This is a genomic window from candidate division WOR-3 bacterium (assembly GCA_039803545.1).
Classification (GTDB): Bacteria; Hydrothermota; Hydrothermia; order UBA1063; family UBA1063; genus UBA1063.
The window spans coordinates 115,344-230,686 of record JBDRYS010000001.1 but is presented as its reverse complement, the minus strand read 5'-3'; the positions used below and the strand labels follow the sequence as shown (position 1 = coordinate 230,686).

General features: G+C 40.7%; 97 protein-coding genes and 2 tRNA genes (2 of these 99 cut by a window edge). 29 read left to right on the top strand and 70 right to left on the bottom strand.

The window, feature by feature from the left end; genetic code table 11:
• The 39 genes from ABIM45_01055 to ABIM45_00865 form a co-directional block, all read right to left on the bottom strand.
• Positions 1-942, bottom strand: the 5' portion of a protein-coding gene (locus ABIM45_01055) for a hypothetical protein (GenBank protein ID MEO0238504.1). The gene continues 123 nt to the left of window position 1, outside the view; 942 of the gene's 1,065 nt are visible here — the first part of the coding sequence; it begins with the start codon at positions 940-942; its stop codon lies beyond the left edge, outside the window.
• A complete protein-coding gene (gene sucC / locus ABIM45_01050) occupies positions 939-2,078 on the bottom strand; it encodes an ADP-forming succinate--CoA ligase subunit beta (GenBank protein ID MEO0238503.1) in 1,140 nt (379 codons plus the stop codon). Before sucC ends, ABIM45_01055 begins: the two co-directional genes overlap by 4 nt.
• Entirely contained in the window at positions 2,075-3,073 is a 999-nt protein-coding gene (fmt, locus tag ABIM45_01045) for a methionyl-tRNA formyltransferase (protein MEO0238502.1), read from the bottom strand. The genes sucC and fmt overlap by 4 nt, the downstream gene beginning before the upstream one ends.
• A complete protein-coding gene (def, locus tag ABIM45_01040) occupies positions 3,009-3,533 on the bottom strand; it encodes a peptide deformylase (GenBank protein MEO0238501.1) in 525 nt (174 codons plus the stop codon). Before def ends, fmt begins: the two co-directional genes overlap by 65 nt.
• Position 3,534: 1 nt before the next feature.
• Complete coding sequence (gene yajC / locus ABIM45_01035; GenBank protein MEO0238500.1) at positions 3,535-3,879, bottom strand: preprotein translocase subunit YajC; 345 nt, start codon at positions 3,877-3,879, stop codon at positions 3,535-3,537.
• Between the two features lie 118 nt (positions 3,880-3,997).
• Positions 3,998-4,360 carry a PH domain-containing protein gene (locus ABIM45_01030; protein MEO0238499.1) on the bottom strand — a complete coding sequence of 121 codons (363 nt, stop codon included), beginning with the start codon at positions 4,358-4,360 and terminating at the stop codon, positions 3,998-4,000.
• Between the two features lie 119 nt (positions 4,361-4,479).
• The gene (locus ABIM45_01025) at positions 4,480-7,260 is read right to left on the bottom strand and encodes a BamA/TamA family outer membrane protein (GenBank protein ID MEO0238498.1); all 2,781 of its coding nucleotides are present in this window, start codon (positions 7,258-7,260) and stop codon (positions 4,480-4,482) included.
• A 54-nt stretch (positions 7,261-7,314) separates the two neighbouring features.
• A complete protein-coding gene (locus tag ABIM45_01020) occupies positions 7,315-8,223 on the bottom strand; it encodes a peptidoglycan DD-metalloendopeptidase family protein (protein MEO0238497.1) in 909 nt (302 codons plus the stop codon).
• Between the two features lie 598 nt (positions 8,224-8,821).
• Positions 8,822-11,878 carry a type I restriction endonuclease subunit R gene (locus tag ABIM45_01015; GenBank protein MEO0238496.1) on the bottom strand — a complete coding sequence of 1,019 codons (3,057 nt, stop codon included), beginning with the start codon at positions 11,876-11,878 and terminating at the stop codon, positions 8,822-8,824.
• 1 nt (position 11,879) lies between these two features.
• Complete coding sequence (locus ABIM45_01010) at positions 11,880-13,205, bottom strand: restriction endonuclease subunit S (GenBank protein ID MEO0238495.1); 1,326 nt, start codon at positions 13,203-13,205, stop codon at positions 11,880-11,882.
• On the bottom strand, positions 13,202-14,680 hold the full coding sequence (locus tag ABIM45_01005) for an AAA family ATPase (GenBank protein ID MEO0238494.1): 1,479 nt from the start codon (positions 14,678-14,680) through the stop codon (positions 13,202-13,204). Before ABIM45_01005 ends, ABIM45_01010 begins: the two co-directional genes overlap by 4 nt.
• 67 nt (positions 14,681-14,747) lie before the next feature.
• The gene (locus ABIM45_01000) at positions 14,748-15,269 is read right to left on the bottom strand and encodes a DUF4411 family protein (protein ID MEO0238493.1); all 522 of its coding nucleotides are present in this window, start codon (positions 15,267-15,269) and stop codon (positions 14,748-14,750) included.
• On the bottom strand, positions 15,262-16,353 hold the full coding sequence (locus ABIM45_00995) for an ImmA/IrrE family metallo-endopeptidase (GenBank protein ID MEO0238492.1): 1,092 nt from the start codon (positions 16,351-16,353) through the stop codon (positions 15,262-15,264). The genes ABIM45_01000 and ABIM45_00995 overlap by 8 nt, the downstream gene beginning before the upstream one ends.
• Positions 16,354-16,362: 9 nt before the next feature.
• Entirely contained in the window at positions 16,363-17,889 is a 1,527-nt protein-coding gene (locus ABIM45_00990; protein MEO0238491.1) for a class I SAM-dependent DNA methyltransferase, read from the bottom strand.
• 560 nt (positions 17,890-18,449) lie between these two features.
• Positions 18,450-19,055, bottom strand: coding sequence for a hypothetical protein (locus ABIM45_00985; GenBank protein MEO0238490.1), 606 nt, complete (start codon positions 19,053-19,055; stop codon positions 18,450-18,452).
• A gap of 11 nt (positions 19,056-19,066) precedes the next feature.
• A complete protein-coding gene (locus ABIM45_00980; GenBank protein MEO0238489.1) occupies positions 19,067-24,697 on the bottom strand; it encodes a CUB domain-containing protein in 5,631 nt (1,876 codons plus the stop codon).
• A gap of 4 nt (positions 24,698-24,701) precedes the next feature.
• Positions 24,702-26,198, bottom strand: a complete 1,497-nt coding sequence (locus ABIM45_00975) for a T9SS type A sorting domain-containing protein (protein MEO0238488.1) — start codon at positions 26,196-26,198, stop codon at positions 24,702-24,704.
• A gap of 126 nt (positions 26,199-26,324) precedes the next feature.
• Positions 26,325-27,077 (bottom strand): formate dehydrogenase accessory sulfurtransferase FdhD, encoded by a 753-nt coding sequence (gene fdhD, locus ABIM45_00970; protein ID MEO0238487.1) that lies wholly within the window; start codon positions 27,075-27,077, stop codon positions 26,325-26,327.
• Positions 27,070-27,672: a molybdenum cofactor guanylyltransferase gene (locus ABIM45_00965; GenBank protein ID MEO0238486.1), complete on the bottom strand. Its 603-nt coding sequence runs from the start codon at positions 27,670-27,672 to the stop codon at positions 27,070-27,072. Before ABIM45_00965 ends, fdhD begins: the two co-directional genes overlap by 8 nt.
• Entirely contained in the window at positions 27,644-28,522 is an 879-nt protein-coding gene (locus ABIM45_00960) for a formate/nitrite transporter family protein (protein MEO0238485.1), read from the bottom strand. Before ABIM45_00960 ends, ABIM45_00965 begins: the two co-directional genes overlap by 29 nt.
• Before the next feature lie 15 nt (positions 28,523-28,537).
• Positions 28,538-31,249 (bottom strand): formate dehydrogenase subunit alpha, encoded by a 2,712-nt coding sequence (gene fdhF / locus ABIM45_00955; GenBank protein ID MEO0238484.1) that lies wholly within the window; start codon positions 31,247-31,249, stop codon positions 28,538-28,540.
• A complete protein-coding gene (hydF, locus tag ABIM45_00950; protein MEO0238483.1) occupies positions 31,249-32,460 on the bottom strand; it encodes a [FeFe] hydrogenase H-cluster maturation GTPase HydF in 1,212 nt (403 codons plus the stop codon). The genes fdhF and hydF overlap by 1 nt, the downstream gene beginning before the upstream one ends.
• Positions 32,444-33,505 (bottom strand): [FeFe] hydrogenase H-cluster radical SAM maturase HydE, encoded by a 1,062-nt coding sequence (gene hydE / locus ABIM45_00945; GenBank protein MEO0238482.1) that lies wholly within the window; start codon positions 33,503-33,505, stop codon positions 32,444-32,446. The genes hydF and hydE overlap by 17 nt, the downstream gene beginning before the upstream one ends.
• On the bottom strand, positions 33,480-34,901 hold the full coding sequence (locus tag ABIM45_00940; GenBank protein MEO0238481.1) for an aspartate ammonia-lyase: 1,422 nt from the start codon (positions 34,899-34,901) through the stop codon (positions 33,480-33,482). Before ABIM45_00940 ends, hydE begins: the two co-directional genes overlap by 26 nt.
• On the bottom strand, positions 34,885-35,124 hold the full coding sequence (locus ABIM45_00935) for a hypothetical protein (protein ID MEO0238480.1): 240 nt from the start codon (positions 35,122-35,124) through the stop codon (positions 34,885-34,887). Before ABIM45_00935 ends, ABIM45_00940 begins: the two co-directional genes overlap by 17 nt.
• Before the next feature lie 7 nt (positions 35,125-35,131).
• The gene (hydG, locus tag ABIM45_00930) at positions 35,132-36,616 is read right to left on the bottom strand and encodes a [FeFe] hydrogenase H-cluster radical SAM maturase HydG (protein MEO0238479.1); all 1,485 of its coding nucleotides are present in this window, start codon (positions 36,614-36,616) and stop codon (positions 35,132-35,134) included.
• A 4-nt stretch (positions 36,617-36,620) separates the two neighbouring features.
• Positions 36,621-36,887 carry a TM1266 family iron-only hydrogenase system putative regulator gene (locus tag ABIM45_00925; protein ID MEO0238478.1) on the bottom strand — a complete coding sequence of 89 codons (267 nt, stop codon included), beginning with the start codon at positions 36,885-36,887 and terminating at the stop codon, positions 36,621-36,623.
• A gap of 54 nt (positions 36,888-36,941) precedes the next feature.
• Complete coding sequence (locus ABIM45_00920; GenBank protein ID MEO0238477.1) at positions 36,942-37,190, bottom strand: hypothetical protein; 249 nt, start codon at positions 37,188-37,190, stop codon at positions 36,942-36,944.
• An 11-nt stretch (positions 37,191-37,201) separates the two neighbouring features.
• The gene (locus tag ABIM45_00915; GenBank protein MEO0238476.1) at positions 37,202-38,992 is read right to left on the bottom strand and encodes an NADH-dependent [FeFe] hydrogenase, group A6; all 1,791 of its coding nucleotides are present in this window, start codon (positions 38,990-38,992) and stop codon (positions 37,202-37,204) included.
• Positions 38,993-38,998: 6 nt separating this feature from the next.
• Positions 38,999-40,606, bottom strand: a complete 1,608-nt coding sequence (gene nuoF, locus ABIM45_00910) for an NADH-quinone oxidoreductase subunit NuoF (GenBank protein ID MEO0238475.1) — start codon at positions 40,604-40,606, stop codon at positions 38,999-39,001.
• Positions 40,603-41,064, bottom strand: a complete 462-nt coding sequence (gene nuoE, locus ABIM45_00905; protein MEO0238474.1) for an NADH-quinone oxidoreductase subunit NuoE — start codon at positions 41,062-41,064, stop codon at positions 40,603-40,605. Before nuoE (ABIM45_00905) ends, nuoF (ABIM45_00910) begins: the two co-directional genes overlap by 4 nt.
• 12 nt (positions 41,065-41,076) lie before the next feature.
• A complete protein-coding gene (gene nuoF, locus ABIM45_00900) occupies positions 41,077-42,744 on the bottom strand; it encodes an NADH-quinone oxidoreductase subunit NuoF (GenBank protein MEO0238473.1) in 1,668 nt (555 codons plus the stop codon).
• A complete protein-coding gene (locus ABIM45_00895) occupies positions 42,745-43,110 on the bottom strand; it encodes a (2Fe-2S) ferredoxin domain-containing protein (GenBank protein MEO0238472.1) in 366 nt (121 codons plus the stop codon). It lies immediately after the preceding gene.
• Positions 43,107-43,658: an ATP-binding protein gene (locus ABIM45_00890; protein ID MEO0238471.1), complete on the bottom strand. Its 552-nt coding sequence runs from the start codon at positions 43,656-43,658 to the stop codon at positions 43,107-43,109. The genes ABIM45_00895 and ABIM45_00890 overlap by 4 nt, the downstream gene beginning before the upstream one ends.
• On the bottom strand, positions 43,648-44,136 hold the full coding sequence (nuoE, locus tag ABIM45_00885) for an NADH-quinone oxidoreductase subunit NuoE (protein MEO0238470.1): 489 nt from the start codon (positions 44,134-44,136) through the stop codon (positions 43,648-43,650). The genes ABIM45_00890 and nuoE (ABIM45_00885) overlap by 11 nt, the downstream gene beginning before the upstream one ends.
• 35 nt (positions 44,137-44,171) lie before the next feature.
• A complete protein-coding gene (locus ABIM45_00880; GenBank protein MEO0238469.1) occupies positions 44,172-44,924 on the bottom strand; it encodes a PHP domain-containing protein in 753 nt (250 codons plus the stop codon).
• Between the two features lie 4 nt (positions 44,925-44,928).
• Complete coding sequence (locus tag ABIM45_00875) at positions 44,929-45,282, bottom strand: serine kinase (protein MEO0238468.1); 354 nt, start codon at positions 45,280-45,282, stop codon at positions 44,929-44,931.
• On the bottom strand, positions 45,269-45,673 hold the full coding sequence (locus tag ABIM45_00870) for an ATP-binding protein (protein ID MEO0238467.1): 405 nt from the start codon (positions 45,671-45,673) through the stop codon (positions 45,269-45,271). The genes ABIM45_00875 and ABIM45_00870 overlap by 14 nt, the downstream gene beginning before the upstream one ends.
• Positions 45,674-45,715: 42 nt before the next feature.
• Positions 45,716-46,111 (bottom strand): DRTGG domain-containing protein, encoded by a 396-nt coding sequence (locus tag ABIM45_00865; protein MEO0238466.1) that lies wholly within the window; start codon positions 46,109-46,111, stop codon positions 45,716-45,718.
• Between the two features lie 117 nt (positions 46,112-46,228).
• Between ABIM45_00865 and mgtE the strand changes: the two genes are divergently transcribed.
• From mgtE to hflX, 6 genes are all read left to right on the top strand, one after another.
• Positions 46,229-47,602 carry a magnesium transporter gene (gene mgtE, locus ABIM45_00860; GenBank protein ID MEO0238465.1) on the top strand — a complete coding sequence of 458 codons (1,374 nt, stop codon included), beginning with the start codon at positions 46,229-46,231 and terminating at the stop codon, positions 47,600-47,602.
• Positions 47,603-47,680: 78 nt separating this feature from the next.
• Positions 47,681-48,898, top strand: a complete 1,218-nt coding sequence (gene tig / locus ABIM45_00855) for a trigger factor (GenBank protein MEO0238464.1) — start codon at positions 47,681-47,683, stop codon at positions 48,896-48,898.
• Entirely contained in the window at positions 48,895-49,518 is a 624-nt protein-coding gene (gene clpP, locus ABIM45_00850; GenBank protein ID MEO0238463.1) for an ATP-dependent Clp endopeptidase proteolytic subunit ClpP, read from the top strand. Before tig ends, clpP begins: the two co-directional genes overlap by 4 nt.
• 1 nt (position 49,519) lies before the next feature.
• The gene (gene clpX / locus ABIM45_00845; protein ID MEO0238462.1) at positions 49,520-50,773 is read left to right on the top strand and encodes an ATP-dependent Clp protease ATP-binding subunit ClpX; all 1,254 of its coding nucleotides are present in this window, start codon (positions 49,520-49,522) and stop codon (positions 50,771-50,773) included.
• Positions 50,774-50,778: 5 nt separating this feature from the next.
• A complete protein-coding gene (gene lon, locus ABIM45_00840; protein MEO0238461.1) occupies positions 50,779-53,076 on the top strand; it encodes an endopeptidase La in 2,298 nt (765 codons plus the stop codon).
• Positions 53,060-54,187 carry a GTPase HflX gene (gene hflX / locus ABIM45_00835; GenBank protein MEO0238460.1) on the top strand — a complete coding sequence of 376 codons (1,128 nt, stop codon included), beginning with the start codon at positions 53,060-53,062 and terminating at the stop codon, positions 54,185-54,187. Before lon ends, hflX begins: the two co-directional genes overlap by 17 nt.
• Here the strand turns inward: hflX and ABIM45_00830 are convergent.
• Genes ABIM45_00830 through ABIM45_00820 form a run of 3 tightly spaced genes read right to left on the bottom strand, consistent with a single transcriptional unit; the run spans position 54,148 to position 56,454 of the window.
• The gene (locus tag ABIM45_00830; GenBank protein MEO0238459.1) at positions 54,148-54,906 is read right to left on the bottom strand and encodes a type III pantothenate kinase; all 759 of its coding nucleotides are present in this window, start codon (positions 54,904-54,906) and stop codon (positions 54,148-54,150) included. The genes hflX and ABIM45_00830 overlap by 40 nt on opposite strands.
• A complete protein-coding gene (locus ABIM45_00825) occupies positions 54,894-55,568 on the bottom strand; it encodes a biotin--[acetyl-CoA-carboxylase] ligase (protein MEO0238458.1) in 675 nt (224 codons plus the stop codon). The genes ABIM45_00830 and ABIM45_00825 overlap by 13 nt, the downstream gene beginning before the upstream one ends.
• On the bottom strand, positions 55,561-56,454 hold the full coding sequence (locus ABIM45_00820) for a bifunctional enoyl-CoA hydratase/phosphate acetyltransferase (GenBank protein MEO0238457.1): 894 nt from the start codon (positions 56,452-56,454) through the stop codon (positions 55,561-55,563). Before ABIM45_00820 ends, ABIM45_00825 begins: the two co-directional genes overlap by 8 nt.
• Before the next feature lie 194 nt (positions 56,455-56,648).
• Between ABIM45_00820 and ABIM45_00815 the strand changes: the two genes are divergently transcribed.
• The gene (locus tag ABIM45_00815) at positions 56,649-57,113 is read left to right on the top strand and encodes a putative immunity protein (protein ID MEO0238456.1); all 465 of its coding nucleotides are present in this window, start codon (positions 56,649-56,651) and stop codon (positions 57,111-57,113) included.
• 106 nt (positions 57,114-57,219) lie between these two features.
• Here the strand turns inward: ABIM45_00815 and ABIM45_00810 are convergent, their stop codons facing one another.
• Entirely contained in the window at positions 57,220-59,661 is a 2,442-nt protein-coding gene (locus ABIM45_00810) for a hypothetical protein (GenBank protein ID MEO0238455.1), read from the bottom strand.
• Positions 59,662-59,925: 264 nt separating this feature from the next.
• A complete protein-coding gene (locus tag ABIM45_00805) occupies positions 59,926-62,256 on the bottom strand; it encodes a hypothetical protein (GenBank protein MEO0238454.1) in 2,331 nt (776 codons plus the stop codon).
• A 148-nt stretch (positions 62,257-62,404) separates the two neighbouring features.
• On the opposite strand from ABIM45_00805, the gene ABIM45_00800 reads away from it, so the two are divergent.
• The 4 genes from ABIM45_00800 to ABIM45_00785 all read left to right on the top strand — a co-directional run bounded on the left by ABIM45_00800 (position 62,405) and on the right by ABIM45_00785 (position 66,733).
• Positions 62,405-63,394, top strand: coding sequence for a GTPase (locus ABIM45_00800; GenBank protein ID MEO0238453.1), 990 nt, complete (start codon positions 62,405-62,407; stop codon positions 63,392-63,394).
• Positions 63,395-63,415: 21 nt separating this feature from the next.
• On the top strand, positions 63,416-64,672 hold the full coding sequence (gene murA, locus ABIM45_00795; GenBank protein ID MEO0238452.1) for a UDP-N-acetylglucosamine 1-carboxyvinyltransferase: 1,257 nt from the start codon (positions 63,416-63,418) through the stop codon (positions 64,670-64,672).
• A gap of 92 nt (positions 64,673-64,764) precedes the next feature.
• Positions 64,765-65,772, top strand: a complete 1,008-nt coding sequence (locus ABIM45_00790) for an RluA family pseudouridine synthase (protein MEO0238451.1) — start codon at positions 64,765-64,767, stop codon at positions 65,770-65,772.
• A gap of 43 nt (positions 65,773-65,815) precedes the next feature.
• Positions 65,816-66,733, top strand: a complete 918-nt coding sequence (locus tag ABIM45_00785; protein MEO0238450.1) for a hypothetical protein — start codon at positions 65,816-65,818, stop codon at positions 66,731-66,733.
• Positions 66,734-66,806: 73 nt separating this feature from the next.
• Here the strand turns inward: ABIM45_00785 and ABIM45_00780 are convergent, their stop codons facing one another.
• On the bottom strand, positions 66,807-67,211 hold the full coding sequence (locus tag ABIM45_00780; protein ID MEO0238449.1) for a hemerythrin family protein: 405 nt from the start codon (positions 67,209-67,211) through the stop codon (positions 66,807-66,809).
• A gap of 145 nt (positions 67,212-67,356) precedes the next feature.
• Here ABIM45_00780 and ABIM45_00775 point away from each other — a divergent pair, with 145 nt between their 5' ends.
• The 4 genes from ABIM45_00775 (at position 67,357) to ABIM45_00760 (ending at position 72,535) form a co-directional block, all read left to right on the top strand.
• Entirely contained in the window at positions 67,357-68,325 is a 969-nt protein-coding gene (locus ABIM45_00775; GenBank protein ID MEO0238448.1) for an NAD-dependent epimerase/dehydratase family protein, read from the top strand.
• A complete protein-coding gene (locus tag ABIM45_00770) occupies positions 68,285-69,061 on the top strand; it encodes a DUF1295 domain-containing protein (protein ID MEO0238447.1) in 777 nt (258 codons plus the stop codon). The genes ABIM45_00775 and ABIM45_00770 overlap by 41 nt, the downstream gene beginning before the upstream one ends.
• Before the next feature lie 73 nt (positions 69,062-69,134).
• Entirely contained in the window at positions 69,135-70,517 is a 1,383-nt protein-coding gene (locus ABIM45_00765) for a phosphomannomutase/phosphoglucomutase (protein MEO0238446.1), read from the top strand.
• Positions 70,514-72,535: a putative LPS assembly protein LptD gene (locus ABIM45_00760; protein ID MEO0238445.1), complete on the top strand. Its 2,022-nt coding sequence runs from the start codon at positions 70,514-70,516 to the stop codon at positions 72,533-72,535. Before ABIM45_00765 ends, ABIM45_00760 begins: the two co-directional genes overlap by 4 nt.
• On the opposite strand, the gene ABIM45_00755 is transcribed toward ABIM45_00760, so the two are convergent.
• Complete coding sequence (locus tag ABIM45_00755; protein MEO0238444.1) at positions 72,527-73,726, bottom strand: hypothetical protein; 1,200 nt, start codon at positions 73,724-73,726, stop codon at positions 72,527-72,529. The two genes, ABIM45_00760 and ABIM45_00755, sit on opposite strands and share 9 nt — an antisense overlap.
• A 138-nt stretch (positions 73,727-73,864) precedes the next feature.
• Here ABIM45_00755 and ABIM45_00750 point away from each other — a divergent pair, with 138 nt between their 5' ends.
• Together ABIM45_00750 and ABIM45_00745 are read left to right on the top strand one after the other, a co-directional pair.
• Positions 73,865-74,938: an alanine--glyoxylate aminotransferase family protein gene (locus ABIM45_00750; protein ID MEO0238443.1), complete on the top strand. Its 1,074-nt coding sequence runs from the start codon at positions 73,865-73,867 to the stop codon at positions 74,936-74,938.
• A 10-nt stretch (positions 74,939-74,948) separates the two neighbouring features.
• A complete protein-coding gene (locus ABIM45_00745; GenBank protein MEO0238442.1) occupies positions 74,949-75,863 on the top strand; it encodes a D-2-hydroxyacid dehydrogenase in 915 nt (304 codons plus the stop codon).
• Between the two features lie 68 nt (positions 75,864-75,931).
• Here ABIM45_00745 and ABIM45_00740 read toward each other — a convergent pair whose 3' ends face one another.
• Positions 75,932-76,615: an SIMPL domain-containing protein gene (locus ABIM45_00740; protein ID MEO0238441.1), complete on the bottom strand. Its 684-nt coding sequence runs from the start codon at positions 76,613-76,615 to the stop codon at positions 75,932-75,934.
• Positions 76,616-76,732: 117 nt separating this feature from the next.
• Here ABIM45_00740 and ABIM45_00735 point away from each other — a divergent pair, with 117 nt between their 5' ends.
• Genes ABIM45_00735 through ABIM45_00720 form a run of 4 tightly spaced genes read left to right on the top strand, consistent with a single transcriptional unit; the run spans position 76,733 to position 80,504 of the window.
• Positions 76,733-77,950 carry an extracellular solute-binding protein gene (locus tag ABIM45_00735; protein ID MEO0238440.1) on the top strand — a complete coding sequence of 406 codons (1,218 nt, stop codon included), beginning with the start codon at positions 76,733-76,735 and terminating at the stop codon, positions 77,948-77,950.
• Entirely contained in the window at positions 77,950-78,966 is a 1,017-nt protein-coding gene (locus ABIM45_00730) for a hypothetical protein (GenBank protein ID MEO0238439.1), read from the top strand. The genes ABIM45_00735 and ABIM45_00730 overlap by 1 nt, the downstream gene beginning before the upstream one ends.
• The gene (locus ABIM45_00725; protein ID MEO0238438.1) at positions 78,953-79,570 is read left to right on the top strand and encodes a hypothetical protein; all 618 of its coding nucleotides are present in this window, start codon (positions 78,953-78,955) and stop codon (positions 79,568-79,570) included. Before ABIM45_00730 ends, ABIM45_00725 begins: the two co-directional genes overlap by 14 nt.
• Before the next feature lies 1 nt (position 79,571).
• On the top strand, positions 79,572-80,504 hold the full coding sequence (locus tag ABIM45_00720; protein MEO0238437.1) for a TIGR01212 family radical SAM protein: 933 nt from the start codon (positions 79,572-79,574) through the stop codon (positions 80,502-80,504).
• A gap of 1 nt (position 80,505) precedes the next feature.
• On the opposite strand, the gene ABIM45_00715 is transcribed toward ABIM45_00720, so the two are convergent.
• Positions 80,506-80,578 (bottom strand) — tRNA-Ala (locus ABIM45_00715).
• 131 nt (positions 80,579-80,709) lie between these two features.
• Here ABIM45_00715 and lpxB point away from each other — a divergent pair.
• Genes lpxB through ABIM45_00700 form a run of 3 tightly spaced genes read left to right on the top strand, consistent with a single transcriptional unit; the run spans position 80,710 to position 83,754 of the window.
• A complete protein-coding gene (gene lpxB / locus ABIM45_00710) occupies positions 80,710-81,837 on the top strand; it encodes a lipid-A-disaccharide synthase (protein MEO0238436.1) in 1,128 nt (375 codons plus the stop codon).
• Positions 81,794-82,780, top strand: coding sequence for a bifunctional phosphoglucose/phosphomannose isomerase (locus tag ABIM45_00705; GenBank protein ID MEO0238435.1), 987 nt, complete (start codon positions 81,794-81,796; stop codon positions 82,778-82,780). Before lpxB ends, ABIM45_00705 begins: the two co-directional genes overlap by 44 nt.
• Positions 82,777-83,754 carry a sugar phosphate nucleotidyltransferase gene (locus tag ABIM45_00700; GenBank protein MEO0238434.1) on the top strand — a complete coding sequence of 326 codons (978 nt, stop codon included), beginning with the start codon at positions 82,777-82,779 and terminating at the stop codon, positions 83,752-83,754. Before ABIM45_00705 ends, ABIM45_00700 begins: the two co-directional genes overlap by 4 nt.
• On the opposite strand, the gene ABIM45_00695 is transcribed toward ABIM45_00700, so the two are convergent.
• From ABIM45_00695 to ABIM45_00675, 5 genes are all read right to left on the bottom strand, one after another.
• Positions 83,751-86,825: a S41 family peptidase gene (locus ABIM45_00695; GenBank protein MEO0238433.1), complete on the bottom strand. Its 3,075-nt coding sequence runs from the start codon at positions 86,823-86,825 to the stop codon at positions 83,751-83,753. The two genes, ABIM45_00700 and ABIM45_00695, sit on opposite strands and share 4 nt — an antisense overlap.
• A 28-nt stretch (positions 86,826-86,853) precedes the next feature.
• Positions 86,854-87,186, bottom strand: a complete 333-nt coding sequence (gene panD, locus ABIM45_00690; GenBank protein MEO0238432.1) for an aspartate 1-decarboxylase — start codon at positions 87,184-87,186, stop codon at positions 86,854-86,856.
• A 532-nt stretch (positions 87,187-87,718) separates the two neighbouring features.
• A complete protein-coding gene (locus ABIM45_00685; GenBank protein ID MEO0238431.1) occupies positions 87,719-89,641 on the bottom strand; it encodes a molybdopterin-dependent oxidoreductase in 1,923 nt (640 codons plus the stop codon).
• Between the two features lie 9 nt (positions 89,642-89,650).
• Complete coding sequence (locus tag ABIM45_00680; GenBank protein MEO0238430.1) at positions 89,651-90,916, bottom strand: SLC13 family permease; 1,266 nt, start codon at positions 90,914-90,916, stop codon at positions 89,651-89,653.
• A 7-nt stretch (positions 90,917-90,923) separates the two neighbouring features.
• Entirely contained in the window at positions 90,924-92,384 is a 1,461-nt protein-coding gene (locus ABIM45_00675) for an HD domain-containing phosphohydrolase (GenBank protein MEO0238429.1), read from the bottom strand.
• Between the two features lie 120 nt (positions 92,385-92,504).
• Here ABIM45_00675 and uvrC point away from each other — a divergent pair, with 120 nt between their 5' ends.
• The 5 genes from uvrC (at position 92,505) to kdsB (ending at position 99,746) form a co-directional block, all read left to right on the top strand.
• Positions 92,505-94,277 carry an excinuclease ABC subunit UvrC gene (gene uvrC, locus ABIM45_00670; protein MEO0238428.1) on the top strand — a complete coding sequence of 591 codons (1,773 nt, stop codon included), beginning with the start codon at positions 92,505-92,507 and terminating at the stop codon, positions 94,275-94,277.
• A gap of 21 nt (positions 94,278-94,298) precedes the next feature.
• A complete protein-coding gene (locus tag ABIM45_00665; protein MEO0238427.1) occupies positions 94,299-96,173 on the top strand; it encodes an HD domain-containing phosphohydrolase in 1,875 nt (624 codons plus the stop codon).
• A gap of 172 nt (positions 96,174-96,345) precedes the next feature.
• Positions 96,346-97,782 (top strand): outer membrane protein transport protein, encoded by a 1,437-nt coding sequence (locus ABIM45_00660; GenBank protein MEO0238426.1) that lies wholly within the window; start codon positions 96,346-96,348, stop codon positions 97,780-97,782.
• Between the two features lie 13 nt (positions 97,783-97,795).
• A complete protein-coding gene (locus ABIM45_00655; GenBank protein MEO0238425.1) occupies positions 97,796-98,962 on the top strand; it encodes an alpha/beta fold hydrolase in 1,167 nt (388 codons plus the stop codon).
• 52 nt (positions 98,963-99,014) lie between these two features.
• Positions 99,015-99,746, top strand: a complete 732-nt coding sequence (kdsB, locus tag ABIM45_00650) for a 3-deoxy-manno-octulosonate cytidylyltransferase (protein ID MEO0238424.1) — start codon at positions 99,015-99,017, stop codon at positions 99,744-99,746.
• Here the strand turns inward: kdsB and ABIM45_00645 are convergent.
• The 17 genes from ABIM45_00645 to purQ form a co-directional block, all read right to left on the bottom strand.
• The gene (locus ABIM45_00645) at positions 99,732-100,904 is read right to left on the bottom strand and encodes a hypothetical protein (GenBank protein ID MEO0238423.1); all 1,173 of its coding nucleotides are present in this window, start codon (positions 100,902-100,904) and stop codon (positions 99,732-99,734) included. The two genes, kdsB and ABIM45_00645, sit on opposite strands and share 15 nt — an antisense overlap.
• On the bottom strand, positions 100,901-101,365 hold the full coding sequence (gene accB / locus ABIM45_00640) for an acetyl-CoA carboxylase biotin carboxyl carrier protein (GenBank protein ID MEO0238422.1): 465 nt from the start codon (positions 101,363-101,365) through the stop codon (positions 100,901-100,903). The genes ABIM45_00645 and accB overlap by 4 nt, the downstream gene beginning before the upstream one ends.
• A gap of 2 nt (positions 101,366-101,367) precedes the next feature.
• Entirely contained in the window at positions 101,368-101,916 is a 549-nt protein-coding gene (efp, locus tag ABIM45_00635) for an elongation factor P (protein MEO0238421.1), read from the bottom strand.
• Positions 101,909-102,121 carry a hypothetical protein gene (locus ABIM45_00630; protein ID MEO0238420.1) on the bottom strand — a complete coding sequence of 71 codons (213 nt, stop codon included), beginning with the start codon at positions 102,119-102,121 and terminating at the stop codon, positions 101,909-101,911. The genes efp and ABIM45_00630 overlap by 8 nt, the downstream gene beginning before the upstream one ends.
• Positions 102,111-102,686 carry an aminoacyl-tRNA hydrolase gene (gene pth, locus ABIM45_00625; protein MEO0238419.1) on the bottom strand — a complete coding sequence of 192 codons (576 nt, stop codon included), beginning with the start codon at positions 102,684-102,686 and terminating at the stop codon, positions 102,111-102,113. Before pth ends, ABIM45_00630 begins: the two co-directional genes overlap by 11 nt.
• A 20-nt stretch (positions 102,687-102,706) precedes the next feature.
• Positions 102,707-103,330, bottom strand: coding sequence for a 50S ribosomal protein L25 (locus ABIM45_00620; protein MEO0238418.1), 624 nt, complete (start codon positions 103,328-103,330; stop codon positions 102,707-102,709).
• 17 nt (positions 103,331-103,347) lie between these two features.
• Entirely contained in the window at positions 103,348-104,292 is a 945-nt protein-coding gene (locus tag ABIM45_00615) for a ribose-phosphate pyrophosphokinase (protein ID MEO0238417.1), read from the bottom strand.
• A complete protein-coding gene (locus ABIM45_00610; GenBank protein ID MEO0238416.1) occupies positions 104,289-106,439 on the bottom strand; it encodes a sodium-translocating pyrophosphatase in 2,151 nt (716 codons plus the stop codon). The genes ABIM45_00615 and ABIM45_00610 overlap by 4 nt, the downstream gene beginning before the upstream one ends.
• Before the next feature lie 33 nt (positions 106,440-106,472).
• Positions 106,473-107,654: a hypothetical protein gene (locus ABIM45_00605; GenBank protein MEO0238415.1), complete on the bottom strand. Its 1,182-nt coding sequence runs from the start codon at positions 107,652-107,654 to the stop codon at positions 106,473-106,475.
• A complete protein-coding gene (locus tag ABIM45_00600; GenBank protein MEO0238414.1) occupies positions 107,651-108,157 on the bottom strand; it encodes an HNH endonuclease in 507 nt (168 codons plus the stop codon). Before ABIM45_00600 ends, ABIM45_00605 begins: the two co-directional genes overlap by 4 nt.
• Positions 108,144-109,382, bottom strand: a complete 1,239-nt coding sequence (locus ABIM45_00595) for a tetratricopeptide repeat protein (protein ID MEO0238413.1) — start codon at positions 109,380-109,382, stop codon at positions 108,144-108,146. The genes ABIM45_00600 and ABIM45_00595 overlap by 14 nt, the downstream gene beginning before the upstream one ends.
• Before the next feature lie 49 nt (positions 109,383-109,431).
• The gene (locus ABIM45_00590; protein MEO0238412.1) at positions 109,432-110,022 is read right to left on the bottom strand and encodes a DapH/DapD/GlmU-related protein; all 591 of its coding nucleotides are present in this window, start codon (positions 110,020-110,022) and stop codon (positions 109,432-109,434) included.
• On the bottom strand, positions 110,022-110,987 hold the full coding sequence (locus ABIM45_00585; GenBank protein MEO0238411.1) for a Gfo/Idh/MocA family oxidoreductase: 966 nt from the start codon (positions 110,985-110,987) through the stop codon (positions 110,022-110,024). The genes ABIM45_00590 and ABIM45_00585 overlap by 1 nt, the downstream gene beginning before the upstream one ends.
• Before the next feature lie 44 nt (positions 110,988-111,031).
• Positions 111,032-111,103, bottom strand: a tRNA-Gly gene (locus ABIM45_00580).
• Between the two features lie 35 nt (positions 111,104-111,138).
• A complete protein-coding gene (gene purF / locus ABIM45_00575) occupies positions 111,139-112,557 on the bottom strand; it encodes an amidophosphoribosyltransferase (protein ID MEO0238410.1) in 1,419 nt (472 codons plus the stop codon).
• A gap of 1 nt (position 112,558) precedes the next feature.
• On the bottom strand, positions 112,559-114,751 hold the full coding sequence (purL, locus tag ABIM45_00570) for a phosphoribosylformylglycinamidine synthase subunit PurL (protein ID MEO0238409.1): 2,193 nt from the start codon (positions 114,749-114,751) through the stop codon (positions 112,559-112,561).
• Positions 114,744-115,343, bottom strand: the 3' portion of a protein-coding gene (gene purQ, locus ABIM45_00565) for a phosphoribosylformylglycinamidine synthase subunit PurQ (GenBank protein MEO0238408.1). 75 nt of this gene lie beyond the right edge of the window; 600 of the gene's 675 nt are visible here — the last part of the coding sequence; the start codon falls outside the window, past its right edge — the gene reads right to left on this strand; its stop codon occupies positions 114,744-114,746. The genes purL and purQ overlap by 8 nt, the downstream gene beginning before the upstream one ends.

Genomic DNA, 115,343 nt, shown 5'->3' with positions numbered 1-115,343 from the left:
CGTTACTTTTAAAAGCTCGTTTTTACACGCCTCTGCATAAAATAGTGCCCTTCTTTTTTCTCCCACAATATAACTGCAAATTGCAAGGTAATAGAGAGAGATAGCCACATTGTAGCTGTTCCAGGGTTGATCCCTCAAAGTTAAATAAAGTATGACCTCGTGATTCTTTAGCGCTTCTTTCCAGAGTCCCATACGTCTTTGTACATAAGAAAGGGTCCACCTAAAAGTACGAGAGGTTGGGTACATCTCTACAAGCCTTTCTGCAACTTTCAAAGCCGAATCATTCTGATTGTCATAAGCGAGAACCCACACATAGGCATTCATAGCAACAACTTGTATATACTTTGACTTTGTTGCCGAAAGCTCGATCTTTTTGAGAGCCTCTTCCTTAGAGTAATCTCCCGGCAAAAGCCATCTTAATGCAGAGGGAACCTTTGTCATTGCAAATTCAAAGACTCCAAGAGGTAAATAGGCATCGTAAATAGTCGAGTCGATCTCAATACACTTACGCAAAAGGTCTATGCTCTCAAGCCCGTATTGAATAGCGGGTATATATTCTTTGTTTCTGCCTTTTCTAATTGCCCTGTAGGCAAAGGCTGAACCCTCAGCGAAATAGCTCCAGGCGACCAGTTCAGAGTCTGAATTGGCACGGTCCCTTATCTTCCTTGACAACTCAACGGCTTTATCAAGAAGCTCATAAAAGGTTTTCTCATAAATATCGGTCTCAAAATCAATCATATAAAGGTCAAGAAGCCCCGCCTTGTAAAGGTACCCTATAGGACTTGAAGGGTAATTTTTAATGGCAAGGTCAAAATAAAAGGTAGCTTCTTGATACTTTTCAGAATAAGTATATTCAAGCCCTTTGGATATTAATGAATCCAGTGGCTCCCAGAAAAGGGAATCCACCTCCCCAAGAAGAGAGAATAATAGTAAAAATTTCATTTGGCAGCCAGTTCACTTACGAGCTTAGCCCCCTCTGCCATGCTTGAAACACCGTACAATGGAAGTCCAGATTTGTTAAGAATCTCCCTTGCCTTATCCTCATTCGTTCCCGTAAGCCTTATCACTATGGGTAAAGTTATATTTAGTTCCTTATAAGCCTGTACAAGACCTGTCGCAACATCGTCACACCTTGTGATGCCACCAAAAATGTTAATGAAAATAGCCTTTACCCTTTTATCTCTAAGTATAAGCTCCATTGCATTTTTAATCTTTTCAGGGCTTGAACTTCCGCCAACGTCAAGGAAATTAGCAGGTTCACCACCGTAGAGTTTAATTACATCCATCGTAGCCATTGCAAGACCTGCCCCATTAACGCAGCAACCAATGTTACCATCAAGTTTTACAAAGGAAAGCCCCTTTGCCTTTGCTTCTAACTCTTCAGGATTTTCATAATCCATATCCCTTAGTGCCTCAAGGTCTGGATGCCTGTATAAAGCGTTATCATCGATAATTATCTTTGCATCAAGAGCAATGACATTTCCGTCCTCCTCCACTACCAGTGGATTGATCTCTGCCAGCTGTGCATCGGTCTCCACATAAAGTTTGTATAGGGCTTTGATAAAGGATTGAATTCTTTTTACAATTTCTGGATCATCGGAGAGCCTATAGGCCAAATACCTTGCTTCGTAATCCCGAAGACCTAAATATGGATGAACAGGCAGTTTAACGATTGCCTCGGGGTTTGTCTTTGCAACCTCTTCAATTTCTACTCCACCCTCCTTTGATACCATGACTACGTTTCTTTTGCTCCCTCTATCGAGGACTATTCCAAGGTAAAGCTCTGTCTTTATTTTTGCCGCTTCTTCAACAAGAACTTTCTTAACAGGCAATCCTTTAATTTCCATACTTAGAATTTGTGACGCAATTCTAATAGCCTCTTCTTTGTCCTTTGCTACTTTGATTCCACCTGCTTTCCCCCTACCGCCAACGGGAACTTGAGCTTTAATTACCACAGGAAATTGAAATTCATCTAAAGCAGCCTTAACTTCATCCACGCTTTTACACAACTTATTCTTTTTAACGGGGACCCCATATTTAGAAAGCACTTCCTTAGAGGCGTACTCTAATAGCTTCATTTTAAAACCTCCTTTGAACCGAAAAACTTACCATTTATCTTCCTACCTGCAACAAAATCTTTGGCCAGCATGATTCTCCTACCTGCTGGCTGTAATTCGACGATTTCCAAAATACCATCACCTGTGCCTACAAAAAGCCTATTAGACAAAATTCTTATCTCACCTGGTGCCAGAGAGAAAAGAGGTTCTGCAACTTCTACTTTGAAAATCTTAACCAATTCCCCCTCCAAAAAGCTCCTCGCCCCCGGAATGGGAGATAGCGCTCTAACATGATTAAAAATTTTGACCGCTGATTGATTCCATACGATGAAAAGTTCATCCTTTGAGATCTTGGGTGCATAGGTGGGGATACCGCTTTGCGATCTCCTGGAAATAGTGTTCATCAAGTAGCCTTCAAAAACTTTTTTTAGCATCTCGGGCACAACCCTTGCGAGTTTCTCGAGTAACGTTCCCTTTGTGTCGTCCTTAGAAACTGGAACCTCCTTAGCCCACACAACTGGCCCTGCATCAACCTCCATTGTCATCTCAATGATCGTTACCCCTGTAACCTCTACACCATCCATTAAAGCCCTTTCGATAGGTGCAGGGCCTCTATAAAGAGGCAAAAGGGAAGGATGGATGTTTAAAGTGGGAAATCTGGCAACAGTCAAAAAGGGTTCTTTCAAAATCTTCCCAAAATCACATACCACAAAAAAGTCAAATCTTTTCCCCTTCAGAGTATTATATGTCTCAGCATCATTTATCTTTTCGACTTCCAGTAGGTCAATTCCGGTACTAAGTATGAAATCCTTCACCGGGTTGGGGGTGGCCTTCCTTCCTCTCCCCGCGGGTTTGTCAGGGGTTGTAACTACCAAATCCGGCACAAAATCAGCATAATACAACTCTTCTAAAACTTCACGAGCAAAATAACCACTGCCGAGAAAGCACCATCTATAAGGAGAATCGATTGTATTCATTCCTCCACTTTGCCAGTAAAATCCTTCGCGTCTCTTCATCGAGATAATCGATGAAAAGCACACCGTCCAGATGGTCTATTTCATGCAGAAATACCCTGGCTAAGAAGCCTTCAACTTTCAATTTTACATCTTTTAACTTGCCATTCAATTTCAATTCCACTGCCTCAATCTCTGCATATGCTGGCCGGCCAATTTCTGCATATAAGCCAGGGATAGACAGGCAACCCTCCTCATCTACCACAAGCCCTTCGAGATAAATGATCTTAGGATTCAAAAATATTCTATAATCAGAGCCAAAATCCAGTTCCTTAGAGTTTACAACGAATATTCGCTTCGTTATTCCAATCTGGTTGGCCGCAAGCCCAAGTCCACCCTGGTTTTTAAGGGTTTCAATCAAATCGCCAGCAATTTCAAGGGCTTCTCCACTATTAATATCCTTTATCTCTTCGGCCCTTAGCCTCAGTACAGGGTCATCTAAGATCTTAATGGGCTTTACCAAATTATTCCTCCCCACCCTTTTCAAGGATTGCTCGCACGGCCTGCTTTTCAATCTTTATATTGACATTTTCTGCAACTTTCAAAGTAACAATTTCATCTTCTATTTTCTGAATTACGCCTATAATTCCACCTGTAGTAACAATTCTATCGCCCTTTCTCAAAGATGCCAGCATCTCCTTCCGCTTTTTCTCGTATTTTGACTGCGGTAAAATTAAAAGAAGGTAGAAAATGACAAAAATTAAAATCAGTGGAAGGAGCGAAACAAGAAAACTTCCTCCACTCGTAGCCTGCTGAGCAAACAAAAGCCCAGGGACCAAAATCGCTGCTATTGAAAAAATTCCCTTCATAAAATCCTCCTTTAAAACTGCTAAAATTATAAAGTCATATACTTTTAAACCAAAATGGGGCTTAAGAACACAACAATGTGCTCCCAATATCAAGCCTGCGAAGAACTTCGTATATTTTTTAGGGTTCCTGCACTATTTTCCGAAACTCTAAAGGGTATGCAATATTTTTGAGTACACTCTTGGTACCCCCAGATCCAGTAACCACAACGGTTCTGTAACCCAGAATCTTCCCTAAAATTCCCTGTTCAGCATGGATCCCTTCAACTTTTGTCAATAATATATCAAGGGAACGCCTGCTGACACACCCAACTTTAGCAAGAATCCGCTTGTTTGTAACCCCAAACTCTGACGCGGAATAATTTACTAATGAGCCAAGACCCAATATTAAGGCGATCAAAAGAAAAAACGCCCCTGCCTCTCCATTATCGCTTATGAGCCCAAAAACAAAAAGAACGCTGGCCAGAAAAAAACTGGAAACCAATGGAGTTTTGTTTTATAGATTACAACCTCTCCTTCAATTAGATTTTGCTCAATATATCCAATGCTACTCCTCCTTTTTGTGATCCTAAACTTTAAGCCCTGTTCAATCAATTAAATTTTTTAATAATCAAACCCAAGGGAAATGTTTATCTTGACGGGTTTGTAGAGTCTTTCAAAATCTGTGTTATAGGCAAAATCAACTTTCAATTTTGCGAAACCAAGCCACATCCTCAAACCATAACCAAAGTCCGCCTTTAAATCCTTTAATTTAGGGAAATGATCAAAAGGCTGAATTTCACTGTAATCTTTGTAGGTGCACAAACCTGCATCAAAAAACAGAACCCCACCAATTCCTGAAATATCAATGGGTAAGGGGAATCCAAGACTAAGCCTTTTGACAAAGGGAAAACGAAACTCTGTGTTAAACACTAAATATTTGTCACCTATGTAGTCTGCGAATTCAACCCCCCTCAAGTCCGTTATTCCATCAAAGGTAAAATAGTATCTGTCCCTTCCGAAAGAATTCATAAACTTGAGCCTGCTGGCGATCAAATAATCTTCTGAAAAGGCCAAATAGTGCCTGAAATCAGCAACAAAAATCCCGAGGTCCACATCGAAAGGTATTGTTCTAAACAATCCAACGTAATAACGCACACCCTTTATTGGGTCTTGAATGTAATTATAATAAACATTGTCAAAGACATGGGCGCCATAAAGACCAGTAAGTAATCTATTTTTCTGCAAATTGGTTAATTCAATAAAATTACCAAGAGGGGTCTCCCAGAAATAATAATTGGTCTCATTTTCAATACTCAAACCCAGCTCAAAGCGGCGATTCCTTGATAGGGGATGGATTTGCATTAACATGAGCCCAAGGGTTCTGGAAACCAAAACAGTATCGTAAGAAATATAACCGGCATCCCACAACTGATAGAAGGAGAATCCCCTGTCAGTCCTGCCTTTGAGGTTGAAATAATCCAGTTCAAAATTAGAGTTGAGAATGTCTCCAGAAAGATCCGTCGTGAATTGAATCTGATGGTCGCCCAGCTCGTCGGATATACCGAAGGCAACAGTTCCTTCAAATCCCGAAATCGTCGCATAGGACGCGCTTCCATAAATCCAGTCGAGGGAAAACTTTGGCGCGTATTTCTTCAATGCAACTTTCAGAGTATCTTCAAAACTCTCAAAGGCATAGGAAGTGGAATCTTCAATTTTCAACAGGTTCCTGACTTCATAAATATCGTAACCATTTCCAAAAAGAATTGAAGCAATTACCTTACCAGTTTTTGAAACAGTGTACCATTTTAATTCGGTCGGAAAATCCGTAATCCTGTAGACACTACCGTTTTTTAAATCCTCTACAAACAAATTTAAGGCAGAATAACGGTCGCGGGCTATGAAGTAAAGCAAGGTATCCCCCTGAGGTTGTGGTTGAGAAAGTTCGCTATAGTAATCGGTAACCCTTACAATTTCTTTTGAATCTAAGTTAAGCTTAAATACCGCATAAGCGCCGTACTTAATAGCATCGGTTGTGTCATCAGGCACCCTGTCAGAAACGAAGACAATATTCCCCTTATCATCAAAAACGGGGTCTCTATCATCCCACGGGTCATCAGTGAGCTTAAACATCTCATTATTCCGCCATTCATATAAATAGATATCTGAATGACCTTCTTTGAGCCCTACAAAAACAATTCTTCGCCCATCGGATGATATGGCAGGGGTATAAATAGCATCTACATCAAAGCCAATCCTTTTAATTACTCTGTTCCTACGGGTGTCAAAAAGGTAGATCTGATCACCCTCACCCGATTGGGCTGAGAAAACGATGTATCTGCCGTCCCCACTTATGGAAAGAGAAGGCCTTAAAATATGTATGTTCTCAAAATCGGGTATTTTCGAACTCTTAAACACAACGCCCAATCTCTCTGCAGTTGCAACGGAATACTTTACGATGTAAAAATCACCCATCCTTTCCTGAATGAAATAGAGGGCTCCCCCGTCAGGGCTTAAGAGAGGTGCAACGTTATAAAAATTTCCCATTTTCTCATGGTCAGAGTACCTCTTTAAATTAATAGGTGTGGTAGTGACTCCAAATATGGGATAAAAATTCCTGCGGATATAATCCTTAAATCGGAGATCAAACTCTTTCTGGGATATGCCAAAGGACTTCTTAAAGGCCCGATCTACGGAATTTGTATAAACAAGGAGGGAATAGAATTCGGCGATCTTTTCCTTTCCATAAGTATCCTGCAAATACTTATAGAAGAGCTGGCCCAGCTTGTAAACGATGTATCCTCCATAGTAGTTAAGTTCAACGAGGGTTGGCAATTTATCGGAGAGAATCAGATCCCTCACGTATCTCTCGGCATCGGGAGACCATCCTATGGAAAGGAACTCAGCCATTCCTTCGGTAGCCCAGAGGGGGACTTGAGAAGTTAGAACTCCCTCTAAGGTAGAACGCTTTCCTTTTCTCATCATAGCGTATTGAAAAACATGCACTAATTCATGTCTCAAAACATGCTTGAAATCAGCGTAAGAGCCATTAAAGGGAACGACAACACGGGTTTTGAATATCTCGGTGAATCCACCGATTCCCTCTTCAATGACATCTGGAATAACATTGGTTTCCGAAAAATGCTTTGGTGAGTTATAAATAATCACAGGAATCTTTGATTCAATGGAAATCCCGAGGGTGGATACATATTCATTATAAGCCTTTTCCAGCACTGTCCCAGCAAATTTAACCATAAAATCGTCCTTCGAATAAGAAAAGATCCTGAAGTTTTGAGTCTCATAAATTCGGAAATCGTAAGCCCTCGTCTGAAACTTGTTCTTGCCAAAGGAATAGGCAAATAAATTACCCCACAATAAAGATAAACAAATAAAAATATTTCTCATATGATAATTCTAAACCAACCCCATGGGATTGTAAAAATGGACTTTCAAAAAATTTTAGTCGTAATAAGTACCTGCAGGTATGATGTAGTTTACGGGATTTACAGGCTTATCGTTAATTCTAACTTCGTAGTGCAGGTGAGGGGCAGTGGATCTTCCGCTATTGCCTATGTAAGCAATGATATCGCCCCTCTTAACATATTGGCCCGGCGAAACCCTTGCACGGAGCAGGTGTGCATACCGCGTTTTTATCCCGAGTCCGTGATCGATCTCTACCATAAGGCCATAACCCTGCTCCCACTTCACAGAGGTAACTACCCCTGAGGCGGGTGCAATAACTGGGGTCCCCGGTGGGGCTGAAATATCTATACCTTCATGAAAAGCAGGAAGGCCGGTAAAAGGATCCCTTCTCATACCAAATCCGGAAGTGAAATACCCAGCCGCCGGAACTATTGAAGGGGTATGATCCCTTATTTTCTGATCTTCCTCAAACTTCTTAGCGATCTCAGAATAGCTTTGGAGCTGAAAGTTCGCCAAATTTAGCAGCCTTTCAATTTCCTGCTTAACATATTCCTTCTCATCCTTTTCTGGATTCGGCAACTCTTCAAGATTTCCACCCATACCCATAAGGGCAATCTCCTTGGGAACAGGATCAAGCCCCACGGCAGTTCTAAGTCTGTTATTTTCCTGGAAAAGTCCAGTTATTAATTCGTTGAGCTTTTCTGCCTTGCTTTTCAATGCCTTAAGCTCTCTCTTTAGCGTTGTATTTTCTTTTTCCAGGGACGAAACCCTTTGGTAATCTATTTCAAAGCTTAAATATCGGTAAAGAGCAAAGCCAAAAACACTAAATAACGAGATTAAAAAGGCTAAAAACAATTTAAGCACCCATGGACGAATTGTAATTTCCAGTTCTTTACGCTTAGTCGTTGGGAAAAGAACTTTTAATTTAAAGGACCACCTCTGCATTTTTTAAATATAAAATAACCCTTTTGGAATGTCAAGTCCTCGGCGTTCCTCAAAATTAATCTGCTCAAAATAGGGCTGTTTCATCAAAAATATCAAAACAATAAAAGGCGACCATGCTGCATTTTCTATTCTGTAAGCGAGGAGCAATACAGTGTGGTCTCAGCAAATGAAAGTGGTTGTGGAAAACAGAAAAAGGTAAAAGAGCAAAGAGATGTTAGATAAACGCGCCTCTAAACAGGGTTTTAAGAGCAGAAGGTTTAAGTGAAGAAGTAAAAAGGAGGTTTGTGAGTTTGAGGAATAACATAAAGATAGTGAAATTAGCACAAACGATAATCAAATTACAAATGGAGCTTGACAGAGCTTACAACAAAAAAAGTGGGCCCGAATGGGCATCAGAACTACAATAGAAAATAGGTCAAGTAGGTCTAATTTTGAGGAAGTACGTCCCTTAATTTTTCTCTTTCATCCACTCATTTTTAAATTATACAATTAAAGTTCCTGAATTTTTCTTTTATTGTTTTCCACAAAACTAAACAATCAATTCCAAAATATCGGAGACTAATTTATTTCTCATTCCTATAATATTTTCCATTTAATTTTAGGTAGCATATAATGCCTCTACATGCTCATAAATCTCTTTTGCAACACTTTCAATCTTTTCATATTCTACCCTTTCATCAACAACATTTATCAATATCTCCTTTATAGCCCATCGAATTTTTGCACGCAAACTTTCTTTTTTGTTCCAATCAACAACTTTAATAAAATTGCCCAACTTCTTTATTACCTCTTTAGCAATAAATTTGATTTCATCCTCATTTTCAAAAATATCCTTTCCCAACAGCATATCATAAAAAGCGAGTTCTTCCTCGGTTAAATTCAATTTCTTACCCTCATCCATTTTTTCCTTCACTTCTTTGGCGATTTCAATCAATTCATCTATCACATCCACGGTATTGATCAATTTTACATTATACCTTTCAATTAAATTTTTCAGCATCTCGTAGAGGGATTTATATCTGAAGGGATTTTTTCTCATTTTAATTTTAATTTCATCATTTAACAATTTAATGAGGAGGTCAACTGCGTAATTTTTTTGACGCATTTCTTTGAACTGTGCGAGGAAATTTTCGTCAAGGACAGATAAATCTGGTTTTTCCTTTTGAATTAAGGAGAAAACATCAACCGGTTCTTCGGCTGAAATACTTTTTGAAATCAGTTGGTTTATTTCATATTCAAGTTCCCTTGATATTTCCACCTTTTTAGTTGTAGTGTATCTGATTATCATTTTTTTAATCATCTCAAAAAATTTTATGTCATCTTTAATCTTTATGGTTTCGGGGTGTGGGCTTGCGAGGGCATAAATTTTCTTCAGGAGGAGGTAATTTTTAATAAACTTTTCCTCTAATCCCTCTTGAATCATATGATTGTATGCAGAAACAGTAAGTTGGACGAGTTCCTCTGGTTTTAGGGAAACCCATTTTTTATAATCCAGTCCATAAAACATAGAAGAGACGATATCGTATTTTTCCCTCAAGATATTTATAACTTCGTTTATATCAGTGAGGACGCTTTTTATACTTTCAATAGTATATTGGCTTAGTGATTTTCTCAAATCGTCGGCAATTCCTATATAATCAACGATAAGTCCGGAGGGTTTATCTTTAAATACCCTATTTACTCTTGCTATTGCTTGGATGAGGTTATGGTTTTTCATCGGTTTATCAAAATACATCGTATGGAGGCATGGGACATCAAAGCCGGTCAGGAGCATATCAACAACTATGACCATTTTGGGGTCTTTTTCCGGGTTTTTGAAATTGTTGAGGACTTCTTCCATTTCTGTTTTATTTCTTATGTGTGGATGGAACTCCACCGGGTCTCTTTGTTTATTTCCTGATATAATCACTTCAATTGATGGGGCGTTTGGGATTTTTTTGATGGCATTATATAGTTCAACAGCAACCTTTCTTGACAGGACGACAATCATCCCTTTACCTTCAAGTTCTTGGGTTCTTTTATTGAAGTGTTCAACGATATCATTTGCTATTTTCTGAATTCTTTCGGGGTTAAGGATTAATCTCTCAAGTTTTGCGTATTTTCTTTTCAATTCCTCTTTCAAATCGGGTTCAAGTGATTCCGAAATTTCCTCAAATTCATCGTCTATGAATTCATTTGTCAGATGTAGTTCAACGAGTCGTGCTTCGTAGTATATTGGGACTATTATTTTATGACGGAGTGCCTTATCCATTGAGTAGACGCTTATCGGTTCGCCGAAGACAAGGTATGTATCTCTATCTTGAAGTTCAATTGGTGTTGCGGTAAAGCCCATAAATGAGGCGTTTGGGATCGCTTTTCTCAAATTCCTTGCGAGTTCTCTATACTGGCTTCTATGGGCTTCGTCGGCGATCACAATTACATTTTTTCTCTCGGTGAGAAGTGGGTATTCTTCTGATTTTACCTTTCCAAATTTTTGAATAGTTGTAAATATAATTCCTCCCGTTGTCTTTTTTATCGTCTCTTGTAAATCTTCTATATCTTCCGCTTGCTTTGCTATAGGAAATTGGGAGAACAGCTTGTAAAGTTGTTCATCAAGATTATTTCTATCGGTTACAAAGATCAAGAGGGGATTTTCAAGTTCTTTTATTTTTAATATCTTTTTTGCGTAGAACAGCATCGTCAAAGATTTTCCTGCGCCCTGTGTGTGCCATACAACGCCTATCCTTCTATTTTCTGGTGTTTTACCTTCTAAAACGCATTTGATAGTTCTTTCAACTGCTTTTTTAACGGTATAAAATTGGTGATATGCGGATATTTTCTTCTCGTAACTTTCGCCTGTTTTCTCATAAAAGACGAAGTCGTTTATAAATTCCAGGAGGCGTTTTTTATCAAAAAGTCCTTTAATTAAGACCTCAAGTGAAGTTAATTCTTTTCCGTTGTGAAGATATCTATAATAACCGCTTGTGATTTCTTTAACTTCAAGGTCGTCATCGGTTGAAATTCCCTCCCATACAAAAAATCTCTCCCAGTCACTTGTTGGTGAGCCATATTTTGTCTCGTAGCCATCTGAGGCGACGATGATTTGAGAATAAACATAGAGTTGGGGTATATCTTTCATTTTCGTTTTATGGTCTAAAAAGGCATCTCTTGCGGTTTCGTTAGCGTTAAAGCTTTTGAGTTCAAAGACAGCTATTGGGATGCCATTTATAAACACGACGAGGTCGGGTTTTCTGTACATGTCTTTTTCAAATTGATACTCAACTTTAAACTGATTTGCTATGAGGAATTCGTTGTTTTCTAAATTTTCAAAGTCCAATAATTTTATGATTTTCGTCTTTTCTTCCCTTCCCTCTTTAAAGGTAAGTTTTACCCCATTGGTCAGAAGATCATAAAAAATTTTGCTTTTCATGATGAAGTCGGGGTGGTCAAATTCAATAACTTTTTTATAGACCTGTTCGGTCAGTTCATCGGTAAGGTGGGGGTTTATCCTTTTGATCGCTCTAATAAATCTTCTTTTCAGGACGCAATGTCTATAGGATTCTCTTTCTTTGTTATCGGGTATAAGTTCCGAGCCGTGGATGTATGAATAGCCAATTTCTTTAAACCAATTTATTGCAGGTTGTTCTACGAGTTCATTTTCGGTCAAGTATGCCATTTTACAACTCCTCCACCCTTAATTTACCAAAAACGAGCAAAGGAAGAAGTGTATCTCTAATTCTCCTTATGGTCATTATTTGCTTTTGGTTGAGGATGATTTTTTGAAATAGGGGCTCAACGAGTGAGTGGAAGGATTGGAGGATGTGGGGAGGGGGGAGAAGGATATAGTAATTTGTTTTAAAGTTTTGAAGGTCGAACCCCCATACGCCTGTTCCGGTGTGAAATGATTGAGCAAATTCTTGCTGATACAATCTAAAAAGTAAATAAAAAAAGTATTTCATTCTAAAGTCTTTTGGGTTAATTTTAGTTAAATGATGTGAAAACACCCCTACTGATTTTGAATATTGTGTTGGGAAAATAACAAAAGCCGGTGATCCTAAAAGTCTCCCCGTTTTTGTCTGCTCAGTATTTGCAAATATTATATCGCCTTCTTTTAATAGGTGCTGGTTCTTTATTCTTTCGCTTTTGATCCAAGTATATTCAGTTTTAAACCCACCGCCTTCAATTATATTGTTCAAAGTTATAAAAATATAACTTCTATGTGTTTGTTCGTTAAACTTTTCGCTACCTTTATATGATAGCCCATTTTTTAAATCAGCTACTTCTCCTATTTTCTTAACCTCCCACCCCTTCGGTATTTCTTTTCCCAATTCTTCATTATACACAAACTCGTAGTTCCCTCGCTCTTGCTCGGGACAAGCCCTAAACGGCTCAAAATCAATAAACCAGCTTTTGAAAATTGCTATCGCCGTCTTTTCCAAAATCTCATTCTGCCTTTTCTTAACTTCTATTAAATCATCAAAATAAGATAGGACAGTAGCAATGCGTGATTGTTCGGATAAAGGAGGAAGAAATATCTTTAAATACGGAATACTATCACTTGCATGTGCCAGTGTTGTCTTTTCGTCAGAAAACCCAAAAATTTGATACTTTAAAGTTGATTTAAAGAACCAGTACAAAAATTCATAATTCAATTCTTGCATTTTTTCTTGTTTTATTTTAATTTTTCTTATTCCTGAAGAAAAAATGCCTTCTAGCCCTTTTCTTACAATTCCAACTGTTCCATCAAATGAAATTAAAATATCGTTTTTGTTCGCAATTTTTTCATTATTGACTTCAATATCTATAAAGACTTCGTCTTCTCTTTCCCCGCTCAAATTACCTACTCTTATAAACCTATACTTCCCAAAATTTTTGTATGATTTGCTTCCTGGTTCTATACCTCTGATAAAATAAACATATTCAGTTGCTTTTTTAATTTCCCAATCCCTCGGTATCTCCCCAATCTCCGTTTCTTTAAACTCAGTCTCCCAGCGGAATTTCATATATTACCTATTATCTTGTTTTTAAGATCTAAATAAATTTGAGGGAGTTCATTTTCCTGAATATTCTGGAAATAAAAAGGTAAAAGTCTTAAAGATTTTTCTTTATTAAGCTTCTCATTAGCGTTTAACCCTATCTTATCTCGACCTAACATTCCTTCTAAATCTGGCTTTTGAACAAAAACATTATCTTCTCCTAATAACTCTTGCAATTTTAAAATTTCGGTTTCTGCGTCAGCATCTAATAAAGCATAAGTTTTAATATTAAAATGCTTTAGAATCTGAGCAATGGGTTCTATTGCAGTTTTGCTTCCGCATTCAATAATTGAAATATTTTTTAAATCTATATCTATTCCTAATTTTTCTAATGCTAATTGGCAAGCTATTTTATCAGAAAATCCTTCTACTAAAATGACTTTGTCAGCGAAAAATACTTCATTGATATATTCATTAAATTTTGAAGCAAGCTTAACTTGTTCAAGTTGAGAGGGCACTGAAAAAGATATAGAAAAAGATATACCAGAATATACTTTAGTTTCGTCTCCTTCTTTTTTAACAATATGAATGCTTTCAAAATTGCTAATATCTATAAAAGACCTTTCATGGGTTGTATATATAACTTGTAAGCCATCATTTGCTAAGTTCTTTAATAATTTATAAAAATGACGGCAACCATGAGGATGAAGGTAAAGCTCTGGTTCTTCAATAGCAATAATTACAGGCTTCCGGACTATGTCTGCATAAACCCGTGCAATTGCAATAGCTAAGGCGCTTTGGGTGCCTGCTCCCATATCTTCTGCGTCATATTCTATGTCCCCCTCTTTGAAATATGGACGCAGATTTTTAAAAACCTCCATGGGATCCATAAGAGAGAGTTTAAGAAAAATATCTAACCCAGTTTGATTTTGAACATGAGACCTTAGAATTTTTTCAAAATCTTCAACAACTGATGAATAAAGATTATCTCTATAGCTATTTTCAAGCAATTTCTTGAATTCCTCTTTTTTTGGGTGCTCAATTTGGGCATTTAAATATTTTAACACTTTTCCATATAGTGTCCATTGTGAGGGCCTAACCTGTTGAGAAGCTTGCCGATCGAGGGATAAATACATTAAAGCAACTTCTTCCTTCATTTGATTTGAAACCCTCATTACCTTTTCAGAATTCTGATCAATAGCTACATATTCACAATTATTACCATCATAAGTTAATTTAAATCCATGAATTCTGCTATCGCGATTTAATGGCGGGTCAAAAGATACTTGAATTAGAATAGGATTCTTTTTGTTATATTTATAAAAATCCTTATCATCAAATGATTTTATGGTTGGATATGTTTCACCAAGAATTAAATCTAATGCCTTCATAATATTTGATTTTCCAGCATTGTTTGGACCTATAAAAGCATTAATTTTGCCAAGTTGTATTTCTAAATTTTTAATTGAACGAAAGTTTTGTATCTTTATTTTCTTAATCATAACATCCCCCCAATCTCCGTTTCCTTAAACGCCGTCTCCCAGCGAAACTTTAGCATAATTTAAACCTCTAAATTTTTAATTTTAAACCTATGTCTTTAAAAAAATCCATTAGATTTAAAGTGTTAATTCCAATATGATTTGCAATATAAGGTATTCTATCTGGAGAATTCTTTTCATCTGAAACTATTATTGCGCCTTCACAAATGGCTAAAGCAATAATCCAAGGGTCAGCCCATTCTTGTCCTTTTCTACTTATCTCTCTTTCCCAGCCATCTTTTGTATACTTTTTTTGAATCTCATTTATCATTTTTATTTGACAATAATCTATATCTCTAAAAATCCTCTTATATTTTTCACACCATCTTTTAGCGTCATCATCTCTTTCAGAAATTTCTTTCAAGACCGTGATATGGGATATAAGATTTCCATTTTTGATAATTTGGTCAAGTTTTGTCCATAATCCCTCAAAAATATCGGCATGATAAGGAGGATAAGGTAATCCAGAATGACGAAAAAGGTTGATAATAGAACTTGTATCAATACAATAAATTTTAAAATTAAATAAACTTGGCTGTTTTGTTTTACTCATATAAAAACCTTTCTGCGTATTTAGTTTTTACATCAAGGATATTGAGTGCTTCATAAAAGGATATCTTATTTTGTTGAAGAGCTTTTTTAACTTCTCTTATTGTCAAATTACCTGTGCGGTTTTTAAACACCTCTTCCCAGTTTCTACGACCAAATTGCTTTTTTTCTTTTTCTTCCAATTGCATCCTTAATAAAAAATATTGTTCACTTGTTAAAAAACCAAGATATAAAAGGCGAAGAAGGACTACTTGTTTGCTTACACCATAAATTTTAGATAAAGCACCAATACTTTCTAAAGTAGTTTCTTCACATAATGTATAATTTTGTATTTCTTTTTTTATATCATCTGAGGGAACGAGAAATTCAGCAGAAAATTTATTACAGAAACTTTCTTCTTCATACTCATTTTCTACCTCATATTCTAACGAGCATATTCCTGAATTTCTTTTTAAAAGATGACATACTTCATGAAAAAGAGAAAATAACTTAACAGATGGATGATCTGTTTCATTTAAAACTATACCACCTAAATCAGAATAATAAATACTAAAAGCACGAACATCATCTGATACTTCTGATCTTACAGGTTTTAATGGATATTCTATAATTAAAAATTTCATCTTATCCTCAATAATTTCTTTATATTTGTTCAATATAATGTTTGGTTTTTGATTTTTTATCAGTTCAATTCCTAAATATTTTCTAAATTCCTTAGCTAACTGAAAAGGGGATATATTTGATTTAAAGGTTGGTATAATCGATTTTTCAATTCCTAAATCTTTCAATTTTTTTAATAAATAAGTTAATTTTCTTTGAGCCAAAAAGACCTCCGGATTAATTCTTTTATTTCTGTTTAATCTATAATCTGGAGTTTTTGGCAAGGATGGAATCTCATCTGAAAAAAAGGCGGCAATTGGTCTTTTTAAAACATTAGCAAGTTTTTTTAATTGAGGGATAGTAAGTTTACCTTCTTTTAAGGATTTTAAAGAAATTTTTGATTTTTTCGCAACTTCTTCTTCATTAAATCCTGAATTATCTATTAATCCCTTTATAATTTCTGGTTTTAAATTTATTTCTTTAACCATAAATTCCCCCTATACCTCCCATCCTAAGTTTTTAAACACCTCTCTTATTTTTTCAGTTAGTTCTGCCTCTTTTCTTAGCAATTCTGAAAGCTCTTTTGAATATTGGCTCATTTTCTCTTCAAAAGATATATCCTCTTCATCAAGCTTTATTCCTACATACCTTCCCGGAGTTAAAACATAACCATTTTTAGCAACCTCTTCAATCGAGGCAACCTTTGCAAAGCCTATTTCATTTATCTTTTCCTCTGGCTCGCTCCGTTCAAACATCCTAAACTTTTCTACAATTTTAGCTATGTGCTCTTCGGTAAAGATGTTTTGCTTTCTTGAAATAGGCTTATACATCTTTTTAGCATAAATAAACAAGATTTTACCCTTCATATGTTCAGGCTTTGTTTTTCTAATAAACCATAAAGAAGCAGGTAAAGGAACGGTATAAAACATCTTGGGTGGTATAGCTATTATTCCGTATATTAAATCATCCTGAATGATCTTTCTTCTGATTTCACCTTCTACTCCTCCTACGGACAAGGCTCCATTTCCCATAACAAAGCCAGCCTTGCCGTTTGGGGCAAGATGATAGATATAATGCTGGATCCAAACATAATTTGCGTTGTTTTCGGGAGGGAGACCGTATTTAAACCTCGGGTCGTTTGGTTTCACTCTATCTCTTCCCCATTCGCTATCGTTAAATGGTGGGTTAGAGACCACATAGTCAGCTCTTAAGTCAAAGAATTTATCATCGTGGTAGGAGTCGCCCCATCTTATATCTCCTTCGGTATTTCTGATTGCGAGGTTCATTTTGCAGACCTTCCACACGAACTCTTTAGATTCTTGGCCGTAGATAGATAACCTTTCTTTTTCAATGTTTTCTTTTTGTAATTTTTCAAGTGCTGAAACGAAAAAACCTCCGGAGCCACAGGCAGGGTCAAATATTTTCCCTTCTTTGACATCTAAAATTTCAACGATAAGTTTTGTCAATGAGCGTGGGGTATAGAACTCACCTCCCTTTTTACCTTCCGCTTCGGTAAATTTACCGAGGAAATACTCATAAATTCTTCCGAAAATATCTTTTCCTAAATGTTCTTCGTCAAATTCAATTTCAGAGAAGAGGTTTATAAGATAAGCAAGGTCAAACTGGTCAAGGTTTACCTTTGAATAAATTCTTGGGATAACATCTTTCAATTGTTTTGGGTATTCATTTTCCAATGTTTCAATTGCTTTATCAATTATTTCCCCGATATTAGGTTGGTTAGCGTTTTTCTTTATATAATCCCATCCTGCGTTTTCTGGGATATAAAGTATTCCATTAGATTGATAAATATCTCTATCTTCAGAAACTTTAGCTCTTATTTTCTGTGGAAATTTTTTTATTTCTCTTTGAATTTCCTTCTTTTTTTCCTCAAATGCAAATGAAATATACCTCAAAAATATAAGCCCTAAAACAACATATTTATACTCATGAACTTCTATTTTTTTTCTTAATTTATCCGCTGCTTTCCAAAGTTTGTCTTCAAAATTTAAATCCTTTTCTTTCATAAATACCGCCTCCCCTTAGTTATAAACCTTTATATTATAAAGTTAATTTTTTGCAATTTCGCGGCGTTTCTCAAATTAATCGGCTCAAAATAGGGCTGTTTCATCAAAAATATCAAAACAATAAAACGGCGATCATACTGCATTTTCTATTCTGTAAGCGAGAAGCAATACAGTGTGGTCTTAGCAAAGGAAAATGGTTGTGGAAAACAGAAAAAGGTAGAAGAGCAAAGAGATATTAGAAAGACACGCCTCTAAACAGGGTTTTAAGATAAGAGCAGAAGGGGTAAGTGAAGAAGTAAAAAGGAAGTTAATGAGCTTGAAGGATAACATAAAGATAGTAAAATCAACACAAACGATAATCAAATTACAAATGGAGCTTAACAGGGCTTACAACAAGAAAAGGAGGCTCGAATAGGCATCAGAATTACAGCAGAAAATAGGTCAAATAGAACCAAATTGTGATCAATATGATTTTTCATTTGCGCTGCCAATTTTTAAAATTTTAGATTTGTGTTTCATGTTTTGGGCGGGTCCCCCGAAGGGGGACCCGCCTACCTTGCTCACTTTGCTTCCAGTACCTCGCTTATCCGGTTTACTCTCTCATTAAGCGGCCTTTCTTTATCAAAGACCGTGAAAGTTTTCTGGACAACATCGGTGGTAATCTCTTGCCTCAGAAGAAGCCCCGTTTCTTCATCGTAGTAATCCTTCTTGGTAGAGTTAACAACGGTTCTCATGACCAGATGGCCCTTGGTATCCTCTTGGGAATGTTCTCTAACAGAAGTAACCACCAATGCGCCTTTACCCTTATAGCTTACAGGTTTCTTCTCAACCACCTTGTATTCCGGCATCGTGCCTTTAACTTCGAGATTGACACCTTCAAAAACCTTGCCCTGGAATTCCTGCTTCACGACCTTCCCCTGATTATCATAGTAGATAGTACCAAGCGGTTTATCTCCTTCAGAGATCGTCAGAGACACGGGATTACCCATAGTATAGACAGCTTTCAAGTCCCTTTCCTCAGAACCGTATTTAGAGCTTCTGCTATAGTGGTAATTAACCTCGATGGTAGCATTCTTCGTCTTCGGCACAACTAACAGCGACTGGAGATCAAATCCGTACGCTATACCCAGGAGAAGGAAAATTGATATTAAAGCAAACCTTTTCATGGCTTACCTCCTTATCTTACCTTTAAAAACTTCTTAGCTACAATCTCATTGCCGTTTTCATCGTACACCCTGACAAAGAAGACTCCAGCAGGCAAATCGGAAATGTTCACGTCGAGCGAACTGGTCTCTCTACTTACATAGTAAGAACTGGAGGTCACAGAACGGCCAAGAACATCATAGATTACCGCCTTTACATTGCCACCTACTGAGGAAATGGAAAGTTTTAGGATATCTCCTTTTACAATCTCACCCTCTGCTGGTTTGAAGGTGACAGTCCTATCATTTACACCAGTATAGTCATTGGTAATGTAGGAAACATATGGCACTCTGAATCCTTGAGACTGCACAACATTATCGGTTTTCACCCTTATATTGACTGTGTTGCCAGGAATAGCAATTGCGAAGAATGTACCAAGGTTACCAGTATATGCACCATACCTATTTCCGTTTCCATCAAAAAGGATGACTGAATCGGCACTTATAGAATCCGTTATACTCATATTGAAGTTGCTGAAGCAGATTTTGATTGCTTTAGCATCAGGAATGTTTATCATGTAAGTTTGTTCCCAGTTATTTGGAATGGGAGAAGGCGTCGCAATGTACCAGGGTGTGCTATAGAAGTAAGGTACATCCTTTCTGGACCTTACATAATCAACCTTAAAGCCATAGTCTCTAACGGAAGCATCGGAATGGAATTCAATAATTACCTTCTTAGAAGGAATTGGAGGTGTGGAGAAGCTACCTAAGTTAGGACCATTATAAGTATACCAGACTCTGCCATACTGATCTTTTACGTAGAGGCTATCCCAGTAGTCGGTGCTAAAGTTCTCGAAGTGGAGCCTGATAAAGGAAGCCGAAGTGTCTTCAATAGTCCATGTTAATCTCGCATTGTTGGGATATGGATGGGGTGTCTCAATATTCAACATCGTAGTTTGCCAATCATGTCTGACCACGTAATTGTCAAGATAGAGTACATTGTCATTACCTCCAACACTGGCGTAAAAGGCGGGATTCCAGTCACCATCAAGTTTGAAGGAGAACAACGGTCTTATAGGTCTCGACCTGCTAAATTCATAGGTATAGAGGTAGAGTGATTCGGGCTCAAAGACAAACTCAAGAGTGTACCATCTACCCACATAGAAGCTTGTCTTAACACCAGTCTTTTCACCGGCGCCCAAAATCTCACCTACCACTTCATCACCCTTGGAAGGATAGTAGAAGAGGACACCGTAATATCTCTGTAAAGTAGAATCACTCATAAGGATTAAAGTAGAATCGTTTCTGGCTACTCCGTTTAGCATGAAATTGACCTTGAAAGACGGGAAGTCAATCCTTGGATAATGGGTCTTATCCTTCATGTAGGTTTGTCTAAGTGGCCTACCTTCTGCCCTGAGTACGAACTTTCCGCCCTCTACACTTACATTATTCTGCCTATCAAATCTGTAGAAGTCCCAGGAAAGGCCCCTGTCATGATAAACTACAACCTGTTCGGGTCTGTTGGGCTGATAAGAGACTCCATCAATGATATTACCATTGGAATCCGTGACCCGGAGATATAGACCCCACTGGTCGTACAACTTCCTGATCTTGAACATTACATATTTCCAACCAGGCTGGCTAAAGTTCAAAGCGTAACTATATTGATCAGGTTGTGCATAGCCATTGTTTCCATATACCGCAACATTTCCATCCTCAAATAACTTGAATTCGCCAGCAATTCCATACCTGAGATAGACAGTCTGGGCGGCGGTAGAATTTATGTAGAGGCCAAGGTAAACTATGCCGGAATTACCAAAGTAGTTGAAGTCAAAGTAACCACTGTTATCGGCGCCGAGGTTAACCCAGGTGTATCCACCAGGTACCTCGTAGGTATCATAAGGTCTGATGTACGGTTCGCCACCTATGTAATCATAATCCAGCCCCATATCAGGGTACGGGCCAACGAAGACCATATCACTGACAAAGGGTGCATTACCAGGGTTCTGCTGGTCCACAGGGCCCCACCATACATCATAATCGAAACGATGCCTTGCTGGATTCCAAGTCACATTTATACCAGCAAGATAATCAAAGGCAAGCCCCGAAGCACCGATACCGCTGTTGTAAAGTCTCTGTCTCCAGTAAGGACCGTAAACAAAGGGCCATGTGGAGAGATCATAAGCAAAACCAAACCAGGCATCGAGACTTACAAACCAAACACTTATACTCAAATTGCCTTTGCCCCAGGCATCCACATTAATCCAGTTGTAATAAACCGAATCTTGACCACGGATATAGCAACCCCAGAAGGAGATACCTTCCGTTGGATCCTCACCCAACCATCCATAGGCATCTAAGTATCCAAGTCTCGTATAGACATCAAACCCTGCTGAAGCCCATGTATACTGAGCAACCATTAGATGGCCCAATCCAGACACTCGACCATCGGTAGTAATCTCAATCGTAGCATCAAGGGCAAGGACCCTTACAGGATCAGATACAAGTCCCCACAAAGTAAACATCCAGTATTCATAAGGGGTAGTGAAATGGTAAACTCCACCACCCATCCCGTTTATAAAGAGACCTGTGGAGCCAATGGGGATGTTCATCCCTGTAGCAGCAAGATAAGCATAATTGAAGGTACCGTCCCAGTTAAAGGACAGTCTTAATTCAACTTCGCATACCTCAGGAACACTAATCCTTGCCCTACCCGCAACACCCACAGAGTCAAAGGCAAAGGAACCACCGAGGAAGTGGTAACCGCCCATCATGAAATCAGGAATTGAGAGAGAACCCGCAAGAACATTATAACCTGTTCCAAGGACACCTCCCTGACCATCGGGTGTCCTCTCAAGAAGTATAGAGCCCGTCGCATCACCGCTTATAAAGACTGGAAGATGTACACTACCTTCAAAGTAGATTCTGTTATTAGCAGGGAAGGTTAAAATTCCGGTAAAGCCATACCCACCGAGGGTGAAACTACAACCTGCCTCAGTCAGACCGAGAATGTTTCCATGGCTATCGAGCAGTAACTCTTTCACATAAGCATAACCAATGTTATCCAGTTCTACTCTACCCGTTAGGCTAACACCACTGTTCACAAAGTAAAGCCAACCCGAAGCGTGGAATGCACCCACATTCAGGTATTCAAGACCTATAGCTGAGGCATATACTATGTGACCATCGTAAGAAATCGCAATGTTCTCAAACCTTACCCTACCATTTACATTAGAAAGATTAGAGAAATCTATCTGGGCATAGTATATTACCATGTAGTTCTCAAAGAAGCCAAACTCGCCTGAGAAGGCAAAGAAGTCGCCAATGTGGAAATTCTGGACCCCTACCAATTCACAACCAAGGAATCTACCATCGGAGGAAATCATAAGATTGTTAAAGTAGATATTATTAACCCCTATATATCCAGACAGGTTCGACAAATCGAAGTTTCCGCTGAGAATAATCCTTCCTGGATTAGAAGCAAACCGTCCATTGGCATAAACGATGTGGAAACCGTTGATGTATATATTCCTTAGAGTGATTGAACAACTGTCTATACCATGGGAAGTAGCGTAGAGATAATCAACACTGCCTGCACCACCACCCGGTATCTCAACACCACCCTGGAAGAATAGGGAACCAGATACATACTGGAAGTTACCGTAAATGTGGAAACCATTTACATAAAAGTCAAATCCGGGAACGTAAAGGCTCAGTCCACCATTGCCATTGGCCTTTAGAACCACGTAGATGCCGCCCTGGAATTCTGGAATGTAAACAAAACCAGAGGCGGTGAAGGGATAAAGGTGGATGTTGATCTCTTTGATTACAATGTTTCCGAGATTAATGTAGCCATCCCTTACGGTGGCATCGATATAACCGTTGTAGAGAGCAGTAAATTCAACGTAGAAACTTATATTCTCAAGATTTACCTGGCCATAACCTGTAATTCCATCTTCTGTTATCGTAACATTGATACCGTAGATATTCACCGTTATACCTTGACCATCGGGCAGGGAAAGATAATTTGGAAGCACTCCATAAAGCTTTCCATTAGGATTAGATCTAAACTGAATGGGGATCTCCACATAATTGTTCTGGTCACCGATCCTCACATAACCCTGGCCAATGAAGCCGGAATCAGCATAGATGGTACCTGTCAAGTTATAGACCATTACATTACCGTACATAAAGGTACCAGGATAGACCACACGGGCGAACCTCTGAGCCCAGTTGATCTCAAAGTAGAGGGAGTCATCCGGTGAAATAATCCACCAGGCATAGGCCCTTCCATCAGAACCCACATAGTAGTGTCTGAGGAGTATGTTACCAAACACGATGGCATCTCCGTAGATCTGCCAGCTTACAGTGCCATTAGATGACTTGAAGACGACGGTAACATCACTATTACCCTGTCTATAGGTTCCGTAGCCCAAAAATCCACTATTAGAAATATAGGCAGTGAGATTGCTAATGGTGGCTCCGTTATTCAACACTACGTAACCATTCTCAATTCCTACAAAGATGTTACCACTCCAATCGGTGGAGAAGGTAACTTTAACCTTACCATTGGCAGGATAACTTATGTTATTGAAGTAAACGTAACCAGATCCATAAAGACCGGCAGTCTTGGAAATAAATAAGGTGAGGTCATAAATTCTAACGGATCCGACCACAACCTCTGAAGATACAACCGATAGTCTTAATTCAGGCTCAGGAAGGTTTGTGTCGTAGTAAACAGCAACATTAAGCTCAGAACCGTAGAGATTTATCCTTCCCCTGATTTGGTAAGTGCCGTTACCGATGTAACCATAAAAGTCATTAATCTCGATCCCACGGATTACAAAATGACCATCACTAACCTGGATGTAAGAATTTGAGGATATGTTGAGTTCAACATCTGCATAGGAGTCGTATAAAGCAATTTTACCCTTTCCGTAGAAACCAGAAGAGGAAGAGACTAACAGATAGAAATCGGAGATGGTGAGTTCCCTATAGATAAAGGTATTTCCATAACTTTCTGCATAGAGCTCATTGCCGTCAAATCCAATATTGAGATGGAAGGTATTCCCCAAAAGATTTACATCGGCACCGCCTGTGATCATCCCGTTCTCGATGTGGAGGAACAAATTGGTCAATGTTACGTTATAAACGGTAATCTGGGAATAGGTAGCATGAGCGACGAGATTATTTAGGGAATCGATCTGCAACAACAGGGTTAAGGTCCTATCACCAAAGGCTACATCTCCGTATCCGTAGAAGCCGCTCTGATTAAAGGTAATGCGAACGTTTCTTATGATAACACCGTTGAGATTAATATTACCGCCATCGGCATATACATTACCGAAACTGTAAACAGTGATTCTGCCCTGGGTGAAAGCAGAAAGGCTTATCTTCATGTCGTCGATGCGGATGTTGAGGACATTATTCGTGACTATGATTCCGTCAACGGTGATGGTATCCCCGACGATTGATTGAATTACTGCAGATATCTGGACATCGCCGATACTAAACCGGATAGTGTCTCCTATAAAGGCTTTTGTAGTCACCTCAATGGCGGTTTCCGGTGACGAACTTTTTACACCGCCAGAGAGGTGGGCTTTATCGCCCTTATAGGAGACATTTTGCACTGCACCCAGCAGTGTTAACACCAACAACCACTGCATAAGATTACCTCCAGTAAATTACTTTCTTGACTTTACTATTAGCACCCTTTTGCCTCAAGAAGTAAATCCCTGAAGGGAGCCTCAAACCCTTAAGCTCTGACGGGGAGTTGATCCTCCCCACAAACCTACCAGTTACATCAAAAACTTCATAATTACCAAGTTGGGCAATACTTTCCCCAACTCCGCTTTGAAGGACTATTGGCCCATCTAATGCATCAACATCAGGATACCTAAATTCTCCTTTGTAGGTGTAAGCTACGTAATAATGTTTGTAATGTCCCACACCTAAGGGAAGGACCTTCTCATAGGAACCCTGTAAAGTATTTCCAGTAACAAGGTCCATTAGAACACCCACAGTATCCTGCTTTACCGTATCGAAAGGCTCGTAGAGGAAATAAAACAGTTTTACGCTATCACAATGGGTAAAGCGAGAGTAATAATCTACATGGAAAGTGAAGGGTACAGAGGTTGTTCCCGTGTCTGCACTAATTGTGGGGTTATATAAATAAATTGTATCTCTCATTACATAAGGACCAGAGGTATAGCCACTGGAAGGGTATCTACAATAAACTCCTTGGGAATTAACGAAGTAGAAGTAAACATTATACTGCCCTTCAATATAAAGCGGATACCTGAGACCGTAGATTCCATCGTATGCCTGTCCCTGGAGAAGGGAAAGACCGAGGGTATCTTCAATACCATCGGGTCTCAATAAAACCAAATTGGCTTCATAAGGCGGATAACTGTAATTATCGTAGTAACGAATTAAAAAGGTAAATTGGGAACCAAACTCACCCGTATCTGGGTATATCTGAGGATCGTATAGAACAGGTTGATTAGGCATTCTATAGGATACATAGAGATAGGTCTTTTCACCAAAAAAGTTCACACCTGCATCAGAGCCCTCTTCGTCATACTTTACAATGCCGAGACCAACCCATTTAATCCCTTGACTTAAGCGACTGTTCAGATAATCAACGAAGGTTTGATTGAGGGGCAAAAAGGTGCTATCGGAGGGATAATAGAGGTTATATTGGGGATCCATCTGCACATAAAATGGGTTATCAACGAACAAATAGCCGTCATAAGCATCATTGAAGAGGGTTGAGCTTTCGCCGCCGCTGTATGGATACCAATCAGCGAGGTTGTTTTCCATACTAAGTAGCCATAGGTAACTCCAGCTACCATTCCACTCGTCAGACCACTGACCGTCATATGCCACATAAAGTCTTAATCCAGCACTCTGGATAGTTGCGCCATCGGGGATGAAAGAAAGGTCAAATTGAACATAACCTCTCGCCCACTCGTCAAGCCAGTCTTCATCGTATCCGACCATTATGGGATAGCTTAATGGGTCATCATCTCTTATGTATACGTAAAAATTAGTCGTGCTGCCACCGTACCAGTTGTTGGTCCTGTAGGAGTAGCCATAATACTGAACCTGGACTGTAGAGTCCCTTATCTGACCTATCAAACTTAGAAATACTAACAAGCTACGCATAGTTTAAATATTATATAAAGTGTGATTAAGAATGTCAAGTATTAGGGTGTCAAATTTCTTAACAGTTTTGTTTCAGCAATCTGTATTAAGGGATTTAAGATTGTTAGACTCGCTAACCGAGCTATTTTAGGGGACTAAAATTCGGCCGGATTCTGTATAAATATTGCATTTTTTCCCTCTAAGGAATCCAACGAGGGTAATACCCGCTGCCTGGGCTAAATCTATTGCAAAAGTAGTCGGAGCAGAGTGAGAAACAATGATTGGAATTTTGGCCACTAATGACTTTCTTACGATCTCACTTGATATTCTTCCACTGGTCAAGAGAAAGGTTTTTGAAAGCTCTCTGCCCTCAATTAATGCCTTCCCTATGACCTTATCTACCGAGTTGTGACGTGCAATATCCTCTGAAAAATAGAGAATCCCGGACTCATCACAGACCGCCGATGAATGCAAAGAACCTGCTAATTTAAAGTTGATTGACTTCTGATTAAACTCTTCAAAAATTTCAAAGATTCTGGAAATTGGAAAATGGACCTGCACATCTTTAAGATTTGGCAAGTCAGCCATGCAAAGGTTTTGAACGGAAGATCCACACCCTGAAGTGCCAGTCCAGAAAGTTCCAATATCAAAATAGATTTCCCCGTCAACCAAAACTTTTCCGTTCTCTTCTCGGATTTTTACCTTTGCAAGGTCCTTTATCATTAGGTTGGTATATAAATAACCCACCGCCCACTCGACAAGTTCGGAAGGAGAAAGGGCATGCCTTGTAAGGACTTTACCCTCGTGAACAACTTCTACAAACTCTTCCTGTGCAATGTAATCTTCTAAGGATTCTACCCTATCACCGGAAATGCGAAGGATTTTTCTTATCTCAATCACGGAAATAGGCTCTCAAATCTTCCTTTGTATTTATATTGACAAAACTCTGTAACTCAGGGTCAAAGGTTTTTATCTCTTCTTCGGGAACAGCTTCTAATTTAATATATGGGTAAAACCCTGTAGTTTTTAAGTTTCCAACCTTTATTTGCTCCTCTATCGCCTCGATACAGGATTTCTTGTAAATTGCCAAAAGAGGTTCATAATACCCATTGACTACAGGGACCAGTGCATCTGCATCACTCTTTTCAGCCTTTTCTAATAAAAAATGCACCAGTTCCCTTTTCACAAAGGGCATATCACACGCCAGGAAAAGATTAATAAAACTCTTTGAGGCCTTTAAACCAGAATAAAGGCCAAAAATGGGAGCATACTCAGAAAAATTATCATAAACACAGATATACGGCTCGATACATTGACTATTTTCTTTTACAACCACAAGGACATCGTCGAAGAGGTCCTTAATCCTCTCAATTGAATAATCAATCAACCTCTTATGGTTTACCAGGAGGATGGGCTTTGGAACACCCATCCTCCTGGACTTACCACCAGCCAGAATTATAAGGCTCTTACTTTTGTTCCTTTGGTTTTCTGACATAAACAAGCCAGTAGAGAGTAGCAACAAAGCCGGCACCACCGATAATGTTCCCAAGGGTAACAGGAATAAGGTTCTTCACGAAGAAGCCGTACCAGGTAAGATTGGTGAGGTTCGGCATCCCCGTCTCTTCAACAACCTTAACGAGGCCAGCATTAACAGCAGCATTCACCACATCGGGAACATTCTTTAAGAAAATACCCATAGGGATGAAGTACATATTGGCTATGGAGTGTTCAAAGCCTGAAGCGACGAAGGCCATGATGGGGAAGAATATGGCAAAGATTTTACCGATCACATCCCGGGATGCGAGGGCCATCCAAACTGCAAGACACACAAGCCAGTTACACAAAATACCACGAGCAAAGGCGGGAAGGAATCCAAGACTGACCTTTGAATTCGCTATGGAAAGAGCATAAGCACCAACCAGATTTCCATTCATCTTCCACAATTCTGTCCAGTACATAAGAACTACAAGGAGAAGAGAACCTATAAAGTTCGCGATATAGACAACTACCCAGTTGTAAAGCAGTCTACCAACGGAGGTTTTGCCGTCAAGGACGGAGAGCATGATGAGATTATTTCCTGTGAAGAGTTCAGCACCTGCAATAACCACCAGCATTAGTCCTACGGAGAATACCGCTCCCTGGAGAAATCTTGCAAATCCGACGCCCAGATATTTAGCCAGGTCGTGACCGACCATGGTAGAAAGCTCGGCTCCAAAGCCGATATAGACACCTGCAAGAATACCAAGCACCAAGAGCTTGGTAAAGCTTGCAGTCACCTTTTTAATACACACATCATTGGTAAGTTGATCTGCCACATTGGCTGGGGCTCTGCATTCAAACTCCATACGTACACCTCCTGTTTAATTTAACTTTTCAATCTTACATGCACAAACTTTATATTCTGGAATTTTTGCAATTGGGTCTAAAGCATCATTTGTTAAAATGTTAGCTGCAGCCTCCCTAAAGTGGAATGGTATGAAAACAAGGCCTGGGAATACCCTTTCGCTGGCTATGGCTTTAATCTCTATAGAACCACGGCGAGAAGAGACCTTAACCTTTTCTCCATCCTTTATGCCGAGTCTTTCCATGTCATCAGGATTCATTTCCATATAGGGTTCATTGATATATTTAACCAGCGAGTTACTTCTTCTTGTCATTGTGGCAGTGTGATAGTGGTAAAGCATTCTGCCAGTAGATAGAATGAATGGGTAATTTTCATCGGGGAGTTCTGCTGGAGGAATAAAGTCTACAGGGTGGAATTTACCAAGACCACGAGAGAATTTCTCTTTGTGAAGATATGGTGTTCCAGGATGTTCAGGCGTTGGACAAGGCCACTGTAATTTTTCACCCTTATTTACTCTCTCCGGTGTTATTCCACCGTAAATTGGGGTAAGTCTGTTGATTTCTCTTAAAATATCTTCCCAGGAGTTGTAATTCATTTCATATCCCATTCTCCTCGCTACCTCCTGAACTATTTCCCAGTCTGCTCTGATCCCTGGAAGCGGTTCAATCGCTTTGTTAACTTTCAAAACTCGCCTTTCAGTATTGGTAAAGGTCCCTTCTTTTTCGGCAAAAGAGGCAACAGGGAGGACAACATCAGCGTACTGGGTTGTTTCTGTCATGAAGATGTCCTGGCATACAATGAATTCAGCCTTTTCCAGTGCCTCTTTTACATGGGGAATGTTGGGATCAGACATCATGGGGTTCTCACCCATCATATAGAAGGCCTTAATTTTCCCTTCCACAGCCGCATTCATCATCTCCACAACGGTAAGACCGGGTTTATCGGGCAATTTCACTCCCCATGCCTCCTCAAATTTCTTTCTTGCCTGTTCGTCTACAACCTTTTGATATCCAGAATAGACATCAGGGAGAGCACCCATATCGCAAGCACCTTGAACATTATTTTGGCCCCTCAATGGATTCACACCGGTAGATTCCCTACCAATTTGACCGGTCATCATCGCCAGATTTGCCAGAGAGAGAACATTATCAACACCGGTAGTATGCTGGGTAATTCCCATGGAGTAAACGATCGATGCCTTCTTTGCAGTAGCATATAACCTTGCCGCTTCAATAAGTTTTTCCTTTGGAATGCCGGTTATTTCTTCTACTTTTTCCGGTGTGTACTTTTCAATTATCGGAATAATCGATTCGAAGTCTTCGGTCCTATTTTTGATAAATTCTTCATTGTAAAGTTTTTCTTTCCATATCACATGGAGCATTCCATTTATCCATGCCACATCGGTACCGTTTCTCTGCTGGAGATGGAGGGTTGCATACTTTACAAGGTCGATTCTCCTCGGGTCTACAACGATCAATTTTGCACCATGGAAAACAACGGCCCTCTTTATATAAGTGGCTATAACAGGATGTGTTTCGGTAGTATTGGATCCAGTCACGAGAATCACATCTGCAAATTCCAGTTCTTTAATAGTATTAGTCATTGCCCCCGATCCGAAGGCTCTGGCAAGGCCAGCCACAGTAGAAGCGTGGCAAAGTCTTGCACAGTGGTCAACATTGTTGGTTCCGATTACAGCCCTCATGAATTTCTGAAAGACATAATTCTCCTCATTGGTGCATTTAGCAGAGGCCAGTCCAGCAATAGCGTCGGGCCCATACTTTTCCTTAATCTCAGTTAGTTTCTTTGCAACGTAATCAAGGGCTTCATCCCACTCAACCTCTTCAAATTTGCCATTTTTCTTAATTAATGGCTTCGTCAACCTATCGGGTTTGTGAACAAAGTCGAGTCCGAAACGCCCTTTCACGCAGGTCTTCCCTTCGTTGGGGATTTCATTAGCTCCTAAAACCTTTACAATCCTGTTATCCTTTATCCACAATTCTAACTGGCATCCCACTCCGCAGTAAGGACAGGTAGTAACAACCTTTTTATCTACATCCTTTGCCCTGACCTTTACACCGTAATTTTCCCATTTTTCCACTAACGCTCCCGTTGGACAGGCTTGCACACACTGACCACAACCATCACACTCGGATTCGGACCACTTTCCAAGTCCTGCAACAACATAGGTATCAATACCCCTCTCGGCAAAGCTTAACACATTCTTCACCTGAAGCTCGGCACATGCCTTGATGCAGCGCATACACTTTATACATTTCGAAGAGTCATACATCAAAACTGGTGACGAGTCGTCGATCTTTCTCTCAATTTGCTGCCACAAAGGAGCAAACATCCTTTTATCCCTTCCGAGTCCATACCTGTAGGCTAAATCCTGCAATTCACAGTTGCCGTCCTTATCACAATTTATACAGTCATCATTATGCTCTGAAAGAATGTTATCTAGTAAAATTTTCCGTGTATTTTCGAGTTCTTCATCAAAGGCGGTAATTTTCATCCCTTCCTGGACAGTCAAAAGGCAGGATGGCACCATACCAGGTCTTCCCTCAACCTTCACTATACAGAGTCTGCACAATCCACTGGGTGTAAGACCTTCTAAAAAGCATAACGATGGGATTGGGATTCCATTTTCTTTAGCAACCTTAAGAACGGGCTCCCCTTCGGGCGCCATTATCTCTCTACCATCAATGGTTATTTTAACCAACCTACTCATCAAAGACCTCCTTTTTCAAAAGGTTCCAAAACTCTCTCCAATACACCCTGCACCTTACAAATGGTTACCCCATAGTTTGTTATAGGAACGCCCCTCCTCAAGCTTTCTATCATTCTACGTCTCATCTCCGTTGGAGTCAACATGCAGGCACCGCAATGGATAACCAGCTTATAGTCTTCGAGATTCTCAGGAAAATCGCCCCCCGATATCACGTCAAATTTGATGTCTTTGCCCGTGTATTGAGAGATCCACCTCGGTATCTTAACCCGGCCAATGTCATCAGCCTGAACATGGTGAGAGCATGCCTCAGAAATCAAAACCTTATCGCCGTCCTTCAATTTATCTATTTGCTTAAGCCCTTCCACTAAGGTTCTAAGAGCTCCACTCTTATACCTCGCAAAGAGGATAGAAAAAGTAGTTAGAGGAATATCCTTAGGGACATCTCCCGCTACTTTTAAAATCACCTGAGAATCCGTAATAACAAGGGCCGGCTTTTTGTTAAGTGATTGTAAGGCTTCTTCCAGTTCCCTTTCCTTTACGATAATGCCAATTGCGTCGTTATCAAGAATGTCTCTCAAAACCTGGACCTGTGGGAGGATGAGCCTCCCCTTTGGAGCTGCAAGGTCAATGGGAACCACTAAGAGGACAATATCTCCGCCTTTAATTAGATCTCCAACCAGCACCTGTTCCCTTTTTAAATAATCAGGGGCCACTTTAATTATCAAATCCTTGAGTCTATCAATACCATCTCCCCTATTTGCTGAAACTAATGCAAAGGGAATGCCTTTTGAAGTGCAAAAGTTAATATCTTCCTCCCGTGGAGCACCCAAATCAATTTTGTTGAAGACCACAATAAAGGGTATCTTCTTTTCCTCAAGCTCACCAATGATTTTAAATTCTTCTTCGCCAAGCCCTTTTTCGTCTGTGACAAGAAGAGCCAGATCCGCCTTCATTAAAACTCTCTTTGTTGCTTTAATCCTCATTTCCCCCAATTCGCCGACGTCATCAAGCCCCGCGGTATCATAAAAAGTAACGGGGCCAAGGGGCAGGAGTTCATAATGTTTATCAACAGGGTCAGTGGTAGTACCCGGGATATCAGATACTAAGGCAATTTCTTGACCTACAAGGGCATTGATCAAACTCGATTTACCCACATTCCTCCTGCCCAACAAGACAATGATAATCCTCTCTCCCTTAGGAGCCTTTTGCATAAAACCTCCTGGGCGAGTAACCTTTAGAAATTTCTACTTTAAGTCTAACACCTTCCACAAGATTACGTAAATAGTTAACTTCCTCAATGGAACAATGGCACTTCACATTTTTGCCCGGATATATATTGTACAGCACCCTCACATCGGAAGGGGTTATTGATGGCATCAAAACGTTAGCACCTGCGATAAGACCCGCAGCCCTCCAATCTAAAAATTTCAAGTCCATTTGTTCCTTTAAAAACTCGGGAAAATCACTGTAATCAGTAATCGAAGCAAGGGCACTGGTAGAGGGTATGTTGGCATATGGATTTAAAATTCTAAGAATAGCTATACACCTTACTGTGAGAAGGGCGCTACCATGAGGATGTGACCCTAAAGGGGTGTCCGGGTGTGGGATAAAGGGACCTACAGCAATCATCTCCAACTCCAGTTCCGTTAATTTAACCAAATCTTTAGCCAATTTTTCAATAGTATAACCTGGTAATCCTACAATTATACCGGACCCAGCCTCGTAACCCAGTTCCTTCAACCATTTTATCATAGTTAGCCTTTCATCTAAACTTCGTCCCGGACGGTACTTTTCATAAATCTCAGAGTCAAAGGTCTCCACCTTAATAAGATATCTCTCTGCCCCCGCTTCTCGCCACTCCGCCAGCTCCTCAAATCTGCGTTCGCCGAGAGAGAGAGTAATTACCACATCAATGCGACTTAGAATTTCCCTTATCAATTTTGAGACCTCGTGGCTTTTATAAAAATAATCATTTCCCGATTGCAATACTATGGTCCTAAGTCCCTCTAAGTACCCAACCTCAGCCGTTTCTATAATTTGATCAAAGGGAACCCTGTATCTTCTTAACTTCCTGTTTTCCCATCTCAATCCACAGTAGAGGCAATTGTCGTGACAGTAATTTGAAAATTCGATAACCCCCCTTAAGAAAACGGACTTGCCAAAAACTTCATCCCTGATACGCCCTGCTTCTGAGAAGAGCCATTGGTCGTCTTTCCCCAGAAGGAGTTCTTCAATCTCCTTGAGGCTTAAATTCATTCAGATCCTCCTCTGTGAAGCCCAGTTTGTACATTCTTTTAGGACTCAAAAGCTCCTTGACCTTCTCTTCCTCCATAATTTTGTCGTGGATCAAAAGGTCGATTACTGTACATCCCCTCCTTTTTGCCTCCTCCACAATTTCCTTTACCTTTTCATAACCGAGAATGGGAACAAGAACGGTTGCAATAGTCTTACTTTTTTCTACCAACTCTTTACATCTCGTTTCATTTGAAGTAATACCTTTCACACATTTCTCAGCAAAAACCCTTGTAACACTTTTAAGGAGTTGCAAACTCTCAAGGAGGGCATAGGTTAAAAGGGGGTGGAACTGATTTAGTTCCAGCTGTCCAAGTCCCGCTGCATAACTCACAATCTCGTCATTGGCCATCACCCTTAGAGAAACCTGCCCAACAGCTTCTGCAATTACAGGGTTTACCTTACCTGGCATAATTGTAGAGCCAGGTTGAACCGCAGGAAGTTTTATCTCTGCAATGCCGCCATCAGGTCCACTGCTTAAAAGCCTTAAATCATTGGATATTTTTAATAGATTCACTGCGTAGGTCTTTAAAAGTCCAGAAACCTCCACAATGGAATCAAGGTTCTGAGTAGCATCGACTAAGTTTTCAGAACGTGCAATATTAAGTCCCGTAAGGTCCCTTAAAACGTCTGTAACCCTGAAGATATACTCCCTCGGTGCCCCAAGTCCCGTTCCTACAGCCGTTCCTCCCAGATTAACAACCTTTATGCGCTCCCTTGCCTTAAAAATCCTCCACCTGTCTCTGGCAACAGCTTCAGCATAGGCACTAAACTCCATTCCCAAGGTTATGGGAACTGCATCCTGCAGTTCAGTCCTCCCCAGCTTCACCACCGATCTGAACTCCCTTTCCTTTTCCTGAAAGGCTTCCTGCAAACGTGCTATCTCTGTTTCCAGCTCCCTTAGTTCGAAAAGAATTGCAACTTTGGAAGCAGTGGGGAAGACATCATTAGTAGACTGGTGCATATTTACATGTTCAAGGGGGTGGATATAGTCATATTCTCCCTTCTTCTTTCCAAGAAGCTCAAGGGCTCTATTAGCAATCACCTCATTAAAATTCATATTTGTGGAGGTCCCAGCACCACCTTGAAAGGGATCTACCAATATCTGGTCGTGTAATTTGCCCTCAATCAACTCATCACAGGCTTTAACAATCGCATCCCCTTTAACCTTTTCTAAATAACCAAGTTCCATATTAACAAGGGCACAAGCCTTCTTAACAAGGGCAAAACTTTTAATGAAAACGGGAGGCCATCGCAATCCAGAAAGAGGAAAATTCTCCAGCGCCCTTAAAGTCTGAATACCATAATAGACATCATCGGGCAAAAACCTCTCACCAAGAAGGTCACGTTCTATCCGCATAAAGTATCTCCTGCAGTTTTGCTTTTACGGTATCCCAATCCCTCTTTAACAATTCTCCATCTTCACAAAAAAGGGCAAAATCATCGTTTATCTCAAGAAAACAGGGTGGAGAAGTCCCCTCAGGTTCAATCCCCACAAGGAAAGACCAGCGTTTCCCCAATTTCCTCGAAATCCAGACACCCCCAGTCTCGTATTTCGACTTAATCTCCCTTAAAAAGTCCATTATCTTCTCAGAAGAAAAGGTCCCTCTCTCCATTTTCCAATCTCTTCAAATATTCAAGGACCTTATCGTAAGTCCTCGGTAATTTCTCTTTTATTTCCAAAAGTTCCTTTTCGATCAACTTCTCGCCAATTGCACGGGTTTCATCACTGGCAAAGTCAAGCAGCCACTCTTTAAAGGTGAGTACTGCATTTAACTTGCAGAACTGACCTTCCTTTCCTGTTTTTAAAAGTTTCATAATCAGATCACCAGTCCTTCCGCACCTGTAGCCTGCCGTACAGAAAGAGGTAATATACCCAAATTTAGCAAGGTCTCTTATGAGCTCGTCAAGGCTTCTTGTGTCCCCTATTAAGAATTGCTGTCTTTCCAGCTCTTGCTCACTGTAACGATCACTATAAGCACCTATGCCAATTTTCGTGGAAGCATCCATCTGCGTAATTCCGTAGTGTACGAGCCTATCCCTTATCTCCTTCGGTTCCCTCGCTGTTAAAATCATCCCAGCGTAGGGTATTGAGAGTCTTAAAATCAGAACCACTCTTTCAAAATCTTTGTCTCTCACCTTGTATTTAGTCTCTTGGACAAAAGGCGTATTTGCAGCAGGCTCAAGGCGTGGGAAAGAAACGGTATGGGGTCCAATTCCAAACCTCTTCTCCAATTCTCGAGCATGATAGAGAAGCCCCATAACCTCAAATCTCCAATCATAAAGTCCAAAAAGGGCACCGATACCAACGTCATCCACTCCAGCCTCTAAAGCCCTGTGCATTGAGTAAAGCCTCCAGCGGTAATTTCCCTTAATCGTATCCTTAGGGTGCAACATCTCATAGGTCTCGTGATGGTAAGTCTCCTGGAAGACCTGATAAGTTCCTATACCTACCTCTACCAATCGCTTCAATTCTTCTATTTGAAGAGGTGGAGCATTCACATTACACCTTCTAATTTGACCATACCCGTTTCGGACTTTTACCTTCACATCGTATATAAGCCTAAGGCTCCTTTCGATATAGTCAACGCCCATGGTAGGATGTTCACCGTAAACAGTAATCAGTCGTTTGTGCCCAATTTCACCGGCAAGGACCTCGACCTCCTTAACAATCTCCTCTTCGGTGAGGACTTTTCTTTTTATGACTCTATTGTCTCTTCTAAAACCACAATAAAGGCAGTTGTTAACACAATAGTTGCCGAGGTAAAGCGGTGCAAAGGTAACTATCCTGTTGTCATACACCTTTTTCTTTATTTTATTGGCAACTTGCTTCATCTCTTCGATAAGATCTTCATCTTCTATATTAATGAGAGCGGCGGTTTCATCGGGCGTCAATGTCTCGATGCGGAGAGCCTTATCAAAAATTTCCCTGACCCAGTTTTTGTCAGGATTTTTGTAACGATTTATTTTTTCCCAGATCTCTTCATCGTTGATGAAATCGCGTCCATCTTCAAGATACTTGTCAATTTCATCCTCTTTTATTCTACCCTTGATCCAGCTTTCAATTTGCACCATTATATCACCCCCTAAGTTCCTTCTTTAAAAGGGTTTTTACCTGAATCCCCTTTATTTTGCCAATTTTTCCTGTAAAAGCGCCAAGATCATCGGTACTCCCTTTGAAGAGAAGAACAATGACAGTGGACTCGGGAACGTTAAAGCCAGCCCTCCCGAGGATTTTCGACGAATAAGCGGATATAATTTCCTGAAGAGGCTTTACAGCCTCTTTATCATTTACAAAAATTCCTATTAAACCTAATCTATCGGAATCGCTACTTAAGTTTTTCATTTCCCCTCCTTGGTTCAGGTGTTCCCCTCCCCTCAGAGCGGGGAAAGCGGCCTTTTACAGACTGCTAATTCCCACTCTGACTTCCGGGACTTCCTTTCTTAAAGCTTCAGCAAGTTCTAATGCCTTTTCTTCTTCTCCAAGGAAAACCACCGTTATAATGAAAAATCTCGCACATTTCGATGGCAATCCAAGCCGTCCATAAATGAAATTGGCATATCGGTGAAGGATATCCTGAACCTTCATAGCATAGGAATTGTCAGTCATTGCTATCGTTATTGTATGTATTCCCCACTTTTCATTCATAATCTACCTCCTCAGTGATGTTCAACATGTTTATGCGTAACGGCCTCAATGGTGCAACCTGTGTAATCGCAGCGCTTATAATAATAGGTATGTAATAATTTGTGTGCAATCTCAGAACCTGGTTTTCCAAGGAACCTCTCATAGACTCTCTTGATTGCAGGGTTTTCATGAGACCTACGAATAGGTAAAGACTTATCCTCTTTATACAATCCTTCACCCCTTCTGGCTCTCATTGCAAAGGTGCTACCCTTAGGCTGTCCACCGCCACCTACACATCCACCAGGGCAGGCCATAATTTCTATAAAAGCATATTCGCTCTTTCCTGTTTCTTCTATCTGCTTTCTAACCTTCGTCAGGAGTTCCCTTGCATTACCAAGCCCGTGAGCTACCGCTACCTTCACCTTAAGCCCGTTAATCTCAAGTTCAGCCTCTTTAATTCCTGCCATCCCTCTTACAGCGGTAATGTCAAGGTTTTCCAGCTCTTTGCCCGTTAACATCCAGTAGGCAGTTCTAACTGCTGCCTCCATAACTCCGCCAGTGACCCCAAAGATAGTTCCAGCACCGGAATACATTCCCATTAGCTCATCAGGTTTTTCCTCAGGTAGTTCCTTAAGATCAATACCAGCCGATTTCAACATCCTCACAAACTCCCTTGTCGTCAGAACATAATCCACATCCTGATAGCCCGAATCCCTCATCTCGGGTCTTCTTGCCTCAAACTTTTTAGCAGTGCAAGGCATTATTGAAACGCTGACAATCTTTGAGGGGTCAATTCCCGATTCCTTAGCAAAATACGTTTTCGCGAGGGGTCCAAACATTTGTTGAGGTGATTTACAAGTGGAAACATGCTCAGCAAGATCGGGGAAGAAGGTCTCCATAAATTTAATCCATCCTGGAGAACAAGAGGTGATAAGAGGCAATGGTTTCCCATTCTTAATCCTATCCACAAGCTCATTTGCCTCTTCCATAATTGTCAAATCTGCCGCAAAGTTGGTATCGAAAATCACATCAAAACCGAGTTTTCTAAGAGCAGCATACATCTTTCCAACGGTGACGGTTCCAACTTCCATTCCAAATTCCTCTCCAAGGGTAACCCTGATAGAAGGTGCTTCCTGCACCACTACCACTTTGTTGGGATCCGTGAGTGCATCCCATACAAGGTCAATTTCGCTCCTCTCACTAAGAGCTCCAGTCGGGCAGAAAACTGTGCACTGTCCGCAGTTTACACACGGGCTATTCCCGAGTCCCTGAGAAAAGAAAGTATCCACTTCTGCTTCAAATCCCCTATTTGCAATAGTTATCGCCGACACAGTTTGTAATTCGTTACATACAATTACACACCTTCCACATAAAATGCACTTATTGGGATCCTTAATAATTGCTATACTCGTATCATCAACGGGTTTTCTCTCAAGAATTTTGGGAAGCCCATTCATGTCCACCCCGAGGTAGTTTGCTAAAGACTGAAGTTCACATTTTTCATTGGCAGGACAAGTGGGGCATGTTACATCGTGATCAGAGAGTAAAAGCTGAAGAATAGTTTTCCTAACTTCCCTGAGAGCCTTCGTATTTGTCGTAACTTTCATATTGGGTGAAACAGGGGTACAACAGGCCCTCTTGGGGGTTGGAGAGCCCTCCACTTCCACAACACACACTCCACAAGCCCCTGTGGGAGGTAGATCAGGATGATAACACAATGTAGGAATATGAATTCCAGCCTTTTTTGCAGCATCCAAAATGGTTTTACCTTGTTCAATCTCTACTTCTTTACCGTCTATATACAATTTAATCATTTCAGCCATAAAAGGTTACCTCCTGCATTTTTCACACTTATAGTTTTTATCAAGATGGGCAACAAATTCTTCCCTGAAGTTCTCAATTGCACTTTTTACAGGCATGATTAAAGACTGCCCAAGGGGGCAGAAAGAAGATTTATACATAGCTTCTGAGAGGCTAACCATTTTATCAAGGTCGCCTACTTCTGCCTCCCCTGTCCTAACTTTGTTAATTAAAGCATAAAGTTCATAAGTACCGATTCTGCAAGGAGAACATTGCCCACAAGATTCATGCTTGAAGAATCTTATAATAGAGAAGAGCATATCAACCATACAGGTGTCTTCGTTCATAACAAGAATGGCACCAGATCCAAGGACTGCTTTATATTCTCTGAGATTATCAAAATCCATCTTCACCGAAAGGAGACTTTCGGGCAAGAAAACTCCAGCCGCACCACCCACAAGGGCTGCCTTAAACTTCTTCCCGTCTTTTATTCCGCCACCGTAATTGAAGATTATATCCCTTAGAGGAGTACCCATTTCTACTTCCACAAGACCAGGATATACTACATGTCCAAGGATGGTAAAGACCTTCGTGCCAGGGCATTTTTCTGTACCCATAGTTCTGTACCAATCTGCACCGTTTTTAATTATGGGAGGTACATTGGCAAGGGTCTCAACATTGTTTACGACTGTTGGTTTCATCCATAAACCGTGAGTTACTGGATAAGGCGGTTTATTGCGAGGTTGGCCTCTCTTCCCCTCGAGAGATTCAATAAGAGCAGTTTCTTCACCACACACGTAAGCACCTGCACCTTTTTTGATCTCCAAATCAAAATTTACATTGGTTCCCAGGATGTTTTTACCAAGGATGTTGTAATTGTAAGCATCCTGAATAGCCTTTTGCAGTCTTCTAATGGAGAGTTCGTATTCACCTCTAACATATATGTAACCTTTCTCGGCTCCAATGGCATAACCTGCAATGATCATTCCCTCTATCAATTTGTGAGGGTCACCCTCAAGGATCAATCTATCCTTAAAGGTCCCAGGTTCGCCTTCATCGGCGTTACAAATTACAAATTTTTCATCTCCAGGGGCCTTTCTGGCTGACTCCCACTTAATTCCCGTTGGGAAACCCGCGCCTCCTCTTCCCCTCAAACCCGACTTCTTAATCTCCTCGATCACATCCTCAGGCTTCATTGAGGTAAGAACCTTCTCCAGTGCCTCATAGCCACCTGCCGCGATGTAGTCATCAATATTCTCAGGGTCTATAACTCCTACATTCTCAAGAACAACCCTTTTCTGTTCCCTTGTGAGTCCAACCTTTTCCTTTTTAACAAACCTTGCGGGAACTTCGCCCAGTAATAACTCCTTAACTGGCCTTCCCTTTAAAAAGTGCTCTTCCACAATCTTAGGAATATCACTGATTTTCAAGTTGGCATAATAGACACCCTCAGGGTAAACCACCATTAGAATGCCTTTGCCGGTAACCCCAATGGACCCCGTCTCCAAAACCTTAATTTCATCTTCCAGATTCCTCTTCTTAAGCTCATCCAGGAGGGTCTTCTGAAACTCCATAACACCCGCAAGAACCGTATCTGGATCTACGGGTAAAAGGACATGCATTCTCGCTATCTTCATTTCGACTCCCTCCTTTTCTCCTCAATTATCTGCCGCACCCTTTCTGGTGTTAGATTCCCAAAAACCTCTTCGTTAATCATCATAGCAGGCGCAACACCGCAAACTCCAATGCAAGAAGTCAACTCTAAGGTAAAGAGTCCATCCTTAGTAGTCTCGCCGATACCCACACCGAGGGTTTTGGCAAGCTCGATAATTACATCGCTGGAACCCATAAGGTGACATGTGGGTGATTCACAAACTCTGATAATATACTTTCCCCGCGGCTTCAAGCTGAACATACTGTAGAAAGTTGCAACCCCATGTACATAACTATATGGCAAGTTCAACCACTTAGCGACCGCCTTAAGGTCCTCGTCAGTCAGATAATGCTGAGGATTGTTATCCTGAATATCGTGCAGGATATAAAGAAGGTTATCCTTTGACTTTCCATATTTATTAAGGATTTCTTCCCTTGTCATAGCACCCCCAAACTAAATGATACCTTTTAACTTTTCTTCCAATGAAACCTCTTCCTCTTTTGCTTCTTCAAACTGGCAAACTCCAGCTCTGCACTTCTTATCCCTTATATGTTCGATGTACTCATCCCTGAAGTAACGCAAAGTAGAGAGAACAGGATTAGGTGCCGATTGACCAAGCCCACAAAGGGAAGTTCTCTTTATTTCTTCTCCGAGTTTCTCAAGGGTTTCAAGATCTTCCATCTTGCCTTTGCCTTTCGTGATCCTGTCAAGAATATCATAAAGATGTTTCAATCCGATTCTACATGGAACACACTGGCCACAGGACTCATCAACAGTGAAGTCAAGGAAAAATTTGGCAAGATTAACCATACAGGTGTCTTCATCAAGAACAATTACACCGCCAGAACCCATTATCGTCCCAAGTTTTTTAAGAGATTCATAATCAATAGGAGTATCGAGATACTCCGCGGGTACACAACCTCCTGAGGGTCCACCTATTTGAACTGCTTTAAATTTTTTACCATTGGGAATACCACCGCCGATGTCAAAAACCAGCTCTCTTATGGTTACCCCCATTGGTACCTCAACGAGCCCTGTGTTATTTACCTTTCCAGAAAGGGCAAATACCTTCGTACCTTTGCTATTTTCGGTTCCTATGCTGGCAAACCAGCTGGAACCGTTGAGAATGATGTGCCTCACATTGGCAAAGGTTTCAACATTATTAATTAATGTTGGCTTACCCCACAAACCCTTCTGAGCAGGGAAGGGTGGCTTCGGCCTCGGCTGGCCTCTCTTACCTTCTATAGAGGCAAGGAGTGCAGTTTCCTCTCCGCACACAAAGGCCCCAGCGCCGATCCTTATTTCTATATCAAAGCTAAAGGAAGTCTCAAAGATGTTGTTTCCAAGAAGTCCGTATTTCCTCGCCTGCTGAATGGCTTTTTCCAACCTCTTTATAGCTAAAGGATACTCAGCTCTTACGTAAACATAACCCTGTTTTGCCCCTATAGCATAGGCTGCAATTGCCATACCTTCGATTACAGAGTGAGGATCACCTTCGAGGATTGCTCTGTCCATGAAGGCACCGGGGTCTCCTTCATCTCCATTACAAACAACAAACTTCTCATCACCGGGGGCCTCCCGAGTCGCCTTCCACTTCAAACCTGTGGGGAAACCAGCACCCCCTCGCCCACGAAGTCCGGATTTAATCATCTCATCAATAACCTGTTCCGGTGTCATCTCTGTAAGTACCTTTGCCAGCGCCTCGTAACCGCCGACTGCGATATACTCCTCAATGTTTTCAGGATCAATTTTTCCACAGTTGGAAAGTACTATCTTTAGTTGTTTCTCAAAGAAGGGGATTTGTTTCTTCTCTTCAACAATCTTTCTGGCCTCAGGTGCAGTCCACTGTAGACGCTTTACAGGTCTTCCCTTTATTACGTGCTCCTTGACTATTTCCTCAACGTCGCCCTCTTTCAACCTTATGTAGAAAACACCATCAGGATAAACAAGCATTACAGGGCCAAGTTCACAAGGCCCCATACATCCAGTCTCTACTATCGCAACTTCATCCTCCAAATTGTGTTCCTTTAAAACTGCCTGCAATTTATTTTTAATGGTGGTACTGTCATTGGAAATGCAGGCAGCTCCTGAACACACAAGTATATCAAGCCTCTTTGGCATTTATGCCTCCTTGACTTCTATCACATATTCCGTTACAGGGTTCCCATTTACAATGTGTTCCGCAACAATTCTTCTCGCTATATCAGGAGTCAGATTTCCATAGACAACAACGGGTTTACCCTCTTCCCATACCTCCGCTATTGGTTCATGAGATGAAAGTCCCTTTTCACCACTTTGAGTAACAATTACATCCTGCAAGTTCCTCTTTTCAATTTCATCAATGAAAGCCTTCAAGACTTCTCTGGCTCCTGCGGCTATTCCGCTGGTTCCCATACCCACAACAATCTTTACCCTTGCTTTGCCTTCCCTTAATTTAAGCTCTTTTTCCGCTTTTTTCCTGATTTTTCTAAGGTCTTCAAGCTTCATGATACTACCTCCATTGCCTTCAAGTTTGTATCGATATACTCTTCTAAAAATTTTATGACTTCAGGATGGTTAATAGGCACATCCTGAAGCTCTTTCTTGACTTCCCGGGTATCCAGGATAAAGGATACCCCGTCTTTGTATATCTCAAACAAAAAATCCACCTCTGGCTTTCCGACAATAAGGGTCAAAATCGTATCCTTCAGGTTACCCATTGGAGGAAGGTCGATGTGAGAACTTTTAAAAGTCGCCCGAATCAAGGTACCCTTTCCCGGTGTACTTAGAATTTCAAAACTTCCATCACAGTGTTCAGCAGTTTGCTTGAAAAGCGGGATTCCAAGACCCACTTTTTTATAGGATTTGGTCGTATAAAAAGGGTCTTGGACCTTCTTAATCTCCTCTTCAGTCATACCTTTACCATTATCCTCCACTTCTATGGTAAGGGTGTTAGTAGCTTCCTTTTGTTCTATTTTTACCCGTACAAAACTCGCACCAGCGCTAATAGAGTTCTGGACAATATCCATTATGTGCATAGAAAGTTCAGCCAGCAACTTCCCTTTGCCCCTCTTTTTCTTCAGTCTCTTTTTGCTTTCTGTACTCCCTCAAAACCTCCTTTACCTTTTCGGGAGTAAGTTTACCAAAAACATCCTCATTAATCATTATAACCGGTGCAAGACCGCAAGCACCAAAACATCTGGCAGTGGAGAGGGTGAAAAATTTATCTTTTGTGGTTTCACCTACTTTTATACCGAGTTCCTCGGATATTGCCTTAAGGATCGATTCGGCACCCTTTACATGGCAGGCCGTCCCCATACATACGTTAATCACATGCTTAGCGACTGGCTCGGTGCGGAAGAAGTTATAAAATGTAACAACACCGTAAACTTGAGAAAGGGGAACATTAAGCTCCTTTGCAACAAAATATTGAACCTCCGGTGGAAGATAACCAAAGATTTCCTGAGCCCTGTGCAAAACCTGAATTAGTGGGCCAGGTTTTCTTTTATACCTCGCGATATCCCTTTTTAACATCTGATATTGCGGATTATCCTCAGGTATGTGAAGCTTCATAAAATCCTCCCTTTTTCGCCATAAACTTCGTAACTTCTCCCTTCTAACCCTTTTAACGCCTTTTTTATTTCTCCTACGGTAGGCTCTTCTATATTAAAAACTACATAACCTCTCCCTATTTCCTCCAAATAGTGGGCATCGGAAAAGGTCACCACTGGGTACAAAGAAACCCCAGGGATTTCCTCATCCTTTATTTTGGAAGCCTCAGTATTATACAAAACCTCAACGGCCTCAACCTTTAGGTCCTCTGGAATAAATCCCAACTGGGATATAATGCTAAAATGGGCAGCATTGACATGGGAAAGAATAGAAATGCCTTCGTAAAACTCAACAAGGTTTAAAACCTCGTCCAAATTCAAATCGATCGAGTTTATAAGGAGTTTCTCTTCAAATTTGATTATCTCTTCGTTTTCGTCAACGACAACCTGATCACCAAAGTAATCCGGGTTGTTGGGTACGTTAGGTAAATGTTCGTAAATAATATCCCCGAATTCTCTAATTTTTTCTACAGAATCAAAAAGAGCGAGCAAATGTACCTCTTCCGAGGTTTGTATCTCCATGCCATAGAGGGCATGGATTAAGCTCCTTTCAACAAACTTTGAAATCTGTATTGAATTCTCGTAGGCATTGTGGTCTGTAACAGCGATAAAATTTATCCCTTTTTGAATTGCAGTTTCAACGATTTTTTTCGGTGACATCTCTAAGCTCCCGCAAGGCGAGAGGGTAGAATGAATGTGAAAATCAGCCATAAATCTACTTAATTTCACCGTATCTAAGCAGATTGTAAAGTTTTCCACAAAAATCGAAACTATTGAGTTCTGTGCCGAGCAGAACTACTCCCTCTTCCGTCGCCTTCTTTATAGTTGCATCATCAGGGACTAATCCCTTTGTGATAACAATTCCGGCGGCATCTTTCAACCTTGCTACAGCAATTACATTGAGATGCCTTTGAATTGTAATCCAGAGCTCATCCTTAGAAAGGCCGGCGATTACGTCAGAAAGAAGATCAGAAGTATATCCCCAGGTCACCTCAATCATTTCCCAACCCTCAACTTCAGGGTTAAATACCTTCAACTCCAACGCCTTAACAACTTCACTTAGTTTCATCCCTTTTTCTCCTGTAAACTATTGCGTGGATTTTTGTCCCCACCCCCGGGGTTGATTCCACCTCAAAGACATCAGAATTTTGCTTCATATTTGGAAACCCCATACCCGCTCCAAAGCCGTAATCCTGCGCCCATGGCGGTGCAGTGGAATATCCCGGTTGCATCGCCTTTTCGAGGTCCTCAATCCCAGGTCCATTATCCTCCGCGAAGATTTCAACAGCATCGCTATTGGCCTCAACCTTAAGCTTCCCACCAACGGAATAGAGGATCATATTCATTTCTGCTTCAAAACAAATTATACCTACCCGTTTTACAACATCCTCTTCAATACCATATCTTTGAAGTTCGACCTTCACATGAGAAGATGCAACGCCTGCATTTGCAAGATCCATAGGCTTAATTCTATAAACCAGCCTAATTTTTTCGCTATCCATTTAATCAGCATTTAAACAGGTGTTTGTTTCTTCGTCGCTCTGAATTATTTTAATCTTGCAAGGCTTAACTCCATTAGTGTAGAGAATCCCGCACGTCTCAAAAACCGTTTTATTTGTTAAAACAACAGGTATACCAGAAAGTTTCGCGGCCTCTACAAGAGCTTTTGAGGGTTGTTTTCCCCTCGCAATTATGATGAGTGGTATATCTAAAACCTCAGCAACTCTTATGACCTGTGGTCCTGTTATTCCTGTTATGAGACAAGCTTTCTCTTCGGTCAATGCAAGGACGTCTGAAAGGAGATCTGCGGCGAAACCCCTTTCAACCTCAACGTCCAGTTTATCTTCCCCTGAAACGATCTTACCATCTATCTTTTCGATAATTTCACGTATCTTCATAGAATCGTATAAATTATAAAACTTTGTGAAAATGCGTTCAAGCCATATAAAATTAGTAGGATTTGAATTTTTGACCTTAATAAAGTATAATTTGCGTACGCTAAGGGACGATGGAGGATGCTCGAAAGGAACGAATTCATAGAATTTATTCTGCCGGATGTAGAGGAATTTATCGAGCAAAAAAACTGGCATGAATTAAAAATTGCACTCTCTGAATGGCCTCCCCAAGACCTTGCATATCTTATCCAATCCTTACGGGATGAGTACAAAATCATTGTCTTTAGGTTGCTCCCTAAGGATGTACAGGTGGAAGTTTTCAGTGAATTGGATTATGAAATTCAAGAAAAATTAATCCATAAGCTCGCTGATGAAGAAGTAAGATCAATTATAGAAGAACTCGAACCGGACGATAGAGCTGGACTTTTCGAAGAATTACCAGGGCAGATAGTTCAGAAACTTCTGCAACTCCTTTCACCAGAAGAAAGAAAAGTTACACTGAAGCTCCTTGGCTATCCAGAGAACACCGTCGGAAGATTGATGACGCCATACTACGTTGCTGTGAGATCCCACTGGACATGTCAAGAAGCGATAGAACACATACGAAAATATGGAAGAGAAGCGGAAACCATAGATGTTATCTATGTTGTGGACCAGAAGGGGCATTTAATAGATGAGATTGCTCTTAGAGATATAATACTTGCCGAGCCAACGGAAAAAATTGAAGGAATAATGGACGGGCAAGTGGTTTACGTGGAAGCCTACACCGACCAGGAAGAGGCCGTCAAAATAATGAAAAAATATAACCTTAATGTCTTGCCAGTAGTTGATAAGGAAAATATACTCCTCGGAATTGTAACGATCGACGATATGATTGACGTCCTTGACGAGGAGCAAACGGAAGACCTCGCAAAAATATCAGGTGTTAGCCCCGAGGTAGTAGGCGCAGAATTTCTCACTCATCTAAAAGAAGTACCAATCTCTGAAATATACCGAAGCAGGGTTAAATGGCTCGTTGCACTTTTGCTTATGGATTTTGTAACCGGTGGAATTCTTGCAACCTTTCAAGAATTTATAGCAAGATATGCCATATTAGCTTCCTTCCTACCCGTTCTTCTCGACACAGCAGGGAACGCAGGTTCTCAGGCAGCAACATTATTAATAAGAGCCCTCGCCTTAGGAACGGTAAAACCAAAAGACTGGCTCTTTCTTTTGGGTAGAGAATTCTTAATTTCGGGACTCTTAGGCCTCACTATGGCCATAGGAATCTCCTTTATGGGATTCATTAGAGGCGGGGCAGAAATTGCAAAAGTTGTAATCATAGCAATGTTTTTAAATGTAGTACTTGGCTCCCTAATAGGCCTTGCACTGCCCTTTATATTCTTAAAACTGAAACAAGACCCGGCATCGGCGAGCACTCCCCTAATTACAACCTTAGCCGATATCCTTGGTACTGCTGTTTACTTAGCTATAGCGACGGTAATGCTTCATTAAAAATCAAGATATTCCTTTACTTTCCGAAGTTTTCGAATTATAATAAACACAAACAAAGAACACGAATTGGAGGTATGAATGGCAAAATTAATTGGAAATGTGAACCCCAAAGCCTTAAGGGAATTAACTATTACAGTTACCGAAGAAGAAATTAGGGCCAATCTCGACAAAATCTCCCAGATTTATCAGAAAAAAGCAAAAATTCAAGGATTCCGCCCAGGAAAAGCCCCTTTAGAGCTGGTAAAAAGAGTTTATGAAAAGGAAATCCTCCTGGATGCTCAAGACGAGGCTATAAAAAGCAAAATCTACAACGAAATCAAGGCAAGGAAAGAAGAAGTCGTTTCTGAAATCTACATTAAAGACCGCAAAGACGAGGAAAACGGTATTACGGTGACCGTTGAATACGAGGCAGTACCTACTTTCCTCTTTCCAAATCTTGGCTCAATAAAGGTTCAGAAAAAAATAAAAAGAGTTTCCGAAATAGACGTGGAAGATGAAATCGAAAAATATCAGAGAAAACTCGGTAAGCTGGTTCCCGTTGATAGAGAAAGTAAAGAAGGTGACTACCTTATTGTAGACTACAAAGAGCTCGAGAACGGAAAGGCCACAAAGACAAGACCCAATCTGACGCTGCAAATTTCTAAAGAAACCATAAACCCTGAAATTCTCGAAAGATTCCTGAACAAAAAGAAGGGCGACACCGTGGAAATCGATTTTGTTGACGAAGAAAAAAATAGGCCGGTAAAACTCGTTTATGTAATAAAAGAAGTGGCAGAACTTCAATTGCCTGAATTGAACGACGAATTTGCCAAAAATTTAGGATACGAAAACCTTGAAAAAATGAAAGAGGAAATCAGAAACTACCTTATCAAGCAAAACGAAAAAGCATCGGAAGATGAGCTGGAATGGCAGATAATAGAAGAGATCTATAATCGGGTTCAGTTTGAGCTCCCCCGCTCGCTGGTAGAAGAAAAGATTACCAGAATCGCACAAAGTTTTAGATACGATCCTAAAAATGAAGAGGTAAGGAACTCCTTTAGACGAATTGCAGAAGACCTCGTCAAGAAGGAGATAATTTTAAAGAACTACATCGAACAGGAAGGCCTCGAAGCAACAGAAGAAGAGATTGCAAAAGCTATTGAAGAAAAAGCAAAGATTTACCGCATGGATCCTCAAGCGTACAGGAAAGAATTGGAAAAGCGGGGGCTAATGGAAGACGTAATCGATGAAATTTTAAGAAACAAAGCATTGGAAAATTTGAAAAATGCAGTTAAAGTGGAGGTAATTATAGAATGAGCATAGACATCAAGAAAATAATTGATCAGTATGTTCCCTACGTTATTGAGGTTACAGGGAGAGGTGAGAGAGTTTATGACATTTATTCGAGACTTTTAAAGGACCGAATAATTTTCCTCGGTTCACCTATAAATGGCCACGTTGCAAACCTCGTTGTTGCACAAATGCTCTTTCTTGAAGCAGAGAATCCCGAAAGAGATATAAACTTGTATATAAATTCCCCAGGAGGCGAAGTTACTGCAGGGCTTGCGATCTATGACACAATGCAATATATAAAACCAGACGTAGCCACTATTTGCGTTGGAATGGCTGCATCGATGGGTGCCGTCCTCCTCGCTGCGGGCAAGAAAGGGAAGAGATACGCCCTTCCCCACTCAAGAATTATGATCCATCAACCCTGGGGCGGCGTTGAGGGTCAGGCAATTGACATAAAAATTCATGCTGAAGAAATAATGAGAATGAGGGATATTTTAAACAACATCCTGGCAAAACATACAGGACAACCCATTGAAAAAATTGAAAAAGACACCGATAGGGAGTTCTTTATGTCGGCTCAGGAGGCAAAAGAATACGGCATTATAGATGAAGTCATTTTTAGCCGTAAGGAGGAAAAGAAGTAAAATGCCTCGAAAAAAGACAACAAAAGACAAACACATTCACTGCTCCTTCTGCGGAAGACCAAAGTCAGATAATCTAAGGATGATTGCAGGTATCGACGCTTATATCTGTGAGGATTGCATAAAAATTGCTTATGACATTATCAGGGACGAAGAAAAGACAAAAAGAGAATTTAAAACTTTTACATTACCAACGCCAGAGGAGATTAAAGCCTACCTCGATGACTACGTCATCGGACAGGATTTAGCTAAGAAAGTACTTTCGGTAGCAGTTTACAACCATTATAAAAGGATTTTAAATCCTAAGAAAGACATTGAGTTACAAAAAACAAACGTGCTCCTCATAGGCCCTACCGGGTCAGGTAAAACACTTCTTGCAAAAACCCTTGCCAAATTGCTGGATGTGCCTTTTGCCATCTTTGATGTAACTTCCTTAACGGAATCAGGATACGTTGGAGAAGATGTGGAGATGATTCTCTTCAGACTCATCCAGAATGCAGGTGGTGATCCCGAGAAGGCTTCCTATGGCATTGTTTATTTAGACGAAATCGATAAAATTGCCTACAAGCCCACCCACGGAAGAGACATATCAGGTGAAGGCGTTCAGGAAGAGTTACTAAAACTCTTAGAGGGACACGTAGTCAACGTTCCCATGAAATCCAATAAAAAGATGTCCGAACAGCCCACATACCAGATTGATACGACAAACATTCTTTTCATCCTTGGCGGTGCCTTTGTCGGAATTGAAGATATTATAAGAGCGAGACTCGGTTCCACAGAAATGGGCTTCAAATCAAACCAAAGAGATGTAAGCAAACTGACTTACAATGACATAATTTCACGGGTTGAACCGGAAGACGTCATAAAATATGGTTTCCTGCCAGAATTTGTTGGAAGAATACCGGTGATTGTTCCGCTTCATTCCCTTGGGAAAGAAGAACTTATAAGAATCCTCACAGAACCCAGGGATGCCGTTATCAAGCAATACCAGAGATTCTTTGAAATGGAAAATGTCAAACTGACCTTCACGGAGGATGCCTTAGAAGCTATTGCGGACATAGCAATACAAACGAAGACTGGTGCAAGAGGTTTAAGAAACATCATCGAGAAAGCGCTCCTTGATACAATGTTCAAGCTCCCAACTTTGAGACAAAAGAAACCTATTGAAGAGGTAATTGTTGATAAGGAAGTAATCACTTCCGGCAAGGAACCAGTGATCATCTTCTCAGAATTTAAAAAGAGAAAAGAGAGTATTTAATAATCATGGAAAAGAGATTACCTGTTGTTATAACGAGAGAGCTTATAGTTTATCCCACAGTTGTTACACCGGTAATTATTGGCAGGCCTTTTTCTCTCAAGGCAGCAAGAGAAGCACTCACACTTAACAAACAGGCTATCTTTGTTGCTCAACTAAATCCTGAACTGGAAATACCCTCAGGGCTTTCGGATATTCTTGAATATGGAACCATAGGGCTTTTCCTGCAACACCTGGCACCTCCCGATGGAACAATAAGAGCTGTTGTAGAAGGTCTTAAAAAAGTTAAAATCAATGATTTAATATACCAGGATGAGACCTTTTACGCCTATTATGATGAGATTGAACCGGTTATTCCAGAAACACCAGAAGTTGAAAAATACACTCGACTTTTAAGGGATTATTTCGCAAAATATATCGAATATGTGAAAACTGTCCCTGAAACTGCCTTTAACGTTTTCGATGAATCCCAGGACCCCTGGAGTATAGCATATAAAGTGCTAACCGCACTGAGGCTTAAATTTAGTGAACAGATCGAACTATTTAGAATCAACGATCTTGAAGAGCTACTCAAACGTCTCGTTGAAATTCTGATACGAGAAATTGAATTCATTAATCTCAAAATTAACATTGAGACAAGGGTTTCGGAGGAAATCAAAAAGTATCAGAAGCAGTTCTTCCTCCAGCAAGAAATGAAGGAAATTCAAAAGGAGCTTGGCGTAACGGAAGAGGACGAATACGAAAACCTCGAAAAGACAATCCAACAATCCTTGATGCCCGAAGAAGTTAAGAAAAAGGCCTTAAGTGAAGTAGCAAAATTAAGAAGAATGCCATCTAACTCGCCTGATGCAGCGGTAATAAGAAACTATCTTGACTGGCTCATCAACCTTCCCTGGGGAATTTACACCGAAGACAATCTGGATATTGCCAATGCGCGAAGAATCCTCGATGAGGACCATTACGGTCTCGAAGAACAGAAAGAAAGGATTTTAGAATACCTTGCAGTTTTGAAGTTAAAGGGAGAAATTAGGGGACAGGTCATTTGCTTTGTAGGACCTCCAGGAGTGGGTAAAACTTCTCTCGCAAAGTCGATCGCAAGGGCTCTCAACAGGAAATTTGTTAGAATCTCTCTTGGCGGGTTAAGGGATGAAGCGGAAATAAAAGGGCATAGAAGGACTTACGTAGGAGCAATGCCCGGTAAAATCATTCAGCAAATAAGAAGGGCAGGCAGCTCTAATCCCGTATTCCTTTTAGATGAAATTGATAAAGTCGGACAAGATTGGCGTGGAGATCCACAGGCAGCCCTTATGGAGGTTCTGGATCCAGAGGTGAATAAGTCATTCCAAGACCACTACTTAGAAGTTGAATTCGATCTTTCCAGGGTCCTCTTTATAACCACAGCAAACACGACCTATACAATTCCAAAACCTCTCTTAGATAGAATGGAGGTTATTCCCATAAGAGGATATTTAGAGAACGAGAAATACCACATAGCAAAAAAGTTCTTAATTCCCAAGCAGTTGAAGGCCGCAGGACTCCCTGAAGATGCCTTAAAAATCACCCGTCCCGCGATATACCGAATCATAAATGAATATTCACGAGAAGCGGGCCTTAGAGAGTTAGAAAGGCAAATTGCAAAAATAACAAGAAAGGCAGCAAAAAATTATGCCGACAAAGGCAGGAAAACTACGGTAACCACAAAAAATTTAGAGAAGTTTTTAGGACCACCAAGATACAGAATGAGGGAATTGAACGAAACCCTTCCAGAAGGTGTTGCTTACGGACTCGCATGGACAGAGTATGGCGGAGACATTCTGAGAATCGAAGTCGCCAAAATGGAAGGTAGCGGGAAGCTCGAATTAACAGGTCAACTGGGTGATGTTATGAAAGAATCCGCAAAAGCCGCCTTGACTTACATTAGAGCAAACTATCAAGAATTTGGCCTCGAGAGAGACTTTTACAATAAGTTAGACCTCCATTTGCATGTTCCTGAAGGAGCAATACCCAAGGATGGCCCTTCCGCTGGTGTTACAATATTGACAGCCATGGTTTCCAGTTTAACTGGGAAAAAAGTCCCCAGTAATATAGCAATGACCGGTGAGATAACAATCACGGGACAAGTTCTTGCCGTGGGTGGTTTAGAAGAAAAGCTATTAGCCGCTAAAAGATACGGTATTACGACGGTCTATTTGCCTTTAGAAAATAAGAGAGATATAGAGGAAATGAAAAAAGAGATCACCGAGAAGCTTGAGCTCAAATACATTTCCCACGTTAGCGAACTCATTAAGGATGTATTCAACTTCTGAAAAAAAGCCAGAAAAAGCCCTTCTCGTCGGCGTTTGTACTTCTTCGCAAGAACGGTGGCGCGAATTAGACCGGCTCGAAGAACTTCAAAAACTCGCAGAAGCAGCAGGAGCAACGGTTTTTGAAAAAATTTTACAGATAAGACCCTCTTTTGACCCTGCCTATCTCATAGGAAAAGGCAAGGCTTATGAAATTCAGAACATCTGTGAGCAATTTGGGATTGATGTGGTAATTTTCGACCAAGACTTATCACCTTCCCAAGTAAGAAATTTAGAGCAAATAATCAAATGCAAGATAATCGATCGGACTGAATTAATTTTAGATATCTTCGCCCAACATGCTGAGACATTGGAAGCAAAGATACAGGTGGAGCTGGCTCAATTGCTTTACCGATTGCCGAGACTAACGGGAAAAGGCATTGACCTTTCAAGGCTTGGAGGAGGTATCGGAACAAGAGGACCTGGTGAAAAAAAACTCGAAGTCGATAGGAGAAAGATCAAAGATAGAATAAACCACTTACAAAAAGAACTCGCAGAAATTGAAAAAACAAGGGAACTTCACTATCGCAGAAGAAAAGAGATTTTTAAAGTGACCCTGGTAGGATATACTAATTCCGGAAAATCTTCTATTATGAACCTACTGACAAAGTCTAACCTTCCTGTTGAAGACAAACCTTTCTCAACCCTTGATGCGACCACAAGGATTATGTACCAGGATGTCTTGCCCAAACCCGTCGTTGTTTCAGACACCGTTGGATTTATTGAAGACATTCCGCATCATCTTATAGCATCTTTCAAGGCTACCTTAGGAGTGGCAAGGGAAGCCGACCTCCTGGTCCATGTAATTGATATTACTAACGAGCCGGTAGAAAAGAAGATACAAACTGTTGAATCCGTTCTTGCTGATATTGGATGCGGAGACAAACCCACTATTAAAGTTTTCAACAAAATAGATCTAATTATCGAGAAGAAGGTCATAGAAAGGTTGCGTTCAAATTATCCTGACGCCCTTTTTATTTCAGCAAAATTAAAAATCGGCATCGACGAGCTAAAAAAGGAAATAATTAGAAAGTTTCAAAATTTAGAAGAACTCTCAGAAACTTCAAAAAAATAGTAAAGTCCACATAAAACCGCATGCCTCTCATACTTTCCGATATTTAAAAGGTCACTTAAAATTTCCCCATCTCCGCCGGTGAAAATCACCCTTTCCTCACCTGTTACCCTAAGAGCGCTATCTACAAGACCCTTTAAAGCATCGACAATTCCTTTAACTATACAATCTATCGAAGATTCAGGAAGAACTCGTAGAGCATCCTCTGCCCTCCCCTTACTTCGAAATTGCCTCATCTTTTTAAGCTCGTACATGATCAAAGAAGGGTAATCTTTCAATCTCGTGCCCTTTTTGTAATTAGAGATAATTAGTTTCAAACCGGGAAATATTGAAATAGGAAAGTGGGTATTATCCTTTACCCACTCTATATTTATAAAAGTTCCTGCATCAATTCCAAGACCCTCTCCATACCTTCTCCAGATATAATAAGCCAAAGCCAGTCTATCGTCACCCAGTTGAGAGGGATTTTTGTAGTGTATCTTTAGAAGATTTTGCGTGGAGGAAGATAAATGCAAAATCCTTCCCTTGTATTGAACTTCTTTAAGCCTCTGGCTCAACTTTTTAAAATTTTTCGTAGAAACGGAACTATAAACGATAGCTTCGGCATTACTCAGATCTTCAGGGCGGGGTAAATCATCAAAAGCTTCAGCGAGTCTTCCATTAAGGAATAACCCCGTGTGAATGTTGATGTTCCCAACGTCTACGCAGATTACTGCACCCATTCTATCCACACAACCTCACCAAAATTAAAATTACCCGCCGTTGTAAATAAATTTAAGTCCTTGTCAAAGTCCTTAATCTCACATACTACCTCTCGGCCACCTTTGAAATGCAAAAAACATCTTCCTCTTAATGACACAAGTTTATAGTATTCCTGAAATATCCTCTCATAATCCAAATTCTGAAGTCCTTCAATTTCATTAATTAGTATATCTGCAATTTCTTGTAAAGAATATAGAAGACCCGTCTCAAGAAATAAACTTGTAGCAACTTCTTTAATCGCCTCAGGAAACTCCTGTTGATTTACATTAATACCTATTCCGATTATGGTTGCCCCACTCGTTTGTTCCACAAGTACGCCGGCGATTTTTTTCCTCCCCACCAGTAAGTCATTAGGAAATCTCACCTTCACTGGCAAAAATTTCACGAGAGTTCTGTAAGAGGCCACTGCTCCAAGAGTTAAAGCCTTTTTCGAATCGATTTTTTCTAATACAAAGGAGGAGTAAAGCCCCCCTTTCTGAGAAATCCACTTCCTACCTTGTTGTCCCCTGCCTTTTGTCTGCTCCTCGGATATAACTACAAAAGGAATCTTTACACCACTATCAATAAAAAACTTCGCCGTATCATTAGTCGAATCGCAAATTTTTATGTAATATTTATCCACAGGCTGCTACAGCAAAGGCTATGGAATAATATTTCAATTCGGGCTCATCAGCCCGGGAGAGTAAAACCACGGGAACTTTTGCACCATAAATGAGTCCGCCGGCCTTTGCCTTAGCAATGTATATTAAAGCTTTAGCTAAAATGTTCCCTGACGCCACATCGGGGACCATCCATAGATCAGCATCCCCACTGACGACTGAAGTTACACCCTTGAGTTCCGCTGCCCTCTTTGAAACAGCAATGTCAAACCCCATTGGACCATCAAGATACACTTTAACTCCTTTGAAGAAACTCCTATCCTGAAGTTTTGAAATGGCAGCAAACTCAATAGTTTCTGGCATATCCTCATGAAGGGTTTCAAGGGATGCTAAAAAGGCTACCTTTATCTCATTATAACCCATGGTCTTCATTACATCTATTGCATTTTGAAGAATGCTTATCTTCATCTTCAGGTCAGGCCTTATATTCATCCCTGCATCGGTTAAGAAAACCAGTTTGTGATAATTGGGAATTTCGAGAAGGGTTATATGGGAAAATATTTTGTCTGTTCTAATCCCCTTTTCCTTATCTAAGAGAGCTCGCAGAAAGGTAGGTGTGTCAATTTTCCCTTTCATAATAAAGTCCGCTTCACCCTTTTTTACAAGTTCACAGGCTTTAAAGGCGGATTCAACGGGTGAGGTTGAAGGAATTGCTTCGTAACCTGAGATGCCGTGAGTTTCAGCAAATTTCCTTATCTTCTCATCATCACCTATTAAAATGGGGACGGCAAGGTCTTTTGCCAGTTTAAGCCCCTCAACAATTTCCTCTGAAGCGCCCTCAACCACTGCTATCCTCTTTCTACCTTTACTCTTTGCAAGTGCAATAACATCCTCAAAGGTTTTAAACATAATACATCTCCTTTTAAAATATTTTAATGGAAAAGAAAAGTAAAATCAGGAAGTAGCGCAATTCCGCTCCAAATAAAGCATCAATTCCCAGCCAGCAAAATTGATTATAGGCCATGTAGCTACAACTTTTTCTTCGAGAATTTTTAGAAGAAATATTATAATTAAACGGAAAAGTCTGGCAGGTTAATAAAAGTATGAAATTAAATCGTAAAATATCTATACCCGAAGAAATGAGGGAATTGGTAGCTAAAGCAGATAAGCAAATCCTTGCCCGATGGGCATCTGAGTGTGCAGAAAGGGTGCTTCATTACTATGAAGAACTCTATCCCAATGATAGACGCCCTCACTTAGCGTTAAAATATTTCAAGGACTACTTGAACGGTAAAATAAAATTCAAGGAATTTCGAAAATTAATTCTTGAAACTCACAGAATTGCGAGAGAAACAGAGAATCTACCTGCACGTTTCGCAGTAAGGGCGGTTGCACAGGCAGTCTCTGTTGGACATGTAAAAGAACACGCCCTTGGCGCAGCATGGTATGCTGCAAAGGCGGTATTTTTTAAAAGCCGGGGGGACTTCCAGAAAGTCAAAGAAGAAATCAAATGGCAACTGGATAGACTCAAAATCCTCCTTAGAGAAACCCCTGAGGAGAAATCTTGATAAAAACCTTCGAGATTTTATAAATTTTGCAGTAAATTTCATACCTTATGATTTTAATTTAATTTCAGTTGTAAACCCACTTCGTGCTAATGTAAAATTTCAACTGCTATCTCACCTTGATAACTTTTTGAAGTGTTGAGGCACCCAATCCTCTTCCTACTGCTCTCACAAAATATATCCCTCTCCTCAATTCATTTCCAAAGGCGAAAATAGTCTTATTAAAGGTATATCTGTGAACGATTCTACCCGAGGGATCAAACAATTCAATAATAAAATAATCTCCATCCCTTAGGCCCTCGATTTGTGCACGAACCTCGTTCTCAAAAATTAATTTTTCAAGTTTTATTGCCAAAGAGCCTTTATGATCGTAGCTCTCAGAAATCGCAACAACGGGAATAATCTCCCCCCAGATTCGGAAGGAAGAATAGGGATACGGTGTAAAGGACCTCCAGGTAACGATAGCGTTATTTCCATTTGAGCTAACGTAAGCCTCCTTACCAGAGCCAAAATCTAAGGAGTCAATAAGTTCTCCTTCCAGATTCAAATGATATCCAAGAACTCTTGAATCCCAACCAGTTCTGGAAGTTCCTGCAATAAAGTAGCCACCGTTGCAAGCGCTTATTTTAGCCCGTTCGAGACGAACTGGAATTTCACAAATATCTATAATGGCACCATTGTAGTTAACCCATACTCCCTTGATATACTGATATGAATTATAAGCAATTGCAAAGTATGATTCTCCATTATTTACCAATGAGACAAACTCTTTCTCACCCAAAGGGATCCTTGAAATAATAAGGCTACCTGATTCAGAAACAATAGAAAGAAAACAGCTGTCTGTAAGTGTCATCATGTCATACTCACTCCACGCTACTGCAAACCTGCCATTAACATTGTCTGCTGATACACTCAGATCGTATATATACACATCAGTGTTTACGGTGTGGCTTACATCGATAGGTGCCACTACAATGCTCCCATTGGAATCTAATATGCACAGCATAGCTCGAGGTGGATAGTACTCGGACCAGGAAACACCGTAAAAGTCTTGCGTCGACGCAGCGGCAACCAATGGGGCTCCTGTGAGAATTGGCGATATGTTAATATCCGAACCCACAACATTTCCTTCTCTTGATATTCTTAAACCCTTTACGGTATTTGAATTCACATCAAACCAAACAAAGAAATAATTATTACCATTAAAAGTAAGAGCATATCTTTCCGTGAGTGGTCCTCCACCGGGCACCCAATTAACAGGATTACCTGCGCTGTCGATCAATTCGCCATTCAACCCGTAGAAATCGTCCTTCCAGATAACAAGAATACTATCCCCACCAAACTCTGCAACGGGTAAGACTTGAGAATTAGCCACAATACCAACATCTCTTAAATCATAGTAAGGATCAGGAAAATTGCCGCTCATCGTAACCCTTTTCCCACAGATTCCATATTTTTTCAATGAAGGCTGGTAATGTCTCCAAAGAACAAAAGCTATAGTGTCTGAAAAAGCAAGGTCGAGGTCATAAAGTTTAGGCGAATTTAGTAAATAAGCGTAGTTACTGGAAATAATTGAACCACTCGTGTCCACCACTGCTAGCTGCAAACTGTATGTATATGAAGGCAAATCACGCGTAGAGACGACAATAAAGTGCCCATTACTGTAAGAAACTGCAGGGTAATTGTAATTCTCAGAGCCCCCTGAAATTACATGTAAAGCCGGGATATCGCGACAGGTGCCGCTCGTATCGACCCTTGCACCATAAACAGAAGTTGAGTCGCTATATCGCCAGACCAAAAACCAGTAACCACCTCCAAAAGCTACATCAAAATAATCGATATTTATTGTATTACCTATGAGATCTCTGCCCCCAGGATCCAATATATTCCCCAAAGGGGTAATCCTTGAACCATATAGTTTCCAAACACCAATCCTATTATCTAACCACACGACCAGGAACTTGTCACCGTCAAACGAAATTTTGGGCATACTTTGAGTTCCAGGACCTTCATAAACTGTCATATAACCTACCACATTGCCATTGAAACTTATCCTTGCACCGTGAAGGTCTCCTGACATTGTTGCCCAAACGACCATATATCCGTCTGAAGGAGCGCAAGCTACAGATGCTTGCAAGGCCTCAGCAGTGCTTATAGTGATAACATCTCCTATGATATTTCCTCCAGAAATTCTCACCGCTCTCACTACATTAATGCTATCGACCCATACGACCAGGTAATTATCCATCCCCGACGAGGTATATCCGTAAGCAATATCTGGGAAAATACTGCCCCTAACAGTTGTTATTAAGATTCCACAAGTATCTAAAGGATATCCATCAGGCGAAATTCTTGTCCCATAGACACTTCTGGATTCATTCCTCCCGTCGTCCCATACCGCAAAATAACCATAACGCCCACCTGCAATTGCTGGACTGTATTGTTGCACATACAGCCCATAAATCGGGTCAGTTGGGTCAACAAGGAAAGCCCCCATCAAAAGCGAGGGGCAGGTAACTAATACTACCAATGTGATTACAAAATACCTCATAACCACCCCCTCCCCTACAAGGGATTTCCATAAAATTATATTGGGAAAAAGTAAATTTGTCAAGTACTTTTCCTGCACTACCTAAAATAAATGGCCGTTGTTTTTGTTCTAACCTAAAATCTGATAAGTAATTCATCTTGCAGGGATTTCCTGCACGAAAGGTGCAATTTCAAGTTCCAGGAAAAATTTTAACGATTTCTCAATTCCAATTAAAAGTGTCTATTTTTAAGGTAATGGTATTGAGCCGAGAAAACATGAACAAAATCACCATTTCATCTTAATTACGTAAATTTCACCTTCTGTTGATACGAAAACGTAATTTTCAGACACTTTAATCAACCTACCATTTTTACCGTAAGGGCGAAAATATCCGAACTCCTTAGGCGCCAGAGGGTTGTTTAAATCAAGCACAGTTATAAGATTATTCAATCCTGTACAAATGGCCTCATTAGCAAATACATTAACTGAACTTGCGTTGATGCGAGAATAAGTGCTAAGGACCCGGGGCGACGACGGATTTGATACATCGATTACGCAAAGGCCACCTGACCCCAAAGCAACAATTAAGTAATTACCAAGTTTACAAGAACTTAGAGCCGCACTTGGTGTAACGACTCTTGATTGAATGTTCATACTCCTGGTGTCGACTATAACAACGCCATTAACCCCTGCCGCTATATATGCATAATTATTATCCGCAAAAATACTCAAAGCATATGAAATGTCAATACCTCCCAAAAGCCTTGGATTAGCCGGGTTCGATATATCAAATTTCGATAATCTTCTGGATGTAGTTCCACCATCAATTGTATAAAGGAAATTGTCCTTCACAAAAACGTAAAAGGTTGAACTTGGATAAAAATCCCAACTCGCTATTTTTTGGAGATTGGAGCCAGAAACTTCAAAGACTCTTAGCCCCCAAATACTGTCTACTACAAAAATGTAATTGCCTGAGACAGAAAGACAGGTATACTTAGTAGGGAAGATAGAAGTCTCTAAAAAATCCGCAAAGACAGATGGGGCCTCAGGAGTAGAAAAATTAATAATTGATAACCTACCTTTTGGAATTGATGATGTTCCACCATTGGAAACCACAAAAACAGAATTTTCCTTAACTTCAAAAAACTCTACATTGGGCCAAGAATAAGCGCTTACCGTATATGGGCACAGATAGAGAGTCCTTATGTCAGAAAAATAACCACTAAAGCCATCTTTTTCTGCCCTTACTCTCCAGTAAAATTTCCCATTCTGGGATAATGGAACCCATTTTAACATTGTATCAGAGATAACCTGTTCAACAACATAATCTCGAAAATCCTGATATCTTGAAACTTGCAATCTGTATGAAGTAGCTAATTCGACCACATTCCAGCGAAAGACTAATGTATCACAATTCCAAAAGGAAGAATTATTGTCAGGGAACAAGATGTGGGGTATGGAGTTTACTAAACTAAAGTTGACGGAGTCAGACCAAAGAGTGTATATATTTTCTCTTTTTCCTCGAACTCTGGCGTAATAACCTCCTGTAAAGGAGTACCCTGGTGTCCAATTATAGTATTCGCTCGAAGTATAAGCAGAAAATACTCTCCCAAAACTTTCTTTAAAAACTTCTATTTCGTATCCCTGAGCCCCATTTACATGCGTCCAGCTAAACCTGATGTTTTCACTGTTCCAAAAGCTACTATTATTAGACGGGCTAAGCAATACAGGAGGCGCTGGAACACTGATAATCTCAAAGGATCCTGCATCGGACCAGAGGGTCCAGAAAGTATCTCTACCAGCCCTTACTCTCCAATAATACCATCCTAAGTTACCGCCTGAAGGCCATGATATGGAAAGATCATTTACAATTGTATCAATTAAAATATTACTGAATTGGGGATTTGTTGCGAGCTCAAACTCATACCTATTTGCTCCAGCCTTTTCATACCACGAGAATATAACCACCTCATTGATCCAGCAGGTATCATTTAAGGGGTCTATCAAATTGGGAGGGGAAAGATCCTCAACATGGAGGGAATTAATAACAGACCACTCACTCCTTAGAGAACCTTTAGATGCTCTTACTCGCCAGTAATAGCCGCCCACATTATTTAAAGTTATAACCAAAACTGTATCAATAACAAATGTATCAACAACAATATTTGAAGACCAATCGTCAAAGGAGCGCGAAATCTGAAGTTCGTAGCTCTCTGCATTCAAAACAGGTGACCAAATAAATCGTATAGTTTCATTCAACCAGTAATAATAACCAGTTGTGTAAGTTAATGGGGGAGGCCCGTAAGTTATCAAATATTCCTTTACCCTCTCATTCCCCTTTTCGTCTTTTGCTACAATTTTTACATTGTAAGAGTTAAAAGGTATGACCCCAAATATTGTGTCCCGGACGTGTTGAACTGAATAGGTCTTGTACAAATTTCCAGATAAATACAATTTGGCCATTTCAAAATCTTCATCAACAACTTCAAACTCAATAAGAAGACCAGATTGAATACTGATTATAGAGTACAATTTAATTTCCGGTGGGTTCCCCAAATCTTTTTTGCAGCTTGTTATAATCAGGGCACCTGCCATTATAATTTTTTTAAAATCCATAACCCACCTCCGATTATATTATGGGCATGAATTAAAAAATGTCAACCCTTTACTTAACTTAACCTCTGATTAAGAATCTTTTGACGACTTAATAAAGAAACTATTCTGAACTCTTGAAAAATGCGCCCTTCTTTCTTATAATTTAAATATGCCTGCGAATTTGCCGCCACAATACTTTGAAGCTGAAAAGGAATATAGGAATGCAAAAACTATTGAGGAGAAGATCCATGCACTAAAAAAGATGCTCGCAATAATGCCAAAGCATAAAGGTACCGACAAACTTCAAGCAGAAATCAGGGCAAAAATCTCAAAACTCCAGGAAGAACTGGAAAACCAGAAAAAAGGGAAAAAGTCAGGTGCCCATTGGTACATAAAAAAGGAGGGAGCTGGTCAAGTATTGCTTTTAGGACTTCCCAATTCTGGAAAAACCACCCTTGTGAACACCTTATGTAATACTAATTTTGAAACCGCTGATTATCCTTTCACAACGCAGCAACCACACGCAGGAATGATGGACTTCGAAGACATTAAAATACAGCTCATAGATACACCACCTATTAAGGACGATAATGATTACAAAATTTTTGAGCTTGTAAGAAATGCCGATCTTCTTGCAATCGTCCTAAGCCTTGACAGCGACCCAATTAATGACTTTAATTTTATTCAAGAAAAACTTTCAGAAAGAAACATAACCCTAAAGGGTTCAGGCGCAGGAGATTATGAACTTTTTGGGCCCGTGACAAAACGGGCAGTATTGATTTTAAACAAGCTTGATCTTACTAAGGATGCACAATATCTAAAAGATCTTGAAAACCATTTCAAGGGAAAATTTGGATTGATTGCCTTCCCCCTCTCAGCACTCTACGGCACGGGGACCGAAGAATTGAAACAAGAGATCTTCAAGGAACTGGAAATAATAAGGGTTTATACAAAGGAGCCTGGAAAACCACCGGTCCTCGCAGACCCGCTAATTTTAAAGAAGGGAAGCACAGTTCTTGATGCGGCAAGGGAAATTCATAAGGATTTTGAACAAAAGTTGAAATATGCTAAGGTTTGGGGTTCAACGAAATTTGAAGGTCAAAGAGTAGAAAGAGACTACAAGCTCCAGGATAAGGACATCGTCGAATTTCATATTTAAAGCTTTAAACTTTATCCCGTTATGAAATATTTTAAAGTGTACGGACCTGCTTACCTTGAAGGTGAAGTGCAAGTTCAAGGAGCAAAAAACGCCGTTCTTCCAATAATGTCAGCTATAATGTTGCACGACCAACCAGTCCTTTTAAAGAATGTACCGAGGGTTCAAGATGTTTTCACAATGATTGAGCTTTTAAAACTTCTGGGGGCAAAGGTAGAATGGAAAGGTAACAACGAACTTCAAGTTGACCCAACAACAATCAACAGTTACACCGCTCCTTATGAAATTGTAAGTAAAATGAGGGCATCTATTTATGTTCTCGGTCCACTCCTTGTTAAATTTGGAAGGGCTGAGGTCTCTTTCCCTGGGGGATGCGCTTTTGGTCCAAGACCTGTAGACTTTCACATCAAGGGATTATCCCTTCTGGGTGCAGAACTTACCATTGAACGGGGGTATATAAAAGCAACGATGAAGAAGCCAAACCCATGCGAAATCCCGCTGGATTTTAAATCTGTTGGAACCACAATCCACCTCATGACAACCGCTGCCATGATGGAAGGAGAAACTACAATCCTCAACTCTGCTCAGGAACCTGAAGTGGTTGCAACCGCAGAATTTCTCGCTAAGTCAGGAGTGAAAATCGAAGGGGCTGGAACCGATGTTATCAAAATAAAAGGGACTAAAAAGCTAAAACCTGTCCCAGAATATGAAATTATACCAGACCGGATTGAGGCAGGAACCTATCTCGTTGCTGGGTTTATGACAGGGGGAAAGGTAAAAGTGACAGGCTGTATTCCCGAACATTTAGAGCCCGTCATTCTAAAACTAAAAGAAGCGGGGGCTTTAATAAACAGAGGCAAAGATTTTTTGGAAGTAGAAAAAAGAACTAAGGAAATTTCAAGTCTTCATATTGAAACTCAACCTTTCCCTGGATTTCCAACAGATATGCAACCTCAGTTTATGAGTATGCTCACAGTTGCAAAGGGAACCAGCATAATCAAAGAAGGCATTTACCCAAACCGATTTGCCCACGCCTTTGAATTGCAGAGGCTTGGTGCGAACATAAAAGTGGTAGAACCAACAGCCTTCATCGAAGGTGTGAATAAGCTCACAGGCGCTGAAGTCACAGGAAACGACCTTAGAGGTGCTGCGGCTTTAGTTCTTGCAGGCCTTATTGCCGAAGGAGAAACGACGGTTTTTGGAATCGAGCACTTGGAGAGGGGGTATGAAAATTTCAGAGAAAAGCTGATTTCTCTCGGTGCAAAGATAGAAGTAAGCTGACCCTCTAATTTTACAAGAAGTTTAATTTTTTATTCATGCAAATCTTTATAATTTCGTAGATTAAACGCAAGTGTTAATTTAAAATTCTCACAATGGAGAAGGTTTTCGAGAGGGTTGTTTCAGATAAGATGGAGGGTACACGCCTCGACATTTATCTTGTGGTGAGTGGAATTGGACTATCCCGCTCTCAGGTGATTAAACTCATAAAAGAAGGACAGGTACTCGTCAACAACCAACCTCAAAAACCAAGCTATAAGGTAAAGGCAAACGATCACATTTTTGCAAAATTTACCGTACAGGAAAAACTCCCGGTGATTGCGGAGGACCTCCCAATTCCTGTAATTTACGAGGATGAAGATATTATCGTTATAAATAAACCAAAGGGAATGGTGGTTCACCCAGCAAGGGGCAATGTGACCGGGACCCTCGTTAATGCCCTTGTCGCAAAGTATAAGGAATTGCCAAAAATTGACGACAAAACGCGCCCGGGGATAGTGCACAGACTCGACAAAGATACTACAGGCCTCCTTGTCGTCGCAAAGAGCGAAAAAGCATTGAGAAGTTTGGCAAGGCAAATGGAAGAAAAGACGGCAAAAAGAATTTACTGGGCTATTGTTTGGGGCAAAATTGTTGGACCTGAAGGAACCATAGATGCACCTATTGGAAGGCACACAGTGGATAGAACGAGAATGGCTGTGACCTTTTTCAACTCCAGAAGTGCCATAACTCACTACAAAGTTTTAGAAAATTTTGGAAACCTGGCTACTTTACTCGAAATTTCTTTAGAAACAGGAAGAACCCATCAGATTAGGGTTCATATGGAATACATCGGTCATCCTGTTGTGGGTGATGAAGTCTATTCGGGAAGGGACGTAAGAAAAATCTTCCGTGTCGTACCTTCAGAACTCAACGAGTTTGTCGCAAAAGTTCTGGACATAATGGACAGACAGGCCCTCCACGCAAAAAAGCTCTCCTTTTATCATCCCGGTAAGGGTATGAACGTGGAGTTCGAAGTTGACATTCCCGAGGACTTTCATAAACTTCTTGAATACTTGAGAAGCGTGAAGGATAAGTTAGAAGCATCGATTAAGAAGCAATGAACAAGTGATAGTTTTTTTTCGTCAAAAATTATAGGAGGTGAATATGAAAAACCTGAAGTATCTTATCCCAATCATAACATTAATAGCTCTTGTGGCTTCTTCGTGTACAAAATTAGAAGAAGCAAAGGACGAAGAAGCCATCGAAGAACTAATAAACACCACCTACAGTACTGATCTCGGTTTCGAAAAAGAATACGAGGATGCTTCCTTAACACCTGATACCTTTAACGTTTCCAGTACAAAAGCCCCGGCCTTGGTTGTAGGCTGGTGGAGGAAAATCCTCTCCGTCAGCAGCAATAGAGACATCGTCATCGAAGGCGATACAGCGTGGGCAACAATAAACCATCACATATATGGGCTTTTTAACGTAGTCTATTACGATCCGGATAGTGATACAGTTTTAACTCGTAGCAAAAACTTTCACGACCTTGCTGTAAGAAAAGCTTTATTTGTGAGGGAAGGTGATATGAACGACCCCCATCGTGGATGGCTTCTAAAGAAAGTCTCTCTTGGTGAAGTGACTTCCAAAGATGTTCCCGACTCAGTCCTTATCGGTAGTACCTATGTTCCCGTAGAACAAAACCACATCGATTCCATTAAGATTACTTTCGTTGACACATTAAACAACACGATAACTAAAGTATTTACAAACTATTCAGAGCTAATGAACATCGAAGATATTCCAACCGTTAAATGTGGAACAGAAATAAGGTTCGACTTATACGCAAACGACTCCACTAACCACGCCTTTTTCTACAAAACTCTCACCTGGGGCGCTCCAAGAAGGATGAGAATGATGAGAGATCCTCAAAATCCTTCTCATTTCTACACGATAGTGGAAGTGCCTACTGATGTCACCAGAGGCGGTTTTGCCCTGAGCATAATTTCAGCACCGTCCTTTAGACCTGACAACTACCCATACGTCCACCACGGCGTTTTGATAAGAGTTAGGGCAAAGTAGGCAAACAAAAAACTTTTAAAAAATGGGGGCCTTAATATGGCCCCCATTTTTATTTAACAAAAAAGCTACGAGATTATATTAGCCCTTTTTCCTTAGCAAATATCCCATAATCTTTATCGACGGTGCCAATATGGTTGAATAACCAGGACCATGTGACGGAGAGGGCTTCATTAAAGGCATCAATGTCGCCCTCTTTCAACGATTCCACATACTCATAAACTTGCTTCCTAAAGGCTTCGTGTATTTTTTTATGGGACTCTAACTTTGGAAACCCTATACTTTCCATAAATTTCTCTTCTGCCTCAAAATGGGTATCCACATAATCCTTCAATTCTTTTGCGAGAACTTCCATTGCGCTCTTGGTATCGCCAGCCTTCAAGAGCTCAGATATTTTGTTGACCAATTCTACCAACCTTCTATGCTGATTATCCCTTTCTGGCACGTGAGTTAAGGGTTCATCTGTAAATTCAATCTTCATAAAAAACCTCCTTTTAAAACAAATTCATTTTTGAAATAATTGTTGCATCTTTAGGTCGGAAAGTCAAGTCCATCACGCTCAGGGTTAGAGCCTTTGCTTAGATTGCAAATATCCTTTAAAATTTTTAAAAAGGAGGAGGCGTTTTATTAGTAAATTAGCGGTTGTTACTGGTGCATCAGGACACCTTGGCGCAAATATTGTGCGTAACCTTCTTGAAAAGGGATATAGAGTAAGAGCTGTAGTTAAAAGTGATACAAGAGGCGTCGCAAATCTTCCCTGCGAAGTCGTAAAAGCAGATTTACTGAATAAAAACGAGCTCCTAAACGCTTTTAAGGGTGCTTTTGCTGTTATCCACTCCGCTGCCCATATCAGTATAACAAGTTTCGATAAAGAATTGGTATGGGAAACAAATGTAGTTGGGACAAAGAATGTTATCGAGGCAGTGAAAGCGAATAACGTTGAAAGGCTTATATATATTGGATCCATTCACGCCTTCAGGGATGAAGGTAGACCTGTCAATGAAAATTCTCCTTTAGTCGACGGTACAGGTTCAATCTATGACATTTCAAAAGCAGAAGGGATAAAGCTCGTACAGGATGCGATAACAGAGGGGCTAAACGCAGTTATCTTGTGTCCTACAGCCCTCATTGGACCTTACGATTACAAACCCTCCTTAATGGGCCGGTTTCTCATTTCCCTTTCTAAGAAACGAGTTCCTGCCTTAGTTGAAGGGGGCTTTGACTGGGTGGATCCCAGGGATGTTGCAGAGGCGGTGTCAAAGGCGCTTACAAATGGAGACGGCATTTATATCTTGTCAGGAATATACTTAGAAGTTTCAAGACTCTCTGAACTCTGGTGTGAAATATCAAAGGTAAGGTGTCCTAAAGTGGTTTTCCCATTAAAATGGGCACAAATTGGGGCAAGTATTCTTTTGCCATTAAGTAAGATATTCAAATTTCGACCTTTATTTACTCCCGAGGCCTTGAAAGCCTTAAGCTGGAAAAGTCCAATATCTCGGGAAAAAGCAGAAAAAGATTTAAATTACAAACCAAGACCAATCGTGGAGACTTTAAATGATACATATAAATGGTTTAAGGAACACGGATATCTTTAACATCTTTGTGTGGTGCTGGATTGGTTTTTCCATTGTTATCTTCCTCTCGTTGCTCAAGATCACAGCACCTTACGGGAGGCATGCAAGGAAGGGCTGGGGTCCTCTCCTCTCAAACAAAATTGGTTGGATTCTTATGGAAATTCCTTCCTTGTTGATACCCGTCTTATATTTCTTTAAATATCGAGCCTACCTAAGCCGAAATCCCCGGATTATCTTTGCTACATTATGGATCATGCACTATTTTTATCGGTCTCTTCTTTTTCCCTTTAAATTGCACTCAAAAAAGGATATCCCGCTTTCTATCGTCGCAATGGGATTTTTCTTTAATACTGTAAATAGCCTCATCAATATGATTTCCATTACCCATATCAAAAAATACAGCCCAATCTGGGTGGGAGATCCCCGCTTTATCATCGGCGTGATCTTATTTATAACGGGTTTCCTTCTTCACTACACCTCTGACTCAAAGTTGATAAACCTTAGAAGAAACGGCGAAAATGGGTATAAAATTCCTGAAGGGGGGATTTTTAATTTCGTATCCTCTCCCAACTACCTCGGAGAAATTTTAGAATGGACTGGGTGGGCAATCGCTACCTGGAGTTTGGCGGGACTATCCTTTGCATTATGGACCTTTGCAAACCTTGCACCAAGGGCATTAGCAAACCACAAATGGTACAAAGAGAATTTTCCCACATATCCTGAAAATAGAAAGGCACTCATTCCTTACATCCTTTAGAAACATCTGTAAACTGATTTTCTTTGATAGTACTTAAAAAATCCTTTATTCTAAAAGAAAAGGAAGGTGGACAATGAAGATCGTAGACGAAATCTTCAGAATGTACGACATTAGGGGTATTTATGGCAAGGAATTGGACGAAGAGGTTGCCTATCTCATTGGTAGGGCCTTTGGCACTGTTATCAAAGAAAAGGGTGGATCAAAGGTTACTGTGGGAATGGACGCACGACCAAGTTCCATACCGCTTAAAGAAGCCTTAATGGAAGGTTTTACAAAAACGGGAGTCACCATTTATGACCTCGGACTTGTTCCAACACCTTTACAATACTATTCACTCTTTAAATATGAGGTTCACGGTGGAATCCAGGTCACTGCCAGCCATAACCCACGGGAGTACAACGGATTCAAACTTTCCTTAGGAAGAGAAACCTTCTACGGTGATGATATTCAAAAACTCAAGGAAATGATTAAAAAAGAAAAATTTTACAACACGCTCGAGAGGGGTAAAGTTCAAAAGTTAGATGTAATCGACCAATACGTTTACGAAATGATCCACAGTGTAAAAATAGAAGGGAAATACAAAGTGGCCATCGACCCAGGAAATGGCACCGCTGGACCGATTGTCTCCGAAATATTTAAGAGTCTAAATATCCCCTTCGAAGGAATTTACATGGAAGTCGATGGAACCTTCCCCAATCACTTAGCAGACCCCACAGTAGAAAAATATATGAAAGACCTGCAAACAAAGGTAGTAAAAGAAAAATTTGACCTGGGTATTGGTTACGATGGCGATGCCGATCGAATTGGGGCAATCACCGAAAAAGGGGTTTTACTTTTTGGAGATAGGCTTCTTGGGATTTTTTCTAAGCAGGTACTGAGGAATTATAAAGGTGCCACCATTATTCACGATGTAAAATGCTCTAAGGGGCTTACTGAATACATTGAGAAACTCGGTGGAAAACCCTTAATGTGGAAAACCGGGCATGCCCTTCTCAAGGCCAAACTAAGAGAAGTAAATGCACCCCTTGCCGGTGAAATGTCTGGCCACATCTTCTTTAATGATAGATTTTACGGTTATGACGATGCAATTTATGCCTCTTTGAGGCTTCTTGAAATCTTAGAAGAAGAACGTAAAAGCCTTTCTGCCCTCGCTGATGAAATTCCTTACTATTACTCTACTCCGGAAATCAGAGTAGGTTGCCCCGATGACAAAAAATTTGAAGTGGTTTCTAAACTGGTGGAGGAATTTAAGAAACAATACAAAGTGATCGACATCGATGGTGTAAGAGTAGAATTCGAAGACGGATTTGGTCTCATAAGGGCCTCAAATACCCAACCAGTACTGGTTGTAAGGTGTGAAGGGAGAACTCCGCAGAGGCTTGAAGAGATAAAACAGTTAATTTTCGGAGCACTATCTAAATTTAAAGAAGTAGACCTTAACACGGACGTGCATTGAATTTATTAACTTTTTTAATTTTTGCTTCTGCTCCACTCTACTTTGAATGTAAGGAATTGCTGTATTTTGCAGACAGTTCCATTTTCATTCTACGAGATTCCGTAAAAATTAAAAAAGAAAATGTCGAACTATTTGCCGACAGTCTTATATTTTTCAAAAATGAAGATAACCTGAAGGCCTTTGGAAAAGAAGCAATCCTGGTATTCGGAAAGGATACCCTAATTGGTGACAGCATTTACTATGATACCAAAACTAAGAACGGCTTTGCTTTCTCGGGTAAAATGAGACAGGAAAAGGGAATCTATCAAGGAATTGAGATTGCAAAAGATTCAACAGATACCGTCTACGTAAAAAATGGCACCTTTACTACTTGTGAAGCGGATACTCCGCACTATTACTTCAAATCCAGCGAAAGCAAGGTTATATTGAGAGATATGGCCATAGTAAAACCTGTTATCCTCGAGGTGCATGACGTTCCTATATTTATGTTACCCTTTTGGATCTTCCCCCTTTCGAAGGAACGCAAATCAGGTTTCTTAGTTCCCCGATTTGGTACAAATTCCACCGATGGTAAGTATTTAAAAAATCTATCTTACTACTTAGTGATAAACAATTATTCTGACCTTACCTTCTCCCTTGACCTTTACGAAAAAAGGGGAGTTAGAGGCAACGTTGATTTCGCCTTTAATAGGTACAAATTTGGAATTGTCAATTTAAATTACTCTCTTGCCCAGGAATGGAACCCATGGAGGAGAAGGTGGACACTGAACGGAAACACCTCCCTTGGCCCCTTTAGGGGATTCAAGATTACTGGAAGGGGCGAGTATCTGTCAGACAATGAAGTATTAAACGACTACGCGGATGTCAAAGAAAATTGGCTTAAAAGAGAACTTACCAGTTATCTCTCCCTCTCAAAAAACTTTGGAAGAATAGCCTTTTCCGGAAACATAGATGATAGATTAAACCTCTCAACTAACCTTAGAACAACTCGTATCCCTTCAATACAAATTGGGGTGCCACCCCTAAAACTGGGTAACTTCAGTTTCACAGGAGGGTTATCTTTTTTACGAGAGTATTCAAAAGTTGATACCCTGGATACATTGAGGTGGGGAGCTAAATTTAACGGCTCTGCAAGTTACAATTTCAGGCTATTTAAATACCTGCGGTTCTCTCTCTCGACAAACGGCTTTGCAGGTGTTGCAGACTATGATACCTCCGGTGCCAGAAATCCGCTTATCAAAGGGATATCGGGGTCTGCAAATTTTGGAACAGTACTTTACGGTAAAACCCTTTTTGGAGTAAGTAAAATAAAATTCTTCACCCACACTCTGCAACCCTCCCTTTCCTTTTCCTATCAGCCAAAAATAACAAATCCTACAACAAATTTTTACTTCTTACAATATTCATCAAAGGAACAGGCTTCCCTGAGCATTGTCCTCAATAACAGTTTTGGGGCCCAGATGGAAAAGAGGAAAATCGACATCATAAATTTAAACCTCTCAAGTTCCACCATAATTTTGCCAAAAACCACCTCAACCCCCTTCAATAGCTGGTTTATCAGCATAAACACCCTAACCCTCCTACCTTTCAGTGTAAGGGTAACAACTACTTACGTGAGGGATACCAAAGAATTTAAGAATCCATCGATCAACTTAGCCCTGCGAACAACCTTACCCCTTCCAAGCTTCAATGTAGCAGAGTTTAACACACGCAATAGAATAAGCCTCAATTTAAATTACATATTAACTAAAGGATTTTTTGTAAGTCAGATGGTCTATGCGAGTGGAAACTTCGACTTCGGTAAAAGTTTCAGGGTAAACTTCTCAGGAAGTTACGACTTCAATAAAAAAGAGGTGGTTTCAAGAAGTTTTTCCATCACTAAGGACCTGCATTGCTGGGAAGCCAATTTCACCTATAATGGTTTTGGAGACAGGTGGGATTACAATTTTAGAATCTACATTAAGAAATTACCCGATGTTAAAATCGAAAAATCTATCTTCGACCTATTCCTACCTTAGCTCTTTCCCCTTGTACCAATTTACCTGAACCTCTTTCAAGAGCTTCGTAAAAAGCAATGCCTCTTCACTCGCCTCTCGTTCCTTGAGCATTTCCAGAACCCAGTTTAAAGGATTGAGAAGATTCAGAGCATAAAGATAGTTTAGAAGATTAAAAATTTCCAGTTTCTTCTCCTTTACAAGCCATAAAAGCCGAGGCCTTTCAACCCTCCTCATAAACTCTCTAAAACCAAGCACCTTAGAATACACCTCCCTACCCAAAGGGGTCAGTGGAAGAGAGTGAGAAAAGGAAAGCCATAAAAAGGAAAGCCCCACAATGAAGGGTTCTACCTCCATAACAAACTTTTGCAACCCTTCAACCATTAATTCAGCTTCGAGATTCTTTATTTCAATTAGTCCCAGCACAAAATACGTGAAAGCGGTAAGTAAAAAAGCTGGTTTTGTTTCAAAAGCATACTTCTTAATAATAGGTTTTTCGTACCTGAGACTTTCAAGAAGTCTATTTCTAAAATTGTCTACCCAGTTTGGAAGATTCTGGAGTACAAGTTCGCTGTCAATCTTTTCGGGGAAACTTCCGGGACTGAAAATCACCCCTGTTTTTTCCATTATTTCAATATTTGGAACGAAGAAGACCTTATCCAGTAAAAATTTTTCGTAGGAGAGCAAAGTAGTATCGTCTTCGTACTCCCTCTTTCTGTGAAACATTAACCTACCACCTTCCTCCAGGACATCAAGGTACCCTCTCAAAGATAAACTGTAAAGGGTAGAAATTAGCTCCTGCGGACCAATATCCTTAGAAAGGAGAAAAGAGGCCTCCGCAGGCGTAGCCTCTTCCGGAATTCTATAGTCCACCACTAAAGAAAGGTAACGAGGACTTGAAGAAATCCAGAAAGCTAAGGCGACAGCGATTCCCGAAAGAATGAGCAAACCGGGCACCGGGAAAATTGCCCTGAAAATTAGAATAGGCAATACCGAGAAGTAAGAGAAAAGGAAGGAGTAATTGTCCTCTGAAATCGATACAAACCAAGACACTACAAGCCCCGTAATGGCTAACCCAAATTTCATAATAAGAGATGGCGCCATATATGTGAGTAAATATAACATCACAATTAGAAAGAAGGCCAGGTAAGTTTTCGGAAGGGCCTTCTCTCTTCCTTCATTCCCCTTGAAAAGTCCAATGCCGCTCTTAAACAACTTTACCTCCGATGCTTAGGTTTAATTGTAAACCTTTATTTTAATAAAAGCCAGAGCTTTACTTGTGCAAATGATCACTTGACTATTTAAAGCTAAAGCTTTATCATAATTAAAACTAAACCAAAAAAGGGGGAATTTATGGGAAGACTCCTTTTCAACCCCGGCCCCACAGAGGTCAGGGAAGAAGTGCTTAAGGCACAAGTTAGACCAATGATTTCCCACAGGGGTAAGGAATTCCAGACCCTGTATGAGGGAATCATCGAAAAACTTAAAAAAGCTCTGAACACAAAAAATCATGTGATCGTCTTCACCTCCTCAGCCACAGGTGTTATGGAGGGAACCGTAAGAAATTGCGTAAAAGAGAGGGCCTTGGCTAACGTATGCGGTGCCTTTTCCGAAAGGTGGTACAAGATCGTTGGAGAATGCGGAAAAGAAGCGGACGCCATAACCGTCGATTGGGGAAAGGCAATAAAACCGGAAATGGTAGACGAAATGCTGAAAACAGGTAAATACGATACCTTCCTCCTCACCTATAACGAAACATCCACAGGTGTTATGAATCCTCTTCCTGAAATTGCTGAAGTTATGAAAAAATACCCTGACGTTATTTTTGCCGTCGATGCTGTGAGTGCAATGATGGGAGCACCGCTTAACATAGACGAATGGGGTATTGACGTAGTCTTCGCAAGTGTTCAAAAATGCTTTGCCTTACCACCAGGCTTAACGGTTACTGTAATAAGTGAAAAGGCCCTGGAAAGAGCAAAGACCGTAAAAGGCAGAGGACACTATTTTGATTTTGTTGCCTACGTTAAGAAGTACGAGGAATCGAGGGAAACCCCACCAACTCCTGCGGTCTCACTGCTTTATGCCCTCGACTTCCAGCTTGACCGAATACTGAAGGAAGGTGTGGAAAACAGAATTAACAGACATAAGGAAATGGCAAAACTTGCTCAAGAATGGGCAATTGAAAGAGGATTTGGTATGTTCCCAGAAGAAGGATATTGGTCTCAAACAGTATCTGTTGTTAACAATCCTAAGGGATATTCCATATCAGACCTCAACAAGCAGCTCGAGGCAAAAGGATATAGAATAGCCAATGGTTATGGTAAGCTTAAGGACGTTACCTTCAGAATCGGCCATATGGGCGACCTAACACCCGAAGAAACGAAGGGACTCCTTGCAGCCATTGATGAGATCTGGGGACTCAAATAGGGGGTGAAAGATGAAGGTCGCGATTTGCGACAAAATGGAAAAAAGTGCCATTGAAGAACTGAAGAAACTTGGCGTCGAAGTTGCCGATTTAAGTTCCCTTCCTAAGGAAGAACTCCCTGCTCATCTCGGTTACGCCGACATCGTAATCGTCAGAAGTGCCACCAAGGTAAAGGGTCCAGTCCTTGAAGCCCTGAAAAACTGCAAGCTGATTCTGAGGGGCGGTGTCGGTCTCGATAACATAGATGTGGAAGGTGCAAAGGCGAAGGGAATCAAAGTTGATAATACTCCGGAAGCAGCTTCTGCGTCTGTGGCGGAGCTTGCCCTCGGATTAATGTTCGCCCTCGCAAGACACATTGTCCGTGGAACCGTAGGAATCAAAAACGGCCTCTGGGAAAAGAAGGAACTTGAAGGTTGGGAACTGGGAGGCAAGACCCTTGGAATTTTGGGCTATGGGAGAATAGGACAAGAACTGGCTAAAAGGGCAAAAGCCCTCGGTATGAATGTTATCGCCTACAGAAGACATGAATTTCAAGATGAATATGCAAAAAGGGTTACCCTTGACGAACTTTATGCCCAATCTGATTTCATCTCCATACACCTTCCTCTGACTCCAGAGACCAAATACTTTGTCAATAAGGAATCCTTTGACAAAATGAAAGACGGCGTATTCATTATAAACGTTGCAAGAGGCGGGGTCGTGGACGAAAAAGCCCTATTAGAGGCTCTAAAATCCGGGAAAGTTAGAGGTGCTGCCCTTGATGTCTTTGAAGTCGAACCACCAGAAAACCCTCTTCAAAATGAGTTGATCCAGCATCCGAATGTAATTTGTACACCTCATATTGGAGCCAGCACTTTTGAAGGACAGGCCCGCGTAGGTATGGCTCTTGTTCAGAAAGTAAAGGATTTTCTCGAAGGGAAACTATAGAAAACAGGTGATATACACACCCAGGGATGGCGCCCCTTCGGGGCGCCTTTTTTATTTAAAAATAGACCTCACTCGAAATTAAACACAACAAAAACACTCACACTGATCTTCATTGTCCCCTGTTCAATAGGAACTTCATTTAAAGATTTTGCAAAGGCCTCGGCTCTGTATAAAGGAACAGAGGGTATACTCGACTGGATATTTATGGTTTTAATACCCTTTATATTATATCCGCTTCCTGCAAGAGCTCTCTCTGCTTTGACTCTTGCATCTTTCATTGCAAGTTCAATTGCGGTAAGTTGCAACGAATCCTTCCCTGAATAATCAAATAAAATCCCACCAATCCTGTTGACCCCCGCCTTAACAGCCGCCGCAAGGACCTTTCCTGCGTCCTTCACTGGAGAACTCACTACAAGATCTTCGCTGGCCCTGAAACCCTTTAGAACCTGTTTTTTGTTCTGAAATTCATAAATAGGTTCAAGCTGCAAATTGGCAGTCCTCATCTTTTCTTTTTTAATTCCCAACTGAGCAAGGGTTCTTAGGATAGAACTCATTTTATCCGAAAGCCCACTCATCGCCCTGGCGGGATCCGGATCTTCAACAAAAACACCCAGAGAAATTGTACAAATATCGGGGATTACTTCAACTTCTGCTACGCCATTGACAGTGATGGTACGGGTTGTGTCCTGAGACTGTGCAAACACAGCTCCAAAAAACATCAAAAGAACAAAAACACCTAAAAAATTCTTCATTTTTACCTCCTTACAATAAGTATAACGCCTCAAACCAGCATCAACAAAACTTAAACTTCACCGTTGCAAACTTTGAATTTTAATTCCTGCTCATTATAATTTTAAAGGGAGGTAAATATGAGAAGGTTTTTGCTTATATTCCTTTCTTTGGGGCTGATGCTTTCAGGTTGTGCCAGGAAACAAGCACGCCCTGCAAACAAATTATTGATCTGGGAAAGCTATAATGACGAAGAACATGCGGTTTTCACCCAGATCGTTGAAAAATTCAAAGCCCAGAATCCCGGCATCGAAATAGAAATTCAAAGGATTCCCTTCGATGGAATGGAGCAAAAAGTCCTTACAGCACTTGCTTCGAAATCTACACCAGACATTGCCAGGGTTGACTACGCCTTTGTGGCAAAGCTTGCAGACAAAAACGCCATACTGCCCATCGAAGAGGAGGAAATTGCCGACATTAAAGATAAACTCGTAAAAGCGGCACTTTACTCCAACTTCTACAAGGGAAAATTCTACGGAGTCCCCGACCAGACCACATGTATTGCACTTTTCTATAACAAAAAGATCTTCAAGGCAAAAGGTATCAAAAACCCACCCAAAACCTGGGATGAGTTTGTGGAGATTGGCAAGAAAATAACCGATGGAAAAAATTATGCCTTTGGAATGCACAATTCCCTCTGGTGGACTTTCCCCTTCTTCTTCTCCTTTGGTGCTAAATTTATGAGTGATGATGGAAAAACCTGTCTTCTCGACTCACCGGAAGGAATTAAAGCCTTCACCTTTAAAGTGGACCTTTACAGAAAATATAAGATTGAAGGTGGTGCTTGGCAGGCAGGGGCTATAAATCCCGACGCCGGCTTTAGAAACGGAAAATACGCGATGATTTTCAACGGACCATGGTCCATCAAATCCTTGCAAGAGACGGGAATTGACTTTGGAGTAGCACTTATACCGGAAGGTCCAGCAGGAACCGCTACTACCGTAGGTGGGACAAACCTTGTTATATTCCACAAGGAAACTAAGCCACTGGCTCTTAAGTTTATCAAATTTCTACTTTCCCCCGAAATTCAAGCCTTCTGGGCAAACGAACTTGGGCAAATTCCCTTAAGGTATGATGCAATGCCTATGGTAGACACTATAAAGCATCCATACTTAAAGGTATTCATCGAACAGATGAAGTACGCAACACCTCGTCCTCCTCTTCCCAATTACACTGACATTGAACTCACCTTCAACGCAGAGATGGAAGCAGCCCTCTCTGGTCAGAAATCACCGGAAGATGCATTAAAAGATGCTACAAAGAGGGTCAATGAAAAAATTCTCAAGGAGGAATTGTAATGGTTAATTTCCTTTTAACCCTTCTCCTTTTCTCCCAAACTTACAGAACCATTCAGATTGATGGAAACCTTTCGGACTGGACGCAGGAAGAACTGGTAATACCCGATTCGCCAACGGATTGTGCGGTAACCGGTAACGAAATTTTCGGCATCTACTTAACCTGGGATGCAAATTACCTTTACATTGGAGCAAGTTATAAGTTGCAGAACAAAGCCCTTCTCGTGGTATTGGACCGCGGAACGGGAAAGGGCGTACACGATATCAACAACCTCGACTGGTATCCAAGAAACTTTCAATTCTTTGGCATGAATGCGGATATCCTCATAGCATTGTGGAACGCGGACCTTGGAACAGGCGGTGTTCGAGAGATTACCGGCGAAGTGGTTAACAATACGATAAAAACAAGGCCTTTTCCTGGTGTTATGATTCAGAACCGCGCGACCCCAGGAGATTCAGGCGGGATTGAAGTAGCAATACCCTTCAACCAGCTTTACCCGGAGGGTTTCCCTAAGGGCGCGACGATAAAGGCAGTTGCCCTTATTGCAGGCTCAGACCACGAGGGTGGGATAGAATCTGCACCTGATAATCCCTGGATAAGGCCGTACCAGGCCTCCTCGGTTAGAAAAATAACCCGAATTTTATTGGACGCCAACAATGACAGTATGCCTGATGAAGGTGTTTATCCGAAAGATGTGGCTGAGACAGTTTATACCGAGGAAAAAACACTAAAATTAACAAAATTTGCTTTGTCCCAGAGAGCCGCAAGGATTGGAGAGACCATTAACATTACGGTATCTGTAACAGACTACTCAAACCTGGACATCGCCATCTATGATGAAAAAGGCTCGCTTAAAAAACGCTTTGCCAGTTTTAATGCAAACCCCGATGAGGAATACACCTTTACCTGGGACTTAAAAGACCTCACCGGTAATTTTGTAAATCAGGGCACCTACATCATAGTTGTAAAAGCTGGTGAGAGTGTAAGGGAGAAAAAGGCAGTACTTGTTTACAGATAAAGCTATCATCGGCTTAGACCTTGCCTGGAAAAAAGGTAACAGTTCTTATGGAGTGATAGTCAATGATGGTTTATTTGTGGAAAAAGTCTTTTCCTTTACTGAACTCAGCGAACTGGAAGAACTCATAGAGGAAATCCCATCGGGTATTAAATTGATTTTCGTGGACGCACCCCTTAATTTCGAAAAGGAACAAAAGGTAAGGGCCTGTGACAGGGAATTTCTGAAAAAGGGACTCCCTATCCTGCCTTTTAATGAAAAAATAATGGAAAAGTTTTACTCCTCCTTTCTCGGGTTAGAATTGCGAAGATTTCTTGAAAGTAAGGGTTTCACATATTGCGGATCCTTTAGCGAAAACAGTTTTTACGAAGTTTATGCCTTTGGAAATGCTATGCTCGTCTTTGGAGTAAAGAAGAAAACGGATTTTCTCAAAAACTGGAAAAAACTCCTTTTTGATTTTGGCTTTACAGGACTATCAAAACTCAAAAATTCACACTTTATAGACGCCATTCTCTCCACGCTCCCCTATTTTGTAATAAAGTGGAATTTTGACGTGTTCTCCCTTTATAAAGAAAAGGGATATTGCATATTTGTACCCTTACAGTAAAATGTTCGAAGATTGGGGCGGAAAGAGATACAACAACTTTAACTACCACCTGAAGAAAACCTTTGGTGAGAAAGTCTATCGAGTTTCCATAGACGCGGGATTTACCTGCCCCAACAGAGATGGAACCCTTGGAAGGGGTGGGTGCATCTTCTGCGATGCGGCGGGTTCCAGGGCAGGCTATGTCATACCAGAACTTACTGTAAAAGAACAAATGCTAAGAGGAATCGAACTTATGAGAAAGAATACCGGTGCGAAAAAGTTTATAGCCTACTTCCAGGCCTTTTCCAACACTTACGCCCCTGTCGAAAAACTTGAGAAAATATACAAGGAAGCATTGCAATTTCCTGAAGTAGTTGGAATTTCAATTTCTACGAGGCCTGACCTTGTCCCCGATGAGGTTCTTGATCTCCTCGAAGATATTGGAAAAACTACTTATCTCTGGTTGGAACTGGGAGTTCAAACGCTGAACGAAAGGGTTTTGAAAAGGCTCAACAGAAAACATACCGTTGAACAGACTATTGATGCCATAAAAAGAGCCTTAAAAAGACCGCACATCAGGCTCCTCACCCATCTAATCCTTGGACTGCCCGGAGAAACGGAAGACGATATGTTGAATACCGCGATCGGCATCTCAAAATTGGGAGTCCACGGCGTCAAATTGCATCACCTCTATGTCATAAAAGATACGGTACTTGAAAAGCTTTACGAGAAAGGTATCGTAAAAGTTTACGAAAAGCCTGAAGAGTATGCCGAAGTTGCAGTAAAGTTCCTCGAACATCTAAACCCCGAGATAATTGTTCACCGCTTACAGGGATTTGCAAGAGAAAATTTAGTAGCCCCCTTATGGACTGCTAACAAATTCGCAGGAATCCAGGCGATAGAAAATCTACTCGAAAAAAGGAACACTTACCAAGGGAAATTATACAAAAGTTAAATGGAGCTGAGGGGATTCGAACCCCCGACCTCCAGAGTGCGATTCTGGCGCTCTCCCATCTGAGCTACAGCCCCTTCGTTATCGATAAATTATAAAATCTCCTTTGCGTTCTAACAAAGTGAAATAGCAAGAATCGAAACAATTTAATTGTTGCCCAAACCCTCTCGTCTTGAATAAAGCCCGTCTTTTCCTTATACTTCTACCAATGAAATTTTTTATTTCCTGTGGGGAACTTTCAGGGGATATTCATGCTGCCGGTTTAGTTAGAGAATTGAAAAAATTGATGCCTGATGCCCGTTTTACCGGCATAGGAGGAGAAAATCTCAGAAACGAGGGTGTGGAGGTATTTTTAGACATTAAGGAGATGGGGGTCATCGGATTAATAGAGGCAATAAAAAGCCTTCCCAAAACTTTGAAGCATTTAAAGCTCGCGGAAGAAAAGGCAAGGGAAAGTGACTGTTGCATCTTTGTGGACTATCCCGGATTCAACTTACAGCTTGGGAAGAGGACCCATCGCATGGGAAAGAAAAACATCTATTACATCCTTCCCCAGATCTGGGCATGGGGTGAAAGCCGTGTAAAAACCTTAAGAGAAAATTTTGACCTTCTTATTTCCATTATACCCTTCGAAGAGGAGTATTTTAAAAAACACGGCGTTACAGTTCATTACGTTGGCAGTCCGGTCCTTGATAAAGTGCTTCAAGAAGCAGAACACCTTCCAAAGATTGAAATCCCCGAAAATAAAAAAGTAATAGGTATTTTACCTGGTTCGAGAAGGTCCGAAGTAGACAGGCTACTTCCTCATATAAGGTCTATCATCGAGATAATGAATAAAAAACGCAATGACCTACTTTTCGTTCTTTCCAGAAAAATTCCATACACTTTCGATGGTCCAGCGAATGTCCTCCTTTACGACGGTCACCCTTACAGTTTAATGAAAACTGCCGATGTTTTACTGGTGGCATCAGGGACTGCTACCTTAGAGACTGCGATTTTTGAAAAGCCAATGGTAGTCTTTTATAAAACTTCCGTAGGCACTTACCTCGCCGGTAAATTTGTGGCGAAAGTTAAGCACTTAAGCCTTGTTAACCTTATCGCAGGTAAAGAAGTTGTACCCGAGTTTGTTCAAAAAATTGATAATCATGAAATTGCCGATAGGCTTTTAGCCTATTTGGATAACCCCGAATTTTATAGGGAGACCGTTTTAAAACTGAGAGAAGTAAAAAATAAATTGAAACCAAACGCAGCCTCAAAGGCTGCGAAAATTATTTTCGAGGAGGTTGTTAAGGATGGACATGCTGGAACTTATAAGAAGCCTTCCTCAACAAATTGAAGAGGCCCTGCAGTATGAACTGCCCGAAGTTAAGATTCCATCGAGAATTTTCCTTTGCGGTATGGGAGGGTCTGCAATTGCAGGCGATATTGCAAAGACCATTGCGAAGAACCCTAAGACTCCGATAGAAGTGGTAAGGGACTACTCTCTCCCTGCCTACGCCTCATCTTCCGACCTACTTATCGCCTCCAGCTATTCAGGGGATACCGAAGAAACTATTTCCGCCTTTGAAGACGGTAAAAGCAAAGGGCTAATTCTTTTAGCTATTTCCAGCGGGGGAAAATTAGAAAACCTCGCTAAAAAATACGGAGTGCCCCACATCAAAATACCACAGGGTTACCCTCCAAGAACAGCCCTTGGATACCTCCTGACTCCAATTGTGAAGCTTTTCAAAAACCTCGGAATAATAGACGAAAAAACCTTTGAAGATTTCCGCAAGTTGCCTGAATTTCTAAAAAACCTTCAAAGCGAATTTGAAAAAGAAGAATCCTTAGCCATCGAGCTCGCTTCCAAATATTACAAAAGAATACTGGTAATCTATACTTCCACTCTCCTCTATCCCGTGGCCCTTAGATGGAAAGCACAGATCAATGAGAACTCAAAGGCCTTCTGCCACACTATGGAGTTCCCTGAAATGAACCACAACGAAATCAACGGAATTAAGAACCCAGTTGGAAGGTGTGAAGACCTTTGGGTTACCTTCTTAGTAGACGAGGAAGATCATCCTCGAATTAAACTCAGATTTGAAATAACAAAAGAGCTAATAGAAAACAGCATCCAGGGGTACTCAATTGTGAACTCCAATGGGAATTCCTGGGTCCACAGGATTTTCTACCTTATCTATCTGGGAGACTATGTAAGCCTTTACCTGGCGAAGTTTTATAAAGAGGACCCCATTGCAATCCCCAGAATCTCAGAGCTCAAAAGGAGGCTCTCCCAATGAAAGTCCTTATCCCCGTTGGTGGGAGGGGAACAAGATTAAAACCCCACACCCTCACCACTCCAAAGCCACTAATAACCGTTGCAGGGAAGGCCATCCTCTTTCATATAATTGACAGAATATTGCCTTACAATCCAGAAGAAATGGTCCTGGTCATACCACCCGATGGTGAAAATATCTACAGGGCAGTAAAAAACGAATATGCAAATCTAAAAGTCAACTACACCGTTCAGGAGCAACCCTTAGGGCTGGGGCATGCAATTTATGTTGGATTAGAAAGAGCCCTTAATTCTGAACTTCTCATAGTACTCGGCGATACGATTATCGATGTAACACTAAAACCTGAAGACTTCAAGGAGGATTTCATAGGGGTAAAAGAGGTCGAAAATCCTTCAAGGTTTGGAGTAGCAGTGGTGGATCAAGATGGCTATATAGTTCAAGTTGTAGAAAAACCTTCTTATTTTATCTCCAACCTTGCTATCTCGGGGATTTATTATTTCAAAAATCCCTTAATGCTTAAAGAGTCATTGGAATACGTCATCAAAAATGACATTAAAACCAAAGGAGAATATCAACTGACCGACGCAATTCAACATATGCTCACAAAGGGTTTCAGACCTAAGGCTATCCACATCGAAGAATGGTACGACTGCGGAACGGTTGAAGCCCTCCTTGCAACAAACAAGTTTTTACTCTTAAAACACTCCAACAAAAAGACCTTTCCAAACACCTTAATAATCCCACCTTGTTATATCGAAGCCGAAGCAGAAATTGCCAATAGTCTTATCGGCCCCTATGTATCCATTGGTAAGGGCGCAAAAATCTTTAACTCCATCATCCAGAACTCCATTATCAATGAATTTGCGGAGGTCGAGAACGTAATAATTACTTCTTCCATTATTGGAAAAGAATCTTACCTCAAAGGTTCCGCAAAAATAGTGAATCTTGGAGATTCCTCAGAGATGGTGGAGGGTTAATGCTCCACCATCTCCTTTAATACCTCCACCGCCTTTAGCAACTGATTATCCAAAGAACTATTGTCCTGGCTAATCTCATTTTCTACATATATATCCGGTTCAACAGGTGTATTTTCTAAACTGACTCCGTCTGGTTCATAAAACCATCCCTCATTAGGCTGCCTGAAGACCGTCTTCCCATCAAAGAGAGTGTAATCATTAGTACCAATCACTCCTCCAAAAGTTGGAACTCCAACGAGCTTTCCAAGTCCCAATTTTTTGAAGCCTGCAGGGAAAATCTCAGCATCAGAAAAACAAAATTCATTGATAAGAAGAACTATCGGTTTATCCCAACGGAATAGGCTATTGTATTCTGGCATGCCGTCTCTTTCACGCTCCACAAGGTAGTGAGTACGCCTCAAAAAGTTTAATAGCTCGTCATGAATATGACCACCACCGTTGTACCTTATATCTAAGACCAAAGCGACCTTATCCCGATTCTCATAAATGTCTTTTTCGAATTCCCGGTAATTTTCATCGCCCATTCCTCTGATGTGAAGGTAGGCAAACTTACCTTCTGAAAGGCTATCCACTATCTCTCTGTTTCGATCAACCCACTCTTTGTAAATCAGGTTCCTAACAACCCAGTAGGACACAGGCTTAACAAATAATGTATCCCGCTTATTCCCTTTGCTTCGCAACAATTCGACAGCAACTTTCTTTCCCATCTTATCCTTTAAGTAGAAGGTAAACTGCTTATCCTTTTCTACCTTTTGGCCATCCACCGAAAGAATTACATCACCCACCTTTATCCCTTCCACTTCAGCAGGCGATTTTCTAATTACCTTAGCGACTTTCACACCTGGACCCTTGTAAGAATTATCCAGAACGATTCCAAGGTCACCGAAATTTTCACCCTCATCTTTCATCTCCTGCCAAACCCCGAGGTGGGAAGCGTTAAGCTCTCCCAGCATCCTGTATGCCACATTATTAAACTCGGTATAAGTCTTTATAAAACCGAGGTACTTTGAGTATTTCGTAAACATCAAACCCCAATCCACACCATGCATCTTTTCATCATAGAAGCCATCCTTTAGAATCCACCAGCCTTCAAGGAGCAAATTATAGTAGAGATCCCGATAGCTTATGGAAACATCACCCTTCAAATTGAGCTCCCTGTAATCGCCTTTCTTCAAGTCACAGAGATAAAGCCTTCCCCTTTCAGAAAGAAAGGCAAGCCACTCACCGTCAGATGAAAATTCAATTTTAATGGGCTTTAAATTACCCTTTGTAATTTGTTTAGGGCTCTTACCTTCGTGATCTACAATCCACAAATCATTACCGTTTAAATCTTCGGCCTGGACTGCGATGTAAAGACCATTAGGCGAAATAGTGTAGTAATTGTAGTAGGCTCTAAACCTGTAAACGGTGACTGTCCTGTCCCTCATGCCGTCAAATTGTATAATAAGGGTATCCTTGAGGGAATCACTCTCTTTTACATTTTTTAAGAACTCATCCCTATTTCTGTAGTCCTTTTCATTGAGAAAAACATATTTTGCCCACCAGTCCCCTTCATAGTTCCTCGAAGCGAAGAAAAGCCTTTTGCCATCTTTAGTCCATATAGGTTTATAGTCATCATTGGGATGATTTGTAACATTGATAGGAGTCGCGCCCTCCTTTGCTCTCACTACATAGACATCCTCTCGAGGCCCAAGCTCAGTTCTGCTATAGGCCAGCCAGCGAGAATCGGGAGACCATGAAACCCAGAGCACATCGTTGTGGTTGCCAACTCTAAATTCTTTCCCACTTTTTAAGTCCTTAACAAAGAGCTTTCCTCTATCCCTCTTAAAGGCAATCTTCGTACCATCAGGGGATATAAGGGGTTCCTTTTCCGTCCCATCGCCCTTTATCACACATTCTTCCAAAAAGGAGTAGTCCTTGGTAAATTTAGATTCATGCGCAGGACGAACTCTGTATATATCATAATTGCCATTTCTTAAGGAGCTGAAGTATAAACTTTTCCCGTCCGGAGCCCAAGTTATATTCTTTTCTGGTGCAGGGGTGTTAGTTACTCTGACAACTTTACCGTAATCGATGGAATTGGTGTCGATGCATGTTACAAAGACATCCCCAAGGGCAATGAACGCAATCTCCTTTCCATCAGGGGAAATTGAGAAATCTGTAATGTTATCAGAAATACCCATGGTAAGGAGGCTTTGGGGGTCAAAATCTTCAACGACTCTGATATCCGGCTTTGCAAGTTCGCCCTTTTCACAATCATACAAGTACAAACGCCCCATAGATTCAAGAACTATTTTGCTACCGTCCGCGGAAATGGAGGCCCAGTTGACTTCCTCGTCAAAATTGGTTAACTGTCTAACCTTTCCACCTGTTAGATCCATTTCAAAAAGGTTGGTAATCCCGTTGGGAGACCTGTTGGATAAGAAGTAAATTTTGCCCATTTTTTGAGAGTACATAGGTCTTGTGTCTCTCAAATCGTTATCTGTGAGCTTATTAAACTTTTTAGAGACCGAATCGTAGATCCAGATTTCCCTATCTGCAGGTCCTCTATATCCCTTCCTGTACCAGGGTTCACTTCCCCTTTCTATCAAAAATTTTGAGTTATCTAATTGAACTAAGCTATTTACATCAAAATCGAAGACCTTTTCTGGATTACCTCCCTCAATGGAAATTCTGTAAACACCGCCCCTGAAATCATACATCGAGCTCGAGAAGAAAATGTACTTCGAATCGTCACTAAAGATGAGTATCCTTTCATAGGCAGGATGATATGTCAGTCTTCTGGGAGGAGCACTCCCATCCGAGGGTACAAGATAGATCTCGCTGTTCCCGCTCTCATCACTGAGATAACAGATCCACTTGCCATCCTTTGACCAAATGGGATTTTCCTCATACCCCTCTGAAGTTGTTATTCTTATCGCAAGCCCACCTGAAGAATTTGTAACCCACAAGTCACCGTGGTAGGAAAAGGCTATATAGTTACCATCGGGGGAGAGGGATGGGGTTAACGCCCAATCCGCTGGTTGCCCTGAAAAAATTAAGGTTACAAATAAAAGGATAAGTCTTTCCATGGAAAAATTATATAGTTAGGAAAACGAACTATTGATTGAGGTAAACGATTTTAGGTTTAAAAGCCTTCGCTTCAGCGGGCTCTAAGATTGCAAAGGCAACCACAATTAAAAGGTCACCAACCTCACCTCTTCTTGCCGTTGCCCCGTTGAGGACACATTCCTTAGAACCCCTTTTACCTGGTATTACATAGGTAGAGAACCTTTCCCCATTGTTGATATTATAGACCTCCACCCTCTCGTTGGGGACAAGGCCTGCCTCTTCCATCAAATCTTCGTCAATGGTTATGCTCCCCTCATAATGTAGATTTTTGTCCGTCACTTTAATCCGGTGAATTTTCGATTTAAGAACAGTCAGGAACATAGAATAATTTTATAACTGACTGCGTGAATGTTCAAAGAATCGGCATATAAAAATATTATCTTCCGGTCTCGCCCAAGTTTCATTTTCTCCACCGAGAATAATCGTTTTATATAATACACCTTGCAGCAAAGTGAAGGTTCAAAATCGAAGTTAAAATTACGGCAGAGTCAACTCTCAAAGATTGAGCATAAACTGGCCAAGTTTAATCATCGGTGAAAACCTACAAAAGCTATGGCTTGCATAGATTTTCTAAATTCCTTCAATTGAATTTGGAGTATCTAATAAAATTTTGCGGGGCTCCGAAGGAGCCCCGCACAGGAATTGTAAGACTTCAAATTAGCTCAGGCTATCGCATACACCATGTACCTTAGAGGCCTGATCCTTTAACCCCATCCTGCCTTCCTATCTTAAACTCAAGCCCGCAAACACAGGCTAAAACCTAAGATAGTGATTATAATCTACAGTAACCTGAAAAATTTGTCAAAGAGTTTGGCACCTCTAATAACAGAACAAGGAAAATTAGAGAATTAACTCACCATCTTTTCTCCACTTTCACATAAGTGCTATGGTAGGCTGCCTGGTGGCCAAATTGTTTTACAACATCATCATTGGTGAGCTCATTTACCGTAAAACCAGCAATGGTTTTCCAGAAGGCCTTGAACATAATTGCACAACCTACAGGTATAGAACTGTCAATGTTAACCGTCGTAAAGATCTTTCCCCTTTCATTGTATACAACGACTTCATCCCCTTCTTTAATGCCAATTTTTTCGGCATCTCCAGGGCTTATAAAAATCCTCTTCTCATCCATCCGCAAGGTATTGTGATATTGGCTGGAAATAGTGTTACCATAGGTAACAGAAATCAACCTAAGGGCACCTTTATCTTCTGGCTCAGGAACCATAAGTCTTTCAAGTTCAGGGAAATCGGGTACTCCTCTTAGTTTTCTTCTCTGTGAAACAAATTCAACTTTACCTGAAGGGGTTTCTACTTTGAACGGCCTGTCAACCCTCATATAGCCAAATTTTGATAATTCATCAAGGCTCATTCCTGCCGTCTTTAAAACGTTGTTCGCAATATCTTCTTCGGATTCGAAAAGGCTCGGATCATTGAACCCATAATAACGAGCAATTTCTCTCATCAATTCGTAATTGCTCATACCCCATCCTTCAAAGATCTTTTCGTTTATTCCAACATACCGATGGTAATAGGAATCTGAGATATCGAAGTACTCAAAAAAGCTTTTTGCAGGAAAGACTAAATCAGAAAACATTGCTGTATCTGTCAAAAAGAGATCATGGGTAACGACAAAGACACCTTTATCCAATATTGCCTTTCTCAGCCTGTTTACATTTGGGTTTGTAGCCAGCGGATTTGCGTTATAAATAAAGAGAAACTTTACCTCATCATTCTCAATAGCCTCGGCAAGCTGAGACTGGTGTATGAACTTTTGCTCCTTTGTTCTCAAATTAAGGCCCTTCACGTAATCTTTATTAAGGCCTACATCCATGTTGTAAATAAAACCGGGTAGGTTACCAACCAGGAAAGGTAGATAAGATACAAAGGCCACGGAGAGAGGCCCTTCATAACTTCGCTGAAATCCGTATCCAATGTGGATAATGCCGCGCTTTTCAAAAAATCTTCTTGCAAAATCTTCCGCTAAAGAAAGACCCACGCCACACCTTTGAGCCAGATAATCAAAGGATAATGTACTAAGATATTTCTTAAATTCCTGAAATCCAACAGAATTCTGCAAAACGAACTCCTCATCAAACCATTTCCGTTCAATTAGAATTTTGGCTATAAGTAACGAGAGGAATATATCGGCTCCGGGCTTAATCTGAACAAAGTAGTTTGGAACTGCTGTTTCAGTCTTTCTTATATCAACGACCCATATTTCAAAATTTCTGCGCCTGAAGTAATTGTAGCCATGAAGGTTAGTCTTAACGGGATTCATTCCCCAGTAAACGATTAACTCCGAATCCTTCACATCTTCAGGCGATAATCCGACAGAAGTGCCATACACATCCTTAAGGGCCTCATCGCCACCAGTGTCGCAAACATTGTGCCGCAAAAAAGTGGCATTTAACTTGTTAAAAAACCTGTAAGGAAAAAACCGATTAATAATTCCCCTGGTTCCTGCAAACTCGAAAACTACAACCTTATCAGCCCCATATTTTTTAATAACCTCATCAAGCGCACTCTTAAAGATAAAAAAAGCACTATCCCAGGAGAGATTCTGAAACTCCCCTGAACCTTTTTTGAGTTGAAACAAAGGATATTTCAGCCGTTCTTCGGAGAGTGCCCATTCAGCCATGTGCATCCCCTTGTAGCAAAGAAATCCCGAAGTTATTGGATGGTCCTTTTCAGGGAAAAAACTTAAACTCTTCCCATCATACTCCGTCTTGAAAAAACACGTATCAAAGCAATCCCTCAAACAGACTGATCTTTTCATAATCTTATTTTAAACCCACCCAATGAGCCGATAAAATTGCAAGCACAAAAGGAAAACAACCACCTGAAGAATTGTCAAAGGAACTCCAAATTTCATGAATTCAAAAAAGTTTATAATATGTTTATGAGTTCTTTTTTCAACATTACTGATGATAATAACGTTGCTGGCTGCACCGAGGACCGTAAGATTCCCGGCAATTGTGCTCGCAAAGGCCAGAACTATGTAAGAAATCTGTGGTGCAGAGAATACCTTCAATAGCTTGAGGTAAAAAATCGTCAGGGACACATTAGAAATTATTTGACTTAAAAAAAGACTATTGATAATTACTGCCAGGTCACTAACGGGATTCAATCCTCCACCCTTTGTGATATTTGCGAATAGGGGATCTTTTGTAAGAGCTTCCGTTACAATAAACATTCCCACAAAAAAGGCAAGGGTCTCGTAATCAACACCTTTCAAAATTTTCCATCTTTTTTTGCAAAATAGATAAAGAGGAATAGCTGCAACTATTGGGATTAGAGAAATCTTTAGCTTGAAATTAAATTTCACAAAAAACTCCAAGACCTTGAGGCCGATAAGAAAAAAGAACATATATAACGAAACCTTAGAAAGCCTCGCAAGCTCCTTATCCCTAATGGGTTCCTGTGAATGGGAAAGGGGTCGTGAATGAAACTCTTCCCTAAAAACAGTTGTGGTAAAAAGAAAAAGGATCAATAAATTTAGCAGTGTAGGGATAAAAAGAAACTTGAAAAATTCCACAAAGGGATTAGTGAAAACTGGGCTCATACCGATTAAGAGATTTTGAGGGTTTCCCAATGGACTTAACACACTTCCTGTTGTCACGGAAAAGGCAAGAAGCAAAACCAGAAACTTTTTATCAAGGCCATAATTTTTTGCAAGCAATAAAATAACTGGAACTCCAACAATCGCTATTGTATCATTCATTAACAGGGCTGACGCAAATCCAAAGACAAAAACAGAAAGTAAAACAAGCTCTTTTACAACTCTGGTGCGTTTAAAATATTTGTAGATAATATGCCCGAGATAACCGCTCTCCTCCAAGGCAAAACCCAAGGAAAACATGCCAAAAAGGGAAATGATAACATCGAAATCAATCGACCTATAGGCCTCGCTAAGACTAACGGAGCTTGATAAAATCAAAATCACAGCACCAAAAGCCATTATATGCCAGTATTTCACTTTAAAAGGGATAAAGTGCCTTATCGCTACAAGCAAGAATACTAAAACGCCAACGATTAAATTCAGCTTTTGCATTGGGAAATCAGTTTGGAAAAATTACTAAACCCCTTTGAAGAAGTTTTAAAGCTATCTCCGCTGCTCGAGGGTCGTATTTAACATTCTTTCCGATCTCTATTTCTTCCTGTATCTCTGCAGCCTTCCTCTTCCTCCTATAAGGCCTATCTGAAGACATTGCATCCAGCACATCTGCTAATATAACCGCATGAGAAGCAGGTTTAATTTCTTCACCCTTTAAAGCCTCTGGATACCCTGAACCATCGAGCCTTTCATGATGCTGTTTTATATAAACCGTAGATTTCTGTAAAAAGTCAAGGTCCTTAACTATATCGCAGGAATATTTCACATGAAGCTTAACCATCTCCATCTCAGCTTCGCTCAACAGTTGAGGTTTAGTAATTAACTCTAAGGGAAGGACTATTTTTCCGATATCATGGACAAGTCCCGCGAGCTGGACATAAAATACTTCGTTCTCGTCAAGACCCATCTCAAAAGCAATAATCCCAGATAACCTCGCAACATTCTTTAGATGAAGGTATGTGTGTAAGTCTTTATTTTTCACGATAGACAAAAGAGGTTGCAACGTTTTTATGAGATTTTCCGTGATTTTGTCCCTGCCTACTGCAAATACCTCTCTCCATTCCTCGGGCAACTCCCGCGAAGGTTTTATATAAAAGTCAACTTCAAAGGTTTCCCCTTCTCGCTTAAAGGCAATTCCTTTAACGCCTTCAATCTTTCCCTTTTTTGCTCTTTCAAGTCCTTCTTTAAATTGTTTTGCAAATTGAAATTTAATTAGTTGGCCAACAGGGCAATGAACCGTGCGGTAAAATATACGATAATTCTCTCCCAAAAAGCTAACCCTGCCAAATACAGCACAACTTTTGCGAAAATAATTTAAAGCTGTAAACCGTTTTATTTGTTCAACCGTTCTCTGCTTTAGAAGATAAAGTGGGAAATCGGTTCTAACGGTAGATAAAAATCTCTTGCTTTCGCCTTCTTCAGAACTAAAAACCTTTGAACTGATAAAGAACGTGTTTAGATTAGATAACCTTTCCAACTCGCCTACAGCCTGCTCAAACTCACCCTTAATGTTTCTGTAAAGAATTATTTCCCTAACTATCGATTCACAGAAATAATCAAGGAAATCATTGATTATAGTAGGCTTCTCAACAAAGAAAAGTAATGCTGTATAAGTACGCCCATCCTCAAAGTTATAATGCTTGTATAGGCCAAACATCCCAGAATACTCAATAAGATTCCAGGTGTAATCTTCTCCTTGTAAGCGTATCAAGTCTCTGGGAAAGGTCTCATAAAAAGCCCTATCTATGCCAGAACAGAAAATGAGACGGAACTCATCATCAAAAACTCCAAAACCACTGAGATTCAAAACCTTGCTGAAATCTTTAACCTTCTGTGCGAACCCCTGAAAATTCAGAGAAGGTAAAATAAGCCTAATAAGCCCTTTCGCACTTTCACTATTTTGCACGGTTTATATTTTAATATACTCCTCAGAAATTTCAAACCGTTTTACAACCGTCGATCAAAAGAATCTAAAAATGCATACAAAATCAAGAAAATCCAGCCAATTGGATTTAAAATAGGTATAATGAACAATGTGCTGAGAGAAAAGGTAGAATCAGCCCCCCACTCACCCGGAGTATATTTATTTAAATCGGGAGAAGAAGTGCTTTATGTAGGGAAAGCAAGAGATCTAAAAAATCGCTTAAAAAATTACCTTACAACACCCGAAGACCCACGAATCGCCGTTCTTCTAAGGAGAGCAAACGATTTAGAATACATAATAACCAATTCTGAAGAAGAAGCCCTTCTCCTTGAGGCAAACCTGATAAAAATTCACAAACCAAGGTATAATATCAGGCTCAAAGACGATAAAAAATATCCATTTATAAAAATCACCAACGAAAGATTTCCGTCCATATCGCTAACAAGGAATCTAAAGGAGCCGGGCATTACGATCTTTGGTCCTTATGTGAATGCCCAATCAGTTCGGAGGACTATCCGCGCCATAAGAAAAATTTTCCCCATTAGAACCTGTAAATACAAACTTCCTTCAAATAGAAAAATAAAACCCTGCATTGACTACCAAATTGGAAAATGCCTGGCACCCTGTATCGAAGGCAGGGTAAATGAAGAAGTTTACAATAACATGGTCCAGAATGTAATAAGGTTCCTAAAAGGACAAACCTCAGAAATTATCAAAGAACTTGAAGAAAAAATGAAAGAGGCGGCAGCAAAATTAGAGTTCGAGAAAGCAAAGATATATAGGGACGAATTACTGGCAATTACTAAACTTTCTAAAGAGCAGGCGGTATCCAGAATTGGAGGCGAAAACAAAGATGTATGTGTGGTTTACCGATTAGGTAAGAGTGCCATTGCCTGCATTCTTAAAATTAGAGAAGGAATCTTGGTGGATAGGGAATCCTATTTCCTTGAAGTTTTAGAACATGACAAAGAAGAGGAAATTCTGAAAGAATTTATTGTGCAATACTATTCCTCGGCAAGTAACCCACCTGATAGCGTCGTAATTGATAAAGACTTTGAAGAAATACATGCAGTGAAGTCTGCTTTAAAAATAAATATCCGGACAGCCACCGATGAAGAGAGAAAACTCATAGAAATGGCTTACGAAAACGCTAAGAAAGAGCTGGAAGAAGAAATCGCTAAAAAGAAGGGGGCAAAGAAAGTCCATCCAGGGCTCATCGAACTTTCAGAACTTTTACACATGTTAAAGGTTCCTGAAAGGGTTGAAGCCTGTGATATTTCCCAGCTATTTGGTGATGAGAGGGTGGGAAGCTTTGTCTGTTTTCTGAAGAACCGCCTTTCTAAATCAAATTACAGAAAATATAAGATCAAAGGAGAATATATTGATGACCCACAAATGATTTATGAAGTGGTAAAAAGACGGCTTGATGACCAGCCACTCCCCGATGTCATTATAATCGATGGAGGAATAACTCAGCTGAATGCTGCAAAGAGAGCTAAGGAGGAGCTAAAAATTGACGTTCCTATGGCTGCTTTCGCAAAAAGATTCGATGACCTATATCTTGAAGACGGAAGGAGGATAATGGTTCCCAAGAGAAGCCACCTATTTACACTTTTGAAGATTTTAAGAGACGAAGCCCACCGGTTTGCTATCCAATACCACAGAAAGCTCAGGTCAAAAAGACTATTAGAGTTCCCTTATAAAATAAAGGGGGTTGGGCCCAAAACCATTGAAAAACTACTGAGTTATTTTCGCAGTATTAAAAAAATTAAAGAAGCATCCTTAGAAGAGTTGAAAAAGGCAAACATCAACGAGGTGACTGCACAACGGATTTACGAGTTTTTCCATCCGCTAAAAGATATTGACTCTAAATAAGAGAGGCAGTATAATTTGACTGTGAAAAGTAAGAATATTTTTTATGTTGGAAAAGACAAGGAAGTTGGTGAGATTTGCAAAGCCCATTCAGAGAAATTCGACTTGAAATTCGAGAAAATAGAATCCTTAGAAGATTACACTACCGTACTCGAAAAAGAGGATTACTCCATCTTCATTTTTGACCTTGACAATCCAGCATTAGAACAGGACACATTCTTCAGACTGCAAATTGATTTCGAACGAACTCCCATAAACATAGCACTGGTCTCCGGGCATGCTCCTGAACCGGCTGAGTTCCTTTTAACACTGGAAAAAGAGGAATTTAAAAGACCAGAATCTTTCTTTTTGCTCAACTATTTAAACAAAAACAGTGAGAAACTGGGGGATCTAATTCGAACATGGAAAACTCAGAGAGACCTTATACACAACCTTCCAATAGGTATGTACAGAACTACAGCAGAAGGAAATTTTCTTCTGGGAAATCTGGAACTTTTAAGCATCCTTGAAGTTCCAAACTTTGAGATTTTGTCAAAATTGAACGCACGGGACTTTTATGTTTACCCCGAAGACCGAAAAAAATGGCTGGACTTAATATTTAAGTATAAGATTGTAAAGAACTTTGAATTTCAGCTCAAAACTTTCAAGGGTAGAACAAAATGGATAAGAAATAATGCCCGCGGGATATTTAGGAGAGGCGCACTTCAGTACATTGAAGGCTTTCTCTTCGACATAACGGATGAAAAACTTTTTAAAGAAAAAGAGGCAAAACTTTACGAAAACTCATTAAATCAGAGGTTACTCCTGATAAACCTTTTTAAAAACCGAGAATCTTACATTAGAAACCTCGAGTCCGCTTTTTATGAAATCCTGAAAGAATCTTGCAAGGTATTAAATGCCAACAGGTTTGGAATTTGGGTACTAAAGGATGAAGTCTATGAAAACAAGATCGTCTTTAACAGCGATAAGAACGCTTACGAAACATCAAAAGTGACCTTTAACGAAAAAGAACATTATCGTTACTTGAACTTCTTAAAGCAAGGCATTCAGATTTGCGCCACGGATGTTATGCAGGACAACAGACTCATTGAACTTTATGATACATACCTCAAAGACGAGGAAATTAAAGCAGTCATTGATACCCCCATATTCGTGGAAGGCAAATTATGGGGTGTTTTAAAATGCGAATACAAACAAAAGCACGATATCGATAGACAAGATGAATGGTTCAATCACATCCTCGCCTTTTATATTGCAAATTTGATGGAGAGTGTCAGGACAATTGAGGCAAACGAAGAGGTAAAAAAGTATCTGAAGAAGCTGGAAGAAAACTTTGACGAGGTTATTTCACTACTTTCAAGGATTGTTGAAGAAAGGGACCCTTACACTGCGGGACACCAGAGAAAAGTAGCGCTAATCGCATCAGCCATAGCAAGAGAGTTGGGACTAAGTCAAGATGAACAAAGGAAACTTTATATAGCAGGGATGCTCCACGATATTGGAAAACTTTATGTCCCCGCAGAAATATTAACAAAACCCTCGAGGCTTACTCCATTAGAATTTGAGATCGTTAAAGTCCACCCAGACAAAGGATACGAAACACTCATTACCTTAGAATCTCTAAAAGAGATCGCCGAGATTGTGCGGCAACATCATGAGAGATTGGACGGTTCTGGCTATCCAAAAGGTTTGAAAAACGACCAAATAATCAAAGAAGCAAGGATCTTAGCAGTGGCAGATGTGGCGGAAGCAATGCTGGCACGGAGGCCTTATCGTCCACCAATTCCCATTGAGGAGGTTCTAAAATACCTCGAAGAAAACAAGGGAAAACTCTTCGACCCAGAAGTGGTAGAGGCATGTAAGAAGGTATTTTCCTTAGGGATGATTCCACAAAGTTAGCTGCCCAATCAAGGCATAGACGGTAACCCCACTTTAGAGAAGTAGTCTATATGGTCATTTCTTTGAGATGAAGGGTTATTGAAGTCAAATCGTAAAAATATTCAAAGCAATACGCCTTTTGCAAAACCAACAATTATAGTTAATAATAACACCACTAAAAGGAGGTTTCTTGATGTACAAATCTTTAAAATACCTAACTATAACGGCACTACTAACCGCTACTCTTCAGGCCGGAGGATTCGCTCTCTCAGGTGTCGGAGCAAGAGCTCTCTCCATGGGCGGGGCCTTCAGAGCCGTTGCCAACGATTGGTCCACACTATTTTGGAACCCTGCGGGGCTTGCATACATCGACGAGAGCCAAATTGCCCTAAACGGTTTAGGGATAAGGCCCTCTTCTTCCTACGAGCCTAACACCGGCATCCTTGGCTACGATGGTCCTTATAGCCTAAGAGAAAAGGTAAATGCCCATCCACAGAACTTCTATATCCCCTCCTTTGCATATATCACACCTTTTGAAATAGCAGAAAACAGGGTCGCCATCTCCTTTACCGTCCCCTTTGGGCTCGGTTCAAAGTGGGACCTGTACGATTTCCCCATTGGCTACTACAATACAACGGATACCACTTTTAAAGTGCCCAATTATGAAAAATATGACTGGCAGAGCGACCTATCGGTTTACAATATCTATCTTTCTTATGCGAAATCTTTTAGTAAGTTCAGCATAGGTCTATCTGTAGGTGCAACAAGGACGTCTATAATGCTTAGGAAAGTTAACTTCTTTGACCCTGCAACGGTCGATACATCCGCACATTCCTTGCCGATCCAATACAGACTCTTTCCTATTGATACTAAAATTGAAGGAACCGGTTGGGGCTTTGGTGGAATTCTTGGGATTATGTGGAAAATAAACGAAAAGCTCGCCCTTGGAGCCTCTGCCAGGGTTTATTCAAAGGTGAAACTTGAAGGAACTGCGGATCTGACCCTTTACCTCCCCTATAACGATTATCTCTTGTCACAAATGCCACCAGAGAAGAAATTCATGTTTAATGGCTCAACTGCATCGGGTTCAGGCACCTTTACAACAAAACTAAACCTCCCTGCAAATGCTGGAGCAGGGATTTCTTACAAACCTTCTGAAAAGCTCACCCTTGCCTTAGATGTCGATTGGACCAGGTGGTTCACCCTTGACAGGCTTGGTGTAGACTTTGAAAACCTCGTTTTAAAAGTAAATAATACAATACCTCTCGACACAGTGAAAACCGACACTCTAACCCTTCTCTGGAAGAATACTTACAGAGTAAGCTTTGGCGGTGAATATAAGGTAATGCCAGACCTATTACTAAGGTATGGCCTCTACTGGGATCAATCACCGGTTCCGGACAACACCATTACCGTCTTGATACCCGATCCAGGTGACAAATATAGCGTAAACCTCGGTCTTGGATACAGTTGGAAAAATATGGAAATTAACCTAAATTACGAATATATTTTACCCTCCCGAAGGACCGTCGAAAGGGACTCCACTTACAGCTACGAATCTCCTTACCTGCCGGGGGCCTATGAGATGAATATTCATGGACTTGGTTTAAATATTGTCTATAAATTCTAAAGGAGGTTTGGACATGAGGAAATTTTTTATTTTATTACCTTTACTAATTTTGGCCCTTTCCTGCCAAAAAGTAGATGAAATTATTGGCCCAGAAATAAATGAAGGGACAACCTCCATTGTAAACATTCCTGCAACAGATGCCAATATTGGTACAAAGCAGGCAATGGTCTATCTACCACCCGACTATGACTCTACCAAAAAATATCCAGTGGTTCTCTTCCTTCACGGTTTTGGTGGTAATTACCTATTCTGGCAAAGTGTGGAAGATATAAAGGGGATTCTTGACTATATGATCTCATCAGGAAAGATAAGACCCTGCATTGCAGTAATGCCCGACGCTCGAAATGTACTGGGCGGGAGTTTCTATACAAATAGCGAATACCAGCCTTTTGCAAACTCCGTATTTGGAAGATACGAGGATTACATAGTTAATGACGTAGTTGGTTATATTAAAGCCCATTACCCTGTAGATTCTTCAGAAATTTATCTTATCGGAATCTCTATGGGAGGTTACGGTGCTCTGAAACTTGGCGTCAAACACCCGGACATTTTTAGAGGGTGTGCCTCCCACTCCGGTCCCATTGCCTTCTCTCAATTTTTACTTCCTATTCCCGGTACGAATGTAAACATGATTCAAGCTGTACTGAGCGAATGGGCAGACTTCGGCTACAGAATACCCTCCACTGCAGGAAGATATCTTGGACCCTCAAGACCCCTTTCTACAATGCTCTTTGCAATGGCAGGGGCTTTCAGTCCGAAAGTGGGACCATTTTCCTCTTTTGACACCTTAAACTATGAAATACCACTTGATACTGTTCCGGGAACCTTCGGTGCCATATGGGCTGGCGTAAGATTGCCACTGAAGCCAAATGGCGACACCAATAGTGTGTTCAACGAATGGCTCTCCAACCATGACGTTTTCACTCTCATAAGTACGAATTTTAACAACATAAGACAACACAACCTTAAGATTTACATAGATTGCGGCTATCAAGACGAGCTATTCTTAGCACCCCACGCTATAGCTTGCCATACCCTTTTAAGCACACTTCAATATGACCACTACTATGAACTTTTCACTGATGCACCGGGTTATCCTGCCGAAGATTTTCCACCGAGACACGCTACTCACCTACAAATAAGGGTATTCAAATCACTTAAATACTTCTTGGGCGAATAAAAAGTTAATCCACGGGGGCGTCCCCGAAGGGGACGCCCCCGAACTCTTCTTAATGAAAACCGCCATCGTAATTCCCGCTCGAATCGGATCCACAAGGTTTCCAAAGAAAGTACTATATCCTATCCTCGGTAAACCGATGATCCAGTGGGTCTATGAAGGTGCAAAAAAATCAGAGTACGCCGAAAAAATTTTTATAGCGACGGACTCGGAGGAAGTCAAAAAACAAGTGGAACTTTTTGGTGCAGAGGCCATTTTAACCCCGTCAGAATTACCCTCAGGAACCGACAGGGTTTTTTACGCCATAAAAGACTTAGATGTTAAATATGTGATAAACCTTCAGGGAGACGAGCCACTGATCACAGGAGAGGTCCTTGATAAAATATTTATTGCCCTTTTTGAAGGAAACTGCGACATTGCTACACCCTATTACTCAACGAATAACAAGGAAGAAGCGGAAAATCCAAACAGGGTAAAAATTGTATCAGATATCAACAATTATGCCCTCTATTTTTCCAGAAGTCTGATACCCTTCTACCGCGAACCCACAGAAAACTACAACTTCAAAATACACATAGGTGTTTATGGATTCACCAAAGAGAGTCTAAAAAAATTCGTCTCACTCCCGCAAGCTTTTCTTGAAAAAACGGAGAAGCTTGAACAACTCCGAGCCCTTGAAAATGGGATGAGAATCAAATTATTAGAGGTTAAATACAAGCCCTGTCCTGTGGATACTCCTGAGGATATCGAAGAGGTAGAAAGAAGGCTCAAATTACAACTCGGGTAAAATCTTTCTCAAAAATTGCTCTTCTTCCCCAAATTCTATTTCTCCATCCAGCAAAGCAGAAACCAATAAACTGTACGCCTTTTTCGCTTTTTTTGGATTACCAAACTTTTTAACCAAAGCACTTAGTCTGACCGAGTTTTTCAGCAACTCCCTCTTTGAAAGATATTCCTCTAAAGTTTCAAGACTTACCCCTTTCAAAATGCCCCACACTTTTACCGTTTCAGAATCCGCATCCTTCAATAGTGAATGAATTTCACTGAGGCGTGGTGATGAAGAAATACCCACAGGCTTAAATAAAAGTTCGAGTGCCCTTCGCTCGTAAACCCTAAAATTGTAAGGGTGCTTCTCAAAATAGTTCTCAAGTCCAAAGGGTATAAGGAAGTAAAGCCAGTTTTCCTCTGCCCTTGGTAAAACTTTATCCAACTTTTCCAGTATATCCAAATTGAAGCAACTAAAGCTCTCATCCCAGATTTTTAAAATTCTTCTCTCACCAATTTCCTTGAACATCAAGAGTCTTTTCTCTTCACAGGCTATACGCGCAATCTCGTTTTTTATCCTTTTAAAAGAGATACCTGGAAGACTTTTCTGGAGATTCTCAAATTCCATCTCCGTCGAAGGGTCATAACTAAGACCAAACCTGTGCCTGTATCGAATGGCCCTAAAGGCCCTCGTTGGATCGTCGACAAAGCTACCCCGCTTGTTAACTCGCAAAATCCTTTCTCTCAGGTCTTCGAAGCCGCCCAATGGATCAACAAGCTCAAAGGTGCGTGGCCATAATTCAATGGCCATTGAGTTTATAGTGAAATCCCTTCTCTTTAAGTCTCTAACGATATCGTAGGCGGGATAGACCTTTGGCAGTTTACCCGGCGCTTCGTACAACTCAAATCTCGCCCTTGCTACGTCAAAGGTACCCTTTGGGGTCTCGATCTTTAAAGTCAAAAACTGACTCCTGGTAATTCGTGGAGCACCGAAAATTAAAGAAAAATTTTCAATAAAACTATAACTCTGCCTCTCTAAAACTATATCTATGTCTTTTAAAGGCCTGTTAAGCAGGAGGTCTCTTACACACCCCCCAACCAAGTAAAACTTGGTACCATCGAGAAATGTTAAAAACTTAAGTGGGGTGTTGCCTTTAAACCTCTCAATATCTACTTTCAAAGGTTTGTATCTACGAGAAAGAGTGGCTGATTGTATTCAACGGGCTTTCCATTCTCAACAAGGACCTTCACAATTCGTCCAGTGACGTCGGATTCTATTTCATTCATCACCTTCATTGCTTCAATAATGCATACAACCTGCCCCTTTTTCACAATATCACCCTCTTTTACATAGGGTTCAGCACCGGGAGAAGGACTTCTGTAAAAGGTCCCCACCATAGGTGAACGAATCTGATAATAATTGTTTTCACTCTCCTTCTTAGTCTCTGAAGGCTGATTAGAAGTAGATGCTACAGAAACAGTCGCCTGTTTTTCTGATTTATTAACTGACTCAACGGGTATATAACTTGTCTCACTCGCCTTCTTCAGCTTTATGTGGTAAAAAAGCCCTTTTAGTTCCATCTCCTGGAGGTTATGCTCTTCCATAAAATCCAGGAGTTTCTTTAATTTCTCAAGGTTCATTTTTATGCCCTCTCTAAGTATTCCCCGGTTCTTGTATCCACTTTTACCTTGTCACCAATCTTAATAAAGAGTGGAACTTGAACGACAAGCCCGGTCTCCAGTTTAGCAGGCTTTGAACCGCCTGATGCGGTATCCCCTCTAAGTCCTGGGTCAGTTTCAACAACCTCAAGAATTACAAAGGTGGGAAGCTCGATGTTAATAGGGACACCATCCACATAAAGAACAGTTACCTCTTCTCCCTCCTTTAAATAGTAAACCGCTTCACCCAATTGTTCACTGGTAAAAGTAATATCCTCAAAAGTCTCTGCCTCGAGAAAATGATAATTATCGCCCTCTACATAAGAAAGATGGGCCGGTTTCCTTTCGAGAGTCACCTCTTCATATTCATCAGATTCTCTAAGGCTTACTTCTTTTACTTGACCAGTTTTCAAGTTTTTAAGGCGTGTTCTAATCGTCGCCCCACCCCTTCCCATATGAATATGCTGATAAGATATAACAAGGTAGATTTCTCCTTCATACTTAATTGCCATTCCGGGTCTCAAATCAGGCATAATCCTCCTCCCCTGGTTTAATCAGGCTTTTACTTTCATTTAGCAACTTATCCTCAATTTCTTTTAGCACCTTTTCTAACTTCTGATTCCAAGGCCATATTAGATAGGCCCTCCTTAAAAAGGAACGGGCTTCAAAAAGTTTCCCTTCCTTGTAAAGCTTCATGCCTTTATCGTAAAAAAACCTGAAATTGAGGTCATCCATCATTCATTCTCCTACCGTAGGTGTTGATAAAGGTAATACCTTTCTCCCGCCCTTCGTTCAGCATAACCTGAATCCCTTCAAGAGCAATCTTAAAGGAATCCTTGAATTTATTCAATTCATCATCAGACAGCTGAGAAAGTACGTAATCTTTCGGATCAATACCCTTAGGCTTACCTATTCCAAATTTTAGTCTGTAAAAATCGAGAGTCTCCAAATGATATATACAAGATTCTATTCCCCTGTGGCCACCGGAACCACCGTCATACTTCACCTTCACATTGAACGGTTCCATATCGAGGTCATCATGACACACAAAAAGTTCTTGAGCGATCTCAACCTCAAAATCATCAACAATACTCTTAACGGCAAGTCCCGAGAGATTCATATAAGTTAAACTTTTAAATAGAAAAAGGTCTCCTTTTTTTGCATACACATATTCACCTTTACCCGGCTGAAAACTCACATCAAGGGCTCCTGCGACAAAATCAACGAACAATTGCCCTATATTGTGTCTCGTGAACCTATATGTTCGGCCTGGGTTTCCAATTCCGACTAAAAATATTCTCACAATCAAAGAATAAGCTTTTCTTACTTTTCTTCTTTCTTCTCCTCTTCACCTTCAGTTCCTGCAGCTTCCTCAGCGGGTGCTTCGGCCTTTACCTCCTCCATCCTCTTTGGAGGTATAACCGTAACGATAGGTTCATCTGCATGGAGAAGTATCTTAACACCTTCTATTTTCAGATCCTTCACATGGATTGAATCATGAATATCGAGTTCTGAAACATCTATGGTTATTTGGGGTGGTATTTTGCTAATCTCACCACGGACGGGTATATGCCAATGCAAAACTTCCAGAATTCCACCCACCTTAGTACCCTTTGCCGTACCCTGTATTTCCAAAGGTACATCAACATGTATTTCCTCACCTTTATGAATGACCTGGAAATCGGCGTGGATTATCTCTCCGGTAACAGGATCCCTATCAACGTGTTTCAACAAAACATCTTTCTCGATGTCTTCAGCTTTGAGCTTAACAATCTTAGCTTCGCCATGGGTCTCTTTTATAAGTTCGTGGAGTTCCTTTAACGGGACACTTATGTGCAAATTCTCTTCGTGGGCACCATATACTACAGCAGGAATCCAGCCATTTTTTCTAAGTTTTTTTGAAACCTCTTTTCCCGTTTTTTCCCTAATCTTTACTTCCAGTTCCATAGAATCCTCCTTGTAATTTATATAAATAAAGAGCTTACTGACTGCTCCTCATGTATTCTCCTAATTGCATCACCTATCAAAGGTGCAACAGATAGTATCTTTATTTTGTTGCTCTTAACATGGTAAGCCCTTGGAATGGAATCTGTGACTACTACTTCTGAAAGATCTGAATTTTCCAATTTTTCTACACAATTATCAGAGAAGAGTGCATGGGTTGCAACCGCCTTCACCTCAGAAGCTCCGCTACTTAACAAAGCCCTCGCAGCCTCCACCAGCGTATTTCCCGTATCAATAATATCATCTACGATAAGACACCTCTTTCCTTTTACGTCACCCACAATATTCATTACTTCAGCTTTATTAGGTTCAGGCCTTCTTTTATCTATTAGCGCAATTGGGACATCGCCAAGCCGACGAGCCACTGCCCTTGCCCTCTTTGTAGCACCTACATCTGGAGCAACTACTATATCCATAGAAGGATCAAGATTCTTGAAATACTCTTTAAAAACGGGGGTAGCATATAAGTTATCTACAGGGATGTCAAAAAACCCTTGAATCTGATCGGCGTGGAGGTCTAAGGTCAAGACCCTCGAAGTTCCTGCGACCTGGATCAAATTGGCCACAAGCTTAGCAGAAATGGGAACCCTTGGCTGATCCTTCCTATCCTGCCTTGCATAACCAAAGTACGGGATAACCGCTGTAATCCGCTTTGCGGAAGCCCTTTTTGCAGCATCAACCAAAAGCAAAAGTTCCAGTAAATTATCGGCAGGGGGCTCCGTTGACTGAATTATAAAGACATCGTGCCCTCTTACACTTTCCTTTATTTGAACCCGGATTTCGCCATCTTTAAATCTGGTCACTTCATAGGCACATGGCTCAATTTTCAAGTAATCAGCAATTGCTTCCATCAACTTTCTTGAATTACTGCCGCTAATAAGCTTTATCTCACCTGGATTTGTCATTTTATCAAAAACCTTATTAAAGAGTATTTAACAACAAACCCTGCAAATACAATTGAAACCATTGACATAAGCTTTATCAAAATATTCAAAGAAGGACCGGCAGTATCTTTAAAGGGATCTCCCACAGTGTCTCCCGTCACACCAGCCTTGTGGGCATCACTACCTTTACCACCAAAGTTACCCTTTTCAATATATTTTTTTGCATTATCCCAGGAGGCACCAGAATTTGCCATAAAGAGGGCAAGAACGAAACCCGAAGCAAGGGCACCAGCCAACAGTCCCACGACACCACCAGGCCCCATTAAAATACCAACGACTATCGGCACAACAATAGCGAGTAAAGCAGGGGCAATCATTTCTCTCTGGGCTGCCTTGGTTACCAGATAAACTGCTCTCCCGTAATCAGGTCTTGCCTTCCCTTCAAGAAGTCCAGGAATTTCTTTAAATTGCCTTCTCACCTCAGCGACGATACTTTGTGCAGCCCTTCCAACGGCCTTCAGAGTCAACGAGGAGAATAAGAAGGGCATCAACGCTCCTATGAAAAGTCCACCTATAACTACAGGCTCCGTTAAAGTAGGCTCTATTAACTTAAGGAAAGCCCCTACATTGGAAACATTTAACCTACTGGTCCAGGTTAATATGTCGTTTCTATAAGCTGCTATTAAGGCAAGAGCAGTTAACGCAGCAGAACCTATTGCAAAACCCTTTCCGGTGGCAGCCGTTGTATTTCCAAGGGCATCAAGGGCATCAGTTCTTTTTCTAACTTCCTCAGGGAGATGAGACATTTCCGCATTGCCGCCCGCATTGTCGGCAACTGGCCCGTAGGCATCCGTAGCGAGAGTAATACCAAGAGTTGAGAGCATTCCAACTGCAGAAAGACCTATCCCATAAAGGCCAAGATTAGGATCATGAAGTCCACCGGATACAAAATAGCTGATAAGAATCGCTGCAACCACCGTTATAACGGGAATAAAAGTTGAATACATACCATTCGCGATGCCTTCTATTATTACGGTCGCATGACCAGTTAGGGATGCCTTAGCAACATTCACCGTTGGTTTGTAATTATCTGATGTGAAATACTCTGTAAAATAACCGATAATCACACCGGCTGCAAGGCCCGCAATAATCGCCCAGAAAATTCCAAAATCCTCCGATGGAAGAATGAATTTACACGCTATAAAACTTATAATCACAACAAGGACTGCAGAGCTCCATACACCCCTTCTCAAAGCCGTGAGTAGCGCTTTCTGTGTAGCATCCTCTTTCGTCTTAACGAGGAATGTTCCAATAATAGATGAAATCACTCCGACGCCTGCAATTACCATGGGGAGAGCCACACCCCTCATACCGAGCTTTGCGGCAGCAGCAAGGGACATGGTGGCAATAATGGAGCCCGCATAAGATTCATAAAGGTCGGCACCCATACCTGCAACATCACCAACGTTATCACCTACATTGTCTGCAATAACGGCAGGATTTCTGGGGTCATCTTCGGGTATACCAGCCTCAACTTTACCGACAAGGTCAGCACCCACATCTGCCGCCTTTGTGAAGATTCCGCCTCCCACACGAGCAAAAAGGGCCTGAGATGATGCACCCATTCCAAAGCTTAACATTGTAAAGGTAATTGCATCAATGAGTTCGTTTCCACTTAAACCCTTAACACTGCCATAAAACCATTTAAGAAAAGCAAACCAAATGCTTATGTCCAGAAGGGCTAAGCCTACTACTACCATCCCCATTACAGCGCCGGCTTTAAAAGCGACCCTAAGGGCATCATTCAAACTTCTCGTAGCAGCATTAGCAGTTCGAGAGCTGGCCCTCGTAGCAATACTCATGCCAATGAAACCTGAAAGTCCTGAGAAGAAGCCACCCGTGAGAAAGGCAAAAGGTACAAAAATGGGTTGTAATCCTCTTAGTGCAAGGGCGAGAAGGATTAAGAAGGTTACTGCAAAGAAAATGGCTACAACGGAGTACTGCCGTTTAAGGTAGGCAGTAGCACCTTCCCTCACAGCTGTTGCTATTTCCCTCATCCTGTCTGTTCCTTCATCCTCTGACAATACAGATTTGGTAAGGTATAATGCAAATAAGAGTGCAAAGATAGAACCAATTGGAGCAAACCAGTATAAATAGAAATAATTCATGCAACCCCCTTTTAATTTTGAAGTTTGATAATTTTAATAAAATGTTGAAAGATAGTCAAACAAAATTGATTTTTTCGAAAGTCCAAAATTAAATTCTAAATCCCTGAAAGATTTACCCGAGGAGGGGTACGAGAGACCGAGGTGTAAAACCCCACTTTTAGTGGGCAACCTAAAGTTGATGCCATAATAGTTAACCGCAAAAAAGGTTTTATAAACACTTAAGTTATTTATCTTTAGAAATACTTTAAAGTAAGGTACCCCATTAGACAGTAATGAGCCTCCACCTTCAATAGGGTAGTTGCCTTCTAAATTGGTTTTTAAGAAAACAAGGCCGGGACCCACACTCCTTTTCGTCTCATATTCTACAAATATAAGGTGCTTTAAATAGCTTGCCTTCTCCACCCTCAATACCATATCAAATTCAGAAAACTCCGCTGAGGTGCTAACACCGTAATTGACCTTCCCCCTTTGCCCAGCACGGATAAAAAATTGTGCCCTTCCTACGTCAATAATCTTTCCAAAAGCTAACCCATAATTAAGATCAAAGGAATCGCTCCATATCTCTGTCGACAAGTATAAACTATGCGTTATATCAACAGGAAAAACAGCTTTTCCTCTCAAACTTTGAATACCGCTTCCCAAAAATAAAAAATCCACTACAAAGCGAAAAGGGAAATAATAGAGATTGGAGCAATTAATTGCGCTTTTAAACCACAACCTGCCATTCTCCATCCCCCCGACAAACAGTGGCGGCGGGGATGAGTTACTAATTCCCAGAATTAAACTGTATTCTCCATCACTTCGTAAAAAATAGTAGTTTCTTACTTCAAAGATTTCCAGCCTATCAAAAAATCTCGATGTCCTCGAAAAATGCTCTCTTAAGAAAAAACCGTTTTTCAGGAAGGTATTTAGATAACTGAAACTTTTCCTTTCTCCCTTTAGATCGAAATAAACTCGGGAAATGGGTTTCACTTTTTCGTTTTTTACAAAAAAAGAGATACCCTTTTCCTCCCTCCATACCTCAATTTGTGGATCGATAACACCCACACCCTCAAGGTAGTCAATCAGCTTCTTGACCACGATCGGCACAATGGCCGAGTCAGAGAGCGTGTCGGGAAGATTCTTCTTGATTGAATCTACAAAATTCTGTGAAACAATTTTTGAATGAATAGAAATACAGTTTAAAGCCAAAAAAACTGAAAGAAGAAAGTTCACAACTCAAAAAGAAATTCTTTCCATCTGCTGTCTGGTACCTTTATTGAGGAAAACAAAAGGGTCAAATAAGTTGGCTTTTTAGGTGGCCTTAAGAGCTTCATTCCAACCTCTTCAGGGGTACTGTCTCCCTTTCTATTATTGCATCGGAAACAGGCACAAACTAGATTATCCCAGGTATCACCCCCGCCAAGCCTCTTCGGTATGACATGATCAACGGTCATGGGGCCTTCAGTGGTTCCACAATACTGGCAGGTGTAATTATCCCTTCGCAAAATGTTTTTCTTATTTAGTGGAACTTCTCGATATTTCAAAGGAATATGATACCGTAACCTTATCACACTTGGCAATCTCAGGGTTAAACTCTCAGAACGCCAGTAAAGACCGTCTTTATAGTATATCGGCTCCGCCTTTTTTAAAATTACTAACCTGACCGCTTTTCTTAAATTAAGAACATTTAAAGGTGTATAATCGTAGTTTAACAATAAAACTTCACCACGGCTCAATTCCTTTCCACACTCCAAAGGCCTTGGACCTATTGTTCTCTGCCAAATCTAACCTCTTTGATATTTGATCCCTCAGAGAAGGATCGGCATATTTCAAAGCATTACTATAAGCGTCCTTCGCCATCTCATAGTACCTTACTGCATCACCTGCGCCAGGTCTGCTATTCTTAGCTTTTGCACTCTGATACGTCGCATTGGCAACGCCAAAGTAGGCATCACCAAGCAAGAAGTATCCTAAAGCTTTGTAGTAATCACTCAAATCGGGTTGTGCAAGGAGCTTTTGGATCACAGGTATAGCGTCATTATAACGTTTCAAATCATAGGTAAGATACATGGCCTTTTTCAAAATAGCCACCGGGTTGTTATTAGAAAGAGAAATAGCGGTATCATAATCCTTAAGCGCAAGAGAGGTTTTCCCCATTCCGGCATAGAGATCCCCTCTATTAATGTAATAGACGTAATTTGTAGAGTCCCCTTGAATCAGAATATCAGCATAAGGCAGCACTTTCTGATATAACTCTTTTTTATTTTTTCCACCCTCAATACCTGATTTGACCAATGCAAGAAGGACTTCTTTTTCCTTGTCTTTGTCTTCTATTCCCAACTGATAGGCCTTCTCAAGATAGGGAATTGCTTCATCGTATCTCCCTAATTCAACCAAGAACAATCCGTAAGAGTAGTTAATACCAACACTGTTGGGATTTTTACTTATCGCAGCCTTGTAAACACTGTCAGCCGTCAACTTTTCACCTATGTTTTGATACACCTTAGCAAGCCCATATAAGGCGTCTACATTATCAGGCTGAATTGCCAGGGCAGCCTTGTAGTATTCGATGGCTTTGTTGTAATCTTTTTTGATTACACTATAAATAAAGCCAAGTCCCTGTAATCCCCTGGAATCAGTGGAATCAATTGTTTGTATCTTCTTGTAAATCACCTCTGCTGAATCAATGTACATATATCCAGTGTCACTGACGCCTCTCGAAATGTAAGAGGTTCCCACTCCAATGTAAGCTTTTGCCAGCTCCAGATAAGCAGGGATAAAATTGGGATTACAACGCAAAGATCTCTTGAAGTTCCTTATGGCATCTTCAAACATGTTTTTATTTAAGTAGTCTCTACCAATGGAAAGCCATATCTTGGCAGAGTCAACAGGTTGTTCCTGCTGTTGCTGCGCAAAGGCTACACCACCTAAAAGGATTAAACTTAAGAGAAACCTTTTCATCCTACCACCTCCATTTGTTAAGTAATTATAAGGTTCAGAAAATATTGCTTCAAACCTTTTCGACAACAGGTATCAATTTTCCGTCTTTTTCTACATATTCACTTCCACAACTGGAGCACACCAACTTATCTTCCTTCCGATTTTTAAGGGTATTTCCACATTTACAAACCCATCCTATTTGCCTTGCAGGAACACCCACCACCAAGGCATAATCAGGAACGTCTTTTGTAACCACTGCCCCAGCCCCTACTAAAGCATACCTTCCAATTGTTACACCGCATACTATAGTCGCATTGGCACCAATCGTCGCGCCCTTTTTCACTAAGGTTTTCTTAAACTCATGCTTTCTCTCGATGAAAGCCCTTGGATTTATCACATTTGTAAAAACCATAGATGGACCGCAGAAAACGTCATCTTCAAGTTCGACTCCCTCATAGACACTAACATTATTCTGAATTTTACACCTATTACCGATGACGACATTAGGACCCACCATTACATTTTGCCCAAGAACACAATTTTTCCCAATTTTTGTGTTTCTCAGGATATGACAAAAGTGCCATATCTTTGTCCCTTCGCCAATCTCCACATTCTCATCTATATAGCTTGATGGATGGACAAAATACTTCTTTTCTTCCATTAAGCCCTCCTTTTTAAGTTAAGGCTTTCCTGCGCCTTTTCAAGAACCTTTAAAACCCTTAATCCTTCATATCCGTCGGTTTTAGGCCTTTCTCTTGTCTCACAGCAATTTAAGAAATGCTTGAGCTCTTCCTTCAAGGGTTCAGCCCTTTCCACCGGAACGACAACCCTTTCAGCCTTCTCGGCCACCGGAACTGAGTTTTCAAATTTTATTCTATGAGGATAAAGGAAAAGTTTTTCGTCACTTAGATCGTCAAAAACAGCCATATTAGCCGAACCAACAACGACCAGTTTTTGCTCTTTAAAGGGATGGAGCCAACTCACGAAAACGTGCCCTTTTATACCCTTTGGGAATTCTAAATGGGTGACCGTCACGTCATATATACCTTGTTGCACATAATCTCCACCAAAGGCTTCCACTTTCATAGGCTCTTCACCTACAAGGTGTAGAATCACCGAAATATCGTGAGGAGCAAAACTCCAGAGGATATTTTCTTCATTTCTCAACTTACCTATGTTTAACCTATTGGAATAGACATAATTAATCTTCCCAAGAACCCCGTTGTCTATCAACTCTTTCAACTTTGAAATAGCAGGATGATATCTCAGAATGTGCCCCACCATCAAAATCCTTCCATATTTTTCAGAGATTTCAATGAGTTCTTCGGCTTCTTTAGTAGAAAGAGCAAGCGGTTTTTCCACAAATACATCCTTGCCTGCCAGTAGTGCGCTTTTAACCACTGAATAATGAGTAGAAGCGGGGGTAGCGATACAAACTGCCTTTATTGAAGGGTCCTCGAATATCTGCTCCATTGATTCGCAAAAGGTGAGATCGTGGTGTTGCACTTTAAGTTCCAAAACCCTTTCTGGCGAGCTGTCATATACACAATGGAGAAACCCGAGCTCTTTGAGATTTCTCAAAATATTTTTTCCCCAATAACCTGCTCCAATAAGCGCTACTTGCATGGGTTAATTATGAAGGGATAGTGAAGTCTATTCAAAATAAAAAAAGCGGGAGACGGGACTTGAACCCGCGACCCTCACCTTGGCAAGGTGATGTTCTACCGCTGAACTACTCCCGCTTGTATTAATATTATAGCATCAAAGAGAGGCACAGTCAATAACCCTCAATTTCACTCAGAATTGGAGGATTGTAGTTTGAAAATTCTTTCAAGATGAAATCTGGAACCGCATCTTGGTTGTATTGACCGGTGAAACAAGAAAAACAAAACTCCGACCACTCGCCATTTAACACCCTTTTTAGCCTGCTCATAGGTAAATACATAACAGAGTCGGCCTCGAGAATCTCAGTAAGTTCTCTTAAGGTGTGAGAGGATGCCAGAAGCTCTTCCTTAGTCGGAATATCAATCCCAAAAAAGCAGGGGGCCACAATAGGGGGTGAAGCGAAACGCAGATGCACCTCGCGGGCCCCATTCTCCCTTAAAAGTTTTACAATCTCCTTTGAGGTCGTACCGCGAACAAGGGAATCATCAATTAATGCCACACGTTTCCCTCTTAAAACCTCCTGAATGGGAATCAACTTCATCCTGACTTTCTTATCCCTATCATAAGGTTCAATAAAACTCCTGCCAGTGTAATGACTGCGCATTAGCCCGAACTCTAAAGGTTTACCAATCTGGGATGCATATCCTACACTGGCGGGGAGTCCAGAGTCAGGAACGGGGACCACTATATCAACTTCATGAGTCTCCAATAATGCAAGCTCCCTACCGCATTCCCTTCGAAATTTATAAACGTTCTTCCCAAAGGTAACAGAGTCGGGACGGGAAAAGTAAATTAATTCAAATACACATTGTTCCTTCTTCCTTGACGAAACAAGCCGTCTCACCTCTAACTTACCATTCCTAAAAACACCCAGTTCACCAGGCTTTAATTCTCTAAAATCAAATATGCCAGCGTGTCTCAAGGCCGGTGTTTCAGACGCCACCATGAAGTAATCACCGTTCTCTCCATAAACTAAGGGTCTAAATCCCCATGGATCCCTCAAAAAATAGATCGTATCGTCAATCAAGAAGAGCAAAGAATAAGCACCCTTTACTTTTCTAAAAATATTCAGGAATTTTTCCTCAATAGACAACCCATCGTACATTGAAAATAGGTAAAGGAAAATCTCAGAGTCCGTTGTGGAGTGAAAAACGTAACCACGAGATTCCAGTTCGGCTCTCAGTTCTTTATAGTTGGTCAAAGTACCATTATGAGCCACTGCGATAAAACGATTTCTCGATACCACGTAAAGAGGTTGAATGTTATTAAAATTGTTCGAACTTCCAACAGTGGAGTATCTTGTATGCCCAATTCCTGCATAACCTTCTAATCTATTTAATATCTCTAAAGTGAAAACTTCTTTAACCTGTCCAAAACCCCGGTGGAATTTATAACCGTCTTTTCCGTAAGTCACTATACCTGCAGACTCTTGCCCTCTATGTTGTAAAGAAAAGAGTGCAAGATACAAAAGGTCTGCAACATTCTTACCTTTTTTACTCACTACACCGGCGATTCCGCAATATTCTCTCATTTCAGCCCATCAAATTATCGATCGAATAAAGATAAATCTCTTTCAGTTCCTCTAAATTCCAGGTTATACTCCCCTGAGGAGCAGAGACCACTAACTCCCGATCTCCAGTAACAAGCCCCATCTCTTTGTATGGAATGTCACTATTTTTCAACCTTTCCACAACCTGGTTCCTCTGGGCTGGACTGCAGGAAACAAGAAACCTGGATTGCCATTCACCGAAGAGATAATATTCACTCATTTCAGGAACCTCAACTACGGCCCCTCTTCGTGACCATAGAAGCTTCTCAAATAAAGCAGTCAAAAGGCCGCCTTCAGAAACATCATGAACACTTCTTAAGAGACCATCTCTTGCAAGGGATAAAATAGTTCTCTGCAATTTTTTCTCAAAATTAAGATCAATTGTGTCGATTTCACCACCAATTAAACCGTGTAAGACCTTCAAATACTCACTACCACCTGCCTTTCCAGATTCCTTACCTATTAAAATTAGAAAATCACCAGGACTTTTGACAGACATATCGATTATCTCATTTATGTTCTCAATCATTCCTACCATTCCAACAATGGGAGTTGGATAAATACGGTATTCCGGGGTTTCATTATAAAAGCTCACATTTCCTGAAATTATTGGAATATCTAAGGCTTTAGCTGCCTCATTCAACCCCTGAATTACCTTTACAAAGGTCCAATAAACCTCTGGATTTTCGGGATTACCAAAATTTAAACCGTCGGTAATTGCCATTGGTTCAGCTCCAACGGCAATAAGATTCCTTGCAGCCTCGGCAACAGCAATCTTTCCTCCTTCATAGGGATCAAGGTAGCAATACCGAGCATTACCATCCATAGTAATTGCAATACCGAAGGATTCGCCTTTTATCCTCAAAACAGATGCATCTGCCCTTCCTGGAACAATCACCGTATCACCCCTTACAGTGTGATCATACTGCTGATACACCCATCTTTTAGAGGCGATATTGGGAGAAGCAAGAAGTTTCTTAAAGGAAGATCCAATATCAGAGGCCTTATACACAGAAATATCTATACTTTTAAGCTTTTGAATATACTCAGGCTCCTTCATCGGCAACTGTCTTATAGGAACACCATTTACAAGACCTTCAATAGGAATCTCTGCAAGAACTTCCTCGCCTTTCTTAATTCTAAAGACCTTCTCTTCTATAACCCTCCCTATGACCTCCGCTTCAAGCCCCCATTTCTTAAAAACCTTTTTGAACTTCTCTTCGCTTCCCTTCTTAATGCACAATAAAAATCTTTCCTGTGTCTCTGAAAGCATTATCTCATAGGGCGTCATTCTTTCAGACTTTACCGGGATTTTTTCAATCTGAATCTCCACTCCCACATTTCCTCGAGCCGCCATTTCCCCCGGTGTTGTGGAAAGGCCCCCCGCACCAAGATCCTGCATCCCTATAAGTTCCTTAAACTGATTAACCTCAAGAAGGGCTTCAATTAAAAGCTTTTCAAGGAAGGGATCACCGATTTGAACGCTGGGCCTTTTCTCTTCCTTAGGCCCTTCCAGAGTATCAGAGGCAAAGGTCGCACCGTGTATGCCTTCTCTTCCCGTTTTTGAACCTACAAGGAGAAGGAGACTACCAGGTACCTGGGCAAGGCCTTTTTTCAAATCTTCTTTTTTCCCTATGCCCACACAGCAGGCATTGACGAGACAATTTTCCTTAAAAGGTGCTTCAAAGTAAACATCGCCCGCCACACAGGGAACACCAATACAATTTCCATAAAAGGATATGCCGCTCACTACCCCCTCAAAGAGATGCTTTACGTGTGGATCATCTAACTCTCCAAATCTCAGTGAATCCATAAGGGCCACAGGCCTCACTCCCATGGAAAGAATATCTCGAACTATTCCACCAACCCCGGTAGCAGCCCCGTGAAATGGTTCAACGGCTGAAGGATGATTGTGACTTTCCACCTTAAAAGCCAGAATGTATCCGTTTTTTAGCTCCACGACTCCCGCATTTTCTCCAGGACCTTGTAAAACGTACCTACCTGAAGTGTGAAGTCCCTTAAGGTAGGGCTTCGAAGATTTATAACTGCAATGCTCTGACCACTGGGTTGAGAAAATCCCAAGCTCCAATAGGTTTGGTTCTCTACCTAAAATCTCTACGATTTTTTGATATTCCTCTTCAGTAAAACCGTGCCTTTCAATTATCTCTTTATCCATTTTCAAGATACTCCTTAATTGAAAGGAAAAATTTTAAACCATCCCCAGTTCCAAGAAGTTTTTCCGAGTTCCTTTCAGGATGTGGCATCATCCCAAAGACATTTCTTTTTTCATTGGTTATTCCCGCTATATTTAAAAGGGAGCCGTTCGGATTCTCCCCTTCGTACTTTAGGAAGATCAAATTCTTTTTGATCAGATATTCAAGCTCGTCCTTGTGAGCGACAAATCTGCCATCCATATGAGCTATAGGGATTACAATAACCTCGTCTTTTTCAAATTTATGCGTAAAAGGCAACTCGTTATTAACTACTTTAAGGGTCACATCCTTGCAAATAAACTTCAGATTTTTATTTCTAATTAGACCGCCTAAGAGAAGCCCCGCCTCTGTAAGTATTTGAAACCCATTACAGATTCCAATAACAAAACCCTTTTCTTTTTCAACGTAATCCATTATAGACTCCACAACTGGTGAAACTTTGGCCATTGCACCAGGTCTCAAGTAATCCCCATAGGAAAAGCCACCCGGTAGCACCACAAGGGAAAACTTGTTTAGCGAGGTTTCTTCATGCCATACATAGTAAGTATCAAAACC

What these genes read in the sequence shown, in the direction of transcription:
- sucC (MEO0238503.1), bottom strand. Translation starts at nt 2,078, where the DNA reads ATGAAGCTATTAGAGTACGCCTCTAAGGAAGTGCTTTCTAAATATGGG.
- fmt (MEO0238502.1), bottom strand. Translation starts at nt 3,073, where the DNA reads ATGAAGAGACGCGAAGGATTTTACTGGCAAAGTGGAGGAATGAATACA.
- yajC (MEO0238500.1), bottom strand. Translation starts at nt 3,879, where the DNA reads ATGAAGGGAATTTTTTCAATAGCAGCGATTTTGGTCCCTGGGCTTTTG.
- ABIM45_01025 (MEO0238498.1), bottom strand. Translation starts at nt 7,260, where the DNA reads ATGAGAAATATTTTTATTTGTTTATCTTTATTGTGGGGTAATTTATTT.
- ABIM45_01020 (MEO0238497.1), bottom strand. Translation starts at nt 8,223, where the DNA reads ATGCAGAGGTGGTCCTTTAAATTAAAAGTTCTTTTCCCAACGACTAAG.
- ABIM45_01015 (MEO0238496.1), bottom strand. Translation starts at nt 11,878, where the DNA reads ATGGCATACTTGACCGAAAATGAACTCGTAGAACAACCTGCAATAAAT.
- ABIM45_01010 (MEO0238495.1), bottom strand. Translation starts at nt 13,205, where the DNA reads ATGAAATTCCGCTGGGAGACTGAGTTTAAAGAAACGGAGATTGGGGAG.
- ABIM45_01005 (MEO0238494.1), bottom strand. Translation starts at nt 14,680, where the DNA reads ATGATTAAGAAAATAAAGATACAAAACTTTCGTTCAATTAAAAATTTA.
- ABIM45_01000 (MEO0238493.1), bottom strand. Translation starts at nt 15,269, where the DNA reads ATGAGTAAAACAAAACAGCCAAGTTTATTTAATTTTAAAATTTATTGT.
- ABIM45_00995 (MEO0238492.1), bottom strand. Translation starts at nt 16,353, where the DNA reads ATGGTTAAAGAAATAAATTTAAAACCAGAAATTATAAAGGGATTAATA.
- ABIM45_00990 (MEO0238491.1), bottom strand. Translation starts at nt 17,889, where the DNA reads ATGAAAGAAAAGGATTTAAATTTTGAAGACAAACTTTGGAAAGCAGCG.
- ABIM45_00985 (MEO0238490.1), bottom strand. Translation starts at nt 19,055, where the DNA reads ATGAAAAGGTTTGCTTTAATATCAATTTTCCTTCTCCTGGGTATAGCG.
- ABIM45_00980 (MEO0238489.1), bottom strand. Translation starts at nt 24,697, where the DNA reads ATGCAGTGGTTGTTGGTGTTAACACTGCTGGGTGCAGTGCAAAATGTC.
- ABIM45_00975 (MEO0238488.1), bottom strand. Translation starts at nt 26,198, where the DNA reads ATGCGTAGCTTGTTAGTATTTCTAAGTTTGATAGGTCAGATAAGGGAC.
- ABIM45_00965 (MEO0238486.1), bottom strand. Translation starts at nt 27,672, where the DNA reads ATGTCAGAAAACCAAAGGAACAAAAGTAAGAGCCTTATAATTCTGGCT.
- ABIM45_00960 (MEO0238485.1), bottom strand. Translation starts at nt 28,522, where the DNA reads ATGGAGTTTGAATGCAGAGCCCCAGCCAATGTGGCAGATCAACTTACC.
- fdhF (MEO0238484.1), bottom strand. Translation starts at nt 31,249, where the DNA reads ATGAGTAGGTTGGTTAAAATAACCATTGATGGTAGAGAGATAATGGCG.
- hydF (MEO0238483.1), bottom strand. Translation starts at nt 32,460, where the DNA reads ATGCAAAAGGCTCCTAAGGGAGAGAGGATTATCATTGTCTTGTTGGGC.
- hydE (MEO0238482.1), bottom strand. Translation starts at nt 33,505, where the DNA reads ATGAATTTAAGCCTCAAGGAGATTGAAGAACTCCTTCTGGGGAAAGAC.
- ABIM45_00940 (MEO0238481.1), bottom strand. Translation starts at nt 34,901, where the DNA reads ATGCGGATAGAACGTGACCTTCTTGGTGAGAGGTTTTTGCCCGATGAT.
- ABIM45_00935 (MEO0238480.1), bottom strand. Translation starts at nt 35,124, where the DNA reads ATGGACTTTTTAAGGGAGATTAAGTCGAAATACGAGACTGGGGGTGTC.
- hydG (MEO0238479.1), bottom strand. Translation starts at nt 36,616, where the DNA reads ATGGTGCAAATTGAAAGCTGGATCAAGGGTAGAATAAAAGAGGATGAA.
- ABIM45_00925 (MEO0238478.1), bottom strand. Translation starts at nt 36,887, where the DNA reads ATGAAAAACTTAAGTAGCGATTCCGATAGATTAGGTTTAATAGGAATT.
- ABIM45_00920 (MEO0238477.1), bottom strand. Translation starts at nt 37,190, where the DNA reads ATGAATGAAAAGTGGGGAATACATACAATAACGATAGCAATGACTGAC.
- ABIM45_00915 (MEO0238476.1), bottom strand. Translation starts at nt 38,992, where the DNA reads ATGGCTGAAATGATTAAATTGTATATAGACGGTAAAGAAGTAGAGATT.
- nuoF (MEO0238475.1), bottom strand. Translation starts at nt 40,606, where the DNA reads ATGAAGATAGCGAGAATGCATGTCCTTTTACCCGTAGATCCAGATACG.
- nuoE (MEO0238474.1), bottom strand. Translation starts at nt 41,064, where the DNA reads ATGACAAGGGAAGAAATCCTTAATAAATATGGAAAGTCAAAGGATAAC.
- nuoF (MEO0238473.1), bottom strand. Translation starts at nt 42,744, where the DNA reads ATGCCAAAGAGGCTTGATATACTTGTGTGTTCAGGAGCTGCCTGCATT.
- ABIM45_00895 (MEO0238472.1), bottom strand. Translation starts at nt 43,110, where the DNA reads ATGAAGCTTGAAGACCTTAGAAAAATCAGGAAAAAAGCGGAAAAAGAG.
- nuoE (MEO0238470.1), bottom strand. Translation starts at nt 44,136, where the DNA reads ATGTTAAAAAGGGATATCGCGAGGTATAAAAGAAAACCTGGCCCACTA.
- ABIM45_00880 (MEO0238469.1), bottom strand. Translation starts at nt 44,924, where the DNA reads ATGGCTGATTTTCACATTCATTCTACCCTCTCGCCTTGCGGGAGCTTA.
- ABIM45_00875 (MEO0238468.1), bottom strand. Translation starts at nt 45,282, where the DNA reads ATGAAACTAAGTGAAGTTGTTAAGGCGTTGGAGTTGAAGGTATTTAAC.
- ABIM45_00870 (MEO0238467.1), bottom strand. Translation starts at nt 45,673, where the DNA reads ATGGATCTTGCAAATGCAGGCGTTGCATCTTCTCATGTGAAGGTCGAA.
- ABIM45_00865 (MEO0238466.1), bottom strand. Translation starts at nt 46,111, where the DNA reads ATGAAGATACGTGAAATTATCGAAAAGATAGATGGTAAGATCGTTTCA.
- mgtE (MEO0238465.1), top strand. Translation starts at nt 46,229, where the DNA reads ATGCTCGAAAGGAACGAATTCATAGAATTTATTCTGCCGGATGTAGAG.
- tig (MEO0238464.1), top strand. Translation starts at nt 47,681, where the DNA reads ATGGCAAAATTAATTGGAAATGTGAACCCCAAAGCCTTAAGGGAATTA.
- clpP (MEO0238463.1), top strand. Translation starts at nt 48,895, where the DNA reads ATGAGCATAGACATCAAGAAAATAATTGATCAGTATGTTCCCTACGTT.
- clpX (MEO0238462.1), top strand. Translation starts at nt 49,520, where the DNA reads ATGCCTCGAAAAAAGACAACAAAAGACAAACACATTCACTGCTCCTTC.
- lon (MEO0238461.1), top strand. Translation starts at nt 50,779, where the DNA reads ATGGAAAAGAGATTACCTGTTGTTATAACGAGAGAGCTTATAGTTTAT.
- hflX (MEO0238460.1), top strand. Translation starts at nt 53,060, where the DNA reads ATGTATTCAACTTCTGAAAAAAAGCCAGAAAAAGCCCTTCTCGTCGGC.
- ABIM45_00830 (MEO0238459.1), bottom strand. Translation starts at nt 54,906, where the DNA reads ATGGGTGCAGTAATCTGCGTAGACGTTGGGAACATCAACATTCACACG.
- ABIM45_00820 (MEO0238457.1), bottom strand. Translation starts at nt 56,454, where the DNA reads ATGTTTAAAACCTTTGAGGATGTTATTGCACTTGCAAAGAGTAAAGGT.
- ABIM45_00815 (MEO0238456.1), top strand. Translation starts at nt 56,649, where the DNA reads ATGAAATTAAATCGTAAAATATCTATACCCGAAGAAATGAGGGAATTG.
- ABIM45_00810 (MEO0238455.1), bottom strand. Translation starts at nt 59,661, where the DNA reads ATGAGGTATTTTGTAATCACATTGGTAGTATTAGTTACCTGCCCCTCG.
- ABIM45_00805 (MEO0238454.1), bottom strand. Translation starts at nt 62,256, where the DNA reads ATGGATTTTAAAAAAATTATAATGGCAGGTGCCCTGATTATAACAAGC.
- ABIM45_00800 (MEO0238453.1), top strand. Translation starts at nt 62,405, where the DNA reads ATGCCTGCGAATTTGCCGCCACAATACTTTGAAGCTGAAAAGGAATAT.
- murA (MEO0238452.1), top strand. Translation starts at nt 63,416, where the DNA reads ATGAAATATTTTAAAGTGTACGGACCTGCTTACCTTGAAGGTGAAGTG.
- ABIM45_00790 (MEO0238451.1), top strand. Translation starts at nt 64,765, where the DNA reads ATGGAGAAGGTTTTCGAGAGGGTTGTTTCAGATAAGATGGAGGGTACA.
- ABIM45_00785 (MEO0238450.1), top strand. Translation starts at nt 65,816, where the DNA reads ATGAAAAACCTGAAGTATCTTATCCCAATCATAACATTAATAGCTCTT.
- ABIM45_00780 (MEO0238449.1), bottom strand. Translation starts at nt 67,211, where the DNA reads ATGAAGATTGAATTTACAGATGAACCCTTAACTCACGTGCCAGAAAGG.
- ABIM45_00770 (MEO0238447.1), top strand. Translation starts at nt 68,285, where the DNA reads ATGATACATATAAATGGTTTAAGGAACACGGATATCTTTAACATCTTT.
- ABIM45_00765 (MEO0238446.1), top strand. Translation starts at nt 69,135, where the DNA reads ATGAAGATCGTAGACGAAATCTTCAGAATGTACGACATTAGGGGTATT.
- ABIM45_00750 (MEO0238443.1), top strand. Translation starts at nt 73,865, where the DNA reads ATGGGAAGACTCCTTTTCAACCCCGGCCCCACAGAGGTCAGGGAAGAA.
- ABIM45_00745 (MEO0238442.1), top strand. Translation starts at nt 74,949, where the DNA reads ATGAAGGTCGCGATTTGCGACAAAATGGAAAAAAGTGCCATTGAAGAA.
- ABIM45_00740 (MEO0238441.1), bottom strand. Translation starts at nt 76,615, where the DNA reads ATGAAGAATTTTTTAGGTGTTTTTGTTCTTTTGATGTTTTTTGGAGCT.
- ABIM45_00735 (MEO0238440.1), top strand. Translation starts at nt 76,733, where the DNA reads ATGAGAAGGTTTTTGCTTATATTCCTTTCTTTGGGGCTGATGCTTTCA.
- ABIM45_00730 (MEO0238439.1), top strand. Translation starts at nt 77,950, where the DNA reads ATGGTTAATTTCCTTTTAACCCTTCTCCTTTTCTCCCAAACTTACAGA.
- ABIM45_00720 (MEO0238437.1), top strand. Translation starts at nt 79,572, where the DNA reads ATGTTCGAAGATTGGGGCGGAAAGAGATACAACAACTTTAACTACCAC.
- lpxB (MEO0238436.1), top strand. Translation starts at nt 80,710, where the DNA reads ATGAAATTTTTTATTTCCTGTGGGGAACTTTCAGGGGATATTCATGCT.
- ABIM45_00705 (MEO0238435.1), top strand. Translation starts at nt 81,794, where the DNA reads ATGGACATGCTGGAACTTATAAGAAGCCTTCCTCAACAAATTGAAGAG.
- ABIM45_00700 (MEO0238434.1), top strand. Translation starts at nt 82,777, where the DNA reads ATGAAAGTCCTTATCCCCGTTGGTGGGAGGGGAACAAGATTAAAACCC.
- ABIM45_00695 (MEO0238433.1), bottom strand. Translation starts at nt 86,825, where the DNA reads ATGGAAAGACTTATCCTTTTATTTGTAACCTTAATTTTTTCAGGGCAA.
- panD (MEO0238432.1), bottom strand. Translation starts at nt 87,186, where the DNA reads ATGTTCCTGACTGTTCTTAAATCGAAAATTCACCGGATTAAAGTGACG.
- ABIM45_00685 (MEO0238431.1), bottom strand. Translation starts at nt 89,641, where the DNA reads ATGAAAAGATCAGTCTGTTTGAGGGATTGCTTTGATACGTGTTTTTTC.
- ABIM45_00680 (MEO0238430.1), bottom strand. Translation starts at nt 90,916, where the DNA reads ATGCAAAAGCTGAATTTAATCGTTGGCGTTTTAGTATTCTTGCTTGTA.
- uvrC (MEO0238428.1), top strand. Translation starts at nt 92,505, where the DNA reads ATGAACAATGTGCTGAGAGAAAAGGTAGAATCAGCCCCCCACTCACCC.
- ABIM45_00660 (MEO0238426.1), top strand. Translation starts at nt 96,346, where the DNA reads ATGTACAAATCTTTAAAATACCTAACTATAACGGCACTACTAACCGCT.
- ABIM45_00655 (MEO0238425.1), top strand. Translation starts at nt 97,796, where the DNA reads ATGAGGAAATTTTTTATTTTATTACCTTTACTAATTTTGGCCCTTTCC.
- kdsB (MEO0238424.1), top strand. Translation starts at nt 99,015, where the DNA reads ATGAAAACCGCCATCGTAATTCCCGCTCGAATCGGATCCACAAGGTTT.
- accB (MEO0238422.1), bottom strand. Translation starts at nt 101,365, where the DNA reads ATGAACCTTGAGAAATTAAAGAAACTCCTGGATTTTATGGAAGAGCAT.
- efp (MEO0238421.1), bottom strand. Translation starts at nt 101,916, where the DNA reads ATGCCTGATTTGAGACCCGGAATGGCAATTAAGTATGAAGGAGAAATC.
- ABIM45_00630 (MEO0238420.1), bottom strand. Translation starts at nt 102,121, where the DNA reads ATGATGGATGACCTCAATTTCAGGTTTTTTTACGATAAAGGCATGAAG.
- ABIM45_00620 (MEO0238418.1), bottom strand. Translation starts at nt 103,330, where the DNA reads ATGGAACTGGAAGTAAAGATTAGGGAAAAAACGGGAAAAGAGGTTTCA.
- ABIM45_00615 (MEO0238417.1), bottom strand. Translation starts at nt 104,292, where the DNA reads ATGACAAATCCAGGTGAGATAAAGCTTATTAGCGGCAGTAATTCAAGA.
- ABIM45_00610 (MEO0238416.1), bottom strand. Translation starts at nt 106,439, where the DNA reads ATGAATTATTTCTATTTATACTGGTTTGCTCCAATTGGTTCTATCTTT.
- ABIM45_00595 (MEO0238413.1), bottom strand. Translation starts at nt 109,382, where the DNA reads ATGAAAAGGTTTCTCTTAAGTTTAATCCTTTTAGGTGGTGTAGCCTTT.
- ABIM45_00590 (MEO0238412.1), bottom strand. Translation starts at nt 110,022, where the DNA reads ATGGAAGAAAAGAAGTATTTTGTCCATCCATCAAGCTATATAGATGAG.
- ABIM45_00585 (MEO0238411.1), bottom strand. Translation starts at nt 110,987, where the DNA reads ATGCAAGTAGCGCTTATTGGAGCAGGTTATTGGGGAAAAAATATTTTG.
- purF (MEO0238410.1), bottom strand. Translation starts at nt 112,557, where the DNA reads ATGAGAGAATATTGCGGAATCGCCGGTGTAGTGAGTAAAAAAGGTAAG.
- purL (MEO0238409.1), bottom strand. Translation starts at nt 114,751, where the DNA reads ATGGATAAAGAGATAATTGAAAGGCACGGTTTTACTGAAGAGGAATAT.